At 40.4% G+C, this 115343-nt stretch carries 90 protein-coding genes and 1 other RNA gene (1 of these 91 running past the window's edge); 61 read left to right on the plus strand and 30 right to left on the minus strand.

The annotated features are described in order from the left end of the window. Positions 1-99 precede the first annotated feature (99 nt). The 5 genes from AC57BQ_RS08710 to AC57BQ_RS08730 form a co-directional block, all read right to left on the minus strand. Entirely contained in the window at positions 100-2376 is a 2277-nt protein-coding gene (locus AC57BQ_RS08710) for a GH92 family glycosyl hydrolase (protein ID WP_496405899.1), read from the minus strand. A gap of 72 nt (positions 2377-2448) precedes the next feature. Next, entirely contained in the window at positions 2449-4551 is a 2103-nt protein-coding gene (locus AC57BQ_RS08715; RefSeq protein WP_496405900.1) for an alpha-L-fucosidase, read from the minus strand. A 9-nt stretch (positions 4552-4560) separates the two neighbouring features. After that, positions 4561-6855: a family 20 glycosylhydrolase gene (locus AC57BQ_RS08720; protein ID WP_496405901.1), complete on the minus strand. Its 2295-nt coding sequence runs from the start codon at positions 6853-6855 to the stop codon at positions 4561-4563. A gap of 12 nt (positions 6856-6867) precedes the next feature. Then, a complete protein-coding gene (locus AC57BQ_RS08725) occupies positions 6868-9549 on the minus strand; it encodes a glycoside hydrolase family 2 protein (RefSeq protein ID WP_496405902.1) in 2682 nt (893 codons plus the stop codon). A 93-nt stretch (positions 9550-9642) separates the two neighbouring features. Beyond that, positions 9643-11073 carry an alpha-L-fucosidase gene (locus AC57BQ_RS08730; RefSeq protein WP_496405903.1) on the minus strand — a complete coding sequence of 477 codons (1431 nt, stop codon included), beginning with the start codon at positions 11071-11073 and terminating at the stop codon, positions 9643-9645. A 180-nt stretch (positions 11074-11253) separates the two neighbouring features. Between AC57BQ_RS08730 and AC57BQ_RS08735 the strand changes: the two genes are divergently transcribed. The 5 genes from AC57BQ_RS08735 to AC57BQ_RS08755 all read left to right on the plus strand — a co-directional run bounded on the left by AC57BQ_RS08735 (position 11254) and on the right by AC57BQ_RS08755 (position 19393). Then, positions 11254-11901, plus strand: a complete 648-nt coding sequence (locus AC57BQ_RS08735; RefSeq protein WP_496405904.1) for an RNA polymerase sigma-70 factor — start codon at positions 11254-11256, stop codon at positions 11899-11901. Between the two features lie 52 nt (positions 11902-11953). Next, positions 11954-13039 carry a FecR family protein gene (locus AC57BQ_RS08740; RefSeq protein ID WP_496405905.1) on the plus strand — a complete coding sequence of 362 codons (1086 nt, stop codon included), beginning with the start codon at positions 11954-11956 and terminating at the stop codon, positions 13037-13039. A gap of 215 nt (positions 13040-13254) precedes the next feature. Then, positions 13255-16572: a SusC/RagA family TonB-linked outer membrane protein gene (locus tag AC57BQ_RS08745; RefSeq protein WP_496405906.1), complete on the plus strand. Its 3318-nt coding sequence runs from the start codon at positions 13255-13257 to the stop codon at positions 16570-16572. A gap of 10 nt (positions 16573-16582) precedes the next feature. Then, positions 16583-18763 carry a glycoside hydrolase family 3 N-terminal domain-containing protein gene (locus AC57BQ_RS08750; RefSeq protein ID WP_496405907.1) on the plus strand — a complete coding sequence of 727 codons (2181 nt, stop codon included), beginning with the start codon at positions 16583-16585 and terminating at the stop codon, positions 18761-18763. A 300-nt stretch (positions 18764-19063) separates the two neighbouring features. Continuing rightward, on the plus strand, positions 19064-19393 hold the full coding sequence (locus AC57BQ_RS08755; protein ID WP_496405908.1) for a hypothetical protein: 330 nt from the start codon (positions 19064-19066) through the stop codon (positions 19391-19393). A 12-nt stretch (positions 19394-19405) separates the two neighbouring features. Here AC57BQ_RS08755 and AC57BQ_RS08760 read toward each other — a convergent pair whose 3' ends face one another. Both AC57BQ_RS08760 and AC57BQ_RS08765 read right to left on the minus strand, forming a co-directional pair. After that, positions 19406-20185 (minus strand): uracil-DNA glycosylase family protein, encoded by a 780-nt coding sequence (locus tag AC57BQ_RS08760; protein WP_496405909.1) that lies wholly within the window; start codon positions 20183-20185, stop codon positions 19406-19408. A 14-nt stretch (positions 20186-20199) separates the two neighbouring features. Then, on the minus strand, positions 20200-21825 hold the full coding sequence (locus AC57BQ_RS08765; protein WP_496405910.1) for a carboxylesterase/lipase family protein: 1626 nt from the start codon (positions 21823-21825) through the stop codon (positions 20200-20202). 131 nt (positions 21826-21956) lie between these two features. Here AC57BQ_RS08765 and AC57BQ_RS08770 point away from each other — a divergent pair, with 131 nt between their 5' ends. The 15 genes from AC57BQ_RS08770 (at position 21957) to AC57BQ_RS08840 (ending at position 38689) form a co-directional block, all read left to right on the plus strand. Beyond that, positions 21957-22688: an NUDIX hydrolase gene (locus AC57BQ_RS08770; RefSeq protein ID WP_496405911.1), complete on the plus strand. Its 732-nt coding sequence runs from the start codon at positions 21957-21959 to the stop codon at positions 22686-22688. A gap of 126 nt (positions 22689-22814) precedes the next feature. Beyond that, a complete protein-coding gene (locus AC57BQ_RS08775; RefSeq protein ID WP_496405912.1) occupies positions 22815-23669 on the plus strand; it encodes a VOC family protein in 855 nt (284 codons plus the stop codon). Positions 23670-23746: 77 nt separating this feature from the next. Beyond that, the gene (locus AC57BQ_RS08780) at positions 23747-24367 is read left to right on the plus strand and encodes a dihydrofolate reductase family protein (protein WP_496405913.1); all 621 of its coding nucleotides are present in this window, start codon (positions 23747-23749) and stop codon (positions 24365-24367) included. Positions 24368-24448: 81 nt separating this feature from the next. Further along, positions 24449-24670, plus strand: a complete 222-nt coding sequence (locus AC57BQ_RS08785) for a hypothetical protein (protein ID WP_496405914.1) — start codon at positions 24449-24451, stop codon at positions 24668-24670. Between the two features lie 61 nt (positions 24671-24731). Then, a complete protein-coding gene (locus AC57BQ_RS08790) occupies positions 24732-25124 on the plus strand; it encodes a VOC family protein (protein WP_496405915.1) in 393 nt (130 codons plus the stop codon). Between the two features lie 407 nt (positions 25125-25531). Beyond that, positions 25532-25918 carry a response regulator gene (locus AC57BQ_RS08795; RefSeq protein WP_090467906.1) on the plus strand — a complete coding sequence of 129 codons (387 nt, stop codon included), beginning with the start codon at positions 25532-25534 and terminating at the stop codon, positions 25916-25918. Next, entirely contained in the window at positions 25899-26987 is a 1089-nt protein-coding gene (locus AC57BQ_RS08800) for a sugar transferase (protein WP_496405916.1), read from the plus strand. Before AC57BQ_RS08795 ends, AC57BQ_RS08800 begins: the two co-directional genes overlap by 20 nt. Positions 26988-26992: 5 nt before the next feature. Continuing rightward, complete coding sequence (locus AC57BQ_RS08805) at positions 26993-27673, plus strand: TolC family protein (RefSeq protein ID WP_496405917.1); 681 nt, start codon at positions 26993-26995, stop codon at positions 27671-27673. Between the two features lie 2 nt (positions 27674-27675). Then, positions 27676-29841, plus strand: coding sequence for an exopolysaccharide transport family protein (locus AC57BQ_RS08810; RefSeq protein WP_496405918.1), 2166 nt, complete (start codon positions 27676-27678; stop codon positions 29839-29841). Between the two features lie 205 nt (positions 29842-30046). Further along, a complete protein-coding gene (locus AC57BQ_RS08815; RefSeq protein ID WP_496405919.1) occupies positions 30047-31567 on the plus strand; it encodes an O-antigen ligase family protein in 1521 nt (506 codons plus the stop codon). Positions 31568-31571: 4 nt separating this feature from the next. Beyond that, positions 31572-32186, plus strand: a complete 615-nt coding sequence (locus AC57BQ_RS08820) for an acyltransferase (RefSeq protein WP_496405920.1) — start codon at positions 31572-31574, stop codon at positions 32184-32186. A 10-nt stretch (positions 32187-32196) separates the two neighbouring features. Further along, entirely contained in the window at positions 32197-33543 is a 1347-nt protein-coding gene (locus AC57BQ_RS08825; protein ID WP_496405921.1) for a lipopolysaccharide biosynthesis protein, read from the plus strand. Between the two features lie 2 nt (positions 33544-33545). Next, positions 33546-34757, plus strand: coding sequence for a glycosyltransferase (locus tag AC57BQ_RS08830; protein ID WP_496405922.1), 1212 nt, complete (start codon positions 33546-33548; stop codon positions 34755-34757). 30 nt (positions 34758-34787) lie between these two features. Further along, entirely contained in the window at positions 34788-35975 is a 1188-nt protein-coding gene (locus tag AC57BQ_RS08835; RefSeq protein WP_496405923.1) for a glycosyltransferase family 2 protein, read from the plus strand. A gap of 56 nt (positions 35976-36031) precedes the next feature. Continuing rightward, on the plus strand, positions 36032-38689 hold the full coding sequence (locus AC57BQ_RS08840; protein WP_496405924.1) for a non-ribosomal peptide synthetase: 2658 nt from the start codon (positions 36032-36034) through the stop codon (positions 38687-38689). Positions 38690-38737: 48 nt separating this feature from the next. Here AC57BQ_RS08840 and AC57BQ_RS08845 read toward each other — a convergent pair whose 3' ends face one another. Then, positions 38738-39877 carry an acyltransferase family protein gene (locus AC57BQ_RS08845; RefSeq protein ID WP_496405925.1) on the minus strand — a complete coding sequence of 380 codons (1140 nt, stop codon included), beginning with the start codon at positions 39875-39877 and terminating at the stop codon, positions 38738-38740. A gap of 224 nt (positions 39878-40101) precedes the next feature. On the opposite strand from AC57BQ_RS08845, the gene AC57BQ_RS08850 reads away from it, so the two are divergent. From AC57BQ_RS08850 to AC57BQ_RS08870, 5 genes are all read left to right on the plus strand, one after another. Then, positions 40102-41025 carry a glycosyltransferase family 2 protein gene (locus tag AC57BQ_RS08850; protein WP_496405926.1) on the plus strand — a complete coding sequence of 308 codons (924 nt, stop codon included), beginning with the start codon at positions 40102-40104 and terminating at the stop codon, positions 41023-41025. After that, positions 41022-42194 (plus strand): glycosyltransferase family 2 protein, encoded by a 1173-nt coding sequence (locus AC57BQ_RS08855; RefSeq protein WP_496405927.1) that lies wholly within the window; start codon positions 41022-41024, stop codon positions 42192-42194. The genes AC57BQ_RS08850 and AC57BQ_RS08855 overlap by 4 nt, the downstream gene beginning before the upstream one ends. A 224-nt stretch (positions 42195-42418) precedes the next feature. Further along, positions 42419-49039 carry an amino acid adenylation domain-containing protein gene (locus AC57BQ_RS08860; RefSeq protein WP_496405928.1) on the plus strand — a complete coding sequence of 2207 codons (6621 nt, stop codon included), beginning with the start codon at positions 42419-42421 and terminating at the stop codon, positions 49037-49039. Between the two features lies 1 nt (position 49040). Then, positions 49041-53069: a non-ribosomal peptide synthetase gene (locus tag AC57BQ_RS08865; protein ID WP_496405929.1), complete on the plus strand. Its 4029-nt coding sequence runs from the start codon at positions 49041-49043 to the stop codon at positions 53067-53069. A gap of 12 nt (positions 53070-53081) precedes the next feature. Then, positions 53082-53855: a 4'-phosphopantetheinyl transferase family protein gene (locus tag AC57BQ_RS08870; RefSeq protein ID WP_496405930.1), complete on the plus strand. Its 774-nt coding sequence runs from the start codon at positions 53082-53084 to the stop codon at positions 53853-53855. Here AC57BQ_RS08870 and AC57BQ_RS08875 read toward each other — a convergent pair. Next, a complete protein-coding gene (locus tag AC57BQ_RS08875; RefSeq protein WP_090467936.1) occupies positions 53826-54551 on the minus strand; it encodes a glycosyltransferase family 2 protein in 726 nt (241 codons plus the stop codon). The two genes, AC57BQ_RS08870 and AC57BQ_RS08875, sit on opposite strands and share 30 nt — an antisense overlap. 170 nt (positions 54552-54721) lie before the next feature. Here AC57BQ_RS08875 and pbpC point away from each other — a divergent pair, with 170 nt between their 5' ends. From pbpC to AC57BQ_RS08915, 8 genes are all read left to right on the plus strand, one after another. Continuing rightward, positions 54722-57037, plus strand: coding sequence for a penicillin-binding protein 1C (gene pbpC, locus AC57BQ_RS08880; protein ID WP_496405931.1), 2316 nt, complete (start codon positions 54722-54724; stop codon positions 57035-57037). Positions 57038-57112: 75 nt separating this feature from the next. Continuing rightward, positions 57113-57910, plus strand: a complete 798-nt coding sequence (locus AC57BQ_RS08885) for a hypothetical protein (protein WP_496405932.1) — start codon at positions 57113-57115, stop codon at positions 57908-57910. Positions 57911-58072: 162 nt separating this feature from the next. Continuing rightward, complete coding sequence (locus AC57BQ_RS08890) at positions 58073-58660, plus strand: RNA polymerase sigma factor (RefSeq protein WP_496405933.1); 588 nt, start codon at positions 58073-58075, stop codon at positions 58658-58660. Beyond that, the gene (locus tag AC57BQ_RS08895; protein WP_496405934.1) at positions 58657-60261 is read left to right on the plus strand and encodes a hypothetical protein; all 1605 of its coding nucleotides are present in this window, start codon (positions 58657-58659) and stop codon (positions 60259-60261) included. The genes AC57BQ_RS08890 and AC57BQ_RS08895 overlap by 4 nt, the downstream gene beginning before the upstream one ends. Positions 60262-60357: 96 nt before the next feature. Next, a complete protein-coding gene (locus AC57BQ_RS08900) occupies positions 60358-61068 on the plus strand; it encodes a 3'-5' exonuclease (protein WP_496405935.1) in 711 nt (236 codons plus the stop codon). Then, complete coding sequence (locus tag AC57BQ_RS08905; RefSeq protein ID WP_496405936.1) at positions 61069-62781, plus strand: ABC transporter ATP-binding protein; 1713 nt, start codon at positions 61069-61071, stop codon at positions 62779-62781. Between the two features lie 148 nt (positions 62782-62929). Continuing rightward, complete coding sequence (gene rnr / locus AC57BQ_RS08910; RefSeq protein ID WP_496405937.1) at positions 62930-65065, plus strand: ribonuclease R; 2136 nt, start codon at positions 62930-62932, stop codon at positions 65063-65065. Positions 65066-65165: 100 nt separating this feature from the next. Then, complete coding sequence (locus tag AC57BQ_RS08915; protein ID WP_496405938.1) at positions 65166-66140, plus strand: polyprenyl synthetase family protein; 975 nt, start codon at positions 65166-65168, stop codon at positions 66138-66140. 166 nt (positions 66141-66306) lie between these two features. Here AC57BQ_RS08915 and AC57BQ_RS08920 read toward each other — a convergent pair whose 3' ends face one another. The 6 genes from AC57BQ_RS08920 to AC57BQ_RS08945 all read right to left on the minus strand — a co-directional run bounded on the left by AC57BQ_RS08920 (position 66307) and on the right by AC57BQ_RS08945 (position 70551). Then, entirely contained in the window at positions 66307-67170 is an 864-nt protein-coding gene (locus AC57BQ_RS08920; protein WP_496405939.1) for an EamA family transporter, read from the minus strand. A gap of 200 nt (positions 67171-67370) precedes the next feature. After that, a complete protein-coding gene (gene rpmA / locus AC57BQ_RS08925; RefSeq protein ID WP_496405940.1) occupies positions 67371-67805 on the minus strand; it encodes a 50S ribosomal protein L27 in 435 nt (144 codons plus the stop codon). Between the two features lie 50 nt (positions 67806-67855). Continuing rightward, positions 67856-68164 (minus strand): 50S ribosomal protein L21, encoded by a 309-nt coding sequence (gene rplU / locus AC57BQ_RS08930; protein ID WP_090467954.1) that lies wholly within the window; start codon positions 68162-68164, stop codon positions 67856-67858. Positions 68165-68238: 74 nt separating this feature from the next. Further along, entirely contained in the window at positions 68239-68742 is a 504-nt protein-coding gene (locus AC57BQ_RS08935; protein WP_496405941.1) for a hypothetical protein, read from the minus strand. Positions 68743-68793: 51 nt separating this feature from the next. Further along, positions 68794-69003 carry a four helix bundle protein gene (locus AC57BQ_RS08940; protein ID WP_496409464.1) on the minus strand — a complete coding sequence of 70 codons (210 nt, stop codon included), beginning with the start codon at positions 69001-69003 and terminating at the stop codon, positions 68794-68796. Between the two features lie 174 nt (positions 69004-69177). Beyond that, positions 69178-70551, minus strand: a complete 1374-nt coding sequence (locus tag AC57BQ_RS08945) for a dicarboxylate/amino acid:cation symporter (protein WP_496405942.1) — start codon at positions 70549-70551, stop codon at positions 69178-69180. A gap of 129 nt (positions 70552-70680) precedes the next feature. Here AC57BQ_RS08945 and AC57BQ_RS08950 point away from each other — a divergent pair, with 129 nt between their 5' ends. Genes AC57BQ_RS08950 through AC57BQ_RS08965 form a run of 4 tightly spaced genes read left to right on the plus strand, consistent with a single transcriptional unit; the run spans position 70681 to position 72868 of the window. Then, the gene (locus AC57BQ_RS08950; RefSeq protein ID WP_496405943.1) at positions 70681-71208 is read left to right on the plus strand and encodes a hypothetical protein; all 528 of its coding nucleotides are present in this window, start codon (positions 70681-70683) and stop codon (positions 71206-71208) included. A 45-nt stretch (positions 71209-71253) separates the two neighbouring features. After that, a complete protein-coding gene (locus AC57BQ_RS08955; protein WP_166086900.1) occupies positions 71254-71751 on the plus strand; it encodes an RNA polymerase sigma factor in 498 nt (165 codons plus the stop codon). After that, positions 71738-72328, plus strand: coding sequence for a hypothetical protein (locus tag AC57BQ_RS08960; RefSeq protein WP_076373348.1), 591 nt, complete (start codon positions 71738-71740; stop codon positions 72326-72328). Before AC57BQ_RS08955 ends, AC57BQ_RS08960 begins: the two co-directional genes overlap by 14 nt. Positions 72329-72343: 15 nt before the next feature. Next, positions 72344-72868 (plus strand): GNAT family N-acetyltransferase, encoded by a 525-nt coding sequence (locus AC57BQ_RS08965; RefSeq protein WP_496405944.1) that lies wholly within the window; start codon positions 72344-72346, stop codon positions 72866-72868. Between the two features lie 2 nt (positions 72869-72870). Here AC57BQ_RS08965 and AC57BQ_RS08970 read toward each other — a convergent pair whose 3' ends face one another. Genes AC57BQ_RS08970 through AC57BQ_RS08980 form a run of 3 tightly spaced genes read right to left on the minus strand, consistent with a single transcriptional unit; the run spans position 72871 to position 75849 of the window. Continuing rightward, positions 72871-73569 (minus strand): LytR/AlgR family response regulator transcription factor, encoded by a 699-nt coding sequence (locus AC57BQ_RS08970; RefSeq protein ID WP_496405945.1) that lies wholly within the window; start codon positions 73567-73569, stop codon positions 72871-72873. A 3-nt stretch (positions 73570-73572) separates the two neighbouring features. Continuing rightward, positions 73573-74613, minus strand: coding sequence for a sensor histidine kinase (locus AC57BQ_RS08975; protein ID WP_496405946.1), 1041 nt, complete (start codon positions 74611-74613; stop codon positions 73573-73575). A gap of 18 nt (positions 74614-74631) precedes the next feature. After that, positions 74632-75849: an acyltransferase family protein gene (locus AC57BQ_RS08980; protein WP_496405947.1), complete on the minus strand. Its 1218-nt coding sequence runs from the start codon at positions 75847-75849 to the stop codon at positions 74632-74634. A 363-nt stretch (positions 75850-76212) separates the two neighbouring features. Between AC57BQ_RS08980 and AC57BQ_RS08985 the strand changes: the two genes are divergently transcribed. From AC57BQ_RS08985 to AC57BQ_RS08995, 3 genes are read left to right on the plus strand one after another with little or no spacing between them, the layout of a single operon-like run. Continuing rightward, positions 76213-78492: a hypothetical protein gene (locus tag AC57BQ_RS08985; RefSeq protein ID WP_496405948.1), complete on the plus strand. Its 2280-nt coding sequence runs from the start codon at positions 76213-76215 to the stop codon at positions 78490-78492. Continuing rightward, the gene (locus AC57BQ_RS08990; RefSeq protein WP_496405949.1) at positions 78489-78779 is read left to right on the plus strand and encodes a DUF1360 domain-containing protein; all 291 of its coding nucleotides are present in this window, start codon (positions 78489-78491) and stop codon (positions 78777-78779) included. Before AC57BQ_RS08985 ends, AC57BQ_RS08990 begins: the two co-directional genes overlap by 4 nt. A 4-nt stretch (positions 78780-78783) precedes the next feature. After that, positions 78784-79056: a hypothetical protein gene (locus tag AC57BQ_RS08995; protein WP_496405950.1), complete on the plus strand. Its 273-nt coding sequence runs from the start codon at positions 78784-78786 to the stop codon at positions 79054-79056. A gap of 109 nt (positions 79057-79165) precedes the next feature. Here AC57BQ_RS08995 and dinB read toward each other — a convergent pair whose 3' ends face one another. Then, positions 79166-80350: a DNA polymerase IV gene (gene dinB, locus AC57BQ_RS09000; RefSeq protein WP_496405951.1), complete on the minus strand. Its 1185-nt coding sequence runs from the start codon at positions 80348-80350 to the stop codon at positions 79166-79168. Between the two features lie 121 nt (positions 80351-80471). After that, positions 80472-81449: a C1 family peptidase gene (locus AC57BQ_RS09005; RefSeq protein ID WP_496405952.1), complete on the minus strand. Its 978-nt coding sequence runs from the start codon at positions 81447-81449 to the stop codon at positions 80472-80474. 519 nt (positions 81450-81968) lie between these two features. Between AC57BQ_RS09005 and AC57BQ_RS09010 the strand changes: the two genes are divergently transcribed. The 3 genes from AC57BQ_RS09010 (at position 81969) to ffs (ending at position 83389) form a co-directional block, all read left to right on the plus strand. After that, complete coding sequence (locus tag AC57BQ_RS09010; RefSeq protein WP_496405953.1) at positions 81969-82592, plus strand: 2'-5' RNA ligase family protein; 624 nt, start codon at positions 81969-81971, stop codon at positions 82590-82592. Between the two features lie 9 nt (positions 82593-82601). Further along, positions 82602-83177, plus strand: coding sequence for a 2'-5' RNA ligase family protein (locus AC57BQ_RS09015; protein ID WP_496405954.1), 576 nt, complete (start codon positions 82602-82604; stop codon positions 83175-83177). 113 nt (positions 83178-83290) lie between these two features. After that, an RNA gene (gene ffs / locus AC57BQ_RS09020) (signal recognition particle sRNA small type) lies at positions 83291-83389 on the plus strand. Between the two features lie 356 nt (positions 83390-83745). On the opposite strand, the gene AC57BQ_RS09025 is transcribed toward ffs, so the two are convergent. Then, positions 83746-84240: a hypothetical protein gene (locus tag AC57BQ_RS09025; protein ID WP_496405955.1), complete on the minus strand. Its 495-nt coding sequence runs from the start codon at positions 84238-84240 to the stop codon at positions 83746-83748. A gap of 119 nt (positions 84241-84359) precedes the next feature. Next, positions 84360-84737 (minus strand): hypothetical protein, encoded by a 378-nt coding sequence (locus AC57BQ_RS09030; protein ID WP_496405956.1) that lies wholly within the window; start codon positions 84735-84737, stop codon positions 84360-84362. A 217-nt stretch (positions 84738-84954) separates the two neighbouring features. Between AC57BQ_RS09030 and AC57BQ_RS09035 the strand changes: the two genes are divergently transcribed. From AC57BQ_RS09035 to AC57BQ_RS09075, 9 genes are all read left to right on the plus strand, one after another. Continuing rightward, on the plus strand, positions 84955-85911 hold the full coding sequence (locus AC57BQ_RS09035) for a YpdA family putative bacillithiol disulfide reductase (RefSeq protein WP_496405957.1): 957 nt from the start codon (positions 84955-84957) through the stop codon (positions 85909-85911). Positions 85912-86070: 159 nt separating this feature from the next. Beyond that, positions 86071-86502 (plus strand): hypothetical protein, encoded by a 432-nt coding sequence (locus AC57BQ_RS09040; RefSeq protein ID WP_496405958.1) that lies wholly within the window; start codon positions 86071-86073, stop codon positions 86500-86502. Between the two features lie 734 nt (positions 86503-87236). Next, positions 87237-87884, plus strand: coding sequence for an N-acetyltransferase (locus AC57BQ_RS09045; RefSeq protein WP_090467989.1), 648 nt, complete (start codon positions 87237-87239; stop codon positions 87882-87884). An 82-nt stretch (positions 87885-87966) separates the two neighbouring features. After that, positions 87967-89169, plus strand: a complete 1203-nt coding sequence (argG, locus tag AC57BQ_RS09050; protein WP_496405959.1) for an argininosuccinate synthase — start codon at positions 87967-87969, stop codon at positions 89167-89169. Beyond that, a complete protein-coding gene (locus AC57BQ_RS09055) occupies positions 89162-89515 on the plus strand; it encodes a cupin domain-containing protein (RefSeq protein WP_090467993.1) in 354 nt (117 codons plus the stop codon). The genes argG and AC57BQ_RS09055 overlap by 8 nt, the downstream gene beginning before the upstream one ends. Then, the gene (argC, locus tag AC57BQ_RS09060) at positions 89493-90491 is read left to right on the plus strand and encodes an N-acetyl-gamma-glutamyl-phosphate reductase (protein WP_496405960.1); all 999 of its coding nucleotides are present in this window, start codon (positions 89493-89495) and stop codon (positions 90489-90491) included. The genes AC57BQ_RS09055 and argC overlap by 23 nt, the downstream gene beginning before the upstream one ends. Positions 90492-90550: 59 nt before the next feature. Next, a complete protein-coding gene (locus AC57BQ_RS09065; protein ID WP_496405961.1) occupies positions 90551-91684 on the plus strand; it encodes an aspartate aminotransferase family protein in 1134 nt (377 codons plus the stop codon). A 23-nt stretch (positions 91685-91707) separates the two neighbouring features. After that, positions 91708-92655, plus strand: coding sequence for an N-acetylornithine carbamoyltransferase (locus AC57BQ_RS09070; protein WP_496405962.1), 948 nt, complete (start codon positions 91708-91710; stop codon positions 92653-92655). A gap of 55 nt (positions 92656-92710) precedes the next feature. Next, complete coding sequence (locus AC57BQ_RS09075) at positions 92711-93319, plus strand: FMN-binding negative transcriptional regulator (protein WP_496405963.1); 609 nt, start codon at positions 92711-92713, stop codon at positions 93317-93319. Between the two features lie 20 nt (positions 93320-93339). Here AC57BQ_RS09075 and AC57BQ_RS09080 read toward each other — a convergent pair whose 3' ends face one another. Further along, on the minus strand, positions 93340-94638 hold the full coding sequence (locus AC57BQ_RS09080; protein WP_496405964.1) for an NAD(P)/FAD-dependent oxidoreductase: 1299 nt from the start codon (positions 94636-94638) through the stop codon (positions 93340-93342). A 203-nt stretch (positions 94639-94841) separates the two neighbouring features. Between AC57BQ_RS09080 and argB the strand changes: the two genes are divergently transcribed. The 6 genes from argB to AC57BQ_RS09110 all read left to right on the plus strand — a co-directional run bounded on the left by argB (position 94842) and on the right by AC57BQ_RS09110 (position 103835). Next, entirely contained in the window at positions 94842-95687 is an 846-nt protein-coding gene (gene argB / locus AC57BQ_RS09085) for an acetylglutamate kinase (RefSeq protein ID WP_496405965.1), read from the plus strand. Then, positions 95684-96502: a pyrroline-5-carboxylate reductase gene (gene proC / locus AC57BQ_RS09090; protein WP_496405966.1), complete on the plus strand. Its 819-nt coding sequence runs from the start codon at positions 95684-95686 to the stop codon at positions 96500-96502. The genes argB and proC overlap by 4 nt, the downstream gene beginning before the upstream one ends. A 185-nt stretch (positions 96503-96687) precedes the next feature. After that, the gene (locus tag AC57BQ_RS09095; RefSeq protein WP_090468009.1) at positions 96688-98064 is read left to right on the plus strand and encodes an aspartate kinase; all 1377 of its coding nucleotides are present in this window, start codon (positions 96688-96690) and stop codon (positions 98062-98064) included. Positions 98065-98366: 302 nt separating this feature from the next. Next, positions 98367-101177: a S9 family peptidase gene (locus tag AC57BQ_RS09100; RefSeq protein ID WP_496405967.1), complete on the plus strand. Its 2811-nt coding sequence runs from the start codon at positions 98367-98369 to the stop codon at positions 101175-101177. A 95-nt stretch (positions 101178-101272) separates the two neighbouring features. Further along, positions 101273-102451, plus strand: a complete 1179-nt coding sequence (locus AC57BQ_RS09105; protein WP_496405968.1) for an ankyrin repeat domain-containing protein — start codon at positions 101273-101275, stop codon at positions 102449-102451. Positions 102452-102494: 43 nt separating this feature from the next. Further along, positions 102495-103835 (plus strand): ankyrin repeat domain-containing protein, encoded by a 1341-nt coding sequence (locus tag AC57BQ_RS09110; RefSeq protein ID WP_496405969.1) that lies wholly within the window; start codon positions 102495-102497, stop codon positions 103833-103835. Positions 103836-103910: 75 nt separating this feature from the next. On the opposite strand, the gene AC57BQ_RS09115 is transcribed toward AC57BQ_RS09110, so the two are convergent. Genes AC57BQ_RS09115 through AC57BQ_RS09125 form a run of 3 tightly spaced genes read right to left on the minus strand, consistent with a single transcriptional unit; the run spans position 103911 to position 109409 of the window. Further along, the gene (locus tag AC57BQ_RS09115) at positions 103911-105392 is read right to left on the minus strand and encodes a dihydrolipoamide acetyltransferase family protein (RefSeq protein WP_496405970.1); all 1482 of its coding nucleotides are present in this window, start codon (positions 105390-105392) and stop codon (positions 103911-103913) included. Positions 105393-105447: 55 nt separating this feature from the next. After that, positions 105448-106683 carry a competence/damage-inducible protein A gene (locus AC57BQ_RS09120; RefSeq protein ID WP_496405971.1) on the minus strand — a complete coding sequence of 412 codons (1236 nt, stop codon included), beginning with the start codon at positions 106681-106683 and terminating at the stop codon, positions 105448-105450. Between the two features lie 5 nt (positions 106684-106688). Continuing rightward, the gene (locus tag AC57BQ_RS09125; RefSeq protein ID WP_496405972.1) at positions 106689-109409 is read right to left on the minus strand and encodes a putative LPS assembly protein LptD; all 2721 of its coding nucleotides are present in this window, start codon (positions 109407-109409) and stop codon (positions 106689-106691) included. A gap of 52 nt (positions 109410-109461) precedes the next feature. Between AC57BQ_RS09125 and AC57BQ_RS09130 the strand changes: the two genes are divergently transcribed. Together AC57BQ_RS09130 and AC57BQ_RS09135 are read left to right on the plus strand one after the other, a co-directional pair. Continuing rightward, complete coding sequence (locus tag AC57BQ_RS09130; protein ID WP_496405973.1) at positions 109462-110373, plus strand: N-acetylmuramoyl-L-alanine amidase family protein; 912 nt, start codon at positions 109462-109464, stop codon at positions 110371-110373. Between the two features lie 92 nt (positions 110374-110465). After that, positions 110466-111410 (plus strand): MlaD family protein, encoded by a 945-nt coding sequence (locus AC57BQ_RS09135; protein ID WP_496405974.1) that lies wholly within the window; start codon positions 110466-110468, stop codon positions 111408-111410. A gap of 243 nt (positions 111411-111653) precedes the next feature. On the opposite strand, the gene AC57BQ_RS09140 is transcribed toward AC57BQ_RS09135, so the two are convergent. The 4 genes from AC57BQ_RS09140 to AC57BQ_RS09155 all read right to left on the minus strand — a co-directional run bounded on the left by AC57BQ_RS09140 (position 111654) and on the right by AC57BQ_RS09155 (position 115019). Further along, on the minus strand, positions 111654-112568 hold the full coding sequence (locus tag AC57BQ_RS09140) for a ribonuclease Z (protein ID WP_496405975.1): 915 nt from the start codon (positions 112566-112568) through the stop codon (positions 111654-111656). Positions 112569-112590: 22 nt separating this feature from the next. Beyond that, a complete protein-coding gene (locus AC57BQ_RS09145) occupies positions 112591-112968 on the minus strand; it encodes an STAS domain-containing protein (protein ID WP_076378832.1) in 378 nt (125 codons plus the stop codon). Positions 112969-113023: 55 nt separating this feature from the next. Then, positions 113024-113968 (minus strand): phosphoribosylaminoimidazolesuccinocarboxamide synthase, encoded by a 945-nt coding sequence (locus AC57BQ_RS09150; protein WP_496405976.1) that lies wholly within the window; start codon positions 113966-113968, stop codon positions 113024-113026. A gap of 88 nt (positions 113969-114056) precedes the next feature. Continuing rightward, the gene (locus tag AC57BQ_RS09155) at positions 114057-115019 is read right to left on the minus strand and encodes a PhoH family protein (protein WP_090468027.1); all 963 of its coding nucleotides are present in this window, start codon (positions 115017-115019) and stop codon (positions 114057-114059) included. A 100-nt stretch (positions 115020-115119) separates the two neighbouring features. Between AC57BQ_RS09155 and AC57BQ_RS09160 the strand changes: the two genes are divergently transcribed. Beyond that, positions 115120-115343 carry the 5' end (the start) of an SAM hydrolase/SAM-dependent halogenase family protein gene (locus AC57BQ_RS09160; RefSeq protein WP_090468029.1) on the plus strand. 553 nt of this gene lie beyond the right edge of the window, so the window shows 224 of its 777 coding nt (coding positions 1-224); it begins with the start codon at positions 115120-115122; the stop codon falls past the right edge of the window.

Consider the following 115343-nt stretch of genomic DNA (forward strand, 5'->3'; position numbering starts at 1 on the left):
ATCTCCGTATGCAATTCTATAATGCAAAGTCTGCGAATTGTCCTAAAGAGATTGCATCGTCGTTCCTCCTCGCAATGACATTGTTGGGTTATATGTTTCTTATTTCAGCACCGATACCGCTTTATTAACATCACCTATGCCCCAAACAGTTCCTGGTTTATTGCCCATAGTAATTACCAGTTCACCGCCATTAATAATGTCCTTGTGTGCAAAATAAGTCTTGTTGTAAACCTTGCCATTTAACAGCATAGCATTGATATACTTGTTTTGCGGGCCGTTGTTTTTTACTACGATATGGAAAGTTTTGTTGCCTTGCAATTTCAGAGTAGCTTCATTAATAACAGGGCTACCGAAAACATACAGTCCGTTTGCTGGATTGGCTGAGTAAAAACCAAGCGCCGATAACACATACCAAGCCGACATCTGACCAACATCTTCATTACCAATAATGCCGTCAGGCTTATCAGTATAAAAATCATTCAGGATATACCTTACTTTTTCGGCAGTTTTCCAGGGTTGTCCGGAGTAATCATAAAAATAACTCATCGGGTGACTTGGCTCATTGCCATGGGCATATTGACCGATCAGACCAGATACATCGGGCGATTTAAATTTACCCATATCGCCCTTTGCTATAAACAACGAGTCGAGTTTGGTGTTGAATTTTGCTTCGCCGCCTAAAAGATTGATCAAGCCTTCTACGTCCTGAGGTACCAGGAAAGTATACTGCCATCCATTGCCTTCAGTAAAATCGCCATGTTCATGGATAGAAATGAATGGACTGTAGGGTGTACGCCATGAGTTTTCTGACAAACGGCCACGCATAAAGCCTGCCTTAGGATCATAATAGTTTTTATAATACTGACCGCGTTTGTTGAAATAATCATAATCTGCTTGTTTACCTAACTTTTTGGCTACCTGTGCAATACACCAATCGTCAATAGCATATTCCATACCCATTGAAACCGACTCTGCAGTACTATCGGCAGGGATATAACCCAGGCTTTTTACAAATTTGATACCACGGGCATCCTGCATGGCGGTCGTTTTCATAGCCTCGTACGCCAGGTTAGCGTCAAAACCCTTAAAACCTTTTAACAAAGCATCAGCCACAACGGGTACAGCGCTGTAACCTACCATACAATTGGTCTCGTTGGCCATTAAATGCCATACGGGTAAACTACCCTGCTGCTGGTAAATAGCCAGCATGGAGTTGATCATATCATTGGTATGCTTCGGATGTATAATAGTCGATAATGGGTTATTAGCCCTGTAAGTATCCCATAAAGAGAACGTGGTTACGTTATTGAATCCCTGATTTTTATGTACTTCTTTATCTGTTCCCCAATATTCGCCGTTCACATCATTAAATATGGATGGGGCTATCATGGTATGATAAAAAGCGGTATAGAATTTTTTAAGCTGTGATAATGAATCGGCTTTAATGGTGATCTTTTGAAGTTGGGTATTCCAAGCTTTATCAGCGTCGACAACTACCTTATTAAAATCCCAACCAGGTATTTCGGTTTTTATGTTCAGCATCGCGTTTTCGGCACTTACCGGCGATATACCTACTTTTGCGTAAACAACTTCGCCTTTAGTTGTGTTAAAGCTGATCACTCCCTTAACTTTAGTCCCTTTTAGTTCAGTCCCGGCAACGCTTGAGGTACTATCATATACCGCGAATGTTTGGATAGGTTTGGAGAATACAGCGGTAAAGTAAATGCGCTGATCAACAGCCCAACCTTTTGAAAAACGATAACCAACAATGGTATTTTTGTCAACCTGTTTAATATAAGTTTCCATCGGTCTGTCCCAACCAATGCCCTCTTTCAGATCGATCACAATATGTGCATCTTTTGTAGCCGGGAAGGTATATTTATGCATACCAACTCTGGTGCTTGCTGTGAGTTCTACACCTATACTATAACGTTTTAGCTTAACTTTATAATAACCTGGCTTTACTACCTCATCCTGATGACTAAACAATGAAGTATATCCACTCTGCAGATCTTTTATACTGCCTTTGGTTACTTTGATAGGCCCTGTAGTTGGCATAAAGGAAATATCGCCCAGATCGCCTATACCGGTACCACTCAAATGGGTGTGCTGAAAACCGATAATGGTTGAATCTGATATATGGTAGCCCGAGCACCAGTCCCAGCCTTCGGATATATTGGTTGGCCCTAACTGTACCGCACCAAAAGGGACACTGGCACCAACAAAAACGTGCCCGTGGAACCCCGTACCAATATATGGATCGACATATTGGGTTAAACTACCTGGTTTATTTGCTACAGCGGTTTTATGCGCCTGACTAAAAGCACTTGAACTAAACAATGCCAGCAACCCGGCCAAACAGATTTGTTTTTTCATTGAATGATTGTATAGAAATAGTATTATGGCTTATAATTCGATACAAACATAAACCCAATACTTAATTGTTTATTAATAAACGCTTAATTCGGCAATTGTAATACCATTTCCTGAAATTACATGCGATGCCTCAAATTTAAAATATCTGGCTTTAACCGGCTGTTTTAAAATAACCGGCTGCTCAATCAAACTTGCTTTAATATTAGAAAATTCGCCCTCAGCCACTTTTTGCCATTCCTTGCCATCGTTGCTAATATAGAATACATAGCTATCTACTATTCCATCAAATTGTTTATCCTGGCGTGGCAAATACCCAAAGGCCTTAATTTCTTTAACGCTGCCCAGATCAACACTTATCTGCTGAGGGAATGATGCGCTTTCCTGTTTTAAAGTGCTGTAAAGAGAATGGCTATTTTCGTCAATAGCATTTTCAGCATGATTGTTATTACTTGCATCAATCACCTTCCAGGTGGTTTTAGCATATCCTAATGAAACAAAAGCCGTTTCACTTTGCTGATCTTTTCCTTCAAAACTACGTGCTTTTATCACCGCATCATCAGTTGCAGTAAATGAACCTTTATATAATGGTGACTTTAAAGTCGGTTCCTGTCCGTTTAATGTATAGTGAATAGAATTTACAGGAGCTTCGGTAGTAATGCTTATCTCACCGCTTTTATTACGGCTGATCTTTGGAGCGGTTAAATGAACAGGCTCTTTATAAATACCAAAATCACTCAAAGCTACGGCAGCCTGTGAGCCGGTAATGCGTAACCTTAGTTTAGTTGCAGTAATGTTTTGAGTTAAGCGGATAAGGCGGTTACCCCCAATACTGGTCGCCGAAGCTATTTGCCGCCATTTTCCATTGGTATACGCGTCAACAGCGAGCGAATCGATGCGCTGCCCTAATTTGATATTTTCACGTAACCTGATCACATTAAATATTTTAGGAGTATGCAGATTAATAGTTAATTGAGGTGTACTTACTTTATCATCCGTAGCCCAATAGGTGTACCGGTCATTATCCAATAAAAACTGTGGACCGTATTTAATCTTATTTCCACCGCGTGTATTACTTGCTGTAAGCGTTGCTCCTTTTGCCAGGTTTACGGCAAAAGTTTGCTTTAACAATTGACCAAACTCTGTGAGCGATTTTACATCTATCTCATTAACAATCCCCCGCGGATCGGGCGATAAACCCAGATCAAGCGCGGCACCACGACCAACGCTTTTGTAATAGAGATCCAATAAAGTGTAAGGTGATTTCACTCCACCATCCTGTGTTTTGTGGTAAAACCATCCGGGTCTTAACGATACATCACATTCAGCGGGCATCCAGTATTTACCATCGCGGGTGCCTTCAGTACCTTCATAGTCTTTTACGTATCCATTACCTGGTTCTTTGCCTTCGTCCGGAGCATGTGGGGTGTAAGTGGCCCAGCAGGTTTCACCGGCATGGCCTTCTTCATTACCTACCCAGCGTACATCAGGGCCCACATCGCCGAATATCACAGCATTGGGTTGTAATTTACGGGTGATGCCCCAGGTGTTTTTCCAATCGTAATAAGTTGAGCGGTCGATCTTGCGGATCTCGCGTTTGCCGCCGTAATAGCCATCGCCACCATTGGCGCCGTCATGCCAGGAAATGAACAGTGGGCCATAATGTGTGTATAGTTCCCGTAATTGTTCCTGGTATATTTTTAAATATTCTGGTGTACCGTAGTTGGGGTTATTCCTGTCCCAAGGCGAACAATAAACACCTAATTTCATGCCCAATTTATCACAGGCCTCACGATATTCTTGCAGTATGTCACCTTTTCCATTTTTGTATGGGCTTTGTGAAATATTGTGTTCTGTTGTTTTGGTTGGCCAAAGGCAAAAACCATCATGGTGTTTTGCTACCACGACAACACCTTTAAATCCACCTGCTTTGGCCGCAGCAACTATCTGCATGGCACTAAACTGAGATGGATTAAGCAATTTAGGGTCTTCGTCACCGTAACCCCACTCCTTGTTGGTATAAGTATCCAAACCATAGTGAATGATACAATACATCCCCATTTCCTGCCAGTCGAGTTGCCCCTGGGTTGGTAAAGGTCCGAAAGGCTTTGGAGGTGCCTGACTAAAGCTACGGGTGCTAAAGACAAACAGTAATACGAACAGAATAATCTTTTTCATTGCTGATATTTAATTTTTAAACCATTCGGCAGGGATATCCTGCCGGGGCGAACCATTTACACTATATTGGAGTTTAAGGGTAAACCCACCTCCTCCTTCAATAAAATCAAGCGCAAACGGGTGTAAACCCATTTTTAAGGCTATCTGTCCGCTTCTTTCTTGTGCAGAGTGATTACCGTCGTTATCAACCACCATCGTTGGGCCAATTTTTAATACGGCACCATCATCGGCGGTTAAATAAAAACTATAAATACCATCGGCAGGTATATCTATGTATCCTTTATAAGCGATGCCAAATGATGGAGCCTTTACCGTTGAGGGCACCTCGATGGCAGTAGTTGTAAAAGTGCTATCCACCCTGGCTTTTTTCATCAGGGATGTTTGTTTGAAGTAAGCTTTGTAATATTTACAGTCTAAGCCAGGTTTTGTGCTCCTGACTTTTACAGGGCCAAGCATATACTGCTTGGTATAGTTTAAATTATAAACATCGCCGCGTGTGCCATTTGCTGTAAAAGCGGCAACTCTAACCAATTCGTTATTAGTTATACTTAATGCTGATGGCAATTCCCGCGATTTTATGTCAGGCAAAGAGCCATCAGTTGTATAACGGATAATCAAGGAAGGTAATGGTTTGTTGATGCTTAAGCTCCCTTCATCGGTAAATACATAATTGTTTAATAGTCCGGGAAGGTCGGGTAAGCGATAATTAATATTCATAGCATCCATACGGCTATACTGTTTCACCAGGCGTTTCAGATAAGAATCATATTTACCAGGTTGATTTGTCCAGAGCATTTCGGCAAGGGCAGTGAGGCGCGGCATATACATATAATCTGCCCTTTTTTCTGAGGGTATCATTTCTGTCCAGATATTAGCTTGCGCACCTATGATAGATTTGGCTTCCCCGGCATTTAAAACCTTAGGGATAGGGTTAAAATGGTATACCTTATCAATCGAATATTGATCGGGCTGATTGTCAAAATATAAAGGCTCCCCAGGGGTCATGATCACGGTGTTACCGTTTTTTACCGCTTTTACCGGAGCATCAGGCACCCAGGTGCGCCAGTACATAATGATAGCTGTTGGACTGATACCACCTTCGATAATCTCATCCCAGCCGATCAGCTTACGACCCTTGGAGTTAAAGAATTTCTCCATGCGATTGATAAAGTAGCTTTGCAAAGCAGGCAGATCTTTGATCCCCTCACGTTCCATTAAAGCTTTACAATCAGCAGATTTACCCCAATCGGTACGATCAACTTCGTCTCCACCAATATGGATATATTGTGACGGGAAAATATCCATGATCTCACTGAACACATTTTGAGCAAATTCATAAGTCGACTCTAATCCAGGGCAAATAGGTTTGGTAAACAATTTACCCCATGAATTTTCGCCATTACAGGTTAAAAAAGGATAGGAATTAATAGCGGCCATCATATGACCGGGCATATCAATTTCGGGGATGATGTCGATATGCCGGGCAGCAGCATAGGCCACTATACCCTTCATTTCCTGTTGGGTGTAAAAGCCACCATACATGGTTTTACCCTCACGTTGAACAATATGTTCTTTGTCTATAACAAAGTCAGGATTATCCTTAGCTTTTTTGATACAAGCCGAATCCTGGTTGTTAAAAGTACGCCAGGCGCCTTCTTCCGTTAGTTTTGGATATTTTTTTATTTCGATACGCCAGCCCTGATCATCAGTCAAATGCAGATGAAGTTTGTTCATTTTGTAAAGCGCCATCCTGTCGATAAACTTTTTTAAATAGGTTACCGAGAAAAAATGCCGGGAAACATCCAGATGCATTCCGCGCCAGGCATAAGCCGGCTCATCCTGAATAGTTGCGACCGGTAACAGTAAAGTTTTACTTACTTTGCCCTTTTCGAGAGAAACTGGTAACAACTGACGAATGGTCTCAATGCCATGAAATATACCAGCTGGGTCTTTTGCGGCAATGGTCACCTGTTGTTTATTGATGGTTAGTTTATAGGCTTCAGGCGCGGTTAACGAAGCATCATAAACTAAATTAATAGCACCAGATTTGTTGCCTTTTACTATCGGCAATTTTAGGCCTAAACCTTTTAGTAATAATTGATCAAGTTGATTAGCCTCATTAGTAAATTGTTTAGCGGCTACAATACTAGTTTTACTATTGATAACAAAAGCACCTTTACCGGCAACCAAATGCGTTGGGTAAGGTATCAACGGAAACCGGGCGGCTGTTTCCTGAGCGCTCACAGCAGCAGTACAAGTAAGCATTAACGCCGCTGCCGACAAATATTTTGAAATGGTTTTCATTTTTTCTTTTTGTTATTTGTCGATAGATATTGTTCGTTCAACTACATTCCATCCGCCTATAGTTACGGTAAGGTTCTTTTTGGCGGAATTTTTATAATCAATGATCACTTTCTTTTCCTCACTCGGTAGAACGGTAATATAATTGTCGCTGTAAAAAGCGGGCAATATCCGTTGTTTAGTATCCGCATCCGTTAATGATAATCTATTAAAAAATGCCAGCGGGCCATTACCTGTATTGGTTAAGGTTACTTGTATTTTATCCGTACTTAGGTATTTAGCTGAAGCATTTAAATTTCCTTTGGGCATGTTTTGTAACCCAGAGTAGTTTCCGTTTCCATCAGGCATCCAGTAAATATTTTCGCTGAGTATCTTTTTATCTTTATCTAATAACTGCAGGCAAAGGAAAGCTCCCTTATCTTTGGCTAATTTATTCATTTCTCCTTTTAGCGATAAATAACGTTTAACCGTGGTTGGTGTCACATCAGAAAAAACCTGGGTAAGCATCTTTTCTTTGCCAGCCATATCATAACTTTTAGCTACCAGCATCATATTGGTGTAGCTTTTAAAAGTATTGTTGGCCACCATCACCATACCATCAGTGGGGTCATACATAATGTGCAGGGGCTCACTTCCGTTGTGTAAGCCGTACAAACAAGCGTTGGGGTCAAGGTAATAATCGTACATCTGACCACGCATGGCTGTCCACGGATTTTGAGTTTTCCATATAATAGTACCAGTGTACCATTCCCACATGTGAGAACTGAAGCCTTCCATCAGACCACGATATTGATCATAATTGACTAATTGGGCTTTAGTAGCAAAGTCTTCTACATCTTTTGGTTTGCCATATTTATCAATAAAGCCGTCATAACCAATATATTTATGATAATCCCAAACAGAGTCGGTTTTAGTTTTCCCGGTAGCCTCATCATACTCTGGCAACACCATATTTTTAGCTGGAATAAATCGTTTGAGCGATTCATAATCACTTACACCCACCGAACCAACTTCGGAGTTAAAGGGGTAAGTTTTATGTGCCCAAAAAGTTGATAAGGGCTGAATACCGTAAGGTCCATCACCATTACCGCCCAGAACGTTGCGTGACATTTCTTCAGAATTGGAATAAGGGATAAACCAACGGGTGTTATCCAACTTTGGCATAATGCTATCCCGCAAAGCTATCAGCATATCCTCAGGTGGGGTTATCTCATTGCCCCCGCACCAAATAGCTAATGAAGGATAATTTCGCACCAACTTTACCTGATCTTCAATAGATTTAAGATACAAGCTGTGATCATCAGGGTATTTACGGCGTGTCCATTGATCATCTAGTTTCATTGGATCGGTCCAGCGACCATTGCAATCTCCCGATCCCCACATATCCTGAAAAACCAGCATACCATATCTGTCACAGGCTTCGTAAAATTCAGGACGTTCAATTAACGCACCGCCCCAAACCCTGATCAAGTTCAGGTTCATATCCCGGTGAAAGCGCACCTCAGCATCATAACGGGCATCCGAAAAACGTAGCATCTCATCAGATACAATCCAGTTACCGCCTTTAATAAATATTTTTTGGCCGTTGATATTAATCTGCCTGCTCTCGGTACGGGCATTCCATTCCGTGGTGATCTGTCGAACCCCTATCTTTATATTATCCTGGTCAGATACTTTATTGACCCCGGATATAAACTGCAGATTCAACGGATAAAGATGCTGCGCACCGTATCCGTTGGGCCACCAGAGTTTTGGATTTTTTAAAGAATAATCATTTAATTGTACCGTTTGTGTGGAATTGGCTTTGATGGTAACTTTTCTTGACACGACGTTACCATCCAAGGTATATTTTAGCTCGCCGATTACAGGCGTATTGCTGGCGTTTTGCAAATCTGCAGATACCTGAATAATAGCGGGTTGCTGCGGGCCTTCCGGCTGTCTTACTCCCGAAACCAAGGTTATAATGTGTGGATCTTTAATGCGTACTGCGCCTGTTTTTTCAATAGTTACCTTATCCCAGATACCGGTGTTACGATCTTTAACAGGCTGTATCCAATCCCAACCCGCGGTATATTGAATACCCACATTACGGGCGATAGTACCATCACCACCCTGACCTCCGTTAGGATTACCTACAACATCCGGAGGGTAAACAATAACGGCAATCCTGTTATTACCATCTTTAGCCATCCATTTGGTAATTTTGTACGACTGGCGTAAAAACATACCTGTATGTAGCTTATCATTTAATTTATGACCATTTAAAAACACATCACAGCTGTAATTTACTCCTCTGAAATTCAGGTAAACCTGATTGTTTCCAATAGCCTGCGCCTCCTTAAAATCTTTTACAAACCAATAAGTGTAATAACCACGACCTGTTCTGTAAATGTCAGGGATCTGCTCATTGTTCATACCATAAAACGGATCGGGCATTTTATGAGTGGCTATCAAGCCGGTTAATACTGTCCCAGGCACAACAGCAGGCATCCATGAACTTGTGTTATAGGTTGTGTGTGAAATATCTGTTCCTGCTTCTTTTACATTACTTATCGGGGCGCATTTCCAACCTTCATTTAGTTCATACTTACTTTGTGCATTTACTGTAATGCTTTGAAAAATAACATAGAATATGAACAATGTTACTATTGGGAATTTAAAAGATACAGATCTGATAGCCGGGCAATTTTTTTCCATTATTAGGTGGGGTGATGGTTTCAAAATTAAACACTGCAATGAACGCAGAATTATACTTGTTTGGTAATTTGATGTGGTTTTTTATCCTATTATTTAATATTCCAGCTTAAAACAGGCTGCCTCATTTAAACCACTGTTTTGTTGCAAACCCACAGGGATACTGATCACTACTTCGTCATTTTGTTGTTTCCATTTCAGATTCTGTTTACTTCCTAATAACATTACCTTCCTGGGCTTACTTGCTTTGATTGAAACAGTTGCAGGCAGTGTTATTTTCTCCTGATCAGATAACATAAAAGCATATATTGCTTTATCATTTTTTGCCTTTGTATAAAAAATATTACCCGTTGAATATGGTGCAACCGACTTAGAGTTATAGATACCTTCTCCATTTATTTTTATCCAGGCACTTATACCTTTTAGGCGTTCGTAAGCAACGGGATCCCAATCGCCGTCAGGGCCTGGACCGATGTTCATCAATAAGTTGCCTCCACGCGATACTATTTTAACTAATAGCTGTACAATTTGCTGTACCGATTTATAATGATCACCAGGAACGTAGCTCCAGGAATTACCCATGGTGATACAGCTTTCCCAAGGATGATCAAGCGGCACTTCAGGTACCTCCTGCTCTGGTGTTGTATAGTTTTCATATTGACCGGATACCGTACGGTCGACAACGATAAGACCTGGTTGTTTTTGTCTACCCATAGCGGCAATTTTGGGCATATCGATATCCTGGTCATATTGTATTCCCCGTTGCCATTCAACGGTGGTATCGATACTGCTTTTAGGACGAACCCATCCTCCATCGAGCCACAGAATATCCACTTTTCCATATCCGGTCATCAACTCACTGATCTGGTTATAAGTAAAGTCCTTAAATTTTTGCCAACGCTCTGGATGCTTTTTAGGGTCATAATTCACATTTCGATCTTTTGGTGGAAAATATGGCCACCAATAATTCTCCGTATGCCAGTCAGGCTTTGAAAAATAGGCCCCTATCATGAAATTTTCCTTGCGAAAGGCGTTGAATACTTCTTTAGTAACATTACTTCTCGGATTAGTTGAAAAAGGTGTTTTGGCGCTGGTAATTTTATAATCTGTTTCTTTAGTATCAAACATGCAAAAACCATCGTGGTGCTTTGTTGTAAATATCACGTATTTCATCCCGGCATCTTTTGCTGCCCGCACCCATTTTTCGGGATTAAACTTCACAGGGTTAAATGTGGTTTGCAGGTTTTCATAAGCAGTTTTATAACCGTTATATGTAGCTCCATATGGGCCACGACGTTGAGTCCATCCCTCGTCTTCGGGGCAAATACTCCAACTTTCAACCACGCCCCACTGGCTATAAGTTCCCCAGTGCATAAAAAGCCCGAATTTAAGATCCTGCCATTCAGTTAACTTCTGGTCAACCAATGGATCACCCGGAGCGACGTACTGTTTGGAAACATTATGTTTTTGCGCCATTACAAATGCGCTAAAAAAGCTTAAAACAAGAAACGTAAAGATTTTTTTCATGTTAAATGGAGTTTAATATAATCGACAACAATAATAGGTGTATTGCTTACACTTTTTAAATTTTTTTAATAAATATTAAAACTTTGCCAATAAAATTTCCATTTTAGCAATTAATGTTTTATTATTGTTATACCGATATTAAGATTTAAATTTAAGTGATTAATTAAAAACTCCCAGGTTTTGAAAGACAGAAAAGTTGATACACTGAACTTGTGGAAACTCATTTGCAACAATGATGATGAAAAGGCCTTTGAGCTTTTATTTCATTTGTTAAATAATTCACTTACTAAATTTTGTATTCTTTATGTTAATCAGCGGGAAATAGCGGAAGAAATTGTATCTGACGTATTTGTTAAATGCTGGTTAAACCGAAAAACCTTAACCGAAATATTAAACCCTGAAACCTACCTGTTTGTAGCCGTAAAAAACCAATCCTTAAATCACATTAAAAAGTACTCCAGCATCCACCTGGTACAGATCGAAGAAACCAACTCCGTTGAATTTGTAAATACTTACAACCCGCAAAGGGAAATTGAGAACAAGGAATTGATCTTTAGAATGGATAAAGCCATTACGGCCCTTCCTCAGCAATGCCGTATCGTGTTCAGGCTGATTAAAGAGGACGGAATGAAATACAAAGAAGTTGCCGAAATTTTAAATATATCACCGCGTACCGTACAAACACAGCTTTTTAGGGCTGTTAAAAAATTAAGTGTTGTTCTAAACAATTATAATAAATTGAACAACCCTAAAGTACATACAAGCAATATATTCAAGGCATTAAGTGTGATTATTGGTATTTTGCAACTATTTTTTATAAACTTGTAGGTATTTTATCAAAAATAGTTGTCCACCTATAAAAAGCACCGAAATATCAAAAATGGGCAATGATAGATTTATAGAGCTGGTTAGTAAAAAATTAACCAATGAAATCAGCTCTGAAGAAAGCGAAGAGCTTCAACATTGCTTAAACTCCGACGAGATAAATCGACGCGATTTCGAGTTCCTTAACATTTACTGGAATAGTAACGATACCGAATTTGCGGATAATGCTTTAGCGTTTCAAAAAATAAAATCAAAAATAAAAGATCAGGAACCGGAGCCTGCCGTAATTTCTATTTCAAAAAGATCTTATCTGTATGTTTGGCGTGCGGCTGCAGCTTTTATCTTACTTGCCGGTTGTTCCTGGCTTTTTTATTCCAGATTTGCTACTCAACACGATAACTCGCTCGCCGCTACCCGAAACGTATGGCAAAATAAAAATACCGTAAAGCGGGAGAAATCAACCATAGTACTTACCGATGGTACACGAATCACCTTGAATTCACAAAGTACACTTAAATATCCTGCTGTATTTACAGGTAAGACCCGGGAAGTTTATTTAAGTGGTGAGGCCTTTTTTGATGTGCATAAAGACCACGAACACCCGTTTATTATTCATACAGAAAAAATGAACATTAGGGTATTGGGTACTGCTTTCAATGTAAAATCCTACCCAAATGACCCACAAAGTGAGACTACGCTTATCAGGGGGACAATAGAAGTTACACTTGACGACAGGCCTTCTGACCGTATTATATTAAAACCAAGTGAAAAACTTATTGTAAAAAATGGTTTATTTAAAACCGTACGCCAAAACGCAACTAAACTTAGTCCGGCTGAAACCAATTCAGGCATGCAATATGTGCTTACTACATTTACCCGCCTGCAGCAGGATGATAGTACTGTTGTTGAAACTTCGTGGACGCAAAATAAATTCATTTTCCGGGATGAAAACTTTACTACTCTGGCAGATCGGATGGAAAGATGGTATGGCGTAGACATCAAATTCAAAAATGAGGCGTTAAAGCGATATCGCTTTAGCGGTGTATTTGAAAAAGAAAGTATAAACCAGGCCCTTGATGCACTACGGATGACCGAAGATTTTAATTATAAGATTAAAAACTCAACCATTTATATTTATTAAATTGCCTATGAAATTAAAGTTTACTTAATATTTAAAGAACTTAGCCCGATGTAACAAATTTCTGAAAAATGGACAATTGTTACATTTTTTTTATATAATTACCTCCACCTGTAAGAGGTCTGGCAGACCTCTATATTCCTTATTAAAATTTATGTAAATTTAAAACACGACGGCGGTGTAAAGGCAAATATTGACTATAAAGTCCTTATTGATAAATGAAATTAACTTGTACTTTAATAATATTCTTTAATTTTCTGATCTTAAGCTCTCATGCCCAAACACGCGTAACCATCAATCAGCAATCGGCGGATTTTCGGAAGGTTTTATCAATAATTGAACACCAGAGTAGTTATCACTTTGTTTATAGCGAACGTAAGGTACCGGTAATGAAAAAGGTAACCATAGATGTGCAGAATGAAGAGGTTATAAAAGTATTAGATAAAATTTTACTGAATTCTGGTTTTGCATATACCGAACTGGCCAACCACCTCGTAGTTATAGCCCCTACTACTGAAATCATTAATGTAATTAAGATAAGCGGTCATGTAACCGGTGAAAAAGGTGAACCTTTAACTGGCGCCACGGTCATGGTAAAAGGCTCAACCGCAGGCACCCCAACGGGAACAGATGGCTTTTTCTCATTTGAAGCTCCGGAAAATTCCATCTTAAGGATCAGTTATGTAGGTTATCAGACAAAAGAGGTAAAGGTATCAGGATCCGCCCCATGTGATATACAATTATCAGTTAGCAATGTACTTAATGAAGTGGTTGTAACCGCGCTTGGTATAAAAAAAGATGAAAAAAAGGTTGGCTATTCTGTGAGCACTATTAGTGGTGATCTGCTTGATAAAGCAAAAGAAACCAATATTGCCTATTCACTTGAAGGCCGGGTTGCAGGTTTAAGTATCAGTGGCGTAAATGGAGGACCGGGTTCATCCGCCCGGATATTATTAAGAGGGGTAACCAGTTTTGGTGCAGCCTCACCCCTGTTCATCATCAATGGTATACCTATTGATAATACACAAAGGGGTACTGCTAATGAATGGGGAGGTGCTGATTTTGGTGATGGCATTAGCAATATTAACCCCGACGATGTGGAAAGTTTGACTGTTTTAAAAGGACAATCCGCTTCAGCATTATATGGGGCCAGAGCTGCCAATGGAGTTATTTTGATCACTACAAAAAGCAGTAAAAAAAATTCCGGATTTGGAGTCGAAATAAACAGTAATTATCAAATAGATAAAGCAGTTAATACCTTAGATTATCAAACAGTTTATGGACAGGGCGAGAATGGCCTGCGACCACAAAATGTTAATGGTGCGATATCAACAGGTAATTTAGGATGGGGCGAAAAGCTGGATGGTAAACCAACTATTCAGTTTGATGGTAAATATTACCCTTACTCCGCCGTAAATGACAACATCAGTAAATTTTACCGTACCGGTTCGTCCAATACCAATACCATAGCATTTAGCGGAGGTGGCGAGAATGGAGGATTCAGGCTTTCGCTCTCAAATCTTAGTAACAACTCTATTGTTCGTAGTAGCGGTTTATCTCGTAAAACTGTAAATCTAACCGCTAACCAAAATGTATCTGCAAAACTCAGCTTTAATATTGTGGCCAATTATATTCAGGAATCATCAAATCTTAAACCAAACTTAAGCGATGGGCCGATGAATGCCAACAATATAGAATACCTTGCCGCTAATGAAAACCAGGCCGCGCTAGCCCCTGGAACAAATGCCGATGGTTCAGAACTACGTTGGAATAATGACTCTTTTGTAACTAATCCTTATTTCGCTGTAAATAAATTCGTTAATAATATCAGTCGTCAACGACTTATTGCTGCTATAGCAACAAAGTACAATTTTAATAACTGGCTTTATGTACAGGCAAGGCTAGGTAACGATGTTTTATATGATAAAAGATTATCGATCATACCTACTGGTACTGCTTTCAGCCCTGGGGGAGCCGGTGATATTGACGAACAATCAGAAACGCAACGATCTGAATTAAATACAGATATACTAATTGGTGCAAAACACGACATCGTCAAAAATCTGCTTAATTTTGATATATCAGGTGGGGCAAGCTTACGTAAAAATAGTTATGAATATACCAAGCTTTTTGGAGGCCCTTTTATTATTCCCTATTTTTATAGTTATGAGAATTTAACTGTAAAAAACAGTACTTACAGTTATAAGAGCAGTGAAACGCATTCGGCCTATTATACTGCTGATTTTTCGATCAAAAAATACCTGACCATTAACAATACCGGTAGGTTTGATGCTTACTCGACCCTACCTGCAGGGCATCGTGGTATATTTACTCCATCAGTATCAGCAAGTTTTATATTTTCAGAGCTTACACATATTCCTGCACTTGATTTTGGCAAACTCCGCGTTTCGTACGCCCAAACCAGCGGAGAACCTTCCGACACTTATATTACATCCCAATATTATACCATTAATAATTCTGTTAATGGTGTTCCTGCGGCTGGCTTTTCTAGTACTCTTCCTAATTTATTTTTAAAACCTTATACCTTAACCGAAACCGAAGTTGGTATCGATCTTAAATTTCTGAATGGCCGCTTAGGTTTAGACGCTGCTTTTTTTCATCGAAAAACAAGAAATGAAATAATTAAGGGTGATCTGGATATATCATCAGGCTTTGCAACGCGGTTTATTGGTACGGGTTCAACTCAAAATAGCGGTATTGAAATTGAATTAAACGGAACCCCATTTAAAACAATCAATTTTGTCTGGGCTCCCTCTTTTAATTTTACCTACGTACAAAATAAGATACTCCAAACCGATGGGACTACCCAATCCTCAAATATCAGCTTTGGAACTTACCGGCCTCTGAATGCAACCACAGCATTAGTTAAAGGTTTACCCGGGCCACAGATCATGGCGAATGATTATCTGCGTAATGCCAGCGGACAGATCGTATTTGATGCCAATGGTCTACCTTTAGCGGGGCCGCGTGTGCCGATGGGAAGCGCAGTGCCTAAAATTTATGGCGGCTTTAACAATAATTTTACGTACAAAAACCTAAACCTTTCTTTCCTGATCGATTACAGGTATGGAAATAAAATATTATCAGCCACTAACTACAACAGCATTTACAGGGGACTGAACAAACTAACGCTTATCGGTCGTGAAGATGGTGTTGTTGGTGATGGTGTAACGCTTTCAGGGGCTAAGAATACGGTATCTGTACCGGCTGAAAATTACTACCAGGCTTTGGCGCGAAATATATCGGCATTAAATGTTCTGGATGGTAGTTTTATTAAATTGCGACAGGTTACCCTTGGATACACTTTTTCAAAAGGTCTTTTAAGAAGTTCTCCTTTTGAAGGTATAACCGTATCTTTAGTGGGTCGTAATCTTTGGACAATTATGAAACATTCAGATAATATCGATCCTGAATCGGGCTTCTCGCCCGATATTAAATACGCAGGTATCGAAGGCGCAAGCTTACCTCCTACTCATACATATGGAATTAACCTTAATATTAAACTCAAAAAGTAATTGCAAAAAAATGGCTCCAACCATAAAAAATCTTACCAGATCGTCAGTCGTTATAATGGCTATATTGTTTATTAGTGTTGCTACCAAAGCGCAACAAAAACTTTTTTATAAAGACGCTTCGCAATCGATTGAGGTAAGAGTAAAAGATCTATTATCCAAACTCACACTGGAAGAAAAAATATCCCTTCTGGGTTATCGCAGCCAGGCAGTACCCCGCTTAGGTATACCAGCATATAACTGGTGGAATGAAGCCCTGCATGGGGTGGCCCGTGCCGGAGAAGCTACTATATTTCCACAGGCCATAGGCATGTCCGCAACGTTCAATGATGATCTTTTAAAACAGGTGTCGACGGCCATATCAACAGAAGCTCGTGCCAAATATAACCTGGCTATAGCTCAGGACAGGCATCTGCAATATATGGGGCTTACCTTCTGGACACCCAATATCAACATCTTCCGCGATCCACGCTGGGGCCGTGGGCAGGAAACTTATGGTGAGGATCCATTTTTAACCGGCCGTATGGGATCGGCATTTGTTAAGGGTTTACAGGGCGATGATCCACGCTACTTAAAAGCTTCCGCTACCGCCAAGCACTTCGCCGTTCATAGCGGCCCCGAAGCAGACCGTGATCGTTTTGACGCTAAGGTAGATGAAAAAGACCTGCGCGAAACCTATTTATATGCTTTCCACGAGCTGGTAGGTGCCGGAGTAGAATCGGTAATGAGCGCTTATAACAGGGTGAATGGTGTACCCAATTCTATCAACAAAGTATTACTTACCGATATTTTACGTAAGGAATGGGGCTTTAAAGGACATGTAGTTACCGATTGCGGTGCGCTTGATGATGTTTATCTGACCCATAAAACTTTACCAACAGCCGTTGAGGTTGCTGCGGCAGCTTTAAAAGCCGGTGTTAATCTGGATTGTTCATCCATCTTGCAGAACGACGGGCTGAAAGCCATTCAGCAAAAGCTACTGACCGAGAAAGATGTGGATGTGGCATTAGGTCCCATTTTAGGTACTGAATTTAAACTTGGCTTTTACGACGATCCGACACTCAATCCTTATCATGGTTATGGTGTAGATAGTATTCATAATACCCAGCATATAGCTCTTGCCCGTAAAGTAGCCCAGCAAAGTATGGTGTTACTTAAAAACGACAAGAATATTTTACCATTGAGCAAAGCCAATGTATCCAGTATTATGGTTGTGGGCCCCAACGCGGCATCTCTTGATGCTATGGTAGCTAATTATCATGGCACAAGCAGTAAGGTAATAAACTTTGTAGAAGGAATCACCGCTGCAGTCAGTAAATCAACCAGGGTTGAATATGACCTGGGGTGTGATTACAAGGATACCACTCATTTCGGCGGGACCTGGGCTGCCGGCAATGCCGATGTCACCATCGCGGTTATCGGGTTATCGCCGGTATTAGAAGGTGAAGCCGGTGACGCGTTTTTATCAAACAGCGGTGGCGACAAAAAAGATCTGAGTTTGCCTGCCAGCGAGATCGCATTTATAAAAGCGTTGAGAAAAGGTGTTAAAACCAAGCCGATTATTGCTGTGATTACAGCTGGTAGTGATGTAGATGTTTCTGCCATAGAACCTTATGTTGATGCGGTTATATTTGCCTGGTACCCTGGCGAACAAGGTGGTAATGCCCTGGCCGATCTGGTATTTGGCGATGTTTCCCCTTCGGGCCACCTACCGCTTACATTCTATAAGGATATGAGCAATCTGCCCGATTACCAGGATTACAATATGAAAGGCCGTACCTATAGGTATTACGACGGCCCGGTTCAGTATCCGTTCGGATTTGGCTTAAGCTATACATCATTTGCTTATACCTTGGATAGCAAACTAAAAAACTCCTACAAAAAGGCAGACACGCTATCCGTAACAGTTAATGTAAAAAATACCGGTAAAATGAATGGTGATGAGGTTGTTCAAGCTTACGTAGAATACCCTAAGCTTGAAAGGATGCCTATTAAGGAATTAAAAAGCTTTAAACGCATTAGCCTGGCAAAAGATAGTGAAGGATCGGTTACATTAAAAATACCTGTCCGGGATCTGCAAAAATGGGATCTGGCTACCCACCAATGGAAAATATATCCCGGCAAATACAAATTAGTGCTGGGCAGTAACTCTGCTGATGAAAAAGCAAGCATCGTTTTTAATGTAGCTAAGTAAAATATGATGAGGTATGATATCCTGAACGGTTCAGGATATCATACCTCATTTACTACAATATAAGTCAATGGATCTAATCCCTGAGCATGCTGGACATTTTGTTACAAAAGATGGTTTACATGGTTTACACTTTTCATGGTTAAAATTTATTTATATAATTGAAAATCAATAAATTATATAAATTTTACGTCATATTTTGGGTTTACACTGGTAACCATGATGCAACGCACCCCATGTCTTATTTAAGTTTACCAAAACAATTCCATACACCTTTTGTCTATAAACTTAAATCAACATATCATGATTACCAGCGGCGTTACAATCGGGATAAATAAGCAAGATGGCACTCCTATTAACATTGCCATTGATCCGGTAGATGCAAATAAGGCTCAATCGGAAACCGCAAATTCTGGTACTTATAAATTATACCGGGATACCGATAGCGCTAAGACATTTGATAAGGGCTATCTCGGCGCCATAACTCTGGATGGAACAGATAATAGCTACCAATACTCCGGTGGTACGGAACTCACCGACTTTGAGCTGAAACAGCTGGCAGATTTTATACGCGGTTATCACGCTACCGGGAAAGAATTTGATGACCATAATCGGTATATCACTACCAAGTGATATACTATCCACTTACAAAAGAACTTTATTAAACTCCCGGATATATTTATCAATATAATCTTGTTTTGTTCTTGCCTTGTATTGCATAATGTACCTTGGATGTTCCAACGCGATGATCTGTTTGAAAAACTGTTTCTCATCGTTTAGTTTTCGTAAAAAAGCTTCATTCTTCCCGGTTCCAAAGCAAAAACAAACATCCGTTTCAAAACCTATGGCTATTTGTTTCCGTATATTTTCTACTATAAAGGGGTATACCGCTTTTTGTAATGCCGGCGTGTCATAATAGTTGTAATTCGTTTCCTTTCCATTGCTGCCTCTAATGGTAAAACCCAGCGGACAAACAGAATGGATATAAAACTGCTCATAGAACTCCGATATGCCCCCAAATGCACCTATCATTTCGTAAACATATTCTGATGATGGCTCATGTGTCATTGGGCCTTCAAAAGGTATCTGGCATTGATTGATCATTCTTTTTGGATCCGTAAATGATACTCCTGTCATACCAGAGCCAAACCTGCCCGGGTTAATACCCAATATTAAATGCCGGGGATGGTCATCGCTGTAATACTTGCGGTAAAACTGGGTAGAAACCTGCATGGCTGGCCCGTTCTCTTTAAAGGGGTTCATAATGCTGATGCCAGATGGCAATACTCCAGCAAACTCAAGCTGCTGGTTAAAGGAAATTATTCTATCGGCAAAAGTGCTCATATTAAGCGCTAACTTATTTAAAAAGAACCGGTACAAAAAATAAAATCCCGGTTCCAATTGGTAACCGGGATCTATAAGCATCAGTTAGTCAATAATTACTTCATATATTCCTTATCCAGGAACAGGTAACGGGCCCGGTTTACTTCGGTTTTAAGCTGACTTACAACGTTAATAGTCATAAATTTCACATGATCATTATCCTTAATCGCTTCCCATTTAGGCTGACCATTCCCATTCGGGTTACCCGTTTTTATAAAATTGGCAAAGTAGTTTTCCATAGTAGCAGATACTTTGTAATCGTCAGGTGTCCAGGCATAAACCTTATTACTGGCCAGGTTACCCATCGCATATTCAATTTCCGAAGCATGCGGAGCGCCTACAACCACAGGTTTAGGAGCCGCTGCTTTAGAGGCATCCCCCTTTACTACACCACCGGCAAGGCCAGGTGTTGCATTACCCATTTGAGCCGTCATAGCCGGGCGTATGCGGGCAAACTCATAACGATACACTGGTTTGCCACCTGTTTTTACCTGCAGGTCAGCCCATTTCCAGGTGCTGTAAACTATAAAACGATCACTGGACAAAGCGGTTGCCGACCAGATCACCTCATCATTTGTTGATGCAGGATATAACTTTAAAGCCTCGTCGGCACGGTCGCCGTAAAGTTGTTTTAATACTTTGGTATAATTTTCAAGACTTGGCGTATCACCTCTGAACAGAAATTGATAAGGTACTTCCGCAGAGTTCCATCCCACCAAAAGAGGTACATGAGCCTGCTCGCCGGCTTCAAAAATTTCAGGTAAGGATTTTGGCAATAAGTAACCATCAATGGTAGCCGAGGTTGCTCCGGCCGAGAAAACAGAATCAAGTAATTGTTTTGCAGGCAAAGCTCTCAGTTCAGCTAAGGAATTAGCTTTCAGTCGTACTGCAAAATCTGCTCCCTTTTTCTCACCCTCAGCCAGCGGAATCGGGAAAAGGGTTGGATTGATGCCCGCCCCGCTTTCTCCAATGGCACCTGCTATCAAGTCTTTGGATAATGGAGAAGCCATTTGTACCGATACTGAAATTGAACCGGCCGATTCACCGGCAATGGTAACCCGTTTAGGGTCGCCGCCAAATGCAGCAATATTTTTTTGCACCCACAACAAAGCAGCATGCTGATCAAGATACCCATAATTCCCGGAGGAATGATTAGGTGATTCTTTGGTTAGCTCCGGGTGGGCAAAAAAACCAAATATCCCCAACCTGTAATTTACCGTAAGTGCCACAATACCTTTTTTAGCCATACTTTCCCCATCATAACGTGGCTCAGATCCATCACCTGCCGCTAATCCACCACCATAAAAATAAACCAATACCGGAAGCTTTTCCTTGCTGGTTTTAGCAGGCGTCCAAACATTCAGGTACAAACAATCTTCGCTCATGCCGGCCGAACGGAAACCCATATCACCAAATATGGGCTTCTGCATGGGGTTATGCCCAAAATGATCGGCTTTTAATACCCCCTGCCAATTTTGGGCAGGTTGCGGCTCTTTCCACCGCAGGTCACCTACGGGAGATTGTGCGTAAGGGATACCCTTAAATATCAAAATGGGCGATCCTGCTTCCCTTGTACCTTCCACTACCCCATTCTGCGTGGTTACCTGGGTGCTTGTTTGAGCATGCACTTTTACAGCAACAATTTGTGTAAGCAGCAATACTGCTAATAATGTTTTCTTCATATCGGTTATAATTGCTAATTGGCTTAAAATGAATAGATTTATATTATTGTATCATTTTGTTACAATAATAAATTAAATTTAATTAAGCATCAATTTTTTTGTTAATTGCCTCCTGATTTTTACAATAATAAATGGACAACGAGTTTATAAAGCAGGAAATGAACGTTACCGGCGAAGGCTTTTTACCAGGCCTGGCTATTGATACAGTTATTTTTGGTTTTCATGATGATGAACTCAAAGTTCTGCTCTTGAGTTATAAGCATACAGATTTATATGCACTCCCCGGTGGCTTTGTACATGTTGACGAAGATGTTAACGAAGCCGCCCGCCGCGTTTTGTTTAGCCGTACCGGGCTTATCAATATTTTTTTGGAGCAGTTTTATGTATTTGGCGATAAAAGCCGGCACGATGCTACACCCCTTAAAACCATTATGAAAGCCCGTGGCTTTACGCCCCCCGAAGACCATTGGTTGTTAAAGCGGTTTGTATCTGTAGGTTATTATGCTTTGGTTGATTTTACCAAAGCTATTCCTACACCCGATAGCATATCTGACAGTTGTGATTGGTTTGGTTTGGATAATTTGCCCACCTTAATGCAGGATCATCGACAAATCATTGATAAGGCTTTAAAAACCCTGCAAGCCAACCTTGATCATAAACTCATCGGCTTCAATCTCCTGTCAGAAAATTTTACCATGGGCGATCTGCAACGGCTTTATGAAACTGTTTTAAATAAAAAACTGATCCGTGCCGCATTTCAGCGTAAAATGCTGGGTTTAGGGATACTGGAACGGCTTGCCAAAAAATGGACTGGAGGGGCTCATAAAGCACCCTATTTGTACCGTTTTGTTGCCAGAGATTAGCATTATGTCATAATCAGCCCCTTAATTGTCGTATTCACCCCTTTCGCATCCTGTTTGATGAAGGTAAATTTGATCTGTCAGTAATTCATAAATAACAGACCAACAAATACTTAAATTAGACAGAAGATGATAACAATTAACCCCTATTTGAATTTCGCCGGTAATACAGAAGAAGCGTTTAACTTTTACAGATCAGTTTTTGGAGGAGAGTTTTTGGCCTTAATACGTTATAAAGATACTTTTGAAGCCGAACGCACACCCGATGCCGATAAGGATAAATTAATGCATGTAGCCTTACCCATGGGTAAGGGAAATGCGTTGATGGGTACTGATGTTTCAGGTCAAATGGCTAATGATCTGGTTCAAAGCAACAGTTTTTATATCTGCATGAACGGCGAGACACCTGAGGAAACAGAAAAATTATTTAACGCCCTTGCTGTTGGTGGCAAAGTTGTTTACCCATTTGATAAAGCGCCCTGGGGCGGTTATTTCGGTCAGCTGATAGATCAGTTTGGCATTCAATGGATGGCCGATTCGATGAATACCATCAACCCTTACCTTAATTTTGCAGGCAATACCGAAGATGCATTTAATTTCTACCGCTCTGTTTTTGGCGGTGATTTTTTCATGCTGATCCGTTTCAAGGATAGCCCTGAAGCCGATCACACCCCTAAAGAAGATTTAGATAAACTAATGCATATATCCTTACCCATTGGCGAAGTCGGAAAAGGGAATGTACTCATGGCTACCGATGCTACGGGTAAAATGGGAGAAGGTTTTGAACGCGGTAATAACTGTCACCTTACTATTAACGGGGGTACTGTAGAAGAAACGAGAATATTATTTAATGCGCTTGCAGCCGGTGGAGGAACGGTAGTTTGTCCATTTGATAAAGCGCCCTGGGGCGGCAGTTACTTTGGTATGGTAACCGATCAGTTTGGTGTTCAGTGGATGGCCGATTCTGTCGATGATCAACAATAATATATCTCAAACATCGACAGTTCCAACAATCAAACCAAAGGACAAAAATCAACTTCGACAAACAATAAATAAAAATTATGAGCAGAATTATCTTTGACAGCGGAATATCACTTGATGGCTTTTTCGCAGGCGATAACAGAAGTCCAAGCAACCCAATGGGCGGCGTTTCACAAAACATCCATATGTGGATGTTTAAACAAAAGGCATTTTGGAAACACATTAATATGGAAGGCGGTGAAGAATATGGTGCAGACAGTAAACTAATTGATGATATGCTTGCAAGAACAGGTTCATACATTATGGGAAAACGAATGTTTGAAGAAGGCGAAGTCCATTGGGAAGAAGATATATTTAAGGCAAATGTTTATGTTCTGACACACGAAGAACGCGAGCCCTGGGTTCAAAAAGGGACAACAACTTTTTATTTCATCAATGACGGAATACAAAGCGCATTAGAAAAAGCAAAACAATCAGCCAAAGGAAAGGACATAAGAATACAGGGTGGTGCCAATACTATTCAACAATATCTCAATGCAGGTCTTGTGGACGAATTTTTCATTCACATTGCTCCCGTTTTTTTAGGAAGTGGTATCCGGCTGTTTGACGGCATTGACAAAGACAAATATGATCTCCAGATTGTGGAGGTAATACCAGCAGACTTAACAACACACTTGAGATACAAACTGACGAAGAAATAATTGTTTAAGTTATATCACTAGTCCCTTGTGTTTATGCAAGGTTCCATTGAAGCAGGCAATAGCGTATTTAAGAAAGTCAATATGAATGTCGAAGTTTTTAAAACCAATGTAAGCACACGTCGGTATGCCAATAAACTGGTCAATCAGATCCACAAAACGTTTACACATTACAATGCAAATTTTGATCTGGACGACTGTGATAAGATATTACGTATTCAATGTACTAAAGGTGTTATTGGATCCAGGAAACTTATTATTTTTTTAAAAGATTATGGTTGCCTGGCGGAAGTTCTACCCGGTTAAAGTTTTAGGCCGTCAAACAAAAATCAATTAATTTACTTATTAATTAATAAAGCAAAAGGTCATGTTAGATTATAATAACGCATTTAGTAGTTTTTCAGTAGACGATTTAGCCCAGGCAAAAGAGTTTTATGGCAAAACCCTTGGTCTCCATATTAACGATGATAAAGAAATGCCTAACCTCTTGAACCTTCAACTAAACGACGATGACGTTATCCTGATTTATCCTAAGCCAAATCACCAGGCAGCCACCTTCACTATACTTAATTTCACTGTGAAAGACATTGAAAAAACGGTTGATGAGCTAACAAACCTCGGCGTAAAATTCATTATTTACGATGATGAAAATTTCAAAACCAATGAAAAAGGGATCTTAAAAGGCGACGAGCGCGGTCCAACCATAGCCTGGTTTAACGATCCTGCCGGCAATATTTTATCGCTTATTGAGAAGTCTTAAGTAATTACGCTATTTGCTTTTTAAAACAAAAGCGTAATTATTGCTTACATATCACATCAACTCATAGTAAATTTATTCCCTAACAGGGAATAAATTCCTCAATTATCCACTCCCGGGTAAAAGCGATATACGGTTTAAAAGATGGATCAACGCCCATATTGCTTTCTACAAGCATAATATGAGTGTGTTTACAAATAAAACGGCTTTCAAAACCGTAGCAGGCACTATTTGCACACTTTCGGTATAGTAATTGAATAGGTATCCCAAATTGAATGTTAGTGCTTAACTTTTACATTTCACCACTAAATAATCCTTTCGCAGGAATTTAATAAAGGTCACTGCACTGATCATTTACAATTAAAACATGTTTACAACTAAATTAATTCAGGTTTTATAAATCTTCAGGAATGAAAAAAACCCTACTTATTGTTGATGACGATTTAAGTATTTTAAAGTTACTCAACTTTATCCTTTCAAAGGATTATGATATAGTTGTTAAAAATAACGGGATCGACGCCTTTGGCTGGCTTGAGGATGGCAACATGCCCGAGTTAATAATTTCCGATCTTCAAATGCCTTATTTTGATGGTCAGTCATTTGTGAAAAATGTCAAGATCAGCGGTTTTTATCGTGACCTGCCCGTGATATTGCTTTCAGCTGCTCACGACCTTGATGAACAAGTAAGTAAAATGCCTTTTAAGGTTGATGCCTGCATTCACAAGCCATTTAAGCCCAGCGAGTTAAAAACAGCCATTAACCAACTTTTACAAGTTTATGAATCAACAAACATCTGATTGGAACGAAAATTCAGGTTCCCATGTCAGGATTGCTTACGCAGGCCAGGCATTAAAAGAGTTGGTTTTTGCTGGCCTTAATGAGAATTTCAAAGTAGCTTACAACGACTCCATTGGCCAGCTTGAAGAGTATTTAGGTAATCAATCCATTTTAACTGTTCCGGATATTATTTTAATGGAAGTTGATGCTAACGGTGAGTGTTTTAAAATGGTGGAGGAGATCAAAAAAAGCTTTTTATTGCATGGATCGATCATCGTTCTTTTATCATCAATTGATGATAAAAGCCTTAAATTAAAAGCCATGCAGTTAAAAGTGCACGATTTTTATAGTGTACCCTTCCTGATCGATAACCTGCGCGAGCGCCTTAACTTCCTGGTTACGTTTAAACTGATCAGACCAAGATTATTGGAGCTTTCTAAAGAAGTAGATACCACTTATAAGATGCCATTTGGTAAGCGTTTAATTGACTTACTTATATCTTGCAGTATGTTATTTGTGTTATCTCCGATATTCCTCATCATTGCTATACTAATTAAATTGGATTCAAAAGGTCCAGTGTTTTATAGAAGCAAACGGGTTGGTACTGGTTATAAAGTATTCGATTTTTATAAATTCAGATCGATGCGCACCGACGCTGACCAGTTACTGGCAAAATTATCAACAGAAAGCAATCAATATGCGTCTGAAACAGGAACCGATAAAGCCGCGTTTGTAAAGATCAAGAACGACCCACGTATTACCAAGCTCGGACAATTTTTACGCAATTCAAGTCTTGATGAATTACCTCAGTTGTTTAACATCCTGGTAGGTGATATGTCTGTAGTAGGCAACCGCCCATTACCAGTTTATGAAGCAGAAATGTTAACTTCAAACGAATGGTCAATGCGTTTCCTGGGTCCGGCAGGTTTAACCGGCCTTTGGCAGATCAGCAAAAGAGGAAAAGAAGACATGTCTGAGCGTGAAAGAAAAAAATTAGATAATTTTTATGCTCAGAAATATTCTATTTGGTTAGATTTAAGGATTATTATGGGAACTATACCTGCACTATTCCAAAAAGAAAAAGTATAAAACTAATGAACAAAAATATTATAAAGCTTTCCCTTTTATTAATCCTTATCGTTTTTACAAATAATATATATGCACAGGAATCTTTTATCAAAGATATCTCCTACCCATATCTCGAAAAACTGATAGCAACTGCAAAGAAAAACTACCCGGAAGTTAAGTTAAGACAAAGCCAGGTTAACGCAGCCAAAAGCAATTACAATGCTACCAAATTCGCATGGCTCGATGGTTTAACGGCATCTTATATCTATAGTCCACAAAATTCTATTAATCTTTCTACTCCTACTATTTTTAAAGGTTATCAATTAGCCGTATCCCTTAACATAGGTCAGCTACTAAAAAATCCGGCCACAACCAATGCGGCTAAAGAGACGTATAAAGTAGCAGAGTATCAGCAAAGCGAATATTTATTAAGCCTTGAGGCCCAGGTAAAACGCTTTTATTTTGCCTATCTGGAAGCTCAGGCCGAACTCAGGTTACGATCAAACGCGGTACTTGACGCTGAAGGTGCTGTTAAGCAATTAAAATACGCCTTTCAGAAAGGTGAAACTACTTTTCAGATCTATAACGAACAATTAAACAGCCTTTACAATCAAAACTCATTTAAAGTACAAGCTGAATTGGCCACATTTACAGCGAAAACCAATCTGGAAGAATTATTGGGTACTAAGTTAGAAGAGATTAAATAATAATGGAGATAGCTAAGTTTTTTAAACTTTTACATAAATATAGAAACACTCTTATTATCGTCCCGCTGGTAACGATAATTGGTTCATTTTTTCTGGTTAAAAATCTGCCTAACAATTACATTTCCCATGCCCAGATAGCAACTGGTATTGTTGATGCCTCGAGGCACTTGCTTGATAAAGATGACAATGTAAATGCCCAGGAGCAACAGGTTTTTCGTGAGTTTAGCAACCTGATTGCTATTATGAAACTCAAGAAACTGATCAATCAGGTTTCTTACCAGCTCATGATCCATGACCTGAGCAACCCTACCCCATTCCGTAAATTCAGTAAGGAATTAACCGGGCTACACTCTTATGAGCGTGATAGAGCCCTTGTAGTATTTAAAAGTAAATTCCAAAGCATGGAACCTTTATCGCTTTATGATAAAGAAGAGGATAAATTAAATGATATCCTCATATCCATGAAATATGATGAGCGTTCAATCATGAAAGAGCTTACCATATCACGTGATGAGGATAGCGATTTTATCTCGGTGAGTTTTGATTCAGAAAACCCACAATTATCCGCTTTCACAGTTAACACCCTATGTAATCAGTTCATAGCCTACTACACTCAAAATGTGAGGCAAAATGAAACAAATGCTGTAAATTTCTTAGCAAAACTCCTCGAAGAAAAAAAGAACGCTTTAAGCAAAAAAACAGAAGAACTACAGAAATATAAGATACAGAACGGCGTACTTAGTCTTGATGAGCAATCAAAAGCTATTTTTGGCCAGATCATGGTTTATAACGACAAAAAGTTACAAGCTGAAAAAGACATTATCTCTTACGATGGGGCCATTAATGCTATTAACAGCAAGTTTCAGCCTGGCGACAGAAAGTATGTTGAAGCCTCGGTAAGTAAATATAACCAGGCTATTACTGCGACCCAGGATCAGCTTCATATCCTGGAAGACAGGTATGTACGCAGCGGGTTTAATCCTCGTTATAAAAACACGATAGATTCTGTTCAAAATGTTCTTACTGCCCAGGTAAACCAATCGTCAGATAAGTATCTTACTAATCCTTTGGTAGCCAAGGATGATCTGATCCACCAAAAACTAACCCTCGAAATATCAAGAGACCTGGCCAAATACAGCGTAAAATCAATTGATAATGAGCTGGCCAGCCTTAATGCAAAATTCTCACGCCTGGTACCATTTGACGCTACAGTAAAAACCTATGATTTTGATATTGATATTGCCGGCAAGGAATATCTCGACGTTTTAAACAGGTATAACGAAACTAACCTAAAGTCTAACTTCTCAATCAATCTGAGACAGGTTGAAATTGCTACTCCCGATGTGGCACAACCATCAAAAAAAATATTCCTTATTGCTCTGAGTGTTATATTAAGTGTGTTTGCTTGTTTATTGGTACTATTTGTACTGTTTTATTTGGATAAAAGCATTCAGGATCCGTCAGATCTGGTTAATAAAACACAATTACCTTTATTGGGCTATCTGAACCGCATTAAAGGCGAAAATATCGACCTGAAAAAACTTTGGGATGTAGAACACCGGGATAAAATGAAGCAATTTAAAGAATTGATCAGATCGGTGCGGTTTGAAATTGACCAGGAGTTACAGGGAGACAAAGTTATTGCTATAACCAGTTTAAATGCAACAGAGGGTAAAACCTTATTGGCTATTAGTTTAGCTTACTCTTATTCCATGATCAATAAAAAGGTATTATTGATTGACGGGAATTTTGATAACTCTACCGTTAGTAAAACAGCCTTGCCTGGTGTATATGTTGAGGATTACTTTAAAAATAACCCGCTTAATGCACATGTAGTGAATAGCAGTACAGCTACTGTACTTGGAAATCATGGCGGAGATGTTACCTTATTTGAAATTGGAGATGAAACCTTTGTGAAAAATCGTTTTGATGATTTTAAGTCAAAGTATGATATTATCATTATTGATACTGCTCCATTAACCTCTTTAAATAAATCAAAGGAGTGGTTATTGTTCGCCAATAAAACCCTTGCAGTTTTCGAATCGGGTAAAAGCATCACTAACAGCCAAAAGCCGGATATAGCCTATCTGCGAGGCCTTAATCATAAATTCGCGGGGTGGGTACTTAACAAAACCGATTTCAATCAGAAAAAAGAATCAGCATCATAAACTAAAGCCTTTCGGTAGAGGTTAGTATTGATGTAAAACTACCATAGCTATGAGGTTGGAACCAAAGAAACAGGAACTTGACCCATTTGAGAATTTAAGTTCCCTGCAAAAAAAAACGCGTAAGGCTGCTATCGTTGTCGCTTTTATTGGATCATTTGCCTGGGTAATTAAAATTCTATTTTTTTAAAACCTATAATAACAGCAAATGCTGAATAGTATCAACAATAGTAATGAAACAAAGCCATCACTTTGGAAAAGCATGTTAATACAAAAGCTATCCAACAAAGTGGTGATATTGTTATTGCTGTTAGCTTCGCTGTTCTTTAGCTATATCGTATTTAAATTCGGGATAATTGGCGGCGGCATAGTTTTAATACTACTTGTTGGCATTCCCATATTATATGGCATTGTAGCCTATCCTAAATTCGGAATAGCGATCCTTATTTTCGTCTCATTTTTTATAAATTATGTTTCAGAGATAGTTCCGGAAACAGCTCCGATAGGCATACTGCTCGATGCAATAACGTATTTGTTGATCCTTGGATTTTTCATCAAACAAAAGAGAGAGCATGATTGGTCGCGCTTTAAGAATCCTATTAGTTATATTATTCTCATCTGGCTGGCATATAATTTTATTGAGGTAATAAACCCCTGGGCTACATCAAGGCTTGCCTGGGTATATACTGTACGTACTGTTGGTTTCATCATGATGATGTACTTTGTATTTGTTTATCACATCAGATCTGTTGATTTTATAAAGTTTTTGCTGAAACTATGGCTTGCTTTTTCCTGTATTGCTGCGATATCAGCATTTCAACAGGAAAACTTTGGCTTTTTTGGATTCGAAAAAAAATATTTGTACGCGGATCCTTTACGGGTGAGCCTGCTTTTTATCAACGGGCATATGCGTAAATTCGGTATTTTCGCAGATCCGGTTACTTTTTCATATAACATGGTTGTTGCCGCTTTGCTTTGCATCGCTTTAATTATGGGTAACCATAGTTTACGTAAAAAAATGGCACTGGGCTTTATGGCTGCGTTTTTTCTTTTTGTGATGCTTTATTCGGGCACCCGGGCCGCTTATGTGCTTGTACCAGCATCACTCCTCATGCTCGCCGTACTAAATTTCAATAAAAAGGTGATGTTATTTGCTGTTACAGCAGGTTTAATGCTTGGCTTTTTAATAGTAATGCCTACTTCAAACCCATTGATCAAACGATTCCAGACAGCATTTAACCCTTCTGACGATCCATCATACAATGTCAGGGCAGAGAACCAAAAACGGATAAAACCTTACATTTTGTCGCATCCTATTGGTGGTGGACTTGGTTCTGTTGGTGTTTGGGGGCGCCGGTTCTCACCAAATTCTGAATTATCAAAATTCCCTCCGGATAGTGGCTACGTACGTGTCGCAGTTGAGATGGGCTGGATCGGGTTGATTCTTTTTTGCACATTAATATTCATCGCCCTTTATAACGGCATTAACTACTATTACAAGATCAAAAACCCGGAGCTCAAAAACTACTGTATGGCCATGATATTGATCATTTTTGCTTTCAATATCGGTAATTTTCCACAGCAGGCATTGGTACAATATCCAAGTAACGTCCTGTTTTATTTGGCCATCGCTATCATAGTAGCGTGTATGCGTTTGGATAATGACGAACAGTCAAAAATTATAACCCGACCACCTCTGAATGAACACAAATTACAAAAATGGAGTTAAGTAAATGGCGTTAGTATCAACAATAAAGTCAAACCCTGGTTTAAAGCGCTTTGTGCACTGGTTAATTGTGCGCAGTGGCGAAGCTAAACCCAGGTTATGGGTGCGCTGGTTTGTTAATCCATTTTTTCATAAACGAGGCAAAAGATCGGTTGTAAGGTTTAAAGTCCGGTTGGACATATTTCCCTTCAACAACTTCTCCCTGGGTAACAACAGTATTATTGAAGATTTTGCCACTATCAACAATGGCGTTGGTGATGTTATTATAGGGGATAATTGTGGCATTGGCATCAGTAATGTATTGATAGGCCCGGTAAACCTGGGCAATTACGTGATGCTTGCCCAAAATATTGTGCTTTCCGGGCTTAACCATGGTTATGAAGATATCACTACGCCACCGCGCTTACAAAAAGTAACTACCAAACAGATCTCCATTGCTGATAATGTTTGGATAGGAGCCAATAGTGTGGTAACAGCTGGTGTTACCATTGGTAAGCATGCCATTATTGGCGCCGGCAGTGTGGTTACTAAGGATATACCCGAATATAGTGTAGCGGTTGGAAACCCGGCAAGGGTGATCAAGAGATACAACTTCACAACTAACAGCTGGGAAAAAGCGTAACAAATAATACATGGGCTTTCTTAAAAAGGTGATCAATAAACATACGCTCTCTTTAGCCAGCAACGCTATTATGCCCGTGTTGGGCATGGCCATACTATCGCTGATGGCCCGCTACCTTTCCAAAGCTGATTTTGGCGATTATATCTTTTTCCTGATCGTATTTACCCTGGCTGATACCTTTCGTACCGGGTTTATGCAAACATCGCTCATCAAATTTTACGCGGGCACCGATAAAATAAGAGCGGCTAACATAGCAGGTTCGGCCTGGTACCTCGGCTTTATGATCGTACTGGCATTTGGCATAGGAAATCTGTTGATGTACTTTTTCTACTTCGGTAATAATCCGAATATGTTCATGATCATCAAGTGGTTCAGTGCCATATTTCTTTGCACACTCCCTTCGGCTATAGCCATGTGGACATTACAGGCTGAGGAACGCTTTGATAAATTGTTTCTATTGCAACTGGTAAACCAGGGAGGCTTTTTTATACTGATACTGCTGCTCATCATTTTTCATCGGGCCAGTTTTCAAAATGCACTATATAGTTATCTTATTAACAACATTCTGAGCAGTGTGATCACCATAATTATAGGCTGGTCAAAGGTAAAAACCATCAGCAGCAAAAGCTGGGCATCGATCAAAGAGCTGACACACTTTGGTAAATTTAGCGTGGGTACTTCCATCAGTTCCTACCTGTTACGCAGTTCAGATACCTTCATCATTAAAATGATGTTTCCATCCGAATTGCTGGCTGTTTATTATATCCCCCAGCGCCTTATGGAGATATTTGAGATACCGCTAAGGGCCTTTATTGCTACAGCCTTGCCTGTGATGTCAGCAGCGGTTCACCGTGAAGATAAACAGTATGTATCCTACATCATGAAAAAGTATGCGGGTATGCTTACTATAGCACTGATACCTGTCGCTATAGTTTCGTTCATAGCTGCTGATCTGATCATTGGGCTACTTTTTGGTGGTAAATACCAACATTCGGATGCTGGTAACATCTTTCGCATATTCATGTGTTTTGTAATGCTGTTACCTATTGATAGATTTTTTGGGATAACACTTGATATCATTGGTAAACCGCAGTTAAACATGATCAAAGTATTTATTATGCTGGCTGTAAATGTTGCCGGGGATTTCGCGGGGATATTCATCTTTCATAGTCTTTATGGCGTGGCTATTGCTTCTATATTCACGTTTTTTTCTGGAGCGATATTTGGTTATTGGGCCCTTAAAAAACATTTGGAATTCAAGATCGGGGATATTTTTAAACTGGGGTACATTGAACTCATGGAATTGTTAGGCATATTGTATCAAAAACTGCGAAAAAAGGAGTTGAAGCAAGACTAATCATGGAGTTGAAAAACAGGCATATCATTATATTTTCGCAAATGCAGTTTGACGGCCGCCTGGAGTCGACTAATTATACCATGGCCAAACACCTGGCCAAAGACAATTATGTGTATTATGTAGACCGCCCTTTTACCTGGAAGGATTATATCAAGTTTAGAGACACCAAAGAGTATAAGATACGTAAACCACATTTTTTTTCATCAGCCAACAGTTATATTCAAACCGATATTCCGAACCTCAAAATCATTATTTCGCCCCCGGTACCTTCCATTAATATGTTGCCTGAAGGCGCTCTGTATCGTACAGCGGTCAAATTCAATGAGAGTATTGTGGCAAAAAGACTCAGGAAGGTGATTAAGAACCTGAATATTAAGGATTATATCTACATCAATTCTTATAACTATACCTATCCCACTTTTCATCAATTGATAAAGCCAGTATTAACCGTTTATCACTGCGTTGATCCTTTGGTTGAAGAATACCAGGTCAGGCATGGACTGATATCTGAGGATATGGTAGTAAAAAGTGTTGATCTGGTGATTTGTACCAGTAAACAATTAAGAGACAGCAAGAAAAAACTAAACGGTAACTCCTTTTTTATTCCCAACGCGGCAAACATAGCGCACAGCCAAAAAGCGCTTGATCCACAATTGCCCGTGGCTGATATTCTATCGGACATCAAAAAACCGGTGATCGGGTATTTTGGAAATATAGAACGACGTATTGATTACGATCTGCTTGCCGAAGTGCTACAGCAAAACCCAGATAAGAACTTTGTTTTTGTGGGCCCTGTTGATATCGACTATTTAAGCCATCCCATCTTCAAAGCACCTAACATATCTTTAAAGGGCGCGGTACCTTATGAGGAGATGCCAGCCGTTTTAAAAGGTTTTGATGTGGCTATTATTCCATTCAAAAAGGATGAAGTAAGTAATGCTATATTCCCACTAAAACTATTTGAGTATCTGGGCTCTGGACGGCCTGTAGTGTCAACCGATTTTAATATTGATCTGCGCGAGTTTACAAGCGACACTGTAACCTACTGCAGCAATGCTATTGAGTTTTCAGCCGCTTTGGATGCAGCCCTAAATGACACTCCCGACCTGCAGCAAAAAAGACTTGCGGTCGCTGCAGAAAACACCTGGGAGCACCGGATTTTGGAGATCAAAAACTTATTGGCATTAAATTTAGATAGAAAGCTTAATAGCTAACTTATATATAACGCCTCTTAGATAACAAACATGGATATTATAAAGCTAATAGCAACGATAATTATGGATGTGCTTTTTATATACCTGGGTGTATACAGCATTTATCTATTTATTTTCTCAGTTGCGGGGAAATTAATACCCATTAAGCAGCCACCAGTTGCTTCTTCGTTAAGTCGGTTTGTAATTTATATCTGTGCTTATAAAGAAGATGAGATTTTATTAAACTCTGCCGCAAGTGCCTTAACTATTGATTATCCCAAAGACCTGTTCCACGTTTGTATCATAGCCGACTCACTTCAACCAGAAACCATTGCAAAGTTAAAACAAATGCCTTTGCAGGTTTTAGAGGTTTTTTTTGAGAATAGCACAAAGTCGAAAGCATTGAATAAAGCTATTGAAAACACAGCCGAAGGTTTTGATGCAGCTATAGTTTTTGACATCGATAACGTTGCTGCACCTGACTATCTGCACCAGATCAATAACTGGTTACAAACCGGCGAACGAGTGATACAGGGGCATCGTATAGCCAAAAACACCAACACCCAGGTAGCTGTGCTGGATGCTATAAGCGAAGAGGTTAACAATCACATTTTCAGGAAGTCGCAGTGGGTATTTAAACTATCGGCAGCTATAATTGGTTCGGGAATGGCATTGGAATATCAGCTATTTAAAGAAACCATGGCTAAAATAGACGCTGTGGGAGGTTTTGACAAGGAGATGGGATTAATACTCACCCGGCAAAAAATAAGCGTGGCGTATGCCGAAAAAGCTTTGGTTTATGATGAAAAGGTGAGTAATCCTGAAGTATTTAAAAAGCAACGCAAAAGATGGTTATCTGCTCAGTTCAATCTGCTACGTAAATATGGCAGCAGTGGATTTGGTCAACTCTTTTTACACGGAAATTTCGATTATTTCAATGAGATATATCAAATGTCCATATTACCACGGGTATTGATGCTGGGACTGATGCCTTTTATGCTACTGATTTCCTTCCTGCTTACTGGCGTAGGTCCGCACTGGCAGCTATGGCTTATCGCAACACTTTGCTGCTATATTGGTATTGTTGTTGCTATACCCGGAGAGTTCTTTAACAGGAAACTTTTTAGCGCTGCATTAAAATTGCCGCTGATATTTTTTACCATGTTATTGTTACTATTTAAATTAAAAGGTGCCAATAAAAAATTTATACATACACCTCACGATCATACTGCCGCTTAATTACATATATAACACTTGATTTGATATTAACCGGGTAAATAATTAAAAGTCTCACAATGACCGCTCCAGTAAATACAGATGCTATAAACACACTAAACAATACCCAGGCTCATTATCCGAAAGATAAAGCGCTGCATCATCTTATTGCTGAGCGTGCTGCTCAAATACCTGATAGTGTAGCTGTGATATTTGAAAATCGTTCACTAACTTTTAAACAGGTAAACGAAGCAGCAAATAAACTGGCCGCCCACTTACTTACATTTAATATAAAAACCGGCGATATTATTGGTTTATCAATTGATCGCTCACCTGAAATGGTAATCGCCCTATTGGCCATTCTTAAAACGGGCGCCGCTTATGTACCGCTTGACCCTGAATATCCAAAAGACCGGGTTGAGTTCATGATGGATGATTCATCAGCCAAAATACTGCTCACTTCTAAAAAATTTAAAGGGCACTTTATTTCAGGTGCTCAGGAGGTTTTAATAGAGGACGCTATCGATAAATTTGACAACTACAGTATTAATGATCCTGAAACTCTAGTTACCGGAGACGATCTGGCCTATGTGTTGTTTACATCAGGCTCAACCGGTAAACCTAAAGGCGTGCAGATCAAACACCATAACCTGGTAAATTTTCTGCTCAGCATGCAAAAAGAACCGGGATTAAAAGCCAGTGATAATCTGCTTGCCGTTACGACGATTTCATTCGATATCGCCGGGCTCGAAATGTTTTTGCCATTGCTAACAGGTGCCAAACTTATTATCACCGATGCCATTACAGCAAAGGATGGTCGCGCGTTGATTGATCTGGTTTCTGACCATCAGATAACCGTAATGCAGGCCACCCCTTATACATGGCGTGTAATGTTAGAGGCCGGCTGGGAAACTAAGTTCCCGCTCAGGATACTCTGTGGAGGCGAAGCACTCCCGAAAGATCTGATCAATAAACTCATTGCCCGTTGTTCTGAACTTTGGAATATGTATGGTCCCACCGAAACCACGGTATGGTCAACGGTAAAGCACATCACTAATGATGAAGATATTTCTATAGGTAAGCCTATCGATAATACTCAGGTTTATATCCTTGATGAGAAGCTGAATAACTTTACAGATGGCACCATTGGCGAAATATACATCGGTGGTGATGGTGTTGCAAAGGGTTATTTAAATCGTCCGGAACTTACAGATGAGCGTTTTGTTGATGATATTTTCTCAGGTATTCCTGGTAGCAAAATGTACCGTACCGGGGATTTGGGTAAGATACGTGAAGACGGCGAGATAGTTTGTCTTGGTCGTATTGATCATCAGGTAAAAGTACGTGGTTACCGCATTGAGTTGGAAGAAATTGAACAAAACCTTTTAAAACAAGATAATGTAAAACAGGCGGTTGTTATCGCCCGTGAAGATACACCCGGTAACCCGCGATTAGTAGGTTATATGATCATCAATGAGCAAAAAAACGACAATGATCTGCGAGCTCAATTTGATATCTGGCAACGGGGCTTACTGGAAGTGTTACCCGAATATATGGTTCCGGATGATTTTGTGATCATGGAAACTATACCGATCACCCCCAATGGAAAGATCGACCGTAAGGCATTACCAAAACCCAACTATAGTAATATACAACGTACCGGCGAGATAGTAGCCCCACGCACAAGTAACGAAAAACTGGTAGCCGATATCTGGACAGAACTTATGGGATTGGAAACCATTAGTATTTTTGATAATTTTTTTGAACTGGGCGGTCGCTCTCTGGTGGCTGTCAAGATCATGGCACGCCTGGAACAGGAAACAGGTAAACGTTTACCGCTGGCTACCCTTTTTGAACATTCCACGGTAGAAAAACTGGCCTCCAGACTGGAGCTTGATGCTACTTCCATTACATGGGAATCATTAGTTCCGATAAAGCCCAATGGCTCAAAAATGCCACTTTACATAGTACATGGCGCCGGCTTGAATGTGCTGTTGTTTAATGCACTGGCTATGAATATGGACGCAGAGCAACCGGTTTACGGCCTTCAGGCTAAGGGACTTAACGGTATTGATGAGCCATTGGATGTAATGGAAGAGATTGCCGCTAATTACATTGCTGAGATCGTGGCCAAAAATCCGGATGGGCCCTACGCACTTGCAGGTTACTCTTTAGGCGGTATCATTGCTTATGAAATGGCTAAACAGCTCATGGCAGCGGGTAAAGAAGTTAAAATGCTGGCCATGTTTGATACTTATGCAGATCTGTCAACTATTAATGACCATTTATTGAAAAAAGCATTTAATAAAGCAACGTTAGTTTTAAAACAGATTGGCTACAGCCTGGTATTGCTTGCAGAAGACCCTAAACGTACCATTGAGTATAAGAGCCTGATCATTAAACGGAAATTCATTAAGCTTTTCTGGAAAATAGCTCCCGGTAAAGACGAGAAGAAAGAGGGCTTTTTTGCTTATGATAACGAGATAGATGAAGCCAGTGAAAAAGCCCTGCGTAATTATATTTTAACACCGCTACCTATAGCCATTGAATTATTCAGAGCCAAAAAACGCACTTTTTATATGGCTGATTTTAATTTCCTGGGTTGGCGGCCATTTGCACAAAAAGGCGTTCATGTACATGAAATACCCGGTGAACATAACACCATATTTGCCCCACCAAACGACAAGGAGTTTGCCGTGGTATTACAAAACTGCCTTGATCAGGTATCAAAAAACTAAAAATTAACTATACTATTAACTGATCTGTCCCCCAATAATATTAATTTATTATTGGGTGATTTTTTGAAATCGTTTTTTGATCTTCAAAAATGGTTTTTCGTATCCATAATAAGAAGCCGAAGCCAAAGCAATAGTCCCTCCTATTGTTGCTATATAGATCATTATATTTTCGATAAACATACCTTCAGCAGGCAAATACTTTTTAACCAGATACAACACCAGGAATAACACAAACTTGTGCAACAGATATATGCCGTATGAAATTTGGCCGATGTAATCCAAATAACGATGATTTAAGGAATAGACGCTTGTTTTAGGCTCGCAGAGGTTTACAATAAGCAATGCCGACATAAAGGCTATCAAAACATCTCCATGAGGGATATCATAGTTAATATACAATCCCAGATAAATAACGTAGGTTACCAGCAATAAAACCTGGAACCATTTTTTAAAGATCACATTAAACAATGCTTGAAATTTAAAATCAAATTCCGGGTGTTTCGTATTGTAATAAATAACGGCTATCACCGCCCCTATCATCATATTATCATACCTGGCATAGTACAAAACTGTGTGCAGGATTTGATAAACACGGTTTTCACCAGCCAATTTTCCAAACACCAATTGAATAGTTATTATAAGGATAATAAAAAGCAACAAAGCATAAAGAATATGCTTCAGCTTTTTGAACCTGAAAAAATGTGGATGAAAAATATAAAATTGTTCTTCAGTACCAATTGACCAAATTGGATCCATAATTGCGGGTAGCAGGTTCAAACAAAAAGCAAGATTAGGTAAAAACAATACCGAGAGCCATAATGCCTTGCTTGATCCACCCGGATAAATGAAAAAGCCAAATAAAACTACCAGGAAATACAAGGGCCATATTCGCAAAAGCCTTCGCATGTAGAAAGCTTTAAAGTTAACGGCCTTAAAGTTTTTCTTTTCTTCCAGTAACAGATAAGTTATCAAAAATCCGCTCAGTGAAAAAAAAACGGTCACCCCGATCTTTCCTAAATTAAGCACGTTAAAATGCGGAATACGGGATATGTTGAAATTAGCCTTGTGTAATTCAATATGCGCTATAACTACCATAAGGGCGGCCAAAGCCCTTATCCCATTTAAATTGGGGAAGTATAATTTGGGGCGGTTTTTACTCAATGAAACTTGTTTCGTTCCATCATCCATAGCTATTCTATATTACAGGTTTAACTTTTAGATAATCTTTTCCATTTAAGAAACAACATTATAAACACCTATGTATCAACGGTGATCATTACAAATACAGCCCCATATTGTAACACATTGAATAATGACAGCCATGATTCAGATTACGCGCTTAACACTGCTATGGCTTAACTTTTGCTAATATTTATTCGTAAACGTATCACAGTCGGCATTAATAATTATACATGAAAAAAGTTTCTATTGTTACTGTAAATTTTAATCAGTCGGCTGTTACTGAAGATTTGCTGGAATCAATAGAAAAATTGAACAGCTACAAAAACATCGAAATTATTGTAGTTGATAATGCAAGTATAGCAAATCCCTTACCAGAGTGGTCTTTAAAATATCCTCACGTAATTTTTATAAGTTCAGAAATTAACCTGGGTTTTGCAGGGGGGAATAACCTGGGTATTAAAGCAGCAACAGGCGATTACCTTTTTCTGGTCAATAACGATACTGAATTTACGCCCGGGTTAGTCGAAAAATTGGTTCATGTAATGGACGCTAACCCTGAAGTGGGTATGATATCGCCTATGATCAAATATTACAGCGATAAGCAATTGATACAATACGCAGGCTATACGCCTATGAACTATTATACCTGCCGTAATACTTGCATTGGGTTAAAACAAAAAGATACAGGTCAGTATGATCATATTACAGGGCCTACTGCCTACTGCCACGGTGCTGCTATGATGATCAGGAAAGAAGCTGCGGATAAAGCCGGATTAATGAGCGAGAATTTTTTTCTATACTACGAAGAAGTAGATTGGTGCGAGCATATCATCAAGGCCGGATATACGGCTTGGATTTGTACGGGTGCGCTCATCTATCATAAAGAATCGGTTTCTGTAGGTAAAAAAAGCAGGTTAAAGGAGTATTTTATGAACCGTAACCGGATACTTTTTATACGCCGGAATGCACCACTTAGTAAAACGATGATCTTTTATATTTACTTTTTACTTCTTGTAGTGCCACGCAATTTAATAGCTTACCTTAAATCCGGGAACCGCAATTTTATACCCATGCTTTTGAAAGCCATTTGGTGGAATTTTACCCATTCAAAAAACAGTGCTGATTTAGGTTATCCCATTAATACCATCAAATGAAAATCACATTAGCCCTAAGTCTGATCATTGTATTTTACACCTTTGCAGGTTATGGGATCCTTTTATATTCCATCATTCGTATTAAAAGGGTATTCAAGGGTGTTAAAACGGTAGCCGAAGATCTGGACAACCTGCCTACGTGTACATTGGTAGTTGCTGCTTATAACGAAGAGGGTTTTATAAAAGATAAAATAGCCAATACCCTTTTATTAAATTACCCGGCAGGAAAGCTAAACCTGCTTTTTATAACAGATGGTTCATCAGATGATACACCAAACATCATAGCGCAATATCCACAGATCCATTTACTGCATCAACCACAGCGAGCCGGTAAAATAGCCGCCATACACCGCGCAATAGAGTTTGTACATACCGATGCGGTGGTATTTACAGATGCAAATACTTTTTTAAATAAAGATGCTTTAATAAAAATATGCAGGCATTACGCGGATACCACAGTTGGGGCGGTAGCCGGGGAAAAACGTGTACACTTTGATGAAAATGCGGACGCCAGTGCTGCCGGTGAAGGTTTTTATTGGAAGTATGAATCAGCTTTAAAAAAGTGGGATTCTGAACTTTATTCAGTTGTTGGTGCAGCCGGTGAATTGTTTAGTGTAAGGCGCTCCCTTTACCAACCCGTTCCGGTTGATACCGTACTGGATGACTTTATGATATCTATGCTGATAGCCAAAAAAGGATATCGGATAGTATACGAACCCGAGGCATATGCCACCGAAACAGCATCAGAAAACGTATCTGAAGAGTTAAAAAGAAAGATCAGGATAGCTGCAGGAGGTATACAATCTATTTTGCGTTTAAAAAGTCTATTTAATCCTTTTCCCTACCCGGTACTTTCATTTCAATACATCAGTCATCGTGTTTTACGATGGACAATAACTCCTTTTTTACTGATATTATCATTTGCACTAAATATCATACTAGCGCTTGAACCCGGCGCAACCGGGTATCAATTGCTTTTACTGGCTCAAATATTGTTTTATGTACTTGCGCTGTTAGGCCTTATTATGGAAAAGAAACAGCTGCGTGTAAAAGTATTATTTATACCATATTATTTTTGCGTGATGAATTATGCGGTTCTGGCTGGTATTATCAGGTATTTTACCAGCAAACAAAGCGCAGTTTGGGAAAAGGTACAGCGTAAACAATAGTTAACATTTAAGTGTGGGTTTAATACTAACCATTAACCTGGTTAAATTATTATCACCATTAATTAAATGCACACTTAATTAATTTTATTTCTTTAAATTAAAATATATAGATATATAAAACTTATAAATCGCTATCTTGAACGGGTTTAAAGCTCCTGCAATTAACTTTAAAAACCAATTAATAAAATGGTCTGGCCAATACAGATAGCCATCCTTGTCAACTCATGAATATCAATAACGGCAACGCAGCGACAGAGGATACAGATCATATTTATATGATCCACCAGTTATTTGAGCGTCAGCTAAATAAAACACCTGATGCTATTGCTGTTATTTACAACGGCGAAAGTATTACCTATGCCCATTTAAATCAGGCATCAAACAACTTAGCAGCCGTAATTTTAGCTCAAACCCCGGCTTCTGCAATAATTGGCGTAAGCACCAATCGCTGTATAGAAACTATCATTAGTGTATTAGCTATACTCAAAACAGGTAAAGCATATTTGCCTCTCGACCCGGATTATCCCAAAGACAGGCTTGAACAAATCATAACAGACTCTGGCATCGATACCTGTATGACCACCAAAGCTCAGGAACATTTATTTGAGGAGTTGCCTGTTAATATCTTATTGAGTGATAAAACTTATCCTGAGGTAGATTCGTTACCCCACATTGAAAACCCAGCCGGAGCTTATGTATTATACACTTCTGGGTCGACTGGTAAACCAAAAGGTGTACTGATGGGGCATGCTGCTTTAGTAAATCTTTTATTATGGCAAAAAAGCAATTCCATATCGACAACAGGCAGCCGGACTCTGCAATTTGCTCCGCTTACTTTTGACGTATCTTTCCAGGAAATATTTGCCACATTAATCACTGGCGGTACATTGGTACTCATAAACGAGGAATTGCGGATCGATCCGGTTCAATTACTACAATATATTGAATCGCAATCCATAAACCGGATCTTTTTGCCTTTTGTGGTACTCCAGTATTTAACAGAAGCTGCTATTGCTAATAATCATATTCCCGCTTGTTTGCAAGAGGTCATGACTGCTGGTGAACAATTGAAAATAACTCCTCAGATCATTAACTTTTTCAAAGCCTTGCCAGGCTGCGTATTGTATAATCAATATGGCCCCACAGAGACCCATGTAGTAACACAATTAAAGTTAGATGGTGATACTTCGTTATGGCCGTTTTTGCCAACTATCGGAACCCCTATCAATAATACAGACATCATTATATTGGATGAAACATTACACAAACTTCCTGTAGAAGAAACCGGAGAACTTTGTGTTGCTGGTATAAGTTTGGCAGAAGGGTATTTAAATAAACCAGAGCTAACGACCGAAAAATTCATCAACTGGCAGGAAAAAGAACATCAAACCACCCGTATTTATCGCACCGGTGATCTGGCCCGTTACCTACCAAATGGTAATATTGAATATTTAGGCAGAAAAGACTCCCAGGTAAAGATCAGAGGGAATCGGGTAGAATTGGGCGAGATAGAGGTATTATTAAATCAACTTGAAAATATCAGGCAGGCAGTAGTGATTGCGCAGGAAGATCAGTCCGGACAAAAACGGTTATTGGCTTATCTCGTTGCATCAGGTGAGCAACAAAGCACAGATAAGGTACGTCAGCATCTGGAAAACCAACTCCCTGATTTTATGCTCCCCTCAGTTTATATCTGGTTAGATGAGTTACCCAAAACCACCAGCGGCAAAGTAGACCGCAAAGCATTGCCCAGCTCTAATTTGCAAAGACCTGAGCTTTCCACATTATATAAAGCGCCATCCACCCCCATCGAGAAAAATATCGCTTCGGTTTGGATGAATTTATTGCAATTGAATAAGATTGGTTTGGATGATAATTTTTTTCAGCTTGGGGGCAATTCCTTATTAGCCTTAAAAACAATAGCCGAATTAAAGCAACAACACAATTATTCAGTTGCGGTAACAAAACTTTACCAATACCCTACTGTGGCCGGTTTAGCAAGTTTGCTAACTGGTACAAATAAGACAACACTGCTCCCAATACGTAAGAAAAGCAAGGATAATAATACCAATCGAGATGTGGCGATCATAGGTATGGCCGGCAGATTCCCTGGGGCTAATACTATCGATGAGTTTTGGGAATTATTAGTCGAAGGTCGTGAAACAATCAACTTTTTCAGTGTTGATGAAATCGATAAAAGTATTCCATCTAATATTAAAAACAATCCTGCTTACGTAAAGGCCCGCGGCATTATTGATGGAGCCGATGAGTTTGACGCCGAATTTTTCGGTTTCAATCCCCGGTCAGCAGAGCTGATGGATCCTCAGCACCGCGTGTTTTTAGAAATAGCCTGGGAAGTATTGGAAAAAACCGGGCACCTACCTCAAAAATACGCTGGCACCGTTGGCGTTTTTGCGGGATGCGGATACAATACATATTATGATAACAATGTTTTAACCAATCCCGAGATTGTTGAAAAGACAGGCCATTTCCAGGTAAGATTACTAAACGAAAAAGACTATATAGCCACCCGCATCGCTTATCAATTAAACTTACAAGGCCCTGCGGTAGCTGTCTATGCGGCTTGTTCTACATCTTTATTAGCAGTAGCACAAGCGGTAAGTAGTATTCGCGATGGACAATGTTCTGTAGCTATTGCAGGGGCAGTATCTATCACTTCACCTATAAAAAGTGGACATCTTTACGAAGAAGGATCGATCATGAGCAGCGATGGTCATTGCCGTCCGTTTGATGCATTGGCAACTGGTACCGTTTTTAGCGATGGTGCTGGCGTTGTTTTATTAAAAAGCATGGAAGATGCCCTGCATGATGGCGATACGATTTACGGTGTTATAAAAGGCGTTGGTGTTAATAATGATGGTGCAGTAAAAAGCAGTTTTAGCGGCCCAAGCGCGCTAGGACAAGCCGGTGCTATAGCAATGGCTATAGACGATGCCAGAGTTGACGCTTCTTCCATTAGTTATATCGAAGCTCACGGAACGGCCACCCCTCTTGGCGATCCCATTGAAATAGAAGGTTTGAATCTTGCTTTTGGCAAACAGGATAAAAAGCAGTTTTGTGCTATTGGTTCTGTAAAAAGTAATATGGGGCACCTTACAGCAGCCTCTGGCGTAGCTGGTCTTATCAAAACGATATTGGCCCTTCGCAATAAGCAAATCCCTCCTTCCCTGTTTTATCAGCACACCAATCCAAACATCGATATTGACGATTCCCCCTTTTATGTAAATGCAAACCTAAAACCCTGGAATACGAACGATATCAGACGTACAGGTGTAAGCTCATTTGGAGTGGGTGGAACTAATGTTCATGTGGTTGTAGAGGAGTTTGAAAGCAAGGAGGTATCCGCGGGAACAGATAAACCATGGAAACTGATCAATTGGTCGGCAAAAACAGAAAACAGCCTTAATAATTATGCTCAAAAATTGGGTGGCTATATTTCACATCACAAAGAAGCTGATCTGAATGATGTTGCCTATACATTGCAAACTACAAGAGCCGCGTTTAATTTCCGCAGATTTACAATAGCTGCCAATAATGATGAGTTGTTGGCGAAATTAAATGCACCACAGCACGACTCTTCGTATTCCCAAAACTTAAAAACAGAGGTCAGCGGTGTTGTATTTATGTTTCCGGGACAAGGCTCTCAATATGCGGAAATGGGTATTGATCTTTATCGGAACGAGCCTGTTTTTGCTAAGGCGGTAAATGAATGTATAACCTTACTACAGGGAACAATCCATGAAAATCTGTTACAGATCATGTATCCTGCAGCACCAGATAGTCGATCGCACGAAAAAATAAAACAAACTTTAAACGCCCAGCCTGCCATATTCATCCTCGAGTATGCCATGGCCAAATTATGGATGAGCCAGGGCATACAGCCCGAAGTATTAATTGGCCATAGCATTGGCGAATTTGTGGCTGCCCATTTAGCTGGTGTATTTAGCCTTAAAGATGCGTTGATCATGGTATCTGAAAGGGCGAGATTGGTAAATGGCGTGTTGAAAGGAAGTATGTTATCCGTAAGATTAGCAACTGATAAATTGAGCGAACTATTACCCGAAGGTTTATCTATCGCTGCCATTAACAGCCATAAATTATCCGTTGTTGCAGGTCCGGATGAATTGATCAATACATTTGTCGGTGATCTGTCTGAAAAAGGTATTCCGAGCCGTTTGCTGGTAACCAGTCACGCTTTCCATTCATCCATGATGGACGGTGTTATTGCCCCATTTGAAGCAGTAGTAAGATCAATAAAACTAAATGCACCTGTAAAACCAATAGTATCAACTGTAACCGGTAACTGGATGAGCGCTGCAGAAGCTACCGATCCGAATTATTGGGCGCAACACCTGCGTAAAACTGTTCGCTTTGCCGATGGTTTGGATACTTTACTGAAAGATGAAAACAGGCTTTTCCTGGAAGTTGGCCCGGGAAATATATTAGCCACATTAACCCGTCAGCATACTGCAGGCAAAAATGTTGCTATCCTATCAGGATTTGAAAAAACAGAAACCCTAAACGAAGAGTATTCCGTGCTTAAGGCCCAGGGGCAGCTTTGGTTAAACGGAGTAGAACCTGGCTGGGATATTGTTTATCAGGGTCAAAACAGAAAAAAGATCGATTTGCCAACTTATGCCTTCGATCATAAACGATATTGGCTCGAGCCAGCAATTATTACCAATAAAGTTGAAACAGTAGCCAATGCTTCCGTACAGCAAACAGAAAACACTATCACGCAAACTACACCGATGAGAAAAGATATTTTAATTAATAAACTAAAAGAAATATTTGAAGATGCGGCCGGTATCGAAATTGACGCGGCCAACACTGGATTGAGTTTTATTGAAATAGGATTCGACTCTCTTTCGCTAACACAAATTGCCACAAACCTTAAAAAGACATTTAATATACCCATCACTTTCAGAAAGTTATTTGAAGAGTATAACAGCTTAAACCTGCTGGCATCTTATTTGGATACAAACCTGCCTGCTGATGTATTGAAACCAGAGGTTGTTGCGCCCGTAGCAGCATCGCAACAACAAACATTTACCCCACTGTCTGTAAATAACGGCACAGGAAATAATGATCTGATCATCAGTTTAATATCCCAACAGCTACAATTACTTACCAATCAGCTGGCATTAATACAAAACGGAGGAAGTATTCAACAATCCGCTTCAGTTCAAAACCATAGTACGCCTGCTATCACTTTTGCAAAACCGCAGCAAGTAACCTATGAACTTACGCCTGAAGAACAGGTAGAGCTAAAAAAACCTTTTGGTGCAACCGCCCGCATTGAAAAGCAAACGTTGGAATTGAATGATAAACAAGCGGCATTTTTAAAGGATCTGACCGCCCAATACAATGCCAAAACCGGTGCCAGCAAAGCGCAAACCCAAAAAGATCGCCCGTATATGGCCGACCCGAGAGTGGTTAGTGGTTTCAGGCCTTTAACCAAGGAAATTGTTTATCCCTTGGTGGTTAATCGCTCCAAAGGCAGCCATGTATGGGATATTGATGGCAACGAATATATCGACGCTTTGAATGGTTTTGGGTCAAACTTTTTAGGCTATCAAACAGATTATCTCAAGAAAGCGGTTCTGGAACAGGTTGAAAAAGGTTATGAAATAGGTCCGCAGCATGAACTTGCCGGCGAAGTTTGTAAGCTGATCACCGAGTTTACCAATTTTGACCGTGCCGCTCTTTGTAATACGGGCTCCGAGGCTGTTCTTGGTGCCATGCGCATAGCCCGTACCGTTACAGGCCGGTCGCTTATTGTAGCTTTCAGCGGATCTTATCATGGTATTAATGATGAGGTTATCGTTCGTGGAACCAAAAAATTAAAAACAGTACCAGCCGCGCCGGGTATAATGCCTGAAGTGGTACAAAACATGCTGATACTGGATTATGGTACCGAAGAATCCTTAAGAATAATAGCCGAACGGGCGCATGAACTGGCAGCCGTATTGGTGGAGCCTGTTCAAAGCAGAAGGCCTGAGTTTCAGCCGATAGCTTTCTTAAAGAAAGTAAGGGAGATAACCCAACAATCAGAAACCGTTTTAATATTTGATGAAGTGATAACGGGTTTCCGTATGCATCCGGGTGGTGCACAGGCCTTATTTGGCATCAAGGCAGATCTGGGGACTTACGGAAAAGTTATCGGTGGTGGAATGCCTATCGGAGCTATAGCAGGCATCAGCAAGTATATGGATGCTTTAGATGGCGGCAACTGGCAATATGGTGATGACTCAACACCGGAAGCCGGTGTTACTTACTTTGCGGGTACGTTCGTTCGTCATCCTTTAGCACTGGCGGCTGGCCGGGCTTCGTTACTATATATGAAAGAACAGGGTCCTGCACTTCAACAAGGACTAAACGCACACACTAAACGATTGGCTGACGCTTTAAACGCCATTTGCGAACAATATGGTATTCCACTATACATACCTTATTTCGGCTCATTATGGAAGATAAAATTCAAATATGAGTTAGCTTACGGCGAGTTGCTATTTACCCTTATGCGCTTAAAAGGCATCCATATCTGGGACCTTTTTCCTTGTTTTTTAACCGCAGCGCATACCGATGAAGAAGTAGACCAGATCATCAGTAAGTTTAACGAAAGTGTTGTTGAATTGATAGAAGCTGGATTTATGCCTTCAGAAAAGCCGCAACAAACCAGTACTTCATCAAATGGGCTACCAACTGTCCCTCCTGTTTCAGGCGCAAAGCTTGGGCGGGATAAAGATGGTAATCCAGGCTGGTTTATCAGTGACGAAGACAATCCTGGAAAGTATTTACAGGTAAAAATTAGCAACAACTGATTTGGACACTACCTATACATACGATACTATTCCGGTTGAATTTGATCCTTTTGCAGGGCCAGAGTTACTGGGGTTAGCACATTCTACGGAATCACAGCTGGAAATCTGGACTTCATGCCTTATTGGTGGCGATGAGGCCAACTGTGCTTACAATGAATCATTTTCATTATTATTTTCCGGTATATTTAATCAGGATGCCATGCTCCGGGCGCTTCAGGACCTTGCCAACCGGCATGAGGCGCTCAGGTCTTGCTTTAGTGCCGACGGTAAATACATCTGCATTTATAAAGAGTTAACGCTCGAGATCAATTACCAGGATCTTTCAAATCATTCGGCCAAAGAACAACAGCTATTTATCGATGATCAAAACAAGCAAAACGCTGTAACGCCTTTTAACCTGGTTACAGGCCCCTTATTTAAAACATCGCTGATCAAATTATCCGACGACAAATATCTTTTGACCTTTATTGCACATCATATAGTTTGTGATGGATGGTCGATAGGTATCATGATGCAGGATCTTGGAAAACTGTATAATGCTTGTATCAACAATGAGCTTCCCCAACTAACTTTAGCCCCACTTTTTAGTGATTACGCAGCTGAGCAATTAATATTTGAACAAACTTCGGAATATAAAAGCACCGAAGCTTACTGGCTGGAACAATTCAGCGGTAGCGGTCATACACTAAACATCCCTACCGATCTCCCACGCCCTACTCTGCGTACCTATAAAAGTCGTCGTGATGATTTTAATCTGGATATCGAATTGGCATCCTCGCTCAAAAAGCTGGCTAAAAACAATGGAAGCAGCTTTGTTACCACATTACTGGTAGCCTTTGAAATATTTTTGCAACGCCTAACCGGACAAGATGAGATCATTTTAGGCTTGCCAGCAGCAGGGCAATCAGCTACAGGCAATTACGGCTTAGTCGGGCACTGTGTTAACCTGCTTGCCCTAAGAAGCTATCCGAAAGGCGAACTTTTATTTAAAAGCTATTTAAAACAACGCACGTCGGCTATTTTAGATGCCTATGAACATCAGCAGTATACTTTTGGCAGCCTGCTCAAAAACTTAAATATAGCTCGTGATGCTTCCCGGATACCCCTGGTACCGGTAATGTTTAACATTGATATGGGGCTCGACGATGATGTAAAGTTTAATGGCCTGCAGCACCAGTTGATAAGCAATCCGCGTGAATACGAAAGCTTTGAGCTCTTTGTCAATATATCCGGGCGGGATGAATCACTTACATTGGAGTGGTCATATAATACTCAATTATTCAAATCATCAACTATTCGTAATATGATGGATGATTTTGAATTTTTGCTGGAGCAACTGGTAAACAATCCTGATATACTCATCGCCGATATTCCTCTTAAAAATTCGCAGGAGCTCATCAACCAGTTAAATACCTGGAATAATACATTTGCTGCTTATCCAAAAGATAAAGGTCTTCATCGTTTGATTAGCCAACGTTCACAAGAATCTGGTGATCAGATAGCTATAAGGTTTTCAGAGCAATCACTTACCTATAAACAGTTGAATGAAAAGGCCAACCAACTGGCAGCATTGCTGATTAATGAAGGGGTTAAGAAAGGAGATAAAATAGCATTTGTGCTTGATCGTTCGGCACAGTTGGTTGTGGTTATTTTGGGTATCATGAAAACCGGCGCCGTATACGTACCGGTTGATCCGCAGTTTCCTTTAAACCGTATTGATCACATGCTGACCGACTCCGGTGCTGTACTGCTCATTACATCCGAAGATTATAAAGAGCGCTATCAATCGGCAGCAAAAGAATTATTGATCGAAAGCATATGGCCTCAGCTTGATCAATACCCGGTTACCGATGTGGAAGTGAATGTAGATGGTAATGACCTGATTTATATATTATACACATCCGGCTCAACAGGATTACCCAAGGGCGTACAAATAGCCCATCACAACCTGGTTAACTTTTTGTATAGTATGCAAAAAGCTCCTGGTATAACAGCAGCAGATAAACTCCTGGCGGTGACCACAGTAAGTTTTGATATATCAGGCCTGGAATTATTTTTACCGTTGATCAGCGGCGCCCAGGTGGTCATAGCCAATAGTGCGGAGGCAAAGGATGGTCGTGCTTTGCTGGATATCATCAGGAAAGAAGGTATTACCATAATGCAGGCCACACCCTATACCTGGCGCATCATGATCGAGGCTGGCTGGGACTCATCTACCCCAATAAAAGTTATTTGTGGTGGCGAGGCATTGCCCAAAGAACTGGCCGAAAAAATAATCACCCGTGCAGAAAGCCTGTGGAATGTGTACGGGCCAACCGAAACTACGATATGGTCAACCATAAAACAAATAAAGGCTGATGATGGCATTATCACCATTGGCAGGCCCATTGATAATACAGCCATTTATATCTTAGATAAGTATCTGAATCCATTACCCGCCGGAACCACCGGCGAGATATACATTGGCGGTAACGGCGTTGCTAAAGGCTATCTCAATCAGCCTGTATTAACCGCCGAAAAATTCATTGCCGATCCATTTTCTAATACACCCGGTAATAAAATATACCGAACAGGTGATTTGGGTAAATTCCTGGAAAATGGCGAAATAGAATGTCTTGGCCGTATTGATTCACAGATAAAGATACGGGGCTACCGTATTGAAACCGGCGAGATTGAATATCACCTGGTTAATCAATATAACATCCAAGAAGCAGTAGTTTTAGCCCAGCCCGATAAAAATGAGATAGACAAACTGGTAGCTTACGTAGTTACCGGAGATAATTACAAGGCGGAGTCTGAAACAGATCAAATAAAAAACTGGAAAATGGCTTTAAAAACAGTGCTGCCAGATTACATGGTACCTGATAACCTGATCGTGATTCCGGCTATGCCTTTAACTCCTAATGGCAAAGTAGATAAAAAAGCGCTGAGCAGTAAGCACAACCAACTGGCCGAAAGCATTCACTTGTTTATAGCTCCCAGGACAGATGTGGAAAAATTGGTAGCTGATGTCTGGTCTGAATTCCTTGAAATCAAAAACATCGGTATTTACGATAACTTTTTTGAGTTAGGCGGGCACTCACTTATTGCAGTCCAAGTAATGACCCGCATAGAAAAACTAACCGGTAAACGCCTGCCCCTCGCTACCCTTTTTGAAAACTCTACGGTTGAAAAGCTGGCATTGATGTTAGAGATGGACGGCAAATCCATCGTATGGGATTCGTTGGTACCTATTAAACCTTCGGGCAACAAAATGCCCCTGTATATTGTTCATGGAGCAGGGCTCAATGTATTGCTATTCAATACGCTGGCATCGGGCATGGATGCCGACCAGCCAGTGTACGGCCTGCAAGCTAAGGGTCTTAACGGCATTGATGAGCCTTTAAGTAATATTGTCGATATCGCGGCGCATTATAACGCAGCTATCATGGCGCAAAACCCAACCGGCCCTTATGCACTCGCGGGTTATTCATTTGGGGGCATTATTGCTTTCGAAATGGCTAAGCAGCTTGAAGAACAAGGCAAACAGGTAAAAATGCTGGCCATGTTTGATACTTATGCCTACCGTTCCCCATACTTTGATCCATGGTTAAAAATGCAGGCAAAAAGAGGTAAATTTTTTGCACGCAAACTGTCTTACAATCTTACATTCCCAAATGGTTTTGTGAATACCATGGTGCATACCGGTAAAGTCGCCAAACGAGGATTGACCAAAATATTTTGGAAATTATTCAAAGACGAAAAGCAGGAAGGTTTTTTCGGTTATGCTAATAAAATTGATGAAATGAACGTACTTGCCGAAAAACATTATAAATTAGAGGCCCGGAATATTGCCATCGAATTATTCAGAGCTGAGGATCGTACATTTTATTTGGATGATTTTGAGTATCTTGGTTGGAAGCCGTATGCATTAAAAGGAGTTAACGTTCATAAAATACCTGGTGGGCATAATTCTATTTTTAAAGCACCTAATGATAAAATATTTGCAAGCATATTACAAAACTGCCTAAACAAAGTCGCTCAAAAATAACCATATCTACCTATGTGTTTAATTAAAGTTCATATAAAATACCAGGATGACATTAATTGGCAAAACGGAGCGAATTGTGATTACAAACTAAAAGATGGCCAGGTTGATGTATGGCGTATCAGGATCAGTTCAAATCTGGCATTTATAGATGATTTTTTTAAAGTATTACTGCCCGATGAAATAACAAGGGCTAATCGTTATGTACAAAAAAAAGACAAGCTCCGGTTTGTAGTAAGTCGTGGTGCATTACGTAGTTTATTAAGCAAATACACCAACCAGCCAGCTACTACCATTAAATTTGTCATCAGCGCTAACAAGAAACCATACATATACCAGCAAGGTTTAAAGTATAATGTATCACATGCCGGCGATTGGGTTTTAATAGCCATATCAAACACCGAAGTTGGTGTTGATACCGAAGAGATAGATCCTTCTTTTAGTTATAAAGAGATCCTTGCTGATTATTTCAGTAAAGATGAGATCAATTACATTGCTCACCAGGGCTCTATTAACAGCTTTTTTTTACTCTGGACACGTAAAGAAGCATTAACCAAAGCAACTGCCATTGGTTTAGATAATAACCTCAAACACATCCCGAGTTTAAACGGCGATCATGAATTAGATGGCGGCATACTTGCCTCACGCGGTAATTGGAAAATGAACAGTTTTAAACCCGACGAAAATAATATGGCAAGCCTGGCCACCGAAATAACAGCCGGGCATATTATGTATTGGGATGTTAACTTTGAAAAGTTTTTACCGGGCTTTAAACAACCCGTACTTTAAGATACAGAATATCGCTCTCACCCCATCTTTCCATCCTATTTTTTTTCCTTCCTCATATGTACGGCCATAATAGGATATACCAACTTCATAGATCCGGATCTTGGGGATCCGTGAAATTTTGATAGTAATCTCCGGCTCAAAGCCAAAACGTTTTTCGGTCAGTTGGATACCTTGTATCATTTGAGTATTAAACAATTTATAACAGGTTTCCATATCAGTAAGGTTGAGATTGGAAAACATGTTTGAGGCGAACGTGAGCCATCTGTTACCTATTGTATGCCAGAAAAATAATATCCGGTGAGGGTTGCTGCCCATAAACCTTGAACCGTAAACAACATCGGCAAAGCCGGCAACTATTGGTTTCAACAAATCATTATACTCTGCAGGATCATATTCAAGGTCAGCATCCTGAATAATAAGGTATTCTCCCGTTGCCTTTGATATCCCGGTATGTAATGCCGCCCCTTTGCCCTTGTTTACCTCGTGTTTAAAGTATTGTATATTAATATCGGGATTAGCTTGCTGATAGGTTGCTATCGCCAACTCCGTATTGTCCTTTGAACAATCATTCACAATAATGATCTCTTTCTGAATATCATTCGTAAGGTTTACTTCTTTAATTTTATCCAAAATCAAATGTATCGTGTTACCTTCGTTATAAGCGGGAATGATGATTGATAATTTTTGTATTGTCATTATTGTTTTTGTGGTCAAACTATGCTTTGTTATATATTTATACTTCGGTATAAGCTTATTATATCTTTATTCAAAATATTTTAATGCAAGCCGTACTAAAACACGTCAAAATTTATTTAAAAAAACCAAAAGTAATATTTATACTTATATTTCTGACTGTTTTAACCCTGTTGTTTTGGTTTTGTTTGCCCAATCCTCTATTTAAAAGTCCAACATCGTATGTTATTGATGATAGTAATGGACAGTTACTGGGCGCGTCTATTGCCACAGACGGTCAATGGCGTTTTCCATATAACGACAGTGTACCCTATAAATTTAAGCAATGTATCGTAGCTTTTGAAGATAAACGCTTTGAACATCACCCTGGTTTTGATCCATTGGCCTTTGGCCGGGCTATCAGGCAAAATATCATCTCAAAAAAGGTAACCAGCGGTGGCAGTACCATCACTATGCAGGTCATCAGGCTGGTAACCAGGCATAAGCGTAATATCTGGAATAAGCTTTTAGAAATATTCATGGCTTTGCGATTGGAGCTTACACACAGCAAAAGTGAAGTATTGGCCCTTTATACCAGTAATGCTCCTTTTGGTACGAATGTAATAGGTTTGGATGCAGCCTCTTGGCGGTATTTTGGCCGGGGACCGGATAAGTTATCATGGGGAGAAATGGCGGCGATGGCCGTTCTGCCCAACTCACCGTCGCTGGTGCATCCCGGCAGAAACAGGCTTATACTACTCAAAAAACGAAATTCACTCCTCCAACGCCTCTATAAACAAGGCATTATAGATAGCACCACAAGGGCATTAGCCGAGCTGGAGCCAGTACCTGATCGTCCGGTACCCTTACCACAACAGGCTCCACACTTGCTTCAACGTTTTAAAAACGATCATCAACATCATCCCGAAGGCGATACCCGGTTACAAACAAGTATAAACTCGGCGTTGCAAGAACAGGTTAATGATATTTTAGAGCAGCATCACCAGGTTTTAAAAGCTAATGACATTAACAATATTGCCGCTATTGTTTTGGATGTAGAAACAGGAGCTACACTGGCTTATGCCGGTAATATAGCGCACCGCGAAGATCCGCAGATGGAAAGTGATGTAGATGTAATTGACGCTCCTCGCAGCCCCGGCAGTACACTAAAACCCTTGTTATATGCCTCGATGCTACACAGTGGTTTGATATTACCCAATAGCCTCCTACCTGATGTACCTACGTTGATAGCAGGTTATCATCCGGAAAACTTTGATCTGGGGTACGATGGCGCTGTACCGGCATCGCGCGCGTTATCCCGATCTTTAAATGTACCGGCTGTAAAAATGCTGCAGCAATTCAAATACGAACGTTTTTATGACTTCCTACAAAAAGCAGGTATCACAACCCTAACAAAACCGGCAGATCATTATGGCCTGTCGCTGATATTGGGTGGAGGCGAAAATACCCTGTGGGAGTTAAGCGGGGCCTATGCTGATATGGCCAGGGTGCTTAATCATTATAACCGATATCATGGTCAATATAACCCGGCTGATTATCATAGTCCTGTTTATAGCATATCCCAAAAAGTTGTAAAACCAGATCTGGAAAAGCCTGGTTTGTTAGATGCGGCATCCATATACTATACTTTTCAAGCGATGGAAGAGGTAATGCGACCGGGCGAAGAAATGCTATGGCAACAGTTCAGTTCTACCCAGCGCGTGGCCTGGAAAACCGGTACCAGCTTTGGTTTTCGTGATGGATGGGCAATAGGCATTACTCCCCGGTATGTAGTTGGCGTATGGGTTGGTAATACAGATGGCGAAGGCAGGCCCGGATTAACCGGAATTAATACCGCTGCCCCCGCCCTGTTTGAGATCTTCAGATTATTACCCGTATCGCGCGATTGGTTTGAAATGCCGGCAAGCGAAATGGTGAAAATAAAAGTGTGCCATCAAAGCGGTTACCGTGCCGGGCAATATTGCGATAATACTGATGATATGCTGGTACCTAAAGCAGGACTTAAAGCACCGGTTTGCCCTTATCATAAACTCATACACCTATCTGCTGATGGCAGGTACCAGGTGAATGGCAACTGCGAATCGCCGGATAATATCGTCAACAAAAATTGGTTTGTACTACCGCCCTCTATGGAATATTATTACAAAGCAAGGGACTATCAATATCACGTGTTGCCACCGTTTCGTCCGGGTTGTTCCCAGGCAGAGAACGGTAATGCCATGGAAGTGATATATCCAAAAGATGACGCTAAAATATATGTACCCCTCGAAGCCGATGGCAGCCGCGGTCGAATGATCTGTAACGCAGCGCACCGTGTACCGGGCATAAAAATATTCTGGCATCTGGATGATCAATATGTTGGCGAAACACAAGATTTTCACCAAATGTCACTCAATCCGCCACCCGGCAAACATATACTTACCCTGGTTGATGGAAATGGGAACACCATAAACATAGGCTTCGAGATACTAAGCAAGGAGAAACAATAAACCTTGCTATCCTACCCAACGTTTTCAATAATTGTTTCGATGATGTATAAAAAAACCTTTTAAACAATTACGAAAATGAAAAGATTACTCTACACTATGACAACCTTAATGCTGGTTGCAATTATTATTTCGGCATGTAACAAAATTAACAACCCGGTCCTGATCGGAAAGTTGATAGCCAGCAAAGCCGAAGTAAAAATAAATGAACCAGACTCACTTACGTTGGTAGGTGCAACTTTAACAGATTCTGTTACCTGGAGCGTTGTACCAGCTGGCTTCAGTGCCCTGGCCCACCAGGGAGGCAAAGCACGCGTCGTTTTCACAAAGGCCGGCTATTACGTGGTAACAGCCAAAAAAACCGGCGGTATACCGGCTAATGTCAAGATCAAAGTACTGACTGATTCAGTTTCCAATCCTTCACATCCCACACATCCGGGTGATACCGTTACAAATCCTTCTGATACGATTAAATTAGTTCCGCTTACCGGCGATAAAATCACGTTGTCTCCTGGTTTTTCGCAAAATGCTGCCCGCGATAGCGTATCCATTAGCTTTAATGCCAAAACAACAAATCTGTATTGTTCAAACGGGATATTACAGTACCAGGCCATTGTTGACTATAACAAAAACTTCAGTATCGATTTTATAAATGTAAGGGAACCAAAAGTTTGCAGGGGAACAACAGATATACCCATGGCAGCAAGTCCCGTTGCTATGAGACATGTAAACCTGGCAAATGGCAGTTATTCACTTAAAGTAACCTTAAATGGGGTTATCTATAGCGGTACTATTGTAGTATCTGCAACAAATATAACTTTCAATTGGAATTATACTTCCGGTGTAGTCATATCACCAAAGATTTTAACCCGCTAATTTAAACCTAAAACAAGAGAGATCAATCCGTTTATGGCGGATGATCTCTCATTAAAAAATAGACATTTGAAAAAAATGAAAATTTATTTTCATTTTTACCCAACGTTTAAGCTACTACTTACGAAGAGCCTGTTAAAAGCACCTACTGTGTGAATTCCTTGAATGAATCTTTCTAAAAAGCAGGCTGAAAAGCTGGTAAAAGGCTGCATCAATAATAACCGCACGGCCCAGGAAGCTTTGTACAAGCTTTTTCATGCCGAAATGCTGCGTGTATGTTATAGCTATTTACCAGATAAAGAGCTTGCCAAAGAAGCTTTTAACACAGGATTTCTTAAAGTTTTCCAATCAATAAAAAACTTCGATATTAAAAAAGGTGAATTAGGTGGATGGATCAGAAAAATCATGATCTATACGGCCATTGATCTTTGCCGAAAAGAACTAAAATTTAATGTTACGAGTTTAAACGCGCAGGATACCGATGATTATTTCATCAGTCCATCTGTATTAGAGAAATTATATTTTGAAGATATTTTAAAAAATATCAGGACTCTCCCATTTGCTACTCAAACAGTTTTCAACTTATCCGTACTGGATGGTTTTACACACAAGGAAATAAGCGAACAATTAAATATAAGCGAAGGAACATCGCGCTGGCATTTAGCCGAAGCAAAACGAAAATTAAGAGAGATTCTGGAAGCATTGGCAACAGATAGCAATCAGCCAAAAGAAAGGAGTGAAAAAGCAAGATGAAAAATTCATTGAACTACCTTAACCTTTGGCAGAAAAAGAGAAATGAATTACCTGTTAGTGATGAACCAAAACAGGACTGGCTGGCTATGCAGGCACTTCTGGATACCCACTTGCCTAATCCTATCATCAAACATAATGTTGCGTCCAAAATAGTTAAAGCTATAAAAGCGGCCAAAACATGGTCGATCATATCTGTAGCACTACCTGCAGTAGTACTGGTGGGTGTTTTAGCTTATGTGTATATCATCAAACCCAAACATACGTCTCCGCCCAAAAAGCAAAAGAAAGAGAATATAGTAATTCGTAAAGACAGCTTACAGAACCTTAACCCCGACTCTTTAAATAAAACGGATACTGTACTATTTAAAAACGATAGTACATCAGCAATTAAAGAACCATCTGATACTGCTGATAATAAAAATGAATTAACAAATAATGGAAAGTCAGATCCACTTGATCCATCAAAAAGCAAGCCTTATATAGCATTTTCATCAAATACCCCTAAGAATAATCGTAATGCTAGCGCTGTTATGAATAACCAAAACAAGGGAGTTTTCTTTGTAAATGGCATCCATGCGGCTCCTGGCGGTACCAACAAACAAACGGCCAATCATAACCAGCCAAATAAAACGAATATGGGTACGGCAGTCAATCCCTTTTATACTCAGAATATTAATCCAACTGATGTAAACAACAATAAGACACTTGTGCTAGCTTCAAATAGCTATATAATGCAACATCTGATCAGTAACACTGATGGCAGCTTCAATGATCGCAATAGTTTTTTAGGGTCAAATTCTGCAAATTATTCATCGACAACAACCGGCAATAATGCGCAGTATAATACCATCGTAAATATGATCACGAAAGATCATACAAAATCAACATCTGTAGTTAAACAGGTAAAGAATAAAAGCCCAAAAACAAGATCTACCAAAAACAAAATCAACATTTCAATACCATCAAATATCGACTATGGGATCCTCGTCGGTGTAAATGCATCCAATAGTTTTACACCTAAAGCGCAGAATAATAATTTTTACGGAAGTTTGCCTGTTGATATACACGCAGGCTTATACAGCACTTTCAACTTCAACCCTAAACTGGCTATAAATATACAGGTAAAAGGCTTAAATCCCTTGCGTTTTAACGGATCATACACCCACCATAATGAAAGTAAAATAGATACCAATCAAACATTAAGCATAAACGATTCCCGAAAAGCCTATTTTGTAAATATACCACTGCATTTTGTTTACAAAATTACACCCAACATTCATATTAAAGGCGGCCCTGTTATTAATATCCCGGTAAAACAGGTTAATGGCAGCACCAATTATCAAACCTCGGGTACAAAAAAAGATACTCTGGGCTATTATAATACGGTTTCGAGCAAACTTAACGCGACAAGGTATGATCAGAAGCTTAATTTCGGATTCTCCGGGGGTATCGGATTGCAGTATCAACGGCTGTTATTGGAAGCTACCTACAATAAGAGTTTTAACAGTTACCAAGTGGCTTCGGAGTTGGGTACTTATAATTCAAACCCTGGTTCGGTGCAGATAACCATAGGCTTTCAACTGAACAAACCCAAAAAGTAAACAGAATAAAATTACGCTCATTTAACCGAAATCGTGCTGTATAAAAACCGTCGGTTGCAAACATTCATTATATTGGCATCATAAAATGTGATTGCAATGCTTGAACAGTATGATCTGCATAATTTAATGGTAATTGATATTGAAACAGTACCCCAGTACAGTGCGCATGATCAGGTACCGGAGCATTTGCAAAAACTTTGGGAGCGTAAGAGCCAAAACCTTCGCAAGGATGAAAGCGCAGAGGAGTTTTACAAAAGCGCTGGTATCTGGGCCGAGTTTGGCAAGATCATTTGTATATCAGTCGGAATATTTACGGGTGGTAAAGATGCTGGTTTAAGGGTAAAATCATTTGCCGGTGATGACGAAAAAGATCTACTCAGTCGCTTTTCGGCGTTGTTGTTCAGTCAGCCACCAAACCTGGTTTTATGTGCACATAATGGTAAGGAGTTTGATTTTCCCTATATCTGTCGCAGGTTGCTGATCAACGGCTTGCCGTTTCCGCCCCAATTGCAGATAGCCGGTAAAAAGCCATGGGAAGTTGTACATCTGGACACCATGGAACTTTGGAAATTTGGCGATTATAAAAGCTACACCTCGCTTAATTTGCTTACTGCCATCTTCGATATACCCACACCAAAAGATGATATTGATGGCAGTATGGTTGGCGACGTTTACTGGAATCTGAACCAGCTCGACCGTATATCTATCTATTGCCAAAAAGATGTAATAGCTACCGCACAACTGTTGAGGCGTTATCGTGGTGAAGAGTTGATAAAAGATGAACTGATTACCATAATAGGTCAATAAATGCTGCAGGTAAACAATCTTTCGGTCGATTTTAAAACAGCCAACGGCTTATTTAAAGCGGTAAAAAACATATCATTCAGCTTAAAAAAAGGCGAAACCATAGGTATAGTTGGAGAATCTGGTTCGGGAAAATCGGTAACTTCACTTGCGCTGATGCGTTTATTGAATACTGGTCAAACTGTAGTTAACGGGGAGGTATTATTAAACGATATCCGGCTATTCGATTTGCCAGAAGCTGATATGCGCCACATCCGGGGCAATCGTATGGCCATGATCTTCCAGGAGCCTATGACCTCGCTTAACCCCGTGCTCACCTGTGGCTTTCAACTTACCGAAGCTATAAAGCTTCATTTGGGCCTGAGCACTGCCGAGGCTAAACAGAAAACCATCGAGCTGTTTAACGAGGTGCAACTCCCGCGACCTGAGGCTATATTCGACAGCTATCCGCATCAAATATCCGGCGGACAAAAGCAAAGGGTCATGATAGCGATGGCGCTGTCATGCAATCCGGAAATATTGATTGCTGATGAACCAACCACAGCTTTGGATGTAACCGTTCAAAAAGCCATCATTGAGCTGTTGTTAAACCTCAAAAGTACCCGTTGCCGAAGCTTGATATTTATATCACACGACTTAGGCGTGATCAAAGAAATTGCCGACAGGGTTTTGGTCATGTACAAAGGACAGATTGTGGAAGAGGCTACTGTAACCGATCTGTTCAATAATCCGCAACACGCTTACACCAAGGGCTTATTGGCTTGCAGGCCATCCCCCGATCAGCATTTAAAAAAACTACCCGTTATTGCCGATTTTTTTGATGCTAACGGCGCCTCAGACACCCGATCGGCAACCATTGAAAGCATCCGCGCGAAATATAGCTATGCCGAAACAGAAATTGCTGATCGTAAGAAGAAGCTTTATCAACAACAGCCTTTATTAAAAATTGATAAACTATCTACCTGGTTCCCTATTAACCCAGGCTTATTGGGGCCATCCGGACAGGTGGTAAAAGCGGTAAATAACGTAAGTCTGGAGGTTTATCCCGGCGAAACATTGGGCCTGGTAGGCGAATCGGGATGTGGCAAAACCACCCTGGGTCGAACCATTTTGAGATTAATTGAACCAACGTCTGGTAACGTAAGTTTTGAAGGTACAGATCTGGGTAGTTTAAAAAAAGATGCTTTGCTTGAGATCCGCCGGGATATTCAAATCATTTTTCAGGATCCCTACTCCTCTTTAAATCCACGATTAACCGTCGGACAGTCATTAATGGAACCCTTACAAGTGCACCAGTTTTATGGCAACGATACCAAGCGTAAACAAAAGGTGCTGGAACTGTTGCAACGGGTAAATCTTTTACCGGAACATTTTAACCGCTATCCGCATGAGTTTTCTGGCGGACAAAGGCAGCGGATAGTTATCGCGCGTGCTTTGGCCTTGCAACCCAAATTTATCATCTGCGATGAGTCGGTATCCGCGCTGGATGTATCTGTACAGGCACAGGTGCTTAATCTGATCCGGGAGCTTCAGGAAGAATTTAAGCTTACCTACATCTTTATTTCGCATGATCTGGCTGTTATCAAACATATATCTGATCGTATGGTGGTGATGAACAAGGGTGAGATCGTTGAAACCGGTTACCCCGACGATATTTATTACCATCCGCAACAGGATTATACCAAACGCTTGATCGCGTCTATTCCGCAAAGTTGATTTTGGGGAGCAAGGATTTTGGAGCAAGAAACAAGGACAGAAAGAACAAAGAAAAAATCCTTACTCCGTACTCCCCAAATCTTTGTTCCCAGAAAACTCACCCATCTGCTAATGCCCAAATTCCGTATCTTTGACCAAATACTTATGTATGTCTAAAAAGAAAAATAATTCTTCCATAGTTCAGGTGCTCACTCAAATGGTGCTTGATATATTTGAACAAAACGGTAATACACCGTTAAACTATAAACAAGTTTCTGCTAAACTAAATGTTCGCGACCCGGAAGCCCGCGAAATCATATTTGAAATATTAAAAGACGAAGCCAAAAAATCGGTATTAAAGGAACTTTCACCAGGTAAATTTCAACTCCTGGAGTTAAAAACATTTATCGAGGGTAAAGTTGATCTCACCAACGATGGCTCGGCCTTTATTGTTACTGACGACGAATTTGAAAGCGATATTTTCATAGCCCCCCGTAAACTACGCAATGCTTTAAATGGCGACCGTGTTAAAGTATATGTTTACGCCAAAAGCAAAGGTAAACGTAAAGAAGGCGAAGTAATTGAGATCCTCCAAAGGGCTAAAATGGAGTTTACTGGTATTGTAAAACTATCGGAGCGCTTCGCGTTTTTTATCCCCGATGATCGTAAAATGATGCATGACATCTTTATCCCGATCAGCGAACTGAATGGTGCCAAGAATGGGATAAAAGCAGTCGCCGAAATCACCGACTGGCCCGTAGAAGCCAAGAACCCGATAGGTCGCATCAAACACGTACTAGGTGCCCAGGGCGAGAATGATACGGAAATGAATGCCATACTTGCAGAGTATGGGTTCCCGCTTTCCTTCCCTGCCGAAGTAGAGCACGAAGCAGAAGCTATCTCAGATGTTATCTCAGAGCATGAAATAGCCAAAAGACGCGATTTTAGAAATATCACCACTTTTACTATCGACCCTTTTGATGCCAAAGATTTTGATGATGCTTTGTCATTTAAACAATTAGATAATGGCAACTATGAAATAGGTGTTCACATTGCTGATGTATCTCATTATATAGCTCCTGATTCTGCCTTAGATAAAGAAGCGCTGGAACGTGCTACCTCGGTTTACCTAGTCGACCGTGTGATCCCTATGCTACCTGAACGCCTCTCAAACGGGCTTTGTTCTTTACGCCCCAAGGAAGAAAAACTTTGCTTTTCGGCCGTGTTTGAACTGGATGAAAATGCCTATATCATTAATGAGTGGTATGGTAAAACCATCATCTACTCAGACAGGCGTTTCACCTATGAGGAAGTACAGGAAGTGATCGAAAACAAAGCAGGCGATTTTGTAGAGGAGATATTAAAGCTTAACGCATTGGCTTACAAATTACGCGAGCGCAAATTCAAGAATGGGGCTATCAGCTTTGAAGCAACCGAAATTAAATTTAAGCTGGATGAACACGGTAAACCAACCGGAGTTTATGTAAAAGAACGTAAAGATGCCCACAAACTTATTGAAGACTTTATGCTCCTGGCTAACCGAAAAGTAGCCGAATATGTAAACAAACTGGGTAAAGGCAAGCATAAATACACCTTTGTATACCGTGCGCACGACTCTCCCAAACCAGACGCACTGGCCAATTTCGCACAGTTTGCCGCACGGTTTGGTTATAAAGTAAATACCAAATCAGACAAGGAAACGGCCAAATCGCTCAACTTTTTGATGGAAGATGTGGAAGGTAAAAAAGAGCAGAATGTACTTACCCAGCTGGCTATCAGGTCAATGGCTAAAGCTATTTATACCACCAAAACCAGCAGCCACTATGGGCTGGCCTTTGACCATTATACGCATTTCACCTCTCCTATCCGCCGCTACCCGGATGTTATGGTGCACCGGCTTTTGTTTCATTATTTGCACGGTGGCCAATCGGCCAATGCCGAGCATTATGAAAAACTATGTTCACATAGCTCACAAATGGAAAAGAAAGCCGCCGATGCCGAGCGTGCCTCGATAAAATACAAACAGGCAGAATATTTGAAAGACCAGGTTGGCAATATGTTTACCGGTATTATATCAGGTGTTACTGAATGGGGTATGTATGTCGAAATTATTGAGAATAAGTGCGAAGGTATGATCCGCTTACGCGATATATCTGATGATTTTTATACTTTAGACGAGAAAAATTACGCCATTATCGGTCAGCGCAAAAAGAAGATATACCAACTGGGTGATGAGGTACAGATCAGGGTGAAAAATGTTGACTTGACCAAAAAACAAATTGACTTTTCATTAGTACAGGATTAGTTCATTGGCTCATTAGTTCATTGGTGGTGTGTTCAATACCCATCCGCTGTAAATTACCAATGAACGAGTGAACAAATGAACGAATGAACTAAAAAATAAAATGAAGCAACTTACTGATTTGCAGGTATTGATAAACGAAGCCATTGATAAACTTGACTTCCCTCAACATCCTGCAGACTTATATGAACCTATAAGTTATATACTGGCACTGGGCGGCAAGCGCCTCAGGCCGGCGCTCTTACTCATGGCCTGTGACCTTTTTGACGGCGATGTAGAAAGCGCAGTTCAACCAGCACTGGCCATCGAGGTTTTCCATAATTTTACCCTGATGCATGACGACATCATGGATAATGCCCCCCTGCGCCGCGGCCGGGTTACGGTGCACGAAAAATGGAACGCCAACGTAGCTATTCTTTCAGGCGATGCCATGATGGTAGAATCAAACAAGCTGATGATGCATGTTCCCGACGCTATTTTACGCCGGGTGATGGGTGTTTTTAATGAAACTGCTACCGGTGTATGCGAGGGACAGCAGATTGATATGAGCTTTGAGCAGCGCGACAACGTGATCATTGACGAATATCTGAACATGATACGTCTTAAAACTGCAGTACTGTTAGGCGGCACACTTAAAATAGGTGCCATTATAGGCGGAGCTGCATTGGAAGATGCACAGTTACTATATGATTTTGGCGTGAACCTGGGCATAGCATTCCAATTGCAGGATGACATCCTTGATGTTTATGGCGACCCGGATAAATTTGGGAAACAAGTTGGTGGTGATATCATATCCAACAAAAAAACGTACTTGCTTATCAAAGCCCTTGAATTAGCCAAGGATCACCAGGCACATGAGCTGAACAATTGGTTAACTATGCAACTATTTGATGTACCAGAAAAGGTAACCGCCGTTACGGGCATCTACAATGAGCTGCAGATAAGAAAATACGCCGAAGAAGCCATGCACACCTATGCCGACAAAGCATTTAAGGCCCTGGACGACATTAATCTGCCCGAAGAACGTCGCCAGTACCTACGCCAATTTGCCGATAGTTTATTGGTAAGAGAGTATTAATTCAATCCTGTTACCACTTTGAATTATGCCGAATTTATTTCGGCATCCCATAATTAAAGGTGTATAGGAAGATGATTAAATATCATGTAGGATCCTGAAACAAGTTCAGGATGACAGGAGATTCATAACAAAAAAGCCCTGATCAAATTGATCAGGGCTTTTTTTATCAGGATTCCGGTACAGGATTCTTTGTTTTCATAGTAGCCCCTGCACTCGCAATAACGATCAGCGCTACTGCTATCCATTCATTCAAAGAGAGGTATTCATGAAGAAAAACAAGACCGGAAAGTGCCGCGACGGCGGGCTCCAGGCTCATTAAGATACTGAATGTTTTTGCAGGAATTCTTCGCAAAGCACTCATCTCCAGCGTAAAAGGTATTGCGCTCGAGAGTAAGGCTAAAAGAAAGCCAGACAGCAACATATGAGGTTTAAAATGAGTTAACAATCCATTGCCGATAGCCACCGGTAATACCACGACTGAAGCGAAAATCATACCGATACTCACAGCTTTGCCTCCGTCCATTATTTTTGAGATGCGTCCGCCCAAGACAATGTAACCCGCCCACAATGCACCGGCAAGTAAGGCAAGGAGAACACCGATAATATCTAAGCCGTTATTGCTCCACGGTGCAATAAGGGCTATTCCTACCGCCGCCAGAATTACCCATAAAAAATCTATGATCCGTTTAGAGCCGGTCATGGCAAGCACCAGCGGCCCAATAAACTCCAGGGCAACACCCAACGCAAGAGGTATCCGGGCAATAGCCATGTAAAAAATGATATTCATCGCTCCTAACGTTAAACCATACCAGACCACAGCTTTCCATTGGGTATTGGACAGACTTTTTAGGTTGGGACGGTTAAAAATAACCAGGATGATAGCAGAAAAAACAATTCTTAATGCAGAAGTTGAAGCAGCACCCAATACCGGAAAGATGCCTTTAGCAATTGCGGCACCGCCTTGAACACTTATAATAGATAATAATACAGCAGGTACCGCCGGGATTTCGAACCTCTTTTTATTCTTCATTTAAAAATGTTTAGTGATAAAAGTAAAGGATTTGACCCGCAACGATGTCAAGTTTGTGTAAGTTCAACAATTGAAATAATCTTAAAGTGGGTTACATCAGTAAACTAACGGGTAAAAGCACACGAGTAATCACGTGATAGCATAAAAAAAGCCCTGATCAAGTTGATCAGGGCTTTTTTATATCTGTTTAGCTTAGCTAATTACTCAGCTGCTGCTTCTTCAGTTGCTTCTGTATCAGCTTTTTTTGCTTTTGGAGCTGCTGCTTTTTTTGCTTTTGGAGCTGCTTCAGCAACTTCAACTTCGGCAACTGGTGCTTCAACTACTTTCTTTTCTGCTTTTGCTTTAGGTGCAGGAGCTACAACTTCAGCAACCGGTGCTGCTGCAACCGGAACTACAGAAACGTATGAACGGTTATCAGCTTTTTTTCTGAACACTACGTGTCCATCAGCTAATGCAAATAAAGTATGATCTTTACCGATACCTACGTTAACACCAGGATTGTGTTTGGTACCACGCTGACGTACGATGATGTTACCTGCAATTGCTGGCTGACCACCGAATATTTTGATACCTAAACGTTTGCTATGCGACTCACGGCCGTTTCTGGAACTACCGGCCCCTTTTTTGTGTGCCATTTCTAATATTTTTTATGGAATTGATGAACAACTCCAGGTTTAAACTTTAATTATAATGTAATACCAGTGATCTCGATCTTGGTAAATTGCTGACGGTGACCGTTTTTCTTTTTGTAACCTTTTCTTCTTTTCTTTTTGAAGATAATTACTTTATCACCTTTTAAATGAGACACGATCTTAGCTGATACTTTAGCACCTTTCAAATCAGAACCTAATTTGAATTTACCTTCGTTTTCTGCTAACAATACACTGTCAAATTCAATACTAGCGCCCTCATCGCCTTGTAGTCTGTGTACAAAGATCTGCTGGTCTTTTGCAACTTTGAATTGCTGTCCGGCTATACTTACTATTGCGTACATGTTTGTTAATTATTGTTTTAAAATTCGAGGTGCAAATATAGGGATTGATTATTAAATAAACAACACCATCTATTTTATTTTTTAAGTCTTTCCTCTGCGGTATATAAACTTTGCTGAATTTCTTTGATCAATGTTTTATTGGCATCAATCAATCTGATGTCGCCTACGAAGCCACTATCGTACACTACGCGCTTGCTTTTTTTCTTGTATTTAAATTCAATAATATAGCGTATCGATCTGTTTTTACCCTTAGTGCTATCTGCCAGTTCTTTTACTGGAAAATCCCAGAAACCTAGGTCGGCAGCCTTATGGTGCAAATAAAGCAGGTCATCGCTGGTTAAACGCAGGTGCATTTTCACTAAGGAGTCTTGTTTGTTTACATATTGATAATCGCCTGTTTTGGAATCATATTTATTGATCAGGCTATCTACAGGTCCAAATTGTATGGTCATGGAATCAAAATCAGAGAAACGATATGGCGCGTTTTTGATCATCATGCCATAATAATAAAAGCAGTATGCCAAAAATGGCACTATAATAGTAAGCGCGAAAAATATTTTTTTTGAACGATCAGACATTTTTAATTATTGAATTACTGAATTATTGAGTTATTGAATTATTTGGAATCTTTATTTTGATACTGTTTTTCTTGATGCGGATGCAATTTTAAGAATTTGATTTGCTTCTATTAATACTTCCATCCAAAAAACTGACTCATCTGCTTCTTCAACCACGATGGAAAGCTTTGAATGAAATTCAGCTTGTGACCTGGCTCTACATGCAGCCCGATAATTAGCGCCAACGGAGGACGAAGATCGTAATAATTGTCGTCCGATGATCTTAGCTTCTTCAGTTTTAGGTAATGTTTTAAAAAATTAATATTGTCTACCACGAATTTTCTGGTGCGACTCTTAAATACCTCCGCAAATTCAATCCTTTCGTTATTTGCCATGCGATACTTTTTAAAAATCAATAATTCGATAATTCAGTAATTCAATAATTCAATAATTAACTTAATTATCCAGTTCCCCTTCCCATTTACTTACTACGGCGGCAGCCATGGCATTACCTAACACGTTAGTTGCCGACCGGCCCATGTCTAACAGCGGGTCTATACCAATTAGTAAAAACAAACCAGCCTCAGGGATATTGAACATGGATAACGTTGCAGCAATAACCACCAATGATGCTCTTGGAACTCCCGCCACACCCTTGCTGGTCAACATAAGCACCAGCAGCATGGATAATTGATGACCGAAAGATAAATGAATATCGTATGATTGTGCCAGGAATAAGGAGGCGAAAGTCATGTACATCATGGAGCCATCCAGGTTAAATGAGTAGCCCAGCGGCAGCACAAAACTTACAATTTTGTTGCTGCAGCCAAAATTTTCCAGCTCAAGTAATACTTTAGGATAAGCAGCTTCACTTGTTGAAGTACTGAAAGCTATCAGCATAGCGTCCTTTATACGGCCAATTAATTTAAACACCGGTTTCTTCAATACGATGAAGCCAACCATAATAATGATCAGCCAAAGCATCACCAATGAAAAATAAAACTCACTTATAAAAATACCATAGGTAGATAATACACCTAAACCCTGCTTAGCAATAACAGCGGTAATAGCTCCAAAAACAGCCAACGGGGCCACTTTCATCACATAGCCTGTAATTTTTAATATTACATGGGCAATAGCATCCATGGCTTTAATCACGATTTTTCCCTGCTCGCCTATAGCAGCTGTAGCCACACCAAAAAACATGGCGAACACTACGATCTGTAAGATCTCATTATTGGCCATAGCCTCAAAAATGCTTCTGGGGAAAACGTGGCCTACAAAGTCAATAAACGACAAAGCCGTTTTCTTGATACCTGTGCTTAAATGACTATCGGGCAATGGCAGGTGCATGGCTTTGCCAGGTTGAAACAGGTTAACCAATAACATACCTAATAATAAAGACACTAATGTGGCGCTCACAAACCATAACATGGTTTTGCCCCCAATGCGTCCCACCGCTTTGATATCACCTACTTTGGCCACTCCTACAACCAGTGTGGTAAAAACCAGGGGAGCCACGATCATCTTGATGAGCCTTAAAAATATTTCACTTAAAATGGAAAAGCCTTCCAGTTTATCCTCGCGGATAGAATTGTTATCTTTACTGATCTTTAATTGTTGTACTTTTTGTGCCTGTAGAGCGATGTGCTCGGCAGCAGTCGTGTCGTTTAATAAAACCAATTTGGTGTTGATGGTTTTAATATTAGCATCAGCCGTATTAATTTTTACGTTGATGGCATTAATTACGCTTACATTATAAATGTAGCCGGTTATTACACCTAATACAAGGGCGATAAAGATGTAGAGTGTCAGGTTATTTTTTGGCATAAAACTTATTGCAGGGCGCTAAACTACAAAAATTAATAATTTTAATGGTATCACCTATCAAGATACAACACTTATATAAATCTTGACACTTGACACTAACTACTTGATACTAAATTGATACAAATTACTATGAGTATTACCACTTACGGTTTACAGCATATAAAAAAAGAAACTCAACACCTGTCGCAGGAGCAGTTATCGGAGTTATTGCTCCGCCTGGCACGTTATAAAAAGGAGAATAAAGAGTTACTGGCCTATTTACTATTTGAAGCCCATGACGAAGCTGCTTTTATTGAAAAAGTAAAGGGCGAAGCGGGTTTTATGTTCAGCCAGTTATCGGCCCTGAGCTACCATGCAGCAAAAGGCATGCGTAAAATTTTAAGGTTATTGAGCAAGTACACTAAATTTGCAGGCTCCAAAGAAGTGGAGATTGAATTACTATTGAATTTTTGTGTTAACTACCTGGAATATGCCGACAGGCGCACCACATATAAACCTATCAGACTAATATTAACGCGGCAGGTAGAAAAGATAAGGGGCCTGATAGGAAAACTGCATGAAGACCTGCAATTTGACTACCTGGAGAGTTATAATACCTTACTTGATGATGCCGAAAAAAAGCTGGTTTGGTTTAAAAAGAATGATTATGAGTTGTAACATATAGCCTTTACATTAATCTAACAATAAAAAATCTATTAACGCGTGGCCAACAAAGAAGCAGCATTCAAGCAAATATATGAAGCTAATTCTAAAAAGATATTCCATTTATGCTATGGTTATACCGGCGATGATGATGCTGCGAACGACCTGCTACAGGAAACTTTTTTAAAAGTTTGGCAAAATTTAGAGAAGTTTCGCAACCAGGCCATGATATCAACCTGGATATACCGCATTGCAGTAAATACTTGTTTAACCTACTTACGATCAGAAAAACGACAGGCTAAAGATGAGCTAACCCCTCAGATAGCCGAAACCAAAAGAGAAGAACTATCGGATAAAAACGAGCAGGTGGCTTTGCTGTACAAGTGTATCTCCAAGCTGGAAGAATCAGAAAGAATTATAATAACCATGGTGCTTGACGAAGTACCATACCCCGAAATAGCAGATATTTCGGGCATATCAGAAGGAAACCTGAGGGTGAAGATTTATCGTATAAAACAAAAATTAACAGAATTATTTAACCAGTATGAAAGACTTTGATCATTTGATGTCGGTTTGGCAGGGACAGCCAAAACCAGATCAGCTTTCAGTGGATGATGTGCTGAAACAGGTAAAGAAGGGGATCCGAAGCATAACTACCAAGTTATACTGGACAATTGTGGCCATGGTGGCCATAGCAGCGTTTGCATTTATTGTTACTTTTTTCCTGGCCTTTAAATCATGGATTACCACCGTTGGTATTTTAATAGTGCTGGTCACTATGCTCATGTACCTGTCGTTGGTAGTAAGGCACTACCATATTTTGAGTAAGCGCGATGCAACTCAAAATCCCTCGGAGTACCTTGACAGCCTGAAGGCCTACCAAAAAACAAGAACAAAAATTATCGGCTGGTTCTACTACATTTACATACTGCTTATCAGCGCCGGCCTGGCACTTTACTTTGCCGAAGTATTATCAACCTCCTCCCTCCTTTTTAAATTGATCACTTACGGTTCAATAATTATCTGGTTTTTATTCACCACCTTTTATTTAAAACCGCGTATGTTTAAAAATGAGGAAGAGAAACTTAACCTGATGATTGATCGCCTGGTACGTTTGAAGGAACAATTTGATTAAGCTGTTATTAATTTGATGTCAGACCAAAATATCATTATACAAAAAGCCACCATAGCAGATGCCGATACTTTGTTAGCCTTCGGCAGGAAAACTTTTTTTGATTTCTTTGCGCATTTGAACACGCCTGAAAACATGGAGGCTTATGCCTCGAATGCTTTTACCCTACCGCGTATACAGGCCGAACTGCGCACCCCCGGTTCTCACTTTTATTTTGCCATGCTTAATGATCAAATTACCGGGTATATCAAAATAAACCTTGATGCCGCGCAAACCGAGCTACAGGACGGCAATGCCCTTGAAGTAGAGCGCATTTATGTTTCGGCCGAATACCACGGTAAAAAGATCGGTCACGAATTATTAGACTTTGCTTTTCAAATGGCAAAGGATAAAGGCCTGCAATATGTTTGGCTGGGCGTTTGGGAGCATAATCAAAAAGCTTTAAGTTTTTATGAAAAACATGGCTTTAAAGTATTTGGCAGTCACCCCTTTATGTTAGGCAGTGATAAGCAAACCGACCTGTTAATGAAGAAGGAGCTATAACCTCATCTTTGATTAACCAACGAGAATACCACCTGCTCCCTTAACTGCCTGCTGATAGGTACTTGGTGGTGATTGATATGAAGCATATTACCCTCGATAGCCGTAATTTTTTGAGTAGCCACGATAAAGGATTTGTGGGTTTGTAAAAAGCCCTGTTGAGGTAGTTTCTCCATCAAGGCTTTTAATGTACTGTGAGTAATAATCCTTCGGCCGGAAAAATGTATTTCTACATAGTTCTCCATCCCTTTAATGTATAACACATCATTAAATACTACTTTTTCCAGTTTACCTTCGCTTTTTACAAATAGATAATCAGCCGCTTTTATATTATTGTTACGTAATTCAAAATAATCCTTAGCCTTAAAAGCGGCTTTCATAAACCGTTCAAATGGTATTGGCTTGAGCAAATAGTCCAGCACATCCAGATCAAAACCATCTGTAGCATACTCTTTAAAAGCTGTAGTGAAGATCACCTTTGGAGGATCGGGTAACGATTTGATAAAATCAACCCCGGTTAGGTGCGGCATCTGTATATCCAAAAATAAAAGATCCACCGATTGCTGGGCCAATATTGCCCCCAGCTCCATGGCATCCTCACATTGGGCTTTAAGGTCAAAAAAGCCTGTTTTTTTCACATAACCCTCCAGTCCTTTCCGGGCAAAGGGCTCATCATCGGTAATAATACAACTGATCTGGCTCATGTTCTAAAATTCTAACTCTAATTGTGCAATATAGCTATCTGCTCCCCCGCCGGCTATCAGGCGGTGTTTATCAGGATAAAGCAACTCTAAACGTCTTTTTAAATTTTCGTGCCCAATACCACTGTAGTTATCCGTTATCTTCATTATCGTCGGTACATCATTATATACTTTAAACAACAGACCTTTTTCATTAATACAGGCCGAGATATCAATTTTATAATCGCCGCCTACATACTTAAAAGCATTCTCAACCAAGGGAAGCAAAAGTAAAGGGTACACCTGCTGATCGGCAAGGCCCTCATCAAAAGCCACTGTCAAACGCATTTTTTGACTGGCTCTTATCTTTTGAAGCTGAATATAGTCTTGCAGGTATTCCAGCTCTTGCTTTATGGCAACCTGTTGTTGCTGGTCATAAAGCTGATACCGCAGTAGACTCGAAAGCAGCTCCGTACTCTTTTTAGCACCGTCCACATCCTCATCCATTTGAAAATAAATAGTATTCAGAGCGTTAAACAAAAAATGCGGATGGTACTGCGCCTTCAAAAACTTTAGCTCAGTTTCCAGGTGATCATTGGTTAGTTTTTCCAATTGCATTTTATTATTTACATAGGCCTTTAGCCAGGTTCTGCTGCGTGCAATGCCATAATAAACAATAGCGTACAAGGTGGGTATCATATTGATATCAGCTACATCCGCCCAGGGAATTAGCTCTATGCCCTGCTTTATGTGCAGGATTATAACCATTGGAACAAATACAACGTTTACCAATACCAGGTCTGCACATACTAATATGATGAGTTCCCGTACTACGCCCCGATAGGATAACTGCATTGGCCAGCGCCTGTCATAGTATCTGAAAAGCCATTCAAAAAGATTGATAGCCGAATAGCCTACCAATATCGAACAGACCATTTCAATGCCATTGATATAAAAATCCCTTTCCCAAAAACGCTGGCCAATATCGGTATCATGCAATAGCCTGACCGTAAAGTATACTAACAGACCATACAAAGCGGGGAAAATATATCTCCGGAAAAATTTCATATGGTTAAGTTATAAATTTCAGGCAGAAAGTGTTACAACAGGTCTTATTTCTTCCGTAGGCACTTCTGCTACCGGCTTTGGTTTATCCTTAGGTTTCATGCCAAACAAGAACCGGGTTAAAGCATAAGGACGTATCAGTAAATGATAGGTTAACACGGTTACAAAAAAGGTGATCCCAACGGTATAAATATATTTGGACAGGATACTTTCATTAGGCGTTTGTACTATATAATACACCACCAGCACGATCACCGTTTGGTGCAGTATATAAAATGGGTACACCGCTTGGTTCAGATAGTTTAACACCTTATGGCTGCGGTTAAAGTAATGTTTACCATAACCTACCAGGGCTAAAACCCATCCCCACGCTATGATAGGCCTCAACGCTGTAAAAGCATATGAAAATAGTATATGATGGAAGGGCCAATTTTCATGCTGCGGCTCTATTTTATTCCACCTCATAACTTCCCACATCATCAGGCTTAAAAAACCTATAGTTAAGGCAAACCGGCGGTTACGTTCAAGGCTATCCATCAATTTAGGCTGCGTAATACATATAAAACCCACTAAAACAAAAAACAGCCAGTAAACAAAGTAGCAACCATCGTGGATTAGGTCATTTGTTTCGGGCAATTGCCAGCTGGTAAAAGTAAACCAAATGATGCCAGGCAGCATTAACAGGTACACCCATTTTCCCTGAGCTAACGCAGCAAGTTTTTGTTTAAACACATTGCTTTTTGGCGATATCATCCAGGCAAACATGGGTGCAAATATCAGATCGTAAATAAACAGGTAGGCAATAAACCACAAGTGGTGCCAACTGAAACTACCGCCCTTTGGATATGGTACAAAATTAAACACACTCGGATACCAATCCCAAAAACTGCCTTTATAGCCATGTGCCAACCGTTCCATATAGATCTGCGGCGGAACGATAATGAACATGCCTACCAAAAGCGGGATAAACAAGCGGCGGAAACGCAAACCAATAAAACTTAAAGTTGATCGGCGTTGCATCATATAATAACTCACCGTGCCTGATATAAAAAAGAGCAGCGGCATCCGGAAAAGGTGTAAAAAATGGTTCGACTCCATCAGGAGGTTGCTGGTTTGGGCGTTTTTGATATGCCAGTCATCTTCGGCAACAAAAGGCATAGCTGAGTGAAAAAATAATACGCCTACAATTGACAGTATCCTTAACCAGTCCAGGTAGCTTTGACGTTGTGTGGTTTCCATTATAATTCTTTTTTATTCAAAAGAAGCCACCTCCTTCCATGTAATAAAATCAGTTTGACCAATGGTATTTGCCCTTTGACCAATGGTAAAAAAGACGAGAACACCTCACTTCTTTGACGTTGATACCGTACGTATTTCGGGTAAAACTACTTGCCATATCGCGTATAAATACTAACCTGATTCTTGTAGCGTGCACCTAATTTTACATCAGCCTAAGTGTATTAACATTTTATGAATAATAACACAACCGTGAGCGAATGCCGGCCCTAACAGCATCCCTGTCGCTTCAGTACCAATTAGTAATAAGCAGTGGAGTAAGCCGAAAATCCGAACCAAGAGTAAGCTCAATTAAAACCAATAGCTATGATAATTGCAATGCAAGGTAACTGGACAGTTACCGTAAAATCAAAGGGGGCCGCTTTTCCACAGCGTTTTGTGGTTCAGGGGGCTACATCAGCCAATGGCACTCATCCGGGCACACCTGGTACTTCTGTTTTTGTAACCGGGGCTCAATGGTCTATTACCATTCAAAACGATCCGGGCACGGGGTTCCAGGCATCAGAAACCAAGCTCACCTTTCCGCACCAGGTAGGAAGTAATTATGTTTTTGATATCCAATCAAACGATGCGGGCAATGACACCGATTTTGACGACCTGGTGCTCACCTGTTCTGCCCCCGTAAACATTAACGATTTTATTGTTTACGGTAATGTAACACTTTACAGCGGCTCGTGTATCTTTAACCCTTGCCGAAGGTTCCCATATGTGATCGATACCTATCCGGGACTGTTACAGGCATTAAAAAACCCGCTGCTCAAGGATTATATCAACAAGTATTATCCTGAGCGCATACCCGGCCCGGTTAACCCACCCGATCCGGCGCCTTATTTTAAACCGATAGTTTTTGACCTCACCAACGAAGCCACACAAGCTAATACTGCGTTACAGTATACCCGCAGTGCGCCTGTGGAAACAAAAAGGAATCTGAAAGCTGCAGACGAAACAGTTTCTGCATTTGCGGCCAGTAATTTTCAATTGGTATCCTCCACTCCTGCTGTAGCGTCAAAACAAATATTGGCCCAATCGGCAGAAAATATTTCACTGGCTAAAAATATCGGTGGTTTGTACAGGTATTGCTTAAGCGGACCTGGTTCCAATTTAACCCTCACCTTTGAGGAGTACGACCGTACCGGTTCCGAATTGCTCGGCGGTGCCTACACCGGTACCGGCGACAGGCGTTTACTTGGTGATACCATTACCGACATGAACGGAAATTATATTTTCCGCTTTAGTTTTGATATGACCTTCCCGGGTTTGGAAGATGCATCGGACGTTGGCCCGGGCGAAGATATCAACACCGTGTTATATCCGGATGTTATCGTAAAAATAACAGGGTATTCACCTTATCAGGTATTATTTGAAAGCGCACCTTATTATAACATTCAAAACCTGAGAAGAATTGACCTGTGTTTACCAGAATCTACCGTACATGTTTCATCAGCTTGTTTTAATGGCAACCTCATCGGCAGCCTGGGCAATGTTTTTCTTGGTGGTAACCAGAACACTTTAGCATCCACATCAGCTACCTCATTGCGTCGTTACGGCGATTCAAATTACCTGGAATCAAACGGCGTAATATCGGTTAACAGTTCACTTGCCGGCTTTCATGTAGAATGCGCCGCCTGGAACGGAACTATAGATATGCGGGGTTGTATGTATGATGCTTCCAAAACCGCTGTCAATAACAAGATCAGATGGTACACTATCCGTGTTAATCGTGCCGGAACATCAGGCTGGACTTATGTAAGTCAGAATTATAAGCACCCTAAATTCTCCAAACGCAACCTGCCTAATTATATCGGCGACGATGTAGGTCCGTTTTATCCGGCTGTGGGTGGTACTTTAAATGGCGTGGTTCCGGCTTATATGAACATCCAGCGCCAAATATTTGTAGACGGTGTTGATTGGGAGTTTTCTAACTTCGATCGTTATATGCAGTTGAACACCGCGCTTTATGATGTAATAGCGGGTATAACCACCCCAGGTACATTTTATGTACGGGTAGATGGCTATGATGCCGCCGGTGCTCACGTAAGCAACGCTACCGACCTTATCGCGCTGTATATCCATAACCGTGGACTTCAGTTCCAGATGACAGGTGCTATACTGAACGACCCTGCCATTGTAAGCGGTGGTTGTGGATTGTATCGCCTCACCGATGCACAGCTGAAAACGCCTATGGTATTTTCATTTGAAGCCAATGACCCTTATGGTTTTGTGGATACTTACAGCTTAGGCATGACAAGATGCCCGGGAACAGCTCTTGATCTGAATGCCAACATTGAGGGCGATTTTACCATTTCCGGATCGCACACGTTTCCTGGAGGATCAAATCCGTCAAATGTTCATGACGCCTGCCCTGGTTACAAAGGCACGCAGGACGATTACAGCAATCCTGGCCTCGTAAGCGCACAGGTACAACCACGACCTGTTGGTGATGGCTGGATCAAAACGGGCGAATACTTTACCATTTATTCCTTTGGTTTAACCGCCAGTCAACGGGTTACCAATGGATATAATACCGGTAATTCAGGCCCGTACAATGCCTATTCACAAATTATGATGGAGCGTCTTAATCCATGACAGATGTTAACATCACCGGTTTTATAATTTGCACGCTGGCCATTTGGCGCATCTCGCATTTATTTTCACAGGAAGATGGGCCATTTGATATCGTGATCAAATTCAGAAAGCTTTTCGGGCAGGGTTTCTTCGGAGACCTGCTCGACTGCTTTTATTGCCTCAGTATGTGGGTGGCCATACCTTTTGCCATTTTGCTTTGCAGTCAATGGGTACAGGGTATCATCACCTGGCTGGCACTCTCGGGAGCGGCCTGCCTCCTATTTAAATTAACCGACAAAAAAGAATAATGATATGAATTGCTGCGGAAAAAAAAGACAAGCCTGGCTGGCGGAAGAAAAAAACGTCAAAAGCCAACCAACTGTGGAAGTGCATGCACAAAAAGCACCTACAGACCAGCCCACCCGCTGGTTCGAATACAGGGGTAATAATCAATTGACCATAAAAGGTATTGGCACCGGGACACCATACCACTTCAAATTTAAAGGCGACAAACTACCTGTTGACTACCGCGATTCCTTCGCTTTTATGGCCGAAAGGGAATTGAAGTTAACAAACGGGTTTTAAGGATTTGGAGAACAAAGATCTTTAGAATAATGATAATGTGCGAAGTAGACTTGTGTAATGGGTAATTTTCTTCAAAAAAATCCTTGCTCCTTATTCCCAAAATCCTTGCTCAATCCCTCATAAACGGGTTAAAATTACGTGTGCCTATTTCCATACCGGCGGCGCGGCAAACTGTTTTATCGCCAAATTTAAAATTGATCTTATCCATAGCCTGATAAAGCCTGATCTGCTCTTCATTATCCTCAAATAAGTTGATCTGGTAACTGCCAGTACAAAGGTCACTCAGCCTTACGCCTATCAACCTGATGGGCCGGTACTGGTTCCAGGCTTTTTTAAGCAGGTTTTTAACCCCGGGGATCAGGATATGCTCGGCAGCAGTAAGCGGTATTTTTTGCTGCTGGGTATGGGTTTCAAAATTAGCATAACGGATCTTAATGGCCATACAGGAGGATAGTTTATTTTCCCGGCGTAGTTTGCCCGATAGTTCTTCGGTCATGGATACCAGGATAGTTTCCAGTGTACGCTGGTCGTTCACATTGCTGAAAAAAGTATGCTCGGTAGATATCGATTTACGGTCGCTGTGCGGCACGATCTCACTGTGGTCGATACCATGGGCCTTTTCCCATAAATATTTACCAGCCTTGCCAAAAACGGCCTCCAGGAAACGAATATTGGTTCGCTGCAGGTCGCCGATCTTTTCAATACCATACTGATACATTTTCTGACAGGTACTTTCGCCCAGGCCCGGTATTTTACTAATAGGCAATGGCGCTAAAAAAGCCATTTCCTCGCCATGTTTAATGTATAGCTGCCCGTTGGGTTTGGCCTGGTTGGTGGCCATTTTAGCTACGGTTTTGCCTGATGCCATACCAAAGGAAATAGGCAGGCCTGTTTCGCGGATCACTTTCTGACGCAGATTACTGGCTATCTGATAACAATCATGAAAGCGTTCCATACCCGTCAAATCGATATAAAACTCATCTACAGATGTTTTTTGATAAAGTGGCACCGAATCATGGATAATCTGGGTAACCTCGCGTGAGGCCTCGGAATAGCGACCATGGCTGCCATGAAGCACAATAGCATGCGGGCAAAGCTTTACCGCCTGCCGGGTGGGCATAGCCGAGTGTACGCCATACGCACGCGCCTCATAGCTGCAGGAAGATACCACTCCCCTGTCAACCGAGCCGCCAATGATCACCGCCTTGCCTATCAGACTGGGGTCAAACTTGCGCTCAACCGATACAAAGAAGGAATCAAGGTCGATATGTACAATATGCCGCTTAACATCCATGTGCAAAAATACTAATATTTTTAGTAATTTATAAAATTAAAAAAGGTGGTTCTGTATAAGAACCACCTTTTGGATTAACTACCAAACGAAAGTGTCGATACTAATAATATTTCACTAAAGATTAAAGAGACAGATAATAAAGATCTCCGCTCGTTACAATATTAGTGTTGCTGAATACGGTATATGGCATATAGAAAAAGCCCTTATTTCCCCAGCTGCTACCCCATGAATTTTGAACAAGGAATGCTTTTTTTGTATCATCATATCCAATAATCGGAACAGCATGACCTCCCATTACTTTAGCTCCGCTAACAATAGCACCGCCGCTGGTTAAAGGGTTATACGTATAACTTGAGGTATTTAGCGCCTCAAAATAAGGATAACCTGCCGATGCATTATCATACACGGTAAAACCCATCATTACAGGTATGTTGGCCCTTAAACAAGTTTTAACAGCGGCTGTATCACCCGGATTAATATAGGTGTAATTACTTATTTTATAATTCAGCGCGGTTGAAATTGCTGTTGAAGTTGGCTTGGTTTTGTAAGCTGCTGTTGTTGTTGCAGCCGGGTTTGGGTAAAGCATTAAAGCCTCGGTTGTTATTCCGTACTTTGTTAGCGCCTGGCCAATATTAACCATGTTAGCTCCGGGATCGGCATTTATTCTATAGCCTTCAATATTTACCCTTTCTTCATAATACAGAAAAGCAGGGCTCAGCAATGTAGGAAATGATCCATATTTATACTTATACGCAATTTCATAAGCTTCGGTCCCGCAAAAACCAGTACATGAACCTATTTGCCCCTGATCTCTGATGTCGGGGGTTGTTAAGGTAACTACTGGCGGTGCCGGGGTAGATAAAGCATTCAAATTAAATTTTGATCTGAATGCTTCCATCGAAAATTTAGGCACACTTTCATATTCTGCTTTTGATGTAGGCAATAACCCATATACATGTGAGCCTGGTTGTGTTGATGCATTTACATCCGGTTCCTGCGATTTTACCGGATTAATTTTTTCGGATTTAGAACATCCGTAAAGCATAAACATGGCTAGTAGGCCAATTAGAAGTGATTTTTCATTAAGGTTTGTTTTCATTTGTTTGGTTTTATTTTTCGTTAGTAGTTAATTTTAATTTACTGTCAAATTGACATGTAAAAATATATTGTGAACAATATATTAAAAAAATATCTTAAATAATAGCCCCATTAAAAAAATGTTTAGTATTTATATAATAATAAATTAAAATATACTTTAAGAAATATTTATTTAATTAATGGTTAACAATAAGGCTATTTATAATTTATATCGACTTATATCTTAATTAATAGGTATAGAATTGGCATATTTTATCTTACTTATGGATAAGCTCTATTTTATTACGCTTACCATTATCCATCACATTTTAATAATACGTCGACCGTTATGGAAACCAGGGTGTTTATAAACTTACCAAAACCCCCTCGCCATAACTTATCAGCCGCAAATAATTACTTCATAAAGCTTACTTAGGAAAAGCTCAGCTGAATACCGACTCCCCGGAATTAGTTTAATAAATTTACTATTCTACTAAAAATATTAGTATTTTTGATTTATCAAAACCCGGCCATTATGTATATGTACGAAGACTATTTATTTCTGCTTTCGCCTCCTGAAGGCATTAAGCTGGAAATTGCCCGTTATAAAAAGGCCTCGGCTAAATTAATTGGCAATTATAAAAGTGTGAATTCACCGGCACATATTTCTGTTCATCACCTGGAGCGGCAAAAGCCCTTTATGGAAGAAACCAACCTGAACCGGATAGAAAAAAGCCTGAATGAGCTGCCGCCGGCTTTATTACACGTGGATGGGTTTAAATACTTCCAGCATCTGCATAACCGGATGACCATTTATGCGCATATCAGGATCACACCTGCTGTAGATGAGTGGTTTACACAGCTTAAAAGGGTACTCAAAATCCGCAAAACCATCGTTCCGCATATTACCGTGACTCGTGACATTGCTGGACCCGATTTTGAACGCTTGTGGCCGAATTTCAGACATAAAAAACTGGTGGAACCCTTTTGGGTGAATGAGCTGATCATGCTTAAACGTGAAACATTTGCGCATGAACCGCAATGGCAACCTTTTAATGTTTTTGAATTTAAGAACAAAAAAGCGATGGCCAATACCGCAGAGGCTATTATGAGCAGGCAGGCTGCCGCCGATAACCATATCCAGGATCAGATAAACCTATTTTAAACAGAAATCATGAACAACAAAGATTATCTTACCGTTATTTCCGCGCCGGAGCACGTGGATAAAAAAGTTGGCTCGTTTAAACAGGAATGCGTAAAACGGATTGGTAAATTTCCGGGGATGTACGCGCAGGCGCATATTACTATTGAATCATTCAGGGATGAGGTGCATCAGCTTACACTAAAACCCTTGTTGCTTACCCCTTTTTATGAAATGGTGGGCTTCAAGATCAGAACCATACCACAGCATAAACTCAGGATCAATGGGTTCGACTTTTTTAAGCACGGCCCCAATTTCAGGACGATATATGCCCGCGTAGATCTGGATAAAACAACAGAAGACTGGTTTAACCAGGTTAAAGGCGCCTTAAGAATGAAAACCCGGAGAATTACACCGCACCTCACCATCGCCCGGAATATACCGGTAGCCTCATTTAACAAATTATGGCCTTATTTTCAGGAAATGGAGTACCGGGATGCGTTTTTGGCTGATTGCTTAACCATATTGGAAAAGGAAGTGGATAACAAAAACGACCGCTATAAAGTGCATAAAACGATCCCTTTTAGCAAAAAAACCTTGGCTGCCTAACCCCTGTTTATACCAATTGGCGACACAATAGAGGCTAATCACCTAAACGATAATCAATTATCTTTTTTAACAATTTATTAACCATAAGCAAACCTTTTTCTATATTTGCGCCGGGGTAAGTCTTTTACGGCCAGCTCCTCTTGAACTCCCCCAGGGTGGGAACACAGCAAGGGTAGAGAGTTGAGCGGCGCGATAAAAGTAGCTTACCCTTTTTTATGCCCTAAATTTTGGTCGAGCCACCTGCGCACCGTCGATTGACGAATATCGAACACCGGATGACCAATATCGAATAACGAAATTTACTTCGGCATCCACATCAACCACAAATAAACCGGCTGTCATCCTGAGCGTAGCGAAGGATCTTCTTCAATATGCCTGATGTACAACAGATGCTTCACTCCGTTCAGCATGACAAAAGATATTTAGCCAAACACAAAACTGTCATCTCGAACGAGGTATGAGGAGAGATCTTTTACGAGGGATATATCAATTGTATAAGATTCTTTGCCAGTAGCGCTGCGGTTATAACACCGACGACAACACGACACGTGTGCTCCAGTAAGTAGTTTCATATCTCTGGCCTCCCAATTGGGTTTGGAAACCCAGAGAAATAAACGCTATAATTATCAGAATCCCATGTGCCATTTAACATTTGAATAATAATATCGATAGTTGCAGTCAGACTGCTTATTTTAATAGGGAAAACCCACTTGTTAACAAAAGAATCATCTATTTTATTCTCTTCAAATTCATTTAACGTTGGAATACTAAGTTCAGGGCCTTTGGCTACAAGCAATGATTTTGTTTGCCCTAAAATATCAATAAATACACCTTTGTCAGCCTCGCTGCCAACTAAACCATCTAAAAATATATCTACCATGTTTGCGTACGCCCCTGATCGATTAGCATCACATTGTCCATACAGCTTCTGTAAATTCTGAGACAAACTATTGATACCTATATTCTCGAATGTTTCACAGATATATTGGCTTAATACTTCAATAAAAGACTCTGGTATCCAAAAGCCCTTGCCTCTGTAATTAATATTTGCTTCGTCAGGCATAGTTATTAATTTATTAGCCTATGGTCTGTGTTATAACCGCACCATACACCACGGTGTTTTAAAGCATTATAAAATAGTTTACGATGATAACATCGACCACTGGTAGAAATATTATTTAATTATTTACTCTTTTCAAGCATAGTAGCCGAAATAGCACCTTGTTCCCCCAGCCCAATACTTGTTGTGTCGCCATGCTGGTAAATATCTTTTAGAATATCCATTTCTGTTACTCCTACCTTACTTTCTTTTCTTAATACATATAGCATATTGCCTATTTTCAGCGCCTGATCATCGGTATTAGGCAGATTATACATTTTGATGACCGCTTCCATCATTGGTTTAATTTTATCTTCGTCGGGCATTCCTTCAAAAACGATGTGCATCTTGCTGTATGCGTCAGAGACCTCGGTTTGGGTTGCATCGGTCGAATACGATGAATTATTGTTTTGTCCGCAGGAGGACAGCAAAATTAAAGAAGCAAGAATAGTTTTTCTCATGTGATTAAGTTTGGAATTATAAACTTATGAAAAAGCATTAAGAAAGGGCAATTGCTTTTGGATAATCTGGATAAACATGCAATTAGCCCCTGGTCGGTGTTATCACCGCACCATGCACCGCCGACCATAGGCTGAATATTCACTTTATCATCTGTCATTCAAAATTCATTATTCGATATTACTTCCTCCAAAACCTTAAACTGCCTATCTTCGCAACATGCTCGATATACTCATTATAGGTGGTGGCCCCATTGGTTTAGCTTGCGGTTTGGCCGCTCAAAAAGCCGGTTTAAGTTTTGTTATTATTGAAAAAGGCTGCCTGGTTAATTCGTTGTATAATTACCCATCAACCATGACCTTTTTTTCTACTTCAGAAAAGTTGGAGATCGGTGGGGTACCTTTTGTAACTGTACACAACAAACCAACCCGTGCCGATGCTTTGGAGTATTACCGCCGGGTAGCACTTTCCAACCATTTACCTATCAACCTGTTTGAGGAAGTAACTAATGTTGCCCCACAAAACGGAGCATATACTATAACTACCAGCAAAGCTACTTATGAGGCTAAAAGGGTGATCCTTTCCACCGGCTTTTATGATATAGCGGTTAACCTGGATATTCCCGGCGAAGATCTGCCCAAAGTAAAACACTACTACCAGGATCCGCATTTTTATACCCTGCAAAAGGTAGTGGTGGTGGGCTCCAGCAACTCGGCTATCGATGTAGCGTTAGAAACCTACCGTAAAGGCGCCGAAGTTACTTTGGTGATCCGCGGCAGCGAAGTAAGCAACCGGGTAAAATACTGGGTACGGCCCGATATCATCAACCGTATTAAAGAAGGAAGCATCAAAGCCTATTTTAATTCCAACCTGCAGGCCATCCGCCAACATGAGGTAGATATCCAAACGCCTGATGGCCTGGTAACTATCCCCAATGATTATGTAATGGCTATGACGGGCTATAAACCCAATTTTGATTTCCTCAGGAGGCTGGGCATAGTATTGTCTGAAGATAAATTCATTCCGCAGTACAACCCCGAAACCATGGAGACTAACCTGCCAGGCCTGTACCTTGCCGGTGTAGTTTGTGGCGGTTTAGATACCCACCTATGGTTTATCGAAAACTCGCGTATCCACGCTGATATGATCATCAATGATATCGTAAGTAAGCGCTGATCAACCTTTTCTTATTCAAAAAATACACATCTGAATAAATTATATATTCATTATCAGATAGTTATAGTTTTTTATTTTATTAAATAGTACTATGCATTGCATATTACTATTTAAAACACTTATCTTTATGTAAGTTTTAAACCACATAAAGCAAAAACCATGAAATCAACCATTATTGCACTGCTCCTATTGTTGGCCGGCAGTACCGTGTGCCTGGCACAATGCGACAAAAAATTAAGCCTGGTAACCTCAAAAACAGAACACCTGGATGGTAGTAATAACCTGGAGCGGGCTGTCGATGAGCAAACCGTTATCGAGATAATCGACAAGAAAATTTCGGTTAATATTGAAAACGGAAAGCAAACCCTTACGGGAACCATCAAATCAAACACCTGCGATTGGAAAACCCCATTTAAGGAAGGAAAATCGGTGATCAATACCACCATTAGCGATGAAGACGGGGGTGGTGAAAAAGATTACCGCCTCACCATTGAAGGCAAGGACGGGAAAGTTACCCTGACCGCCGAAAGCGTACAAGACCCTGACAAGAAGCTGAGATTTGTTCTGGATAAGTTTGAAGAAAAGAAATAACCCTAATTTTAAAAGCTCTATTACCATCCCTACCTCCACAGGGAAGCAAGCTTTGAAAAGACAAAAAATTTGAGTATATTTATATCATTAAACAGCCCGGTTCTCTGGATAAAAGAGAACCGGGCTGTTTAGTTAAGGATAAAACAGCTCAAAAATAGATCATTTTTAATTTAGTTATTTGACAATCAGATATTTAATACTTTTTAAACCTTTCAAAACACATCAAAAATTTGTTAAAAAGTGTTAAAACAGCGTTAAAATTTAGTTAAATGGGGTAAAAGTCACACGTTTTTACCCTGTTTTTGACTAAAAAAGTGTTAAAATTAAAGGTTTAAAAAGTCCGCGGTTATGGTATCCGATCATCAGTATTTTATAACTCATAAAAAACGGAATATAATCTTATCGTTATTAAATCATTTTTTTCTTGCATAAGTAAAAATTTATGCAATAATTTGCACCCAAATTAAAAACACAGTAATACCACAAAAAAATGAATCTACAAAGCTTAAATAAGCCCGCAATAAGAGCAACATTTGCTCCGGCTGCCGCTGCTTTGGTTTCAACTGTTTTTTTATGCTGCCCTCCCCGACGAAGGCCCTATATGCCACGGGTTTGAATTAATTTCCTGTAACAAAACCCCTCGAAAGAAGAAAGTTTTTAAACTTATTCTTTTAAAAACCATCTAATTATTAAGGCCTTAAAAGCCAATTAATTTAACGGTAATATCTATTTTAATGACCATACAAGATTTTGATATTCAGGTTGCTACTGCACAACATGTGGACTATGCACCTCAAATATGTGTTGAAATGGCCGAATCGGCCAAAGCCCGGGGCACAGGTATAGCGCAGCGTTCCCCGGAGTACGTAGCCAATAAAATGCTGGAAGGGAAAGCGGTTATAGCCCTGCACAAGGATGGTACCTGGGCCGGTTTCTGCTATATTGAAACCTGGAGCCACGGCGATTTTGTGGCTAATTCTGGCCTTATAGTTAACCCCCAATTTCGTAAAGCTGGGCTGGCAAAAGCTATTAAACACCGTATTTTCCAGCTTTCCAGAACTAAATACCCCGAGGCCAAAATATTCGGCTTAACTACCGGTCTGGCCGTAATGAAGATCAATTCCGAATTGGGATACGAACCCGTTACCTACTCAGAGCTTACCCAGGATGAGAACTTTTGGGCCGGCTGCAAAAGCTGTGTCAACTATGATATTTTAATGAGCAAGGAACGTAAAAACTGCATGTGCACCGCCATGCTGTTTGATCCGGCCGAAAAACAAAAGCAGGACGAAGAAAAAATGAAAAGGATCACCCACAAAGCTACTCTGTTGGAGCGTATTGAAAATGCCATCAAGAAAAGAATAGGGCAAGATCACGATTAAAATAAATCTATAAAACAAATACATATAAATTGAAAAGAAAAAGCTTTAAGCCTTCCGCTTTTAGCTTTAAGCTCAAAAAAAGATGAAGAAAAAAGTAGTATTAGCATACAGCGGAGGTTTAGATACCTCATTTTGCTGTATTTATTTAACACAGGATCTTGGTTACGAAGTTCACTCCGTTATTGTAAACACCGGTGGCTTTAGCGACGAAGAATTAAAAGGAGTTGAAGAACGTGCTTACAAAATGGGCGTTACTTCGCACCACGTGGTTGATGAAACCAGGAACTTTTACAATACCTGCGTTCGCTTTTTGATTTATGGTAATGTTTTAAAAAATAATACTTATCCCCTTTCGGTAAGTGCAGAGCGCGTAAGCCAGGCAACAGCCATAGCCAACTATGCCAAAGAAATAGGCGCCGAATATGTAGCACATGGCAGTACCGGCGCCGGTAATGATCAGGTACGTTTTGATATGATCTTCAACATCCTGGTACCAGAAGTGCAGATCATCACCCCTATCCGCGACTTAAAATTGAGCCGTGAGGAAGAGATCGACTATCTGAAAAAACACGGTGTTGATATGAATTTCGAAAAAGCCAAATACTCTATCAACAAAGGTATCTGGGGAACATCTGTAGGTGGTAAAGAAACCCTTACCTCAAACTTAGGATTACCCGAAGAAGCATGGCCTACCCAGGTTACCGAATCGGAAGTGAAAAACCTGGAACTTGTTTTTGAAAAAGGTGAATTGGTGGGTATTGATAAGGAAAGATATGATCATCCAACAAAAGCTATCCAGGCTTTACAGGCTATTGCCCAGCCTTATGGCATTGGCAGGGATATTCACGTGGGCGATACCATCATCGGCATTAAAGGTCGTGTAGGTTTTGAAGCTGCGGCTCCAATGGTGATCATCAAGGCTCACCATACTTTAGAAAAACACGTATTAACCAAATGGCAGCTGACCTGGAAAGATCAATTATCTACTTTCTATGGCAACTGGCTGCATGAAGGACAGTTCCACGACCCTATTATGCGTAACATGGAGGCTTTTTTAAGCGACACCCAGCAAAACGTAAGCGGCAAGGTATTTGTACAACTGCACCCGTATCGCTTCCAGATCATAGGTATCGAGTCGGAGCACGACCTGATGTCGAACAAATTTGGCAGCTATGGCGAAATGAATAATTCATGGTCTGGCGAGGATGTAAAAGGGTTCTCTAAGATATTTGGCAATCAGGTCATGATCTATCACAAGGTTAATAATCAATCACAGAATGATTAATACAGCTTTTTCAAAGGGCGAATGTCTAAAGCATTATAATTGGGGCGATGACTGTCACGGCTGGACTTTTATTGATACGGAGGCATTGTCTGTTAAACAGGAATTAATGCCGCCAGATACAGCCGAGCAGTTACATTACCACGAAAAAGCCACACAGGTATTCTTTATTTTAAAAGGCAGGGCCACCTTCACCATCGACGGTAACGTGACTGAATTAAAGCCAGAACAAGGAATAGAAATATTGCCTGGTCAGAAGCATTTTATCAGTAATAACGACCGGAGCGACCTGGAATTTATTTTATATTCTTATCCATCAACAAACCATGACAGGATCAACATCAAATAAAGTACGTGCGGGAATTATAGGCGGCGCGGGATATACTGGTGGCGAAATGCTGCGTATACTGATCAATCACCCCGATGTGGAGATAGCGTTTGTACACAGCAACAGCAATACCGGCAATCACATTTACGAAGTTCATACCGATCTTTTTGGCGATACCAATCTTCGTTTTACCGGTGAATTGTCATTTGCCATCGATGTGCTTTTTCTGTGTGTTGGTCATGGTGACGCTAAGAAATTCCTGGAATCAACTGTTATTCCTGATCACATCAAGATAATCGATTTAAGCCAGGATTTTAGGCTGACTCAAAGCTCGAAATTCAAAAATAAAAGCTTTGTATACGGACTACCTGAGTTAAATCGCGAAGCCATCAAAACAGCCGATAATATTGCTAATCCGGGTTGTTTTGCTACTTGCCTGCAATTGGGCTTATTGCCCCTGGCTTCAAAAGGCATATTAAACAACGAGGTACATGTGGCAGCTACAACCGGTTCAACCGGTGCGGGCCAAAGCTTAGCCCCGACTTCTCACTTTACCTGGCGTAATGATAACCTATCTGTTTATAAGGCGTTTAATCATCAACACTTAAATGAGATAGGTCAGTCTTTAAAACAGTTACAAGGCGATTTCAATAAAGCCATCAACTTTATACCTTATCGCGGCGATTTTACCCGTGGTATCATAGCTTCGATGTATACAGAAAGCGACCTGAGTGAAGAGAAAGCTTTAGAGTTGTATAAAAGCTACTATGAAAGTCACCCTTTTACGCATGTAACCAATCGCAACATCGATCTGAAGCAAATTGTAAACACCAACAAATGCTTTATTCAGGTGAGCAAGCACGAGGGCAAACTATTAATCATCAGCATACTGGATAATTTACTTAAAGGGGCCTCAGGCCAGGCAGTACAAAACATGAATTTGTTATTTGGCTTAGATGAGCGCGCAGGGCTACGACTTAAGGCGACCGCATTTTAAGCTTTTCGCCACAATTGCAGCTTTATTAATTTAAGTTTTATCTATTATCTTTTTCAAATATGAATTTATTCGACGTATATCCTGTTAACCCCATAAATATAGTAAGAGGCCAGGGCAGTCTGGTTTATGACAATCACGATATCGAGTACCTGGATATGTATGGCGGTCATGCGGTAATATCCATTGGGCATACCAATCCGCATTATGTAAAACGGTTAGAAGACCAGTTACATCAGCTGGGTTTTTATTCCAATTCTATCGAGATCCCTATTCAAAAAGAGTTAGCAACTAAATTAGGTAAGGTGTCTGGTAAAGATGATTACCAGTTATTTATGTGTAACTCAGGTGCCGAAGCCAACGAGAATGCTTTGAAACTGGCATCGTTTTACAATGGCAAAAAGAAGGTGATCGCTTTTAAAAAGGCGTTTCACGGTCGTACCTCTTTGGCGGTTGCGGTTACAGATAATCCTAAGATCGTTGCTCCTATAAACGAGACAGACAATGTAATATTTTTGCCATGGGCGGATGAAGCCGCTTTAGCACAAGCCTTTGCCGATCAGGGGAACGAAATATCATCGGTAATTATCGAAGGTATACAGGGTGTTGGCGGCATACAGGTGGCTCCCGAAAGTTTCCTGCAAAAGATCCGTTCGTTATGTGATCAGCATAACGCCGTTTTCATTGCCGATTCTGTTCAATGCGGTTACGGACGTACCGGTAAATTCTTCTCACAAGATTTTGCCGGTGTTAATGCCGATATCTACAGCATGGCTAAAGGCATGGGTAATGGTTTCCCGGTTGGTGGCATAATTATCTCCCCTAAAATACAGCCTGCTTATGGTATGCTGGGTACTACTTTTGGTGGCAATCATTTGGCCTGTGCCGCAGGTTTAGCTGTATTGGAAGTGATGGAGCAGGATAACCTGATGCAAAACGCGGCAACCATTGGCGAATACCTGATCAAAGAGCTTAATAAGCTGGAACAGGTTAAAGAAGTACGTGGGCGGGGCTTGATGATTGGTATTGAATTGCCGGAGGAACTATCAAACGCACGTAAAGACCTTTTATTTAAACACCATATTTTTACAGGCGAAGCTAAACCAAATGTGGTAAGGTTGTTACCTGCTTTAAATTTGACCAAAGCACATGCCGACAGATTTTTAGAGGCTTTTGTAAATGTTTTAAACCAATAATTCGCTATTAAATATCCGGGCTAATGAAACTATTCTCTTCTGTAAATGATGTTGCTGATATCAATGCTCTTGTAAAGGAGGCCTTGAAGCTTAAACAAAATCCGTACGCCAACCAGGATCTGGGTAAAAATAAAACCTTGGCATTGATATTTTTAAACCCAAGTCTCCGCACCCGTATGAGCACCCAAAAGGCAGCCCTTAACCTTGGGATGAACGTGATGGTACTTAATATTGATAAGGAAGGATGGGCTTTAGAGCTCCGTGACGGCGTGATCATGGATGGCAGCACAGTAGAGCATATCCGCGAAGCCGCGGGTGTTATGGGGCAGTATGCAGACATTATTGGCGTACGCTCATTTCCGGGTTTAAGGAACCGCGAGGAAGATTATAGCGAGATGATATTCAACAAGTTCGTAGCTTTTTGTAAAGTACCTGTGGTAAGTCTGGAATCAGCCACACGTCACCCCCTGCAAAGCCTGGCTGATCTGATCACTATTGAAGAATTAAAAACAACGGCACGCCCCAAAGTGGTACTAACCTGGGCTCCGCATATTAAACCGCTTCCACAGGCAGTGCCCAACTCGTTCGCGGAATGGATGTGCAAAGCCGACGTTGATTTTACCATTGCACAACCCAAAGGTTATGAGCTTTGTGCCGATTTTACACAGGGAGCAAACATAATTTATGATCAGGACGAAGCACTAACCGGCGCTGATTTTATCTATGTAAAAAACTGGTCGGCCTACGAGCCCTACGGTAATATCCTGGGTAAAAACGAAGAGTGGATGCTGACGAACGAAAAATTAAAGATCACCAACGACGCCAAAGTAATGCATTGCTTACCTGTACGTCGTAACCTGGAGCTCTCAGATGAGATACTGGACGGGCCAAACTCGGTAGTGGTACACGAAGCCGGCAACCGGGTTTGGGCTGCCCAGGCAGTATTAAAACAAATGCTGGAAAGCTTGTAAGATGAGTTGGTTCAGATGTCTTGTATCTTGGATCCCATAATCTTGATTCTTTATTATGTACATCCCATCATTCAACAAATTCGAAAACGAGCAAGAAGCTATCAGCTTTATGCAACGTTACAGTTTTGCCACTATAATTACATCTGTTGATGATATACCGGTTGCTACTCACTTACCATTTATAATAGAACAACGCGATGATAAGCTGGTCTTATCATCGCATTTTGCTAAAGCCAATCCACAGGCTACAGAAATAGCAGGCAAAAATGCACTGGTGATATTTACCGAACCTCATGCCTACATATCTCCCGCTAACTACGAAAAGGAAGCCCATGTACCAACCTGGAACTATCTGGCAGTACATGCGTATGGCAAAGTAACTTTACTCAATGAAACTGCCGATCTGCTTGCCCGTACTATTGACAACTATGAACAGAATTACTTACAGCAGTGGAATAGCCTGCCTGATGACTATAAGCAAAAAATGATGAAAGGGATTGTAGGATTTGAAATTATAGTAGATGACCTGCAAGCCAAAAAGAAGCTAAGTCAAAACCGCAGTGAGCAGGAAAAAGAAAACATCATCAATACTTTAAGTAAAAGTACAAATACCACTGAAAATGAGATAGCTGAATACATGAAGCTCACTAAATCCAAACAGTAATTTTCTCCTGATAAGCAATCTTACTTTGGCTCCGGATCTATCGCCCGGGTCTTAATATCAAAGTAACGGATGATGAGGCGGTTATCACTGTTCTTGGTAAAGTAGGATATGGCCCAGCTAAAAAATATAGTTCCTTTATTGGTAAAACCAGCCAATGACATGATGTGTACTGCCCCCCATATCACCCAGGCTATAAATCCCTGCAGGTGAATTTTACCAAGATCGGCAACAGCTTTGTTTCGACCAATAGTCGCCAATGACCCTTTATCGTTATATTTAAAGGGCACAATGGCTTCGTTATTAATCAAACGAACCAGGTTATTTGCCAGGTGTCTCCCCTGTTGAATGGCCACCTGAGCCACACCGGGATGCCCATTTGGTGTATCAGTTGTAATTACTGCCGATACATCACCTATCGCAAAGATATTAGCATAGCCATTTACCCGGCCAATTCCATCCGTTTGGATACGATTGCCTTTGGTGATAGAAGTCTCGGGCATTCCTTCGGGAACCTCTCCTTTTACACCCGCGGCCCACAAAACGTTACGGGTTAATATCGTAGTACCATCGTCAATTTTCAGTTCGGTACCATTATAACTTTGCACATGCACGCTATTAAATATGGTTACGTCCATATCCAACAGGAATTTTTTAGCTTTTGCAGATGCACCTGGTGAAAACGAAGCAAGTAATTCGGCTTTACCTTCAACCAGGTAAACCTTCATACTATGTTTACGCAAACCATGATAATCTTTCATCAATATCAGCTGGCGCATTTCTGCCAAAGCACCGGAAAGTTCAACACCGGTAGGGCCACCTCCTACTACCACAAAGGTCATTAATGCCGCCTTCTCTTCCGGATCTTTAGCTATTAATGACATCTCCAGGTTTTGCAGTATCAGGCTGCGCAGGTTAAGCGCTTCAGGAATATTTTTCATAGGCATAGCAAAATGCTCTATTTCCTTATTACCAAAAAAGTTGGTGTTTGACCCTGTGGCAATGATCAGGTAATCATAGTAAATAGTACCTATATTAGTAGTGAGTGTATTATTTTCCGGATTTACGCGCTCCACTTCGGCCAGTGCAAACCTAAAGTTATCTTGTTTGGTAAATATCCTTCTGATAGGGAAACCGATCGAATCAGCAGCTATACCGCCGGCAGCCACCTGGTAAAGTAAAGGCTGAAAAGTGTGATAATTATGCTTATCCAGCAAAAGCACATCTACAGGCGCCTTTTTTAGATTTTTGGCTAATTCCAGGCCTCCAAATCCTCCTCCTACAATAACTACGCGGGGTTTAGTACTTTTCTTTTGATCCATAGGAAAACTTCATAGCAAGTTTAATGCCTTAAAATTTCAATATTACTAATTATTTCATAATCAAATTGTAAAGTTACATAGATAATACTTTAATCATTTTTTAACATTTTTTGAATAAAATACACTATAAATTCATATTTTTAGCAGATTCCTGTTTAATTTAATAGGAATTTAACATCAAGAGGGTTATATTACTATTAATAATGGGTAAAATTGATACGGTTTCAGTAAATTCTACACAGTTACAAGAAAATAAAAGCTTGTACATCATAAAAATAGGAGGAAACGTAATTGATAACTCCGAAAATCTGTATCATTTTCTAAAAGATTTTGAAGGATTGGATGGTTTTAAAATATTAGTGCACGGCGGAGGCAAGGTTGCCACTCAAATTGCCGAAGAATTAGGCATCGAAGCTAAGATGGTAGATGGCCGGCGTATTACCGATATTGAAACGCTGAGAGTAGTTACCATGGTATATGGAGGCCTGATCAATAAAAATATAGTGGCGCAGCTACAACGCTTCGGTAATAATGCTATTGGTCTTACCGGGGCCGATGGCAATTTTATACGGGCCAAAAAGCGCCCGGTAAAAACCATTGATTATGGTTTTGTAGGCGATATTGATGAAAATTCCATCAACCCTGAAAACATAAGTCGTTTGATGCAGGCAGGCTTCACCCCTGTTTTTTGCGCGTTGACGCATGATGGTGAGGGTCAGTTATTAAATACCAATGCCGATACTATTGCCTCGGCGCTGGCGGTATCGCTTTCATCATTATATGAAACTACGCTTATTTATTGCTTTGAGAAAAAAGGCGTGCTTCAGGATATTGATGATGAAGAATCACTGATCAGGGAGATCGATCCGGTACGTTATGAAGAACTAAAGATCCAGCGTATTATACACAGCGGTATGTTGCCCAAACTGGATAACGCTTTTACCGCCATTGCATGTGGCGTAAAGGCAGTGATCATAGGCAAATCTGACGACCTGGGACAATTAAAAGAAAATAAACCATTTGGAACACGTTTAAGTAAAAACGCATGAATTCATCACAGCATTTAGCCATTTTAGGCTCTGGTAACATCGGGCTGTCATTAGCCAAAGGGTTGGTAAAAGCAAATATTTGCAAGCCCCAGCAAATTTCCCTCACACGTCGGAATGTATCGGCGCTGGCAGAGTACACTCAATTGGGGTATCACACTACCGACAATAATACCAAAGCGGTAAAAAAAGCCGATATTATTGTTTTAGCGGTATTACCTCAACAGCTTAATAAACTGCTGGATGAAATAAGGCCAGCTATAAAAGCCGAAAAACAGTTGATCATTTCTGTGATATCCGGAGTTACCTGCAACGATATCCGCCAGCAGCTTGATTTGAATGTGCAGGTAATAAGAGCCATGCCTAATACGGCTATAGCTATTGGCCATTCTATGACCTGTATTGCTACAGATAACGGCACTAATAAAAATATAAACCTGGTAAAATCTATGTTTGATACCGTGGGTATGAGCATCCAGATCAATGAAGAGCTTATGACATCGGCAACAGCGCTTTGCGCCTGTGGTATAGCGTTTTTCCTTCGCTCTATACGTGCAGCCTCACAAGGTGGTACTGAGATAGGTTTCCATGCACACGACGCTTTAAAAATGGCCGCTCAGACTGCCAAAGGCGCTGCTGATCTGCTGCTGCAGCTATCGTCGCATCCGGAGCAGGAGATCGATAAGGTAACTTCACCAAGCGGATGTACCATTGCTGGTTTAAATGAAATGGAGCACAATGGTTTTAGTTCGGCCATGATCAAGGGCATTAAGCTTTCGGCCGAAAAGGCAGGCGACCTTTACAAGAAGGACGAATAAGTATATCGCAAACATTCTTTTATTTTGATAACCGGTGTATCAATATGATATACCGGCTTAAATAACACATATAATACAATAATCTAAAAACCAATCCCTTAAACGCGCCATATCAACTAAAAGGCCATTATTTTATGGATGGTACAGTTTTGGCACATATGCGCTAAAAGCGTTTATTCTTAAAAATGTTAACAGTCGAAAAAATCGGCGGCACTTCTATGACCGCCTTAAATGATGTCATCAAAAACATCATCCTATTTGAACGTTCCGGGCAACAATTGTACAATCGCATCTTTGTCGTATCGGCCTTTTCAGGGGTAACCAACCTCCTGCTCGAAAATAAAAAAACCGGTGCGCCGGGTGTTTATCACAAACTGGCTACTTATAAAGATTTTCACAAACCGCTTAAGGCGCTCATCGTAAAACTAAAACAGATCAATAAAAGTTACGAGAGCCTCGGATTGAACATCGCCGAGGCTGATAAATTTATTGAACAACGCCTTAAGGATGCCCAAACCTACCTGGAAAACATAGCTAATATCCTGGCTTCAGGTTATGTAAATAAAGACGATGTTTTGCTGGCTGCCCGCGAGATCCTGGCATCTATCGGCGAAAGCCATTCGGCTTTTAACTTTACCAATATCCTGCAAAACATGGGTATCAATGCCACGTTTGTTGACCTGAGCGGCTTTCATGACCACCGCTCTTTCACCATAGACCAACGCATTAAGAAAGACCTGCAACATATTGATTTTGGGAGTACGATCACTATTGTAACTGGCTATACCAAAGGTACTGAAGGTATCATGCGGGAATTTGACAGGGGCTATTCTGAGGTTACTTTTAGTAAAATAGCCGTGGCTGTTAAACCACAGGAAGCCATCATTCATAAAGAATATCACCTGTGTACCGCCGATCCTGAACTGGTTGGTGTGGAGAATTGCTTCCCTGTGGGTAATACCAATTATGATGTAGCCGACCAACTGGCAGATGTAGGCATGGAAGCGATACATCCCAAAGCATCAAAACCATTGGAGATACATGATATCGATCTTCGCATCAAAAACACCTTTCAGCCAGAGCATCCGGGCACACTGATAACCCGCGAATATATCTGCGATAAAAAACGGGTTGAAGTAATTACGGGCACAGAACGTGTGATGATGATCGACATTTACGACCCATCAATGGTAGGTAACGTTGGTACCGATTTCCATATCATGCAGCTGTTCTATAAATTCGGCGTGAGTTATACTTTTAAGGCCACCAGTGCCAATAGTATCTCGATAGTGATATGGGATAAGGATTTTAATAAAAAGCTGATACAGGAGCTTGAAAACGATTATGAGAAAGTAACCGTAGAAAAAATGGCTATGGTTTGTCTCATTGGTTCCAACATGGATCAACCCGGTTTGCTGGCTAAATCAGCAACAGCGCTGGCTCAAAAAGGCATCAATATAAAGAGTTGCGGTTTCGCCCTGCGCAAGGTCAACATCCAGTTCCTGATAGCCCGCGAAGATTTTAAAGAAGCTATCAAGGCTTTGAATAAGGCGATGATATAAACTTTTACAGTTCTCTCAGGATCTGTCGCAGATAACTCTGACACATAAAAGTGGGTTTACAGTGTAAACCCACTTTTATGATAAAAAAATAAACAATACACTTATAATCAATTAATTAAAAACAAATTAACCATAAAAAGTGTAAACCATGTAAACCCACTTTTGTCTACCCAGGGTCTGGCCCTATGCCCTATCGCTTTACGCTTTGGGCCTTCTGCTTTCAGCTTTATTGTAACTTTCCTGTAGCTAAACTTTTATAAATGCCGTGTTTTTAGCATATTTAACTCTTACTTAAGTTACTTATGCGTAAAACCCTACTCCTGCTATTTTCAGTTTTCATTTTTCTTAATGTATCCGCTCAAAAAATAGCCAAAAAGCCTTTAGATAACACCGTTTTTGATGGGTGGCAAAGCGTTAGTAACCAACACATCAGCAATAATGGTAAATGGATATTTTATGTAGTAAAACCACAGCAGGGAGATGCAGAGTTGGTGATCACCAATACTGCTAACACCACTAAAATAAAGGTCCCCCGCGCAGATACCGCCAGTTTCAGTAGCGACTCCAAATTTGTTACCTTCCTGATCCGGCCATTTTATAAAACCATTCGTGAAGCCAAAATTAAAAAGAAAAAACAGGCGGATTTTCCCAAAGATACGCTGGGTATCATTACGCTCGGCTCACAATCGATTAGCAAAGTGCCCGCTATCCGGTCGTTCAAACTCGCTACAAACGCGCCAGTTGTAGCCTATTTGGCCACTGCCGATACTATTAAAAAACCGTTACCCAACGATACCTCAAAAAAAGCTGTAAGCGCTACTATAGCCCCCTCAACACATGATGGCTCCGATTTAACCATAAACAAGTTAGGCACCAGTACAACCCGAACATTCAAATACGCAACCGATTACCAGGTAAGTAAGAACGGAAAACTATTGGCGTTTGCCGTTACAGCGCCCGCAAAACAGAAAGATGTTAAGTCGGGTATGTATGTATATGATATTGATAAAAACGTTCTCAAGACCATAAGCACAGGCCGTGGTAATTACCGCAATATCACTATCGATGATGAAGGTAAACAACTGGCTTTCACAGCCGAAAAGAATCCTGAAAAAGCACTGGTTAAGCCTTTTAAACTCTATTACTATACCAGTGGCCGCGACAGCGCGGTAATTATAGCAGAGGCCGGATCAAAAAGCCTTACACAGCAATGGGCCGTAAGTGGCGATGGGAAAGTTTACTTTAGTAAAAGCGGCAGCAACTTGTTTTTTGGAACCGCTCCTATCCCAAAACCTGCTGATACTACTATTGTAGATTTTGAAGTGGCCAAGCTGGACATCTGGAATTACAAAGATGATTACCTACAGCCACAGCAACTAAAAAACCTGCAAACAGAATTAAAACGCAGCTATCTGGCAGTTATAAAACTCAACGAAGCAGAACCGAAGCCATTGCAATTGGGCAGTAAGGCTATACAGGAAGTACTGGTTGCCGAAAATAAAGATGCCCGTTACGTTTTAGGAGTAACTGATACAGGTGCCCGCATCCAGGCCCAGTGGCAAGGCGGCACCAAACAACAAGCTATTCTGATCGACACCAAAAGCGGTAATAAGCGCCTTATCAATGCGAGCTCGAGGGCAAGATATCGGATCTCTCCCGACGGAAAATACGTGATCTGGTTTGATCTGGAGCAGCAAAACTGGTTCTGTTATACCATTGCCAATGGTCAAAAAAGCAATCTTACAGCTACCATTGGAACAAAAATGGGCGACGAGTTAAATGACGTCCCTGATTATGCCTCGGATTACGGTCTCGCGGGCTGGTTACAAGGCGACAAAGCAGTTCTGATATACGACCGCTATGATATCTGGAAAATTGACCCGGCTACAGGTGCTGTTACCAACTTTACCAATGGCATCGGTCGCAAAAATAAATTCATTATCAGATATGATGCTACCGACCCTGAGCAGAAGTTCATCCCGCTAAAGCAGCAAATGTGGTTGCAAACACAAAATGAGGTGAATAAACAGTGGGGATATTACACTAAGTATCCGGAAAGCAGCTCAGTTCCGGAAAAGGTAAACATGATACTAATGAGCTATGGCGATCTGTTAAAAGCGAAAAATGCCAACACCTACATTTATACTAAAGGCAGCTATGAACTGCCTCCTGATCTATATGTATCAACCGACCTAAAAAGAGAAATCAAACTAAGCGATATTAATCCGCAGCAAACCAACTACAACTGGGGAACAGCGTCCCTTGTGAAATGGACAACACCTAAAGGTTATCATTCGGAGGGTATTTTGTATAAGCCCGAAGATTTTGACCCGGCTAAAAAGTATCCGATGATCGTATATTTTTATGAAAAACTATCCGAAGGACTTTTTAGTTACGTAGCCCCCGCTCCTACTCCATCGCGCTTGCCGATATCTTTTTTTGTAAGTAATGGCTATTTGGTTTTTGCACCCGATATCAGTTATCAAACCGGGCATCCGGGTGCATCAGCGGTTGAATATATCAATTCAGGTGTAGAATCCCTTAAGAAGAACTCATGGGTTGATGCCGCTCACATCGGCATACAGGGACAAAGCTGGGGAGGTTATCAGGTGGCCTATCTCATCACCCAAACCAATATGTATGCTGCTGCCTGGGCGGGTGCGCCGGTAGCCAACATGACATCAGCTTATGGTGGTATACGTTGGGAATCGGGTGTAAACAGGCAATTTCAATATGAAAGAACACAAAGTCGTATTGGTGCAACTTTATGGGAAAAACCTGAGTTATATATAGAAAACTCACCGCTATTTCAGCTGCCTAAAGTACAAACACCAGTAATGATCATGAGCAATGATGCTGATGGCGCTGTACCATGGTACCAGGGAATAGAAATGTTTACTGCCCTGCGCCGCCTGGGTAAACCTGTTTGGCTTTTGCAATACAATGGCGAAGCACATAACCTGGTACTGAGACAAAATCGCAAGGACATCACTATACGTGAGCAACAGTTTTTTGATCATTTTTTAAAAGGTGCACCAATGCCGGTTTGGATGGCTAAAGGGGTGCCTGCCGTTGACAAAGGGAAAGACTGGGGCTTTGAATTAGTAAAGTAAATCCTCTTTCCCAACTTTAATTAATTATCAAATTATTATCGGCATACAGCTATAATTTGGTATAAATATTGAAGCAATGGTAGAAAACTGAATTTATGCTGGAACAAATGCTTCAATCTGGCGACTATGCCGCTGCCCTGGAATCAATAAAAAACGGTGAAAAACTCTCAAAAACGATCTTCGACTTTAATAAATCACAAATTTTTGACAAACTGCTAAGGGATAAACAGTTTCAAATACTGAACTATTTTGTAAAAGATAAAACCATAGAAACAGACATCTATGAGTACGATAGTTTTGACAAAAGCATCTTTGCAAGTATAATTCGGAATTTATCAGACGAAAGCGAATCCAATGATTTCTTCAGGGATTTTATCACCAAATTCGATAATATTAACGATGAAGTCGCGGCCAAAACGCTGCTGAGCTATTTTTTTGAAAATGCCGCAAAATTGGAGCACATCAAAATTTTAATTGAAGCAGGTTGTAGCATCAACTTCAAAAATAACGCGGAAGAAAATCTGCTCCATCAGGTTATTAACACCTATTCAAGGGAACCTGAATTTTCATTAGCTTATTTATCCTTGCTTATTGATGAAGGTCTGGATATCAATGAAGCTAATATTGTCAGAAAAACACCGTTGATTGCTGCCATTGAACGCAATAAAAAAGAATACATCGATCTGTTGCTGCAAAACGGTGCCGATCCGAATCATATAGATAAAGATGGCAATACCGCTTTTTTCTATGCCGTGGCCCATCAACTTAATCTAGACTTGTATAACAAATTGCGTGAATATGATAGCCCACAGTTTGACTTGTTAAACAAAAATCAGGTAAGCTTGCTATTTGAATATATGAGGATGATGAACAGTCCATCAGAAAGCATGCTTGAGTTATTATCCAAACTGATCAATGATGGAGCGGATCTGTATCATGAAAGCTTCTATTATCAAAGCCCCACCACTCCTATTAATCTGATTCCCGAAAAAGACCCTGCCGTTTTACAAACTATTATTGACACCGGGGCCTTAGACATTAACCGGCAAGATAATGAAGGCAATACCCTGCTACATAAGGTTTGTGCTTATAACGTTAACTATGAGGAACGAAAAGCAAAAGAAACTTATAGAAAGGTAAAATTGCTGCTTGAAAATGGTGCGGATGCCGATATCACCAATAATAAAGATCAAACCGCTTTAATGCTTGCATCAGATGATAACCTAAAGATCAAAACGGTTGAACTACTGATGAAAAACCAACAGAATGCTTAACCGCAAATAATCTTTGAACTATTAAATCTACCTAAATATGTCTATGTCCTTTATCATAGCCTGCGAAAGCGGGAAAAGAAAAATTGCCGAGCTTTTATTACAAAACAAAGAAGTTGATGTAAAATATACCGACGAAAAAGGCCGCACAGCCTTGCATTATGCAGCACATCAAGGTTTTCTGGATCTGGTTAAAATACTAATTGATGAAGGTGCAGTATTAGATTACGAAGACCACGCAGGAGAAACACCTTTTTATTTTGCCTTATTGCAGAAACAAAAACAAACAGCCCTTTATCTCCTGGATAAGGGCGCCAAAACATCAATTAAAGATTTTAAAGGAAACAGTTTATTACATTTAACCGCCATCAACGGGCAGATTGATGTTTTAGAGAGACTTGTAGAAGCGGATACGGACGTAGATATAGAAAATAACGCGACTGAAACTCCGCTATTGGTGGCCGCTGGATGGCGTAACAGGGAAATTGTAAAACTATTATTGATCAAGGGAGCCAACATAAATACTACTGATAAATTGGGCAATTCGCCATTGTTATATGCAGCAAAATCAAAAAACATACCTATGATTGAGCTTTTGCTTGATAATGGGGCTAATATTAATCACGTGAACCATGCCGGGGAATCGGCACTTTTAATTAGTTGTTATGATAGCAATCGCATGCTTACTAAATTATTGGTAGATAGAGGAGCGGATGTTTTTGTGTCCTCAAAAAATGGGCTATCGCCTATCTGGTATGCTTGTGGAAATAATCAAAAAGAGATTGTTGAACTGTTTTTGAATAATGGAGTTGATGTAAATTATGCCAAACCAGTAAATGATAGTACCGATTCCATGTACTCATACCTCGATTGGGTTGAATCTGCCAATAACCTGGCCTCGGATAGTAATTTTTCATTAAGCAATACCTACAATTACGGAGGTGAAGCCCTGTTGCATGTAGCTGCCAAAAGCGGTCATTTAAGTATGATCAAATTGTTGTTAGATAAAGGCGCTCAAATAAACGTGCAGGATGAAAGTGGTAACAGCGCCCTCCATTATGCTGCCGCCAATGGCAAAAAAGATATGGTAAAGCTATTGCTTGAAAACAACGCTGATGCTTCTATCGTAAATGCTAAAGAGCAAAAAGCAATTGATTATTCGAATATTAAAGGCTACAATGAAATTACAGAGCTTTTATTAAAGAGTAGTCCGGCCAATGGTACAAATCCAACCTTTGCTAAGTCACAAGAGCAGGCTGCTACAACTCCTCAAAATGATATGGCGGGCAAGAAACAAGCCCTTTTAGATTTAAAAGAGCTATTAGACGCAGGTATTCTTTCGCAGGAAGAATTTGACGGCGAGAAGGCTAAAATATTAAAGGGGTAATATCCTTATATTTAGATTTTCAACAAACAAAAAGCCGGGCAATACCCGGCTTTTCTGTTATCTATATAAGTTAAATTATATCGCTCTGTTCGAATCCCATTGCTCCAGGTAATCGGCAACTCGGCGCACAAATGATCCACCTAAAGCGCCATCAACCACACGGTGATCATATGATAACGAAAGAAACATCATGTGACGGATAGCGATCATGTCACCTTCTTTTGTTTCGATAACCGCAGGCTTTTTCCTGATAGCACCTACGGCCAATATAGCTACCTGTGGTTGATTAATAATAGGTGTACCCATTACGTTACCAAATGAGCCTACGTTTGTAATGGTAAATGTACCATCCTTTACATCATCGGGTTGTAATTTGCCAATACGGGCCCGGTTGGCCAGGTCATTCACCGCTTTGGTAATGCCCAGCAAATTTAGCTCGTCGGCTTTTTTAATTACAGGTACTATAAGGTTGCCGCTTGGCAAAGCAGTAGCCATACTAATGTTAATAGCCGCCTTTTTAATGATCTGGGTACCATTTACAGTAATATTGATCATTGGGTAATCTTTGATAGCTTTTACAACAGCCTCGATAAAAATAGGTGTAAAAGTTATTTTTTCGCCTTCGCGTTTTTCAAAGCTACTCTTAACCTTCTCACGCCATAATACCAGATTGGTTACATCGGCCTCAACAAATGAAGTAACGTGCGGTGAAGTTTGCTTGCTCATGACCATATGATCGGCAATTAAACGGCGCATCCTGTCCATTTCAATAACTTCATCTGCACCAGATACTGAAGTAGCAGACTTTTGCGGCTCTTCTGCTTTAGCTGGTTCAGCAGTTGGTGCCACAACTGGTGGAGGCGTATAAGCACTTGTAGAAGCTGCTACAGGAGCATTAAATGATATCGGAGCTTGTTGTTGTATCGGCTCTTCTACTTTTTGAGCAGTAGATGGCTTCTGTTTATGTTGCAGATAGCTTAAAAGGTCATCTTTGGTTAAGCGTCCGTCAGAACCACTTCCAGGTATCTTGTCCAGTTCGTCGGTACTGATACCTTCCTGGCTGGCTATATTTCGTACTAATGGAGAGTAAAAACGCCCTTCACTTTTAAATGCAGGGGCCTCGGCAGAAATATTCTTTTTCTCCAGTTGATCCAAACCTGGTATGGCTATGGATTCAGGCGAAACAAGTGACTCTTCATTTTGTACTGTTTCTGCAACAGGATCTGGTGTTGGTATATGAGCCGGTTCTTCAGCTGCTTTTTGTTCTTCTACAGGTTGTACAGCTGCTGGCGTTTCGGCTTCGTTTGAATCAGGCTCACCGGTTTCAATAATAGCGATAACCGATCCTACCTGAACAACATCGTTCTCTTTGTAAAGCTGTTCTACAAGTTTACCAGCCACGGGAGACGGAACATCAGAATCAACTTTATCTGTTGCTATCTCCATTACTGCTTCATCTGCGTCTATATGATCTCCTGGATTTTTTGTCCATTTAATTATAGTTGCTTCAGCAACACTTTCACCCATTTTTGGCAATAATAGTTGGTATTTGGCCATTCTAAAATTATAGTTTCTCTCCCAAAATTAGGAATTTCGATCAGTACTTTACAATTTATGTGAGTAAAGTATTCAACATTGATAACGCAGTTACCGCACTCCTTTCAATGTTTTGACGACGTTTATTACCGAATGTGTATTTCTTTATTAACATTTTTTGATTGCCGGCAACCGCAATCCACACAGTACCAACAGGTTTGGTTTCAGTACCGCCATCGGGGCCGGCAATACCTGTGATGGCGATAGCAAAATCCGATTTGAAATTTTTCAAAGCGCCCTCCACCATTTCTTTTACGGTTTGCTCACTTACAGCGCCAAAATTCACCAGAGTTTCATGTTTTACCCCCAAAACACTCTCTTTTAGCTCATATGCATAAGTCACCCCGCCACCTAAGAACACCAGGGAAGAACCGGGATGCTGGGTAAACAAATGTGACAGATAACCACCGGTACAGCTTTCGGCAACCGATAAGGTAAATCCTTGAGCCTGCATTTTATCCAGTATGGCTTTTTCAAGCGCTATATCTTCATCTATTACAAAAGCTGCACCTATACGTTCAATGATCCTTTTGGCAAATTGGTCTACCTGTTCCTGTAAACCTGTTTCATGTTCGCCAAATACGCTCAAACGTAACCGTACCATACCTAATTTAGGTAGATACGCTAATTTGATATGCGCTGGCAGGTCATTCTCAATATCAGCTATCTGTTCGGCCAAAAAGGATTCTCCAACACCAACGGTTAAAATAGTTTTGTGGATAATAACAGGTAACTGAAACAGCTCTTTTATCTGAGGCAACACCCGTTCTGTCATCATATACATCATCTCGAAAGGCACTCCCGGCATAGAGATATAGGTAACTTTATTTTCATAAAACCACATGCCAGGCGCCGTGCCGTTTTGATTAAAGATTACCTTGCAATTCGCAGGTACATAAGCCTGTAAGCGATTCACCTCAATCAAGGGCCGATTAAACCGGGCAAAAATACCCTTTACATGCTCCAATGTTTCCGGATCCTCAACCAGTTCAACATTAAAATATTCTGCTAATGTTTTTTTAGTGATATCATCTTTGGTTGGCCCCAGGCCTCCAGTTATAAAAACAATATCTACCCGATTGGCAGCCTCGGCCAAAGCTTTCAGGATGTGTTCACGATCATCAGATACCGAAGATATTTGTTTTACGCGTATGCCAATTTGGTTTAGTTCGGTGGCCATCCAGGCCGAGTTTGTATCTACAATTTGACCTATAAGTATTTCGTCACCTATAGTAATAATTTCTGCCAGCATTTCAATTAATAAAAAGTTCCACTGTTGGTGTAATCATTTCGCTTACTCAGTTTCAGATCCTGCAATATAGTTGATTTTACCTTCAACGTAACATTATATGACTTCAAATAACCAAAAGGAATCCATTGAACAGAAAGGTCCCAGCAGTGCAGGTCGCGGTAAATGGAAAACGATGTAGCGCTTCCCAATTTTCCAGCTTTAATGTCATAATTGGTTGAATATTGCACCTTCCATTTAGGCGAAACATTCACATCACCACTTATCTGAACCGTATTACTCGTTGTAACCGTGTTTAATGAATTGGTGTAACTGTAACTATAGTTAAAGTTAATGTTCCATGGTACATTAAAATCAACATAAGCATTCGGATCGCTGTTTACCAAAGCCAAACGCTGGGATTGGGTTGGTGTAAGATTAGCCAAACCGTTTACCGCGCCCGGGGTACCGCGCGCCGCGGCTTTTGTTGAATTTAAACTGCCGCTCATGGATATACCTACGTTTGCCAATTGCGGAAACTTACCGTCTTGCCAGGTATAACGGTTGATAAGCTGGCTATATCTTACAATGTTATTATTCTGAATGGAGTCGCGAACTACCGTCACATACGGATTAAAGGTGCCCTGAAAACTAATGCTCAATTTTTGATTAAAAATTGCAGTATGCCCTGAAAACGTTATGGGCGAAAGCTTCATAGTATCCGCTGCAAAATTGTAAAAGGTTGAGAACGATAAGCCCTGTAGAATAGTTATTTTACGATCTGTACCTGATGTATCTGTGCTTTTCGCCTTCACCTTGGCTTCAATAGTATTATCTAAGCTAAAGTTAAGTCCGGCTTGCTTACCCGGCGAAGGTCCGCCATAAACAGCTCCATCAAAAATCGAATATTTTTGTGAAGCATAAGGATAAGGTATGGTAGCACTACTTACCGCGGTTTTATAATATCCAAAACTTGGATCAGAAAAATCCGGGCGGTAACCAAAACTGATGGAGGGCGTCATTACGTGCCTGATAGCCTTCAAGTTTCCATGCTTAAAATTGATCTGCCCGTACAATTTGGTAGATAATCCGGTGCTGACACTATATTCGCCAGCCCGTTTAAAGCCAGGTACGGTATCGGTGATCAGTTGGTCGGAATTGCTGATACTTCCGCGTTCAAACCTTTTGGTTATACTTTGAAAATACCAACGCTCGGTATAGTTAATACTGCTATTAAACTGAAAGTATTTTAACACGTTAAGGCCCAAGCTCACCGGTATTTGGTGTTGGAAACCATTTTGTAAGCGTTTTGAAAGGGTTTCGCTTTTAAAGAGCTCAGCCTCCGGGATGTTATTTACCTTATTAGTGGCCGTCATGTTATAGCTTACGGTAATTTTCTGATACCATTTTTGCTCGCCAACCCTATCTTTAGAATCAAATGGGTTTATGGACGACATACCGAAGGCTACGGTTGGTAATTCTATAGTGATGGTTTTATTCACGATATCCTGGCTATGGGACAAACCTACACTTAAATTGAACGGTGTACCAGCCCAGGTTTTGCCATAGGATATACTTGAACGTAAGCTACTTGTAGCAATGGTATTTACATTGGTTGTTCCTCTTGTATTCCTGAAAAACCCGGAGGTACCCGCATTTACCGACGCACTAAAAGTAGAGCCAGGGTTAGCGTTGGGATCCTGAGAGTGTGTCCAGTCAATATGCACGTCTTTTGTGGATGGATCGCCTGGTAAGCCGTAGTTATGCGATCCAAAACTTAAGGCAAGATTACCGGTATATTTATATCGTTTTAAATAACGCATAACGCTATTTAACTCATATGATCCTTTAGAATATACAGTAGCTGTGGTGGTTAGATCTATATAATCATTAAAGCCTAAATAATATCCAAAGTTGGAGAGTTTAAATCCCAGCTGCTGATCCTCACCAAAAGTGGGTAGTATAACGCCGGATGTTCGTTGGTTGGGTTTCGGGAAAAAACCAAACGGAATAGCCAATGGTAAAGGTATCCCCTCGATCTCAAGATATGCCGGACCGGAAATGATCCTGTTTTTTTCGCCAATACCGCGGGTTATCACAATACCAAAGTGGGTTTCGGGGTATGGTAGATCGCAGGTACTGAATATGACATTACGATAGGCTACTTCAGTTTCATTCAGTTTTTTTGCCTGACCGCCGGATATAAAATTACCATCCTGCTCCGATGCAGGGTTATACAGCTTTCCCTTCTTTGTTTCATAGTTAAATAAGAGCGAGTCTGAAGATACCGGTTTTTCGCTTTTTTGTTTAGATATAGGTCGGCCTATATAGCGGTGCGTTCGTGGATCAATGCTTCCTCGGGCAAATATGACGTGATTTTTTTGGTCAACCCGGATAAAATCGGCATCAAGTTCAAAATCTTCATAAGTAACCCGGGCACGGCCATATAAATATAAAATATCGTGTTCGTTATCTACATGGGTAGAATCTTCCGCAACAGCCTTTACTTCAGATTGTATATCACCTTTCTTTTGAGTGGTATCCGTTTTGGCAGCAGTGTTTTTGGCTGATGAGCTACGTGTGTTTTTTTTACCTTTAAGCAGTTTCCTGTCTTTAATGGTATCCAGTTTTATAATAGTATCTCTAACAGGTTTGCTGCTATAGCCTTTATATGTATTTTTGCTTTCGGCAGAAAACACTTTCACCGTTAAAATAATTGCAAACAGAAAAAAGAAGGTTGTGGATTTCAAAATTGATTATGAATAGTATTTTTGCAGATAAAGTTAACAGCGTTCAAAAATAATGAAAAATAGGGCATTGAAAAGATTGATTTATAGTTTCTCGGTATTACTGGCACTCCTTTCATATTTTCCGGTCACATCTTATGGTTTCATAAAAAAAGATACGGTTATAAATAACACTGGTTTCAAGATCAAAACTATTATTATTGATGCCGGCCACGGAGGTAAACCTTCCAGTAATGTAGGTCATTTTTCACACGGCGCATCAGGCGAATATTCTACTGAAAGGAATGTAACGCTTGCAATTGCGTTAAAATTGCAAAAAGCTGTAGAAAAAGATATGGGAGGCGTAAAAGCAGTGCTTACACGTAGTAATGAAGATGATGTTTCCTTTGAAAGACGTGCTGAAATAGCCAATGAAAATAAAGGGGATGTTTTTATTTCGATACATTGTAATTCTTTATCGGATAGACGCGTAAGCAGAAGAGTAGGTACTAAACATCATAAACCGGTTTATAAAACAAGTTTGGTTCCGGATCGTTCAGGTAAAGGTGTGTTGTTATTGGTTTATGCATTAAAACGTACAAGAGAGGCAGAAAATGAGATCAAAAGGAACCAGGTTGAGGGTGAGGCGGAACTTGATGGAGGAGCTTTAGATCCTAACGACCCAATAACTATTATTTTAACAAACGAGTATAAAAGAAAATTCAGGCAGCAAAGTATAAATCTGGCCACATTGCTTAACAAAGAGTTTGTTGAAACAGACGGCAGGCCAAGTGAAGGTATAAGAGACCAGAGTATTTATGTATTATGTCATAGTTCTATGCCATCTGTTTTGGTAGAAACCGGGTACATTAATAATCCTGATGACGAGGCTTATTTAAATTCAGAGGATGGACAAAATACAATCGTCAACTCTATTGTACGGGCTTTAACCAATTTTAAAAATGAGGTGGAGCAGGTTTCAAAGTAATATAAATAGCTTTACCTGTTCTATAAATCAAATAAAAGTAACATCAACAAATCAAAATAGAAAAACAATTTTAACCCGAAAACCACTACTGAATGAAAATCTCAAACGAAACAAAAATAGGGGCCCTTACAGCTATAGCTATTACTATATTGATATTAGGATATAGTTTTTTGCGCGGTAATGATGTTTTTTCGGGTTCAAACAAATATTACGCGGTTTACAGAAGTGTGGAAGGCCTTGCTTTAGCAAAGCCGGTATTGGTTAACGGCTTCCAGATAGGACGCGTATCCAGCATGAAATTGCAACCTGATGGGCATACTATTGTAGAGTTTAAGATCGACCCCGATTATGTTATACCTAATAACACCCTGGCTAAATTATCAAGCACCGATCTTTTGGGCAGCAAGGCCATTGTTTTTGAACTGGGCAACAGTAAAGTAGCTGCGGAAGATAAAGATACCTTAAAAGCCGATATACAGGGAAGCCTGGCCGAAAGCCTGCAACCTATACAGAAAAAAGCAGAAATGCTGATATCAAAAATGGATTCGTCACTGGCGGCTATCAACAAAATATTGAACCCTAACTTCCAAAAGAATGTCGATCGCAGTTTTATGAGTATTGCCAATTCATTGCAAACGCTGGAGGGTACTACTAAAAAAATTGATAACCTGGTAGCTTCACAATCAGGCCATATCAATGGAATATTAACCAATGCAGAAGTGGTGTCAGGCAGCTTAAAAACCAGCACTACCCATTTAAACGGTATGACTGCCAACTTTGAAAAGGTGAGTAATGATATCGCATCCGCGAATATTAAACAGACTTTAGACAATGCCAATAAAGCCATGGCTGACCTGCAGGCTACCATTGCCAAGATCAACAATGGCCAGGGTTCCTTAGGTTTATTGATGAATGACGACAAGATGTACAAGAACCTTACTGATGCATCTAATAACCTGAATAACCTGTTCATTGACCTGAAAGCACATCCAAAACGCTATGTAAGCTTCTCGGTTTTTGGTGGTAAGAAAGACTAAGCTAAGAATCAAGAGATTAGAGTCAGGAATCAAGACTGCGAATGCTCACCAAAAAGTGGGTTTACATGGTTTACACTTTTTATGGTTTACATTTATTTATATAATTGATAATCAATGTTTTAAATAAAAAAATCACAAAAAAATGGGTTTACAGTGTAAACCATCCCAACAAAAAAAGCAAACGATGTTCGTTTGCTTTTTTTGTTATATCCGGTCTTGATTCCTGACGCTAATCTCTTGCCTCTATTCTATCGCGAATGTCTTCCCTTCAATGGCCAATTCTGTTTCGGGGAAAACACTTCTGGCCTCGTCAAGTAATTCATTCAGGGTTTTATACCGGGCAGAAAAGTGTCCGATCAGTAGTTTTTTGGCGTGAGTTTTTAAGGCAATCTCTGCTGCCTGCAAAGCTGTGGTATGATGTGTTTCCTTTGCCCTATCAAGCATATCATTTAAAAATGTAGACTCGTGATAAAGCAGCGTAGCGTTACTGATCTGTTCAAAATACTGCTCATTATAAAGCGTATCTGAGCAATAGGCATATGATTTGGGAGCCTGAGAATCGGTAGTTAAAGTATCATTCTTATACACCACGCCACTTGCCGAAGTATAATCATTTCCCCTTTTTAAAGCAGTATAATACTCTACCGGAACATTCAGATCTTCCAGCTTTTCTTTTATCAGCTTGCGCAAACGCTTCTTTTCTTTAAAAAGGAAGCCGGTACAGGCAATACGGTGATCAAGTGGAATGGTTTCTACAATAACATCACTATTGTTGATGATCACTTCAGCTTTCTGCGCATCAATAGCCGTAAACTCCAGCGGAAATTGCAGTGTTGTTTCTGAATATTTAAACTGCAGGTCTATAATTTCTTTCAGATGGGCCGGGCCAAAAAGGTAAAGGGCTTTTTTACGTCCGTTTAGGTGCATAGAAGATAATAACCCTACCAATCCAAGATAATGATCGCCATGAAGATGACTAATGAATATATGATCAATGCGGCTGGCCTTAATATCAAAACGCAGCATTTGTTGTTGGGTACCTTCGCCGCAATCAATTAAATATAGGCGCTCATTGATATTAAGCGCCTGTGATGTGGGATTTCTGTTAAAAATGGGTGTCGCGGAGCTGCTCCCCAATATTGTTACCTCAAATTTCATACAGGGTAAACAATCATAAGGCTTATCTTGCTTCTTTTTTCAGCTCTTTTTCAATCTCTTCCATAAAAATAAGATCGATACCTTCTTCGGCTGTAGGTACAATGTTTAGTACATTATCCAATTGCGATATGGTTACCAGACGGGCTACCGCGTCATTTAAACCTGCCAGGATAAATAAGCCTGTAGCATTTTTACATAAGCGGTGACCTACTAATAAGCTACTTAAACCAGAAGAATCTGCAAATTTTACCTGTGAAAGATCAAGAATTATATTTCGCTGACCTTCAGTATTGATCAATATCAACTCGGATTTTAATTGAGGTGTAACCAATGAGTTCAATTTTGACTCATTAAGCTTCACTAAAATATATTTCTCGTGCTTATCGACAGTAAATTTCATTCCTATTAATAATTAGAAAGCTAAGATATGAATAATTTTACGGGGAATTAAAAAACTACAAATTTGTTAGCCCTGTTTTGATGCCTGTTTCCACGCGGTTAAGCACACTTTCGTTATCAGGTTTTACAAAGGGTTCGCCAATAATTTGTTCGTATAACTCAATGTAACGTTCGGAGATGGATTGCACAATTTCGGGTGTCATAACCGGTACAACCTGACCATCTTTACCCTGGAAGCCGTTTTCAATTAACCATTTCCTCACAAACTCTTTAGAAAGCTGTTTTTGAGCCTCCCCTTTTTGCTGACGCTCTTCATAACCCTCTTTATAAAAGTATCTTGATGAATCGGGTGTGTGTATCTCGTCAATCAGGTATATCTGGCCGTCAATCTTACCAAATTCATACTTGGTATCAACCAGTATCAGCCCCTGTTTAGCGGCTATTTCGGTCCCGCGTTTAAACAGGGCCTTGGTATAAGCTTCCAGCTGAGCGTAATCATCGGCCGAAACAATGTTTTGTTTCAATATCTCTGCTTTGGATATATCTTCATCGTGCCCAACAGATGCCTTGGTGGTAGGTGTTATAATGGGCTCAGGAAGGATATCATTTTCCTTTAAACCTTCGGGCAGGCTTTCACCACAAACTTGTCTTTTACCCGCACTATATTCGCGCCAGGCATGACCTGCTAAATAACCACGGATCACCATCTCCACCTTAAAAGGTTCACAAATACGGCCAATAGTAACACTTGGATCGGGTATTGATATCACCCAGTTGGGTACAATATCAGCAGTAGCCTCTAAAAAACGGGCCGCTATTTGGTTAAGCACTTGTCCTTTATATGGAATTGGTTCTGGCAGCACCACATCAAAAGCCGAGATGCGGTCGGTAACTACCATGGCCAGGTATTTATTATCGATAGTATAAACATCACGTACCTTGCCTTTGTAGTAATTAGTTTGGCCTGGTAAGTTAAAATGTGTTTCTTTTATTGCGTTCATTCTTTTTAGTTCATGGTTGATAGTTCATAGTTCATGGATGATTTGCAAAAATACTATGAACCATCAACCATGAACTATGAACCTTTCCCTATTGTATATCCCCGTAGGCTTCCAGTATTTTACGTACCAGTTTGTGCCTTACCACGTCTTCGCCGCTCAGGTAAACAATTTCAATTCCTTTTATATCAGTTAATATGCGCAGAGCAGTATGCAAACCCGATTGCTGTTTTTTTGGTAAATCGATCTGGGTAACATCACCAGTAACAATAAATTTGGCCGATGGCCCCATACGGGTCAAAAACATTTTAAGCTGCATATCGGTAGCATTTTGAGCCTCGTCCAATATCACAAAACAATTGTCCAGCGTACGACCACGCATAAATGCCAGCGGAGCTATCTCAATGGTACGGTTCTCCAGGTAAAACTTTAGTTTTTCTGCCGGGATCATATCATCAAGCGCGTCATACAAAGGTCGCAGGTAAGGATCTATCTTTTCTTTCAGGTCGCCAGGTAAAAAGCCAAGGTTCTCCCCTGCTTCAACCGCCGGTCTGGTTAAAATGATCCTTTTGATCTCCTTGTTTTTGAGCGCTCTTACCGCCAAGGCTACAGCTGTATAGGTTTTACCGGTACCCGCAGGCCCAATGGCAAAAAGTATATCGCTTTGGTTTATGCAATCAACCATTTTGCGTTGGTTGGCTGTACGCGCCTTAACCATTACGCCGTTTGGCCCAAAAACAATCACTTCACCACTGGCAAATTTATCAGTTGTTGTCTGATCTGTTGATGGTGCGTTTGTGTTTTTTGAGCCCAGGATACGCTCCAGGTCGGTAATATTCAGGTTTTCGAACTTCTCTACGTGTTGTAGCAGGTGATCGAATTTTTCCTGAAAGATATTCAGTTCGTGATCATCACCCAGAATTTTAACTTCGCTGCCACGCGCAACTATTTTAAGCTTAGGATATTGTTTCTTAATGATCTCAAAATGATCATTATTTGGCCCCCACAATACTGCCGGATTTACATTTTCAATTGATAGCTTTAGCTCGTTCAATACTAATTTGATTTTTAGTTACGGATTTTTATGAATTAAAAATTGAATATTTGTAGCTTCAAATGCTACTACAAGATTAGCAATAAATATTATAAAATTAATGGCAATAATAACATTAACTACTGATTTGGGCGATAAAGATATTTACCAGGCTGCATTGAAAGGCAGCATCTACAAATTGTTGCCCACAGTGAATATTGTTGACATTACCAATAACGTTGCCGCCTTTGATGTACAGCAGGCGGCCTTTATACTAAAAAACAGTTTTTACTACTTCCCTGACGGCACCGTACACCTCATTGGTATTGATACAGTTTATAACGA

Source organism: Mucilaginibacter sp. BGA-UO-ETr-C110, assembly GCF_059567985.1.

What these genes read in the sequence shown, in the direction of transcription:
- AC57BQ_RS08710 (WP_496405899.1), bottom strand. Translation starts at nt 2,376, where the DNA reads ATGAAAAAACAAATCTGTTTGGCCGGGTTGCTGGCATTGTTTAGTTCA.
- AC57BQ_RS08715 (WP_496405900.1), bottom strand. Translation starts at nt 4,551, where the DNA reads ATGAAAAAGATTATTCTGTTCGTATTACTGTTTGTCTTTAGCACCCGT.
- AC57BQ_RS08720 (WP_496405901.1), bottom strand. Translation starts at nt 6,855, where the DNA reads ATGAAAACCATTTCAAAATATTTGTCGGCAGCGGCGTTAATGCTTACT.
- AC57BQ_RS08725 (WP_496405902.1), bottom strand. Translation starts at nt 9,549, where the DNA reads ATGGAAAAAAATTGCCCGGCTATCAGATCTGTATCTTTTAAATTCCCA.
- AC57BQ_RS08730 (WP_496405903.1), bottom strand. Translation starts at nt 11,073, where the DNA reads ATGAAAAAAATCTTTACGTTTCTTGTTTTAAGCTTTTTTAGCGCATTT.
- AC57BQ_RS08740 (WP_496405905.1), top strand. Translation starts at nt 11,954, where the DNA reads ATGGGCAATGATAGATTTATAGAGCTGGTTAGTAAAAAATTAACCAAT.
- AC57BQ_RS08745 (WP_496405906.1), top strand. Translation starts at nt 13,255, where the DNA reads ATGAAATTAACTTGTACTTTAATAATATTCTTTAATTTTCTGATCTTA.
- AC57BQ_RS08750 (WP_496405907.1), top strand. Translation starts at nt 16,583, where the DNA reads ATGGCTCCAACCATAAAAAATCTTACCAGATCGTCAGTCGTTATAATG.
- AC57BQ_RS08755 (WP_496405908.1), top strand. Translation starts at nt 19,064, where the DNA reads ATGATTACCAGCGGCGTTACAATCGGGATAAATAAGCAAGATGGCACT.
- AC57BQ_RS08760 (WP_496405909.1), bottom strand. Translation starts at nt 20,185, where the DNA reads ATGCTTATAGATCCCGGTTACCAATTGGAACCGGGATTTTATTTTTTG.
- AC57BQ_RS08765 (WP_496405910.1), bottom strand. Translation starts at nt 21,825, where the DNA reads ATGAAGAAAACATTATTAGCAGTATTGCTGCTTACACAAATTGTTGCT.
- AC57BQ_RS08770 (WP_496405911.1), top strand. Translation starts at nt 21,957, where the DNA reads ATGGACAACGAGTTTATAAAGCAGGAAATGAACGTTACCGGCGAAGGC.
- AC57BQ_RS08775 (WP_496405912.1), top strand. Translation starts at nt 22,815, where the DNA reads ATGATAACAATTAACCCCTATTTGAATTTCGCCGGTAATACAGAAGAA.
- AC57BQ_RS08780 (WP_496405913.1), top strand. Translation starts at nt 23,747, where the DNA reads ATGAGCAGAATTATCTTTGACAGCGGAATATCACTTGATGGCTTTTTC.
- AC57BQ_RS08785 (WP_496405914.1), top strand. Translation starts at nt 24,449, where the DNA reads ATGAATGTCGAAGTTTTTAAAACCAATGTAAGCACACGTCGGTATGCC.
- AC57BQ_RS08790 (WP_496405915.1), top strand. Translation starts at nt 24,732, where the DNA reads ATGTTAGATTATAATAACGCATTTAGTAGTTTTTCAGTAGACGATTTA.
- AC57BQ_RS08795 (WP_090467906.1), top strand. Translation starts at nt 25,532, where the DNA reads ATGAAAAAAACCCTACTTATTGTTGATGACGATTTAAGTATTTTAAAG.
- AC57BQ_RS08800 (WP_496405916.1), top strand. Translation starts at nt 25,899, where the DNA reads ATGAATCAACAAACATCTGATTGGAACGAAAATTCAGGTTCCCATGTC.
- AC57BQ_RS08805 (WP_496405917.1), top strand. Translation starts at nt 26,993, where the DNA reads ATGAACAAAAATATTATAAAGCTTTCCCTTTTATTAATCCTTATCGTT.
- AC57BQ_RS08810 (WP_496405918.1), top strand. Translation starts at nt 27,676, where the DNA reads ATGGAGATAGCTAAGTTTTTTAAACTTTTACATAAATATAGAAACACT.
- AC57BQ_RS08815 (WP_496405919.1), top strand. Translation starts at nt 30,047, where the DNA reads ATGCTGAATAGTATCAACAATAGTAATGAAACAAAGCCATCACTTTGG.
- AC57BQ_RS08820 (WP_496405920.1), top strand. Translation starts at nt 31,572, where the DNA reads ATGGCGTTAGTATCAACAATAAAGTCAAACCCTGGTTTAAAGCGCTTT.
- AC57BQ_RS08825 (WP_496405921.1), top strand. Translation starts at nt 32,197, where the DNA reads ATGGGCTTTCTTAAAAAGGTGATCAATAAACATACGCTCTCTTTAGCC.
- AC57BQ_RS08830 (WP_496405922.1), top strand. Translation starts at nt 33,546, where the DNA reads ATGGAGTTGAAAAACAGGCATATCATTATATTTTCGCAAATGCAGTTT.
- AC57BQ_RS08835 (WP_496405923.1), top strand. Translation starts at nt 34,788, where the DNA reads ATGGATATTATAAAGCTAATAGCAACGATAATTATGGATGTGCTTTTT.
- AC57BQ_RS08840 (WP_496405924.1), top strand. Translation starts at nt 36,032, where the DNA reads ATGACCGCTCCAGTAAATACAGATGCTATAAACACACTAAACAATACC.
- AC57BQ_RS08845 (WP_496405925.1), bottom strand. Translation starts at nt 39,877, where the DNA reads ATGGATGATGGAACGAAACAAGTTTCATTGAGTAAAAACCGCCCCAAA.
- AC57BQ_RS08850 (WP_496405926.1), top strand. Translation starts at nt 40,102, where the DNA reads ATGAAAAAAGTTTCTATTGTTACTGTAAATTTTAATCAGTCGGCTGTT.
- AC57BQ_RS08855 (WP_496405927.1), top strand. Translation starts at nt 41,022, where the DNA reads ATGAAAATCACATTAGCCCTAAGTCTGATCATTGTATTTTACACCTTT.
- AC57BQ_RS08860 (WP_496405928.1), top strand. Translation starts at nt 42,419, where the DNA reads ATGAATATCAATAACGGCAACGCAGCGACAGAGGATACAGATCATATT.
- AC57BQ_RS08870 (WP_496405930.1), top strand. Translation starts at nt 53,082, where the DNA reads ATGTGTTTAATTAAAGTTCATATAAAATACCAGGATGACATTAATTGG.
- AC57BQ_RS08875 (WP_090467936.1), bottom strand. Translation starts at nt 54,551, where the DNA reads ATGACAATACAAAAATTATCAATCATCATTCCCGCTTATAACGAAGGT.
- AC57BQ_RS08885 (WP_496405932.1), top strand. Translation starts at nt 57,113, where the DNA reads ATGAAAAGATTACTCTACACTATGACAACCTTAATGCTGGTTGCAATT.
- AC57BQ_RS08890 (WP_496405933.1), top strand. Translation starts at nt 58,073, where the DNA reads ATGAATCTTTCTAAAAAGCAGGCTGAAAAGCTGGTAAAAGGCTGCATC.
- AC57BQ_RS08895 (WP_496405934.1), top strand. Translation starts at nt 58,657, where the DNA reads ATGAAAAATTCATTGAACTACCTTAACCTTTGGCAGAAAAAGAGAAAT.
- AC57BQ_RS08900 (WP_496405935.1), top strand. Translation starts at nt 60,358, where the DNA reads ATGCTTGAACAGTATGATCTGCATAATTTAATGGTAATTGATATTGAA.
- AC57BQ_RS08905 (WP_496405936.1), top strand. Translation starts at nt 61,069, where the DNA reads ATGCTGCAGGTAAACAATCTTTCGGTCGATTTTAAAACAGCCAACGGC.
- rnr (WP_496405937.1), top strand. Translation starts at nt 62,930, where the DNA reads ATGTCTAAAAAGAAAAATAATTCTTCCATAGTTCAGGTGCTCACTCAA.
- AC57BQ_RS08915 (WP_496405938.1), top strand. Translation starts at nt 65,166, where the DNA reads ATGAAGCAACTTACTGATTTGCAGGTATTGATAAACGAAGCCATTGAT.
- AC57BQ_RS08920 (WP_496405939.1), bottom strand. Translation starts at nt 67,170, where the DNA reads ATGAAGAATAAAAAGAGGTTCGAAATCCCGGCGGTACCTGCTGTATTA.
- rpmA (WP_496405940.1), bottom strand. Translation starts at nt 67,805, where the DNA reads ATGGCACACAAAAAAGGGGCCGGTAGTTCCAGAAACGGCCGTGAGTCG.
- rplU (WP_090467954.1), bottom strand. Translation starts at nt 68,164, where the DNA reads ATGTACGCAATAGTAAGTATAGCCGGACAGCAATTCAAAGTTGCAAAA.
- AC57BQ_RS08935 (WP_496405941.1), bottom strand. Translation starts at nt 68,742, where the DNA reads ATGTCTGATCGTTCAAAAAAAATATTTTTCGCGCTTACTATTATAGTG.
- AC57BQ_RS08945 (WP_496405942.1), bottom strand. Translation starts at nt 70,551, where the DNA reads ATGCCAAAAAATAACCTGACACTCTACATCTTTATCGCCCTTGTATTA.
- AC57BQ_RS08950 (WP_496405943.1), top strand. Translation starts at nt 70,681, where the DNA reads ATGAGTATTACCACTTACGGTTTACAGCATATAAAAAAAGAAACTCAA.
- AC57BQ_RS08960 (WP_076373348.1), top strand. Translation starts at nt 71,738, where the DNA reads ATGAAAGACTTTGATCATTTGATGTCGGTTTGGCAGGGACAGCCAAAA.
- AC57BQ_RS08965 (WP_496405944.1), top strand. Translation starts at nt 72,344, where the DNA reads ATGTCAGACCAAAATATCATTATACAAAAAGCCACCATAGCAGATGCC.
- AC57BQ_RS08970 (WP_496405945.1), bottom strand. Translation starts at nt 73,569, where the DNA reads ATGAGCCAGATCAGTTGTATTATTACCGATGATGAGCCCTTTGCCCGG.
- AC57BQ_RS08975 (WP_496405946.1), bottom strand. Translation starts at nt 74,613, where the DNA reads ATGAAATTTTTCCGGAGATATATTTTCCCCGCTTTGTATGGTCTGTTA.
- AC57BQ_RS08980 (WP_496405947.1), bottom strand. Translation starts at nt 75,849, where the DNA reads ATGGAAACCACACAACGTCAAAGCTACCTGGACTGGTTAAGGATACTG.
- AC57BQ_RS08985 (WP_496405948.1), top strand. Translation starts at nt 76,213, where the DNA reads ATGATAATTGCAATGCAAGGTAACTGGACAGTTACCGTAAAATCAAAG.
- AC57BQ_RS08990 (WP_496405949.1), top strand. Translation starts at nt 78,489, where the DNA reads ATGACAGATGTTAACATCACCGGTTTTATAATTTGCACGCTGGCCATT.
- AC57BQ_RS08995 (WP_496405950.1), top strand. Translation starts at nt 78,784, where the DNA reads ATGAATTGCTGCGGAAAAAAAAGACAAGCCTGGCTGGCGGAAGAAAAA.
- dinB (WP_496405951.1), bottom strand. Translation starts at nt 80,350, where the DNA reads ATGGATGTTAAGCGGCATATTGTACATATCGACCTTGATTCCTTCTTT.
- AC57BQ_RS09005 (WP_496405952.1), bottom strand. Translation starts at nt 81,449, where the DNA reads ATGAAAACAAACCTTAATGAAAAATCACTTCTAATTGGCCTACTAGCC.
- AC57BQ_RS09010 (WP_496405953.1), top strand. Translation starts at nt 81,969, where the DNA reads ATGTACGAAGACTATTTATTTCTGCTTTCGCCTCCTGAAGGCATTAAG.
- AC57BQ_RS09015 (WP_496405954.1), top strand. Translation starts at nt 82,602, where the DNA reads ATGAACAACAAAGATTATCTTACCGTTATTTCCGCGCCGGAGCACGTG.
- AC57BQ_RS09025 (WP_496405955.1), bottom strand. Translation starts at nt 84,240, where the DNA reads ATGCCTGACGAAGCAAATATTAATTACAGAGGCAAGGGCTTTTGGATA.
- AC57BQ_RS09030 (WP_496405956.1), bottom strand. Translation starts at nt 84,737, where the DNA reads ATGAGAAAAACTATTCTTGCTTCTTTAATTTTGCTGTCCTCCTGCGGA.
- AC57BQ_RS09035 (WP_496405957.1), top strand. Translation starts at nt 84,955, where the DNA reads ATGCTCGATATACTCATTATAGGTGGTGGCCCCATTGGTTTAGCTTGC.
- AC57BQ_RS09040 (WP_496405958.1), top strand. Translation starts at nt 86,071, where the DNA reads ATGAAATCAACCATTATTGCACTGCTCCTATTGTTGGCCGGCAGTACC.
- AC57BQ_RS09045 (WP_090467989.1), top strand. Translation starts at nt 87,237, where the DNA reads ATGACCATACAAGATTTTGATATTCAGGTTGCTACTGCACAACATGTG.
- argG (WP_496405959.1), top strand. Translation starts at nt 87,967, where the DNA reads ATGAAGAAAAAAGTAGTATTAGCATACAGCGGAGGTTTAGATACCTCA.
- AC57BQ_RS09055 (WP_090467993.1), top strand. Translation starts at nt 89,162, where the DNA reads ATGATTAATACAGCTTTTTCAAAGGGCGAATGTCTAAAGCATTATAAT.
- argC (WP_496405960.1), top strand. Translation starts at nt 89,493, where the DNA reads ATGACAGGATCAACATCAAATAAAGTACGTGCGGGAATTATAGGCGGC.
- AC57BQ_RS09065 (WP_496405961.1), top strand. Translation starts at nt 90,551, where the DNA reads ATGAATTTATTCGACGTATATCCTGTTAACCCCATAAATATAGTAAGA.
- AC57BQ_RS09070 (WP_496405962.1), top strand. Translation starts at nt 91,708, where the DNA reads ATGAAACTATTCTCTTCTGTAAATGATGTTGCTGATATCAATGCTCTT.
- AC57BQ_RS09075 (WP_496405963.1), top strand. Translation starts at nt 92,711, where the DNA reads ATGTACATCCCATCATTCAACAAATTCGAAAACGAGCAAGAAGCTATC.
- AC57BQ_RS09080 (WP_496405964.1), bottom strand. Translation starts at nt 94,638, where the DNA reads ATGGATCAAAAGAAAAGTACTAAACCCCGCGTAGTTATTGTAGGAGGA.
- argB (WP_496405965.1), top strand. Translation starts at nt 94,842, where the DNA reads ATGGGTAAAATTGATACGGTTTCAGTAAATTCTACACAGTTACAAGAA.
- proC (WP_496405966.1), top strand. Translation starts at nt 95,684, where the DNA reads ATGAATTCATCACAGCATTTAGCCATTTTAGGCTCTGGTAACATCGGG.
- AC57BQ_RS09095 (WP_090468009.1), top strand. Translation starts at nt 96,688, where the DNA reads ATGTTAACAGTCGAAAAAATCGGCGGCACTTCTATGACCGCCTTAAAT.
- AC57BQ_RS09100 (WP_496405967.1), top strand. Translation starts at nt 98,367, where the DNA reads ATGCGTAAAACCCTACTCCTGCTATTTTCAGTTTTCATTTTTCTTAAT.
- AC57BQ_RS09105 (WP_496405968.1), top strand. Translation starts at nt 101,273, where the DNA reads ATGCTGGAACAAATGCTTCAATCTGGCGACTATGCCGCTGCCCTGGAA.
- AC57BQ_RS09110 (WP_496405969.1), top strand. Translation starts at nt 102,495, where the DNA reads ATGTCCTTTATCATAGCCTGCGAAAGCGGGAAAAGAAAAATTGCCGAG.
- AC57BQ_RS09115 (WP_496405970.1), bottom strand. Translation starts at nt 105,392, where the DNA reads ATGGCCAAATACCAACTATTATTGCCAAAAATGGGTGAAAGTGTTGCT.
- AC57BQ_RS09120 (WP_496405971.1), bottom strand. Translation starts at nt 106,683, where the DNA reads ATGCTGGCAGAAATTATTACTATAGGTGACGAAATACTTATAGGTCAA.
- AC57BQ_RS09130 (WP_496405973.1), top strand. Translation starts at nt 109,462, where the DNA reads ATGAAAAATAGGGCATTGAAAAGATTGATTTATAGTTTCTCGGTATTA.
- AC57BQ_RS09135 (WP_496405974.1), top strand. Translation starts at nt 110,466, where the DNA reads ATGAAAATCTCAAACGAAACAAAAATAGGGGCCCTTACAGCTATAGCT.
- AC57BQ_RS09140 (WP_496405975.1), bottom strand. Translation starts at nt 112,568, where the DNA reads ATGAAATTTGAGGTAACAATATTGGGGAGCAGCTCCGCGACACCCATT.
- AC57BQ_RS09145 (WP_076378832.1), bottom strand. Translation starts at nt 112,968, where the DNA reads ATGAAATTTACTGTCGATAAGCACGAGAAATATATTTTAGTGAAGCTT.
- AC57BQ_RS09150 (WP_496405976.1), bottom strand. Translation starts at nt 113,968, where the DNA reads ATGAACGCAATAAAAGAAACACATTTTAACTTACCAGGCCAAACTAAT.